Source organism: Ramlibacter sp. AN1133, assembly GCF_037890035.1.
GTDB lineage: Bacteria > Pseudomonadota > Gammaproteobacteria > Burkholderiales > Burkholderiaceae_C > Ramlibacter.
In genome coordinates this window covers 110,616-224,475 of record NZ_JBBKTQ010000008.1, presented here as the reverse complement: position 1 = coordinate 224,475, position 113,860 = coordinate 110,616, and the positions used below count along the sequence as shown (strand labels likewise).

100 protein-coding genes (2 of these 100 only partly in view) are annotated in these 113,860 nt (G+C 69.6%); 54 read left to right on the top strand and 46 right to left on the bottom strand.

From position 1 onward, the window contains the following. Positions 1-678, bottom strand: partial view of a response regulator transcription factor gene (locus WG923_RS13700; RefSeq protein WP_340351529.1) — the 5' portion only. 48 nt of this gene lie to the left of the window's left edge; only the first 678 of its 726 coding nucleotides appear in the window; the start codon lies at positions 676-678; the stop codon falls past the left edge of the window. Positions 679-827: 149 nt separating this feature from the next. Here WG923_RS13700 and WG923_RS13695 point away from each other — a divergent pair, with 149 nt between their 5' ends. Together WG923_RS13695 and WG923_RS13690 are read left to right on the top strand one after the other, a co-directional pair. After that, positions 828-1,154, top strand: coding sequence for a pentapeptide MXKDX repeat protein (locus WG923_RS13695; RefSeq protein WP_445322929.1), 327 nt, complete (start codon positions 828-830; stop codon positions 1,152-1,154). 36 nt (positions 1,155-1,190) lie between these two features. After that, a complete protein-coding gene (locus WG923_RS13690) occupies positions 1,191-1,637 on the top strand; it encodes a GNAT family N-acetyltransferase (RefSeq protein WP_340351528.1) in 447 nt (148 codons plus the stop codon). 180 nt (positions 1,638-1,817) lie between these two features. Here WG923_RS13690 and WG923_RS13685 read toward each other — a convergent pair whose 3' ends face one another. Next, a complete protein-coding gene (locus tag WG923_RS13685; RefSeq protein WP_340351527.1) occupies positions 1,818-2,195 on the bottom strand; it encodes a cupredoxin domain-containing protein in 378 nt (125 codons plus the stop codon). Further along, the gene (locus WG923_RS13680; RefSeq protein ID WP_340351526.1) at positions 2,192-3,088 is read right to left on the bottom strand and encodes a metallophosphoesterase family protein; all 897 of its coding nucleotides are present in this window, start codon (positions 3,086-3,088) and stop codon (positions 2,192-2,194) included. The genes WG923_RS13685 and WG923_RS13680 overlap by 4 nt, the downstream gene beginning before the upstream one ends. Positions 3,089-3,281: 193 nt before the next feature. Here WG923_RS13680 and WG923_RS13675 point away from each other — a divergent pair, with 193 nt between their 5' ends. From WG923_RS13675 to WG923_RS13660, 4 genes are all read left to right on the top strand, one after another. Next, positions 3,282-3,863 (top strand): sigma-70 family RNA polymerase sigma factor, encoded by a 582-nt coding sequence (locus WG923_RS13675; RefSeq protein ID WP_340351525.1) that lies wholly within the window; start codon positions 3,282-3,284, stop codon positions 3,861-3,863. Next, a complete protein-coding gene (locus WG923_RS13670; RefSeq protein WP_340351524.1) occupies positions 3,853-4,650 on the top strand; it encodes an anti-sigma factor family protein in 798 nt (265 codons plus the stop codon). The genes WG923_RS13675 and WG923_RS13670 overlap by 11 nt, the downstream gene beginning before the upstream one ends. Then, positions 4,650-5,120: a GNAT family N-acetyltransferase gene (locus WG923_RS13665; RefSeq protein ID WP_340351523.1), complete on the top strand. Its 471-nt coding sequence runs from the start codon at positions 4,650-4,652 to the stop codon at positions 5,118-5,120. The genes WG923_RS13670 and WG923_RS13665 overlap by 1 nt, the downstream gene beginning before the upstream one ends. A gap of 101 nt (positions 5,121-5,221) precedes the next feature. Continuing rightward, on the top strand, positions 5,222-5,785 hold the full coding sequence (locus tag WG923_RS13660) for a hypothetical protein (RefSeq protein WP_340351522.1): 564 nt from the start codon (positions 5,222-5,224) through the stop codon (positions 5,783-5,785). Positions 5,786-5,794: 9 nt separating this feature from the next. Here WG923_RS13660 and WG923_RS13655 read toward each other — a convergent pair whose 3' ends face one another. The 4 genes from WG923_RS13655 to WG923_RS13640 form a co-directional block, all read right to left on the bottom strand. Further along, positions 5,795-6,055 (bottom strand): hypothetical protein, encoded by a 261-nt coding sequence (locus WG923_RS13655; protein WP_340351521.1) that lies wholly within the window; start codon positions 6,053-6,055, stop codon positions 5,795-5,797. Positions 6,056-6,251: 196 nt separating this feature from the next. After that, on the bottom strand, positions 6,252-7,619 hold the full coding sequence (locus tag WG923_RS13650) for an efflux transporter outer membrane subunit (protein WP_340351520.1): 1,368 nt from the start codon (positions 7,617-7,619) through the stop codon (positions 6,252-6,254). Continuing rightward, complete coding sequence (locus tag WG923_RS13645; protein WP_340351519.1) at positions 7,612-10,749, bottom strand: efflux RND transporter permease subunit; 3,138 nt, start codon at positions 10,747-10,749, stop codon at positions 7,612-7,614. The genes WG923_RS13650 and WG923_RS13645 overlap by 8 nt, the downstream gene beginning before the upstream one ends. Positions 10,750-10,760: 11 nt before the next feature. Continuing rightward, positions 10,761-11,951: an efflux RND transporter periplasmic adaptor subunit gene (locus WG923_RS13640; RefSeq protein WP_340351518.1), complete on the bottom strand. Its 1,191-nt coding sequence runs from the start codon at positions 11,949-11,951 to the stop codon at positions 10,761-10,763. 161 nt (positions 11,952-12,112) lie between these two features. Between WG923_RS13640 and WG923_RS13635 the strand changes: the two genes are divergently transcribed. Both WG923_RS13635 and WG923_RS30420 read left to right on the top strand, forming a co-directional pair. After that, the gene (locus tag WG923_RS13635; RefSeq protein ID WP_340351517.1) at positions 12,113-12,295 is read left to right on the top strand and encodes a DUF1127 domain-containing protein; all 183 of its coding nucleotides are present in this window, start codon (positions 12,113-12,115) and stop codon (positions 12,293-12,295) included. Positions 12,296-12,307: 12 nt separating this feature from the next. Next, on the top strand, positions 12,308-12,673 hold the full coding sequence (locus WG923_RS30420; protein WP_445322926.1) for a cytochrome c peroxidase: 366 nt from the start codon (positions 12,308-12,310) through the stop codon (positions 12,671-12,673). A 3-nt stretch (positions 12,674-12,676) separates the two neighbouring features. Here the strand turns inward: WG923_RS30420 and WG923_RS13630 are convergent, their stop codons facing one another. The 3 genes from WG923_RS13630 to WG923_RS13620 all read right to left on the bottom strand — a co-directional run bounded on the left by WG923_RS13630 (position 12,677) and on the right by WG923_RS13620 (position 14,907). After that, positions 12,677-13,243 (bottom strand): MerR family transcriptional regulator, encoded by a 567-nt coding sequence (locus WG923_RS13630; protein ID WP_340351516.1) that lies wholly within the window; start codon positions 13,241-13,243, stop codon positions 12,677-12,679. Positions 13,244-13,490: 247 nt separating this feature from the next. Beyond that, complete coding sequence (locus tag WG923_RS13625) at positions 13,491-13,769, bottom strand: hypothetical protein (RefSeq protein WP_340351515.1); 279 nt, start codon at positions 13,767-13,769, stop codon at positions 13,491-13,493. A 226-nt stretch (positions 13,770-13,995) separates the two neighbouring features. Then, the gene (locus tag WG923_RS13620) at positions 13,996-14,907 is read right to left on the bottom strand and encodes a LysR family transcriptional regulator (protein ID WP_340351514.1); all 912 of its coding nucleotides are present in this window, start codon (positions 14,905-14,907) and stop codon (positions 13,996-13,998) included. Positions 14,908-15,007: 100 nt separating this feature from the next. Here WG923_RS13620 and WG923_RS13615 point away from each other — a divergent pair, with 100 nt between their 5' ends. The 7 genes from WG923_RS13615 (at position 15,008) to WG923_RS13585 (ending at position 23,540) form a co-directional block, all read left to right on the top strand. Continuing rightward, positions 15,008-15,730, top strand: coding sequence for an SDR family oxidoreductase (locus WG923_RS13615; protein ID WP_340351513.1), 723 nt, complete (start codon positions 15,008-15,010; stop codon positions 15,728-15,730). Positions 15,731-15,742: 12 nt separating this feature from the next. Next, the gene (locus WG923_RS13610; RefSeq protein ID WP_340351512.1) at positions 15,743-16,411 is read left to right on the top strand and encodes an NAD(P)H-dependent oxidoreductase; all 669 of its coding nucleotides are present in this window, start codon (positions 15,743-15,745) and stop codon (positions 16,409-16,411) included. A 336-nt stretch (positions 16,412-16,747) separates the two neighbouring features. Next, a complete protein-coding gene (locus WG923_RS13605; protein ID WP_340351511.1) occupies positions 16,748-17,704 on the top strand; it encodes a GlxA family transcriptional regulator in 957 nt (318 codons plus the stop codon). 158 nt (positions 17,705-17,862) lie between these two features. After that, positions 17,863-18,633 (top strand): creatininase, encoded by a 771-nt coding sequence (locus tag WG923_RS13600; protein WP_340351510.1) that lies wholly within the window; start codon positions 17,863-17,865, stop codon positions 18,631-18,633. A gap of 441 nt (positions 18,634-19,074) precedes the next feature. Beyond that, on the top strand, positions 19,075-20,286 hold the full coding sequence (locus tag WG923_RS13595; RefSeq protein ID WP_340351509.1) for a M24 family metallopeptidase: 1,212 nt from the start codon (positions 19,075-19,077) through the stop codon (positions 20,284-20,286). Positions 20,287-20,520: 234 nt separating this feature from the next. After that, positions 20,521-21,981 (top strand): purine-cytosine permease family protein, encoded by a 1,461-nt coding sequence (locus tag WG923_RS13590; protein ID WP_340351508.1) that lies wholly within the window; start codon positions 20,521-20,523, stop codon positions 21,979-21,981. A 185-nt stretch (positions 21,982-22,166) separates the two neighbouring features. Further along, entirely contained in the window at positions 22,167-23,540 is a 1,374-nt protein-coding gene (locus WG923_RS13585; protein WP_340351507.1) for an MFS transporter, read from the top strand. A gap of 35 nt (positions 23,541-23,575) precedes the next feature. Here the strand turns inward: WG923_RS13585 and WG923_RS13580 are convergent, their stop codons facing one another. Beyond that, the gene (locus tag WG923_RS13580; RefSeq protein WP_340351506.1) at positions 23,576-24,586 is read right to left on the bottom strand and encodes a GlxA family transcriptional regulator; all 1,011 of its coding nucleotides are present in this window, start codon (positions 24,584-24,586) and stop codon (positions 23,576-23,578) included. 131 nt (positions 24,587-24,717) lie between these two features. On the opposite strand from WG923_RS13580, the gene glyA reads away from it, so the two are divergent. The 10 genes from glyA to WG923_RS13530 all read left to right on the top strand — a co-directional run bounded on the left by glyA (position 24,718) and on the right by WG923_RS13530 (position 35,168). After that, positions 24,718-25,977: a serine hydroxymethyltransferase gene (glyA, locus tag WG923_RS13575; protein WP_340351505.1), complete on the top strand. Its 1,260-nt coding sequence runs from the start codon at positions 24,718-24,720 to the stop codon at positions 25,975-25,977. A 10-nt stretch (positions 25,978-25,987) separates the two neighbouring features. Next, entirely contained in the window at positions 25,988-27,364 is a 1,377-nt protein-coding gene (locus tag WG923_RS13570) for an L-serine ammonia-lyase (RefSeq protein ID WP_340351504.1), read from the top strand. A 110-nt stretch (positions 27,365-27,474) separates the two neighbouring features. Next, positions 27,475-28,719, top strand: a complete 1,245-nt coding sequence (locus WG923_RS13565; protein WP_340351595.1) for a sarcosine oxidase subunit beta family protein — start codon at positions 27,475-27,477, stop codon at positions 28,717-28,719. 23 nt (positions 28,720-28,742) lie between these two features. Beyond that, positions 28,743-29,054: a sarcosine oxidase subunit delta gene (locus tag WG923_RS13560; RefSeq protein WP_340351503.1), complete on the top strand. Its 312-nt coding sequence runs from the start codon at positions 28,743-28,745 to the stop codon at positions 29,052-29,054. Further along, positions 29,051-32,044 (top strand): sarcosine oxidase subunit alpha family protein, encoded by a 2,994-nt coding sequence (locus WG923_RS13555; protein ID WP_340351502.1) that lies wholly within the window; start codon positions 29,051-29,053, stop codon positions 32,042-32,044. The genes WG923_RS13560 and WG923_RS13555 overlap by 4 nt, the downstream gene beginning before the upstream one ends. After that, entirely contained in the window at positions 32,037-32,639 is a 603-nt protein-coding gene (locus WG923_RS13550) for a sarcosine oxidase subunit gamma (RefSeq protein WP_340351501.1), read from the top strand. Before WG923_RS13555 ends, WG923_RS13550 begins: the two co-directional genes overlap by 8 nt. A gap of 63 nt (positions 32,640-32,702) precedes the next feature. Beyond that, positions 32,703-33,581, top strand: a complete 879-nt coding sequence (gene purU / locus WG923_RS13545; protein ID WP_340351500.1) for a formyltetrahydrofolate deformylase — start codon at positions 32,703-32,705, stop codon at positions 33,579-33,581. A gap of 86 nt (positions 33,582-33,667) precedes the next feature. Then, a complete protein-coding gene (locus WG923_RS13540; RefSeq protein WP_340351499.1) occupies positions 33,668-34,012 on the top strand; it encodes a type II toxin-antitoxin system prevent-host-death family antitoxin in 345 nt (114 codons plus the stop codon). Beyond that, positions 34,013-34,645: an AAA family ATPase gene (locus WG923_RS13535; protein ID WP_340351498.1), complete on the top strand. Its 633-nt coding sequence runs from the start codon at positions 34,013-34,015 to the stop codon at positions 34,643-34,645. A 46-nt stretch (positions 34,646-34,691) separates the two neighbouring features. Further along, positions 34,692-35,168, top strand: a complete 477-nt coding sequence (locus WG923_RS13530; RefSeq protein ID WP_340351497.1) for a DUF3617 domain-containing protein — start codon at positions 34,692-34,694, stop codon at positions 35,166-35,168. A gap of 55 nt (positions 35,169-35,223) precedes the next feature. Here the strand turns inward: WG923_RS13530 and WG923_RS13525 are convergent, their stop codons facing one another. Next, entirely contained in the window at positions 35,224-35,934 is a 711-nt protein-coding gene (locus tag WG923_RS13525) for a GntR family transcriptional regulator (RefSeq protein ID WP_340351496.1), read from the bottom strand. A gap of 109 nt (positions 35,935-36,043) precedes the next feature. Here WG923_RS13525 and WG923_RS13520 point away from each other — a divergent pair, with 109 nt between their 5' ends. The 3 genes from WG923_RS13520 to WG923_RS13510 are packed head-to-tail and all read left to right on the top strand — an operon-like array spanning position 36,044 to position 39,321. Next, the gene (locus WG923_RS13520) at positions 36,044-37,018 is read left to right on the top strand and encodes a tripartite tricarboxylate transporter substrate binding protein (RefSeq protein WP_340351495.1); all 975 of its coding nucleotides are present in this window, start codon (positions 36,044-36,046) and stop codon (positions 37,016-37,018) included. Between the two features lie 10 nt (positions 37,019-37,028). Further along, on the top strand, positions 37,029-38,303 hold the full coding sequence (locus tag WG923_RS13515) for a glucarate dehydratase family protein (RefSeq protein ID WP_340351494.1): 1,275 nt from the start codon (positions 37,029-37,031) through the stop codon (positions 38,301-38,303). Positions 38,304-38,328: 25 nt separating this feature from the next. After that, positions 38,329-39,321 carry a Bug family tripartite tricarboxylate transporter substrate binding protein gene (locus WG923_RS13510; RefSeq protein WP_340351493.1) on the top strand — a complete coding sequence of 331 codons (993 nt, stop codon included), beginning with the start codon at positions 38,329-38,331 and terminating at the stop codon, positions 39,319-39,321. Between the two features lie 13 nt (positions 39,322-39,334). On the opposite strand, the gene WG923_RS13505 is transcribed toward WG923_RS13510, so the two are convergent. After that, on the bottom strand, positions 39,335-39,670 hold the full coding sequence (locus WG923_RS13505; RefSeq protein WP_340351492.1) for a sulfurtransferase TusA family protein: 336 nt from the start codon (positions 39,668-39,670) through the stop codon (positions 39,335-39,337). A gap of 177 nt (positions 39,671-39,847) precedes the next feature. On the opposite strand from WG923_RS13505, the gene WG923_RS13500 reads away from it, so the two are divergent. After that, the gene (locus WG923_RS13500) at positions 39,848-40,753 is read left to right on the top strand and encodes a hypothetical protein (RefSeq protein WP_340351491.1); all 906 of its coding nucleotides are present in this window, start codon (positions 39,848-39,850) and stop codon (positions 40,751-40,753) included. Positions 40,754-41,139: 386 nt separating this feature from the next. Continuing rightward, on the top strand, positions 41,140-42,198 hold the full coding sequence (locus WG923_RS13495; protein WP_340351490.1) for a hypothetical protein: 1,059 nt from the start codon (positions 41,140-41,142) through the stop codon (positions 42,196-42,198). A gap of 17 nt (positions 42,199-42,215) precedes the next feature. On the opposite strand, the gene WG923_RS13490 is transcribed toward WG923_RS13495, so the two are convergent. The 14 genes from WG923_RS13490 to dapC all read right to left on the bottom strand — a co-directional run bounded on the left by WG923_RS13490 (position 42,216) and on the right by dapC (position 62,965). After that, positions 42,216-42,545, bottom strand: a complete 330-nt coding sequence (locus WG923_RS13490) for a SemiSWEET transporter (RefSeq protein ID WP_340351489.1) — start codon at positions 42,543-42,545, stop codon at positions 42,216-42,218. Between the two features lie 118 nt (positions 42,546-42,663). Continuing rightward, a complete protein-coding gene (locus tag WG923_RS13485) occupies positions 42,664-43,626 on the bottom strand; it encodes a peptidylprolyl isomerase (protein ID WP_340351488.1) in 963 nt (320 codons plus the stop codon). A gap of 14 nt (positions 43,627-43,640) precedes the next feature. After that, positions 43,641-45,200, bottom strand: coding sequence for an ABC transporter substrate-binding protein (locus tag WG923_RS13480; protein ID WP_340351487.1), 1,560 nt, complete (start codon positions 45,198-45,200; stop codon positions 43,641-43,643). 56 nt (positions 45,201-45,256) lie between these two features. After that, complete coding sequence (locus WG923_RS13475) at positions 45,257-45,898, bottom strand: SCO family protein (RefSeq protein ID WP_340351486.1); 642 nt, start codon at positions 45,896-45,898, stop codon at positions 45,257-45,259. 15 nt (positions 45,899-45,913) lie between these two features. Continuing rightward, the gene (locus WG923_RS13470; protein ID WP_340351485.1) at positions 45,914-46,543 is read right to left on the bottom strand and encodes an SCO family protein; all 630 of its coding nucleotides are present in this window, start codon (positions 46,541-46,543) and stop codon (positions 45,914-45,916) included. A gap of 17 nt (positions 46,544-46,560) precedes the next feature. After that, positions 46,561-48,522 (bottom strand): YncE family protein, encoded by a 1,962-nt coding sequence (locus WG923_RS13465; protein ID WP_340351484.1) that lies wholly within the window; start codon positions 48,520-48,522, stop codon positions 46,561-46,563. A 90-nt stretch (positions 48,523-48,612) separates the two neighbouring features. After that, positions 48,613-54,426, bottom strand: a complete 5,814-nt coding sequence (locus tag WG923_RS13460) for a hypothetical protein (protein WP_340351483.1) — start codon at positions 54,424-54,426, stop codon at positions 48,613-48,615. Between the two features lie 648 nt (positions 54,427-55,074). Beyond that, entirely contained in the window at positions 55,075-55,572 is a 498-nt protein-coding gene (locus WG923_RS13455; protein ID WP_340351482.1) for a hypothetical protein, read from the bottom strand. 2 nt (positions 55,573-55,574) lie between these two features. After that, positions 55,575-57,569 carry an ABC-F family ATP-binding cassette domain-containing protein gene (locus tag WG923_RS13450; RefSeq protein WP_340351481.1) on the bottom strand — a complete coding sequence of 665 codons (1,995 nt, stop codon included), beginning with the start codon at positions 57,567-57,569 and terminating at the stop codon, positions 55,575-55,577. After that, positions 57,566-58,429: a 50S ribosomal protein L3 N(5)-glutamine methyltransferase gene (prmB, locus tag WG923_RS13445; protein WP_340351480.1), complete on the bottom strand. Its 864-nt coding sequence runs from the start codon at positions 58,427-58,429 to the stop codon at positions 57,566-57,568. Before prmB ends, WG923_RS13450 begins: the two co-directional genes overlap by 4 nt. Next, entirely contained in the window at positions 58,426-59,571 is a 1,146-nt protein-coding gene (dapE, locus tag WG923_RS13440) for a succinyl-diaminopimelate desuccinylase (protein WP_340351479.1), read from the bottom strand. The genes prmB and dapE overlap by 4 nt, the downstream gene beginning before the upstream one ends. A gap of 4 nt (positions 59,572-59,575) precedes the next feature. Next, positions 59,576-60,733: a PilT/PilU family type 4a pilus ATPase gene (locus WG923_RS13435; protein WP_340351478.1), complete on the bottom strand. Its 1,158-nt coding sequence runs from the start codon at positions 60,731-60,733 to the stop codon at positions 59,576-59,578. 193 nt (positions 60,734-60,926) lie between these two features. Further along, positions 60,927-61,751: a 2,3,4,5-tetrahydropyridine-2,6-dicarboxylate N-succinyltransferase gene (dapD, locus tag WG923_RS13430; RefSeq protein ID WP_340351477.1), complete on the bottom strand. Its 825-nt coding sequence runs from the start codon at positions 61,749-61,751 to the stop codon at positions 60,927-60,929. Between the two features lie 14 nt (positions 61,752-61,765). Continuing rightward, positions 61,766-62,965, bottom strand: a complete 1,200-nt coding sequence (dapC, locus tag WG923_RS13425; protein WP_340351476.1) for a succinyldiaminopimelate transaminase — start codon at positions 62,963-62,965, stop codon at positions 61,766-61,768. A 59-nt stretch (positions 62,966-63,024) separates the two neighbouring features. On the opposite strand from dapC, the gene WG923_RS13420 reads away from it, so the two are divergent. Both WG923_RS13420 and WG923_RS13415 read left to right on the top strand, forming a co-directional pair. Beyond that, positions 63,025-64,065 carry an alkane 1-monooxygenase gene (locus WG923_RS13420; RefSeq protein ID WP_340351475.1) on the top strand — a complete coding sequence of 347 codons (1,041 nt, stop codon included), beginning with the start codon at positions 63,025-63,027 and terminating at the stop codon, positions 64,063-64,065. A 111-nt stretch (positions 64,066-64,176) separates the two neighbouring features. Further along, positions 64,177-64,626, top strand: coding sequence for a hypothetical protein (locus WG923_RS13415; protein WP_340351474.1), 450 nt, complete (start codon positions 64,177-64,179; stop codon positions 64,624-64,626). Positions 64,627-64,629: 3 nt separating this feature from the next. Here WG923_RS13415 and WG923_RS13410 read toward each other — a convergent pair whose 3' ends face one another. Genes WG923_RS13410 through WG923_RS13400 form a run of 3 tightly spaced genes read right to left on the bottom strand, consistent with a single transcriptional unit; the run spans position 64,630 to position 67,116 of the window. Then, positions 64,630-65,394 carry a distant relative of cell wall-associated hydrolase gene (locus WG923_RS13410; RefSeq protein WP_340351473.1) on the bottom strand — a complete coding sequence of 255 codons (765 nt, stop codon included), beginning with the start codon at positions 65,392-65,394 and terminating at the stop codon, positions 64,630-64,632. A gap of 9 nt (positions 65,395-65,403) precedes the next feature. After that, positions 65,404-66,303 (bottom strand): DUF72 domain-containing protein, encoded by a 900-nt coding sequence (locus WG923_RS13405; protein ID WP_340351472.1) that lies wholly within the window; start codon positions 66,301-66,303, stop codon positions 65,404-65,406. Between the two features lie 45 nt (positions 66,304-66,348). Further along, a complete protein-coding gene (locus WG923_RS13400) occupies positions 66,349-67,116 on the bottom strand; it encodes an MHYT domain-containing protein (protein ID WP_340351471.1) in 768 nt (255 codons plus the stop codon). A 268-nt stretch (positions 67,117-67,384) separates the two neighbouring features. On the opposite strand from WG923_RS13400, the gene smc reads away from it, so the two are divergent. The 3 genes from smc (at position 67,385) to ligA (ending at position 74,131) form a co-directional block, all read left to right on the top strand. Further along, positions 67,385-70,900 (top strand): chromosome segregation protein SMC, encoded by a 3,516-nt coding sequence (gene smc, locus WG923_RS13395; RefSeq protein ID WP_340351470.1) that lies wholly within the window; start codon positions 67,385-67,387, stop codon positions 70,898-70,900. Positions 70,901-71,003: 103 nt separating this feature from the next. Beyond that, positions 71,004-72,032, top strand: coding sequence for a cell division protein FtsZ (locus WG923_RS13390; RefSeq protein ID WP_340351469.1), 1,029 nt, complete (start codon positions 71,004-71,006; stop codon positions 72,030-72,032). Then, positions 72,029-74,131 (top strand): NAD-dependent DNA ligase LigA, encoded by a 2,103-nt coding sequence (gene ligA / locus WG923_RS13385; RefSeq protein ID WP_340351468.1) that lies wholly within the window; start codon positions 72,029-72,031, stop codon positions 74,129-74,131. Before WG923_RS13390 ends, ligA begins: the two co-directional genes overlap by 4 nt. A 10-nt stretch (positions 74,132-74,141) precedes the next feature. On the opposite strand, the gene WG923_RS13380 is transcribed toward ligA, so the two are convergent. Next, positions 74,142-74,564 (bottom strand): YbaN family protein, encoded by a 423-nt coding sequence (locus WG923_RS13380; protein WP_340351467.1) that lies wholly within the window; start codon positions 74,562-74,564, stop codon positions 74,142-74,144. Between the two features lie 47 nt (positions 74,565-74,611). Here WG923_RS13380 and def point away from each other — a divergent pair, with 47 nt between their 5' ends. Continuing rightward, positions 74,612-75,151, top strand: coding sequence for a peptide deformylase (def, locus tag WG923_RS13375; protein WP_340351466.1), 540 nt, complete (start codon positions 74,612-74,614; stop codon positions 75,149-75,151). 27 nt (positions 75,152-75,178) lie between these two features. Here def and WG923_RS13370 read toward each other — a convergent pair whose 3' ends face one another. Further along, entirely contained in the window at positions 75,179-77,848 is a 2,670-nt protein-coding gene (locus WG923_RS13370) for a [protein-PII] uridylyltransferase (RefSeq protein ID WP_340351465.1), read from the bottom strand. Continuing rightward, positions 77,845-78,648 carry a type I methionyl aminopeptidase gene (gene map, locus WG923_RS13365; protein ID WP_340351464.1) on the bottom strand — a complete coding sequence of 268 codons (804 nt, stop codon included), beginning with the start codon at positions 78,646-78,648 and terminating at the stop codon, positions 77,845-77,847. The genes WG923_RS13370 and map overlap by 4 nt, the downstream gene beginning before the upstream one ends. 109 nt (positions 78,649-78,757) lie before the next feature. On the opposite strand from map, the gene purL reads away from it, so the two are divergent. The 3 genes from purL to WG923_RS13350 are packed head-to-tail and all read left to right on the top strand — an operon-like array spanning position 78,758 to position 84,230. Then, positions 78,758-82,837 carry a phosphoribosylformylglycinamidine synthase gene (gene purL, locus WG923_RS13360; RefSeq protein ID WP_340351463.1) on the top strand — a complete coding sequence of 1,360 codons (4,080 nt, stop codon included), beginning with the start codon at positions 78,758-78,760 and terminating at the stop codon, positions 82,835-82,837. Then, a complete protein-coding gene (locus WG923_RS13355; RefSeq protein ID WP_340351462.1) occupies positions 82,837-83,247 on the top strand; it encodes a chorismate mutase in 411 nt (136 codons plus the stop codon). Before purL ends, WG923_RS13355 begins: the two co-directional genes overlap by 1 nt. 17 nt (positions 83,248-83,264) lie before the next feature. Beyond that, a complete protein-coding gene (locus WG923_RS13350) occupies positions 83,265-84,230 on the top strand; it encodes a Bug family tripartite tricarboxylate transporter substrate binding protein (protein ID WP_340351461.1) in 966 nt (321 codons plus the stop codon). Positions 84,231-84,297: 67 nt separating this feature from the next. On the opposite strand, the gene WG923_RS13345 is transcribed toward WG923_RS13350, so the two are convergent. Continuing rightward, the gene (locus WG923_RS13345; protein WP_340351460.1) at positions 84,298-84,468 is read right to left on the bottom strand and encodes a hypothetical protein; all 171 of its coding nucleotides are present in this window, start codon (positions 84,466-84,468) and stop codon (positions 84,298-84,300) included. Between WG923_RS13345 and WG923_RS13340 the strand changes: the two genes are divergently transcribed. Then, complete coding sequence (locus WG923_RS13340) at positions 84,437-84,658, top strand: hypothetical protein (protein WP_340351459.1); 222 nt, start codon at positions 84,437-84,439, stop codon at positions 84,656-84,658. The genes WG923_RS13345 and WG923_RS13340 overlap by 32 nt on opposite strands. Before the next feature lie 4 nt (positions 84,659-84,662). Here the strand turns inward: WG923_RS13340 and WG923_RS13335 are convergent, their stop codons facing one another. From WG923_RS13335 to WG923_RS13305, 7 genes are all read right to left on the bottom strand, one after another. Next, the gene (locus WG923_RS13335; RefSeq protein ID WP_340351458.1) at positions 84,663-87,281 is read right to left on the bottom strand and encodes a cation-translocating P-type ATPase; all 2,619 of its coding nucleotides are present in this window, start codon (positions 87,279-87,281) and stop codon (positions 84,663-84,665) included. A gap of 43 nt (positions 87,282-87,324) precedes the next feature. After that, positions 87,325-89,364: a peptidase U32 family protein gene (locus WG923_RS13330; RefSeq protein ID WP_340351457.1), complete on the bottom strand. Its 2,040-nt coding sequence runs from the start codon at positions 89,362-89,364 to the stop codon at positions 87,325-87,327. A gap of 296 nt (positions 89,365-89,660) precedes the next feature. Continuing rightward, positions 89,661-90,197, bottom strand: coding sequence for a hypothetical protein (locus tag WG923_RS13325; RefSeq protein WP_340351456.1), 537 nt, complete (start codon positions 90,195-90,197; stop codon positions 89,661-89,663). Further along, positions 90,198-91,802, bottom strand: coding sequence for a gamma-glutamyltransferase family protein (locus WG923_RS13320; protein ID WP_340351455.1), 1,605 nt, complete (start codon positions 91,800-91,802; stop codon positions 90,198-90,200). Next, entirely contained in the window at positions 91,799-92,782 is a 984-nt protein-coding gene (locus WG923_RS13315) for a Bug family tripartite tricarboxylate transporter substrate binding protein (RefSeq protein ID WP_340351454.1), read from the bottom strand. The genes WG923_RS13320 and WG923_RS13315 overlap by 4 nt, the downstream gene beginning before the upstream one ends. 55 nt (positions 92,783-92,837) lie before the next feature. Further along, positions 92,838-93,650, bottom strand: a complete 813-nt coding sequence (locus tag WG923_RS13310; protein WP_340351453.1) for an ABC transporter substrate-binding protein — start codon at positions 93,648-93,650, stop codon at positions 92,838-92,840. Beyond that, positions 93,650-94,540, bottom strand: coding sequence for a metal-dependent hydrolase (locus WG923_RS13305; RefSeq protein ID WP_445322924.1), 891 nt, complete (start codon positions 94,538-94,540; stop codon positions 93,650-93,652). The genes WG923_RS13310 and WG923_RS13305 overlap by 1 nt, the downstream gene beginning before the upstream one ends. A gap of 108 nt (positions 94,541-94,648) precedes the next feature. On the opposite strand from WG923_RS13305, the gene WG923_RS13300 reads away from it, so the two are divergent. The 6 genes from WG923_RS13300 to WG923_RS13275 all read left to right on the top strand — a co-directional run bounded on the left by WG923_RS13300 (position 94,649) and on the right by WG923_RS13275 (position 101,623). After that, positions 94,649-95,389: a heparan-alpha-glucosaminide N-acetyltransferase gene (locus WG923_RS13300; protein WP_340351452.1), complete on the top strand. Its 741-nt coding sequence runs from the start codon at positions 94,649-94,651 to the stop codon at positions 95,387-95,389. 139 nt (positions 95,390-95,528) lie between these two features. Further along, positions 95,529-95,933 carry a hypothetical protein gene (locus WG923_RS13295; RefSeq protein WP_340351451.1) on the top strand — a complete coding sequence of 135 codons (405 nt, stop codon included), beginning with the start codon at positions 95,529-95,531 and terminating at the stop codon, positions 95,931-95,933. Then, positions 95,930-97,435, top strand: coding sequence for an ATPase domain-containing protein (locus WG923_RS13290; protein WP_340351450.1), 1,506 nt, complete (start codon positions 95,930-95,932; stop codon positions 97,433-97,435). The genes WG923_RS13295 and WG923_RS13290 overlap by 4 nt, the downstream gene beginning before the upstream one ends. Beyond that, positions 97,432-98,550: a sensor histidine kinase gene (locus tag WG923_RS13285; protein WP_340351449.1), complete on the top strand. Its 1,119-nt coding sequence runs from the start codon at positions 97,432-97,434 to the stop codon at positions 98,548-98,550. The genes WG923_RS13290 and WG923_RS13285 overlap by 4 nt, the downstream gene beginning before the upstream one ends. 140 nt (positions 98,551-98,690) lie before the next feature. Then, complete coding sequence (locus WG923_RS13280; RefSeq protein ID WP_340351448.1) at positions 98,691-101,123, top strand: catalase; 2,433 nt, start codon at positions 98,691-98,693, stop codon at positions 101,121-101,123. A gap of 23 nt (positions 101,124-101,146) precedes the next feature. Then, positions 101,147-101,623 (top strand): hemerythrin domain-containing protein, encoded by a 477-nt coding sequence (locus tag WG923_RS13275; RefSeq protein WP_340351447.1) that lies wholly within the window; start codon positions 101,147-101,149, stop codon positions 101,621-101,623. Between the two features lie 337 nt (positions 101,624-101,960). Here WG923_RS13275 and WG923_RS13270 read toward each other — a convergent pair whose 3' ends face one another. Genes WG923_RS13270 through msrB form a run of 4 tightly spaced genes read right to left on the bottom strand, consistent with a single transcriptional unit; the run spans position 101,961 to position 104,034 of the window. Next, entirely contained in the window at positions 101,961-102,740 is a 780-nt protein-coding gene (locus tag WG923_RS13270) for a peptidylprolyl isomerase (RefSeq protein WP_340351446.1), read from the bottom strand. Between the two features lie 28 nt (positions 102,741-102,768). Then, positions 102,769-103,050 carry a BolA family protein gene (locus tag WG923_RS13265; RefSeq protein ID WP_340351445.1) on the bottom strand — a complete coding sequence of 94 codons (282 nt, stop codon included), beginning with the start codon at positions 103,048-103,050 and terminating at the stop codon, positions 102,769-102,771. Continuing rightward, the gene (locus tag WG923_RS13260) at positions 103,047-103,607 is read right to left on the bottom strand and encodes a septation protein A (protein ID WP_340351444.1); all 561 of its coding nucleotides are present in this window, start codon (positions 103,605-103,607) and stop codon (positions 103,047-103,049) included. Before WG923_RS13260 ends, WG923_RS13265 begins: the two co-directional genes overlap by 4 nt. 1 nt (position 103,608) lies before the next feature. Next, the gene (gene msrB / locus WG923_RS13255) at positions 103,609-104,034 is read right to left on the bottom strand and encodes a peptide-methionine (R)-S-oxide reductase MsrB (protein ID WP_340351443.1); all 426 of its coding nucleotides are present in this window, start codon (positions 104,032-104,034) and stop codon (positions 103,609-103,611) included. Between the two features lie 524 nt (positions 104,035-104,558). Here msrB and WG923_RS13250 point away from each other — a divergent pair. From WG923_RS13250 to WG923_RS13215, 8 genes are all read left to right on the top strand, one after another. Continuing rightward, positions 104,559-105,380 (top strand): Hpt domain-containing protein, encoded by an 822-nt coding sequence (locus WG923_RS13250; protein ID WP_340351442.1) that lies wholly within the window; start codon positions 104,559-104,561, stop codon positions 105,378-105,380. Positions 105,381-105,409: 29 nt separating this feature from the next. Further along, entirely contained in the window at positions 105,410-106,576 is a 1,167-nt protein-coding gene (locus WG923_RS13245; RefSeq protein ID WP_340351441.1) for a hybrid sensor histidine kinase/response regulator, read from the top strand. A gap of 75 nt (positions 106,577-106,651) precedes the next feature. Further along, the gene (locus WG923_RS13240) at positions 106,652-108,280 is read left to right on the top strand and encodes a 3-(methylthio)propionyl-CoA ligase (protein WP_340351440.1); all 1,629 of its coding nucleotides are present in this window, start codon (positions 106,652-106,654) and stop codon (positions 108,278-108,280) included. Positions 108,281-108,557: 277 nt separating this feature from the next. Further along, positions 108,558-109,793, top strand: a complete 1,236-nt coding sequence (locus tag WG923_RS13235; protein ID WP_340351439.1) for a branched-chain amino acid ABC transporter substrate-binding protein — start codon at positions 108,558-108,560, stop codon at positions 109,791-109,793. A gap of 108 nt (positions 109,794-109,901) precedes the next feature. After that, positions 109,902-110,849 (top strand): branched-chain amino acid ABC transporter permease, encoded by a 948-nt coding sequence (locus WG923_RS13230; RefSeq protein WP_340351438.1) that lies wholly within the window; start codon positions 109,902-109,904, stop codon positions 110,847-110,849. 91 nt (positions 110,850-110,940) lie between these two features. Further along, entirely contained in the window at positions 110,941-112,239 is a 1,299-nt protein-coding gene (locus tag WG923_RS13225) for a branched-chain amino acid ABC transporter permease (RefSeq protein ID WP_340351437.1), read from the top strand. Further along, positions 112,236-113,015, top strand: a complete 780-nt coding sequence (locus WG923_RS13220) for an ABC transporter ATP-binding protein (RefSeq protein WP_340351436.1) — start codon at positions 112,236-112,238, stop codon at positions 113,013-113,015. Before WG923_RS13225 ends, WG923_RS13220 begins: the two co-directional genes overlap by 4 nt. Then, positions 113,015-113,737, top strand: coding sequence for an ABC transporter ATP-binding protein (locus WG923_RS13215; protein WP_340351435.1), 723 nt, complete (start codon positions 113,015-113,017; stop codon positions 113,735-113,737). The genes WG923_RS13220 and WG923_RS13215 overlap by 1 nt, the downstream gene beginning before the upstream one ends. Before the next feature lie 24 nt (positions 113,738-113,761). Here the strand turns inward: WG923_RS13215 and WG923_RS13210 are convergent, their stop codons facing one another. Beyond that, on the bottom strand, positions 113,762-113,860 hold the 3' portion of the coding sequence (locus tag WG923_RS13210; RefSeq protein ID WP_340351434.1) for a hybrid sensor histidine kinase/response regulator. Its footprint extends 1,668 nt past the window's final position; the window shows 99 of its 1,767 coding nt (coding positions 1,669-1,767); the start codon falls outside the window, past its right edge — the gene reads right to left on this strand; its stop codon occupies positions 113,762-113,764.

Sequence of the window (113,860 nt, the reverse complement as noted above, 5' to 3'; positions counted from 1 at the left end):
TCCCCAGACGGTGAGGATCCGCCGCGGGGCAGCCGCATCGGCCTCGACCTTCATGCGCAGGCGGTTGATGTGCGTGTTGACGGTGTGCTCGTAGCCGTCGTGGCTGTAGCCCCAGACCTGGTTGAGCAGGTCCATGCGCGAGTACACCTTGCCCGGGTGGCGGGCGAAGAAGTGCAGCAGGTCGAACTCGCGCGGGGTGAGCTCCGCCGGTCTGCCTTCGACTTGCACCTCGCGTGCGATCGGGTCGATGCGCAGCCCGCCGATCTCCACGGTGCCCGACTCGAGCCGGGCGCCGCGGGCGAACGCTTCGCTTCGCCGCAGCAAGGCCTTGACGCGCGCCACCAGTTCGAGCACGGAGAAGGGCTTGGCCAGGTAGTCGTCGGCGCCGATTTCGAGCCCGAGGATGCGGTGCACCTCGCTCGAGCGCGCGCTGGTGATGATGATCGGCGTGTAGCGCGCCATCGCGCGGGCGTGTCGGCAGATCTCGAGCCCGTCGACGCCGGGAAGCATGAGGTCGAGCACCAGGGCGTCCCATCGTTCGCGCTCGAGCATGCGCATCGCGGCGTCGCCGTCCGGCGTGTGCGCGGTCGCGAATCCCTCGTCCTGCAGGTGCATGCGCATCAGGTCGGCGATGTGCGGGTCGTCTTCGACGATCAGGATGCGCTTCGGGGAGGCCATCGTGGCGGAATTATCGCGACATCGCCCGCTGCGAGTTATCACAAATCGTTGAAGCCATGGTGAGGACTCCGCAAGTGCGGCGACCGGACACTGCCGGCATCCCACAGCCGTGGGATCGAGTCCGATCCACTTTTGACGAGAGGTTGAAGATGATCCACAGAATGGCCAGACTTGCGTGCACCGGCCTGCTGCTCGCCGCGTCGCACACGTTTGCCGCCGAGCCCGCCGCCGGCGCACCGGGCGGCGATGCGATGGACAGGGGCGCGATGCAAAAGGATGGCGCCCCGCACACCGGCGCCGCGATGCGGAAGGACGCGATGAAGAAGGACGCGATGAAGAAGGACGGCATGAAGACGGCCGCGATGAAGAAGGGGGCGATGCATCGCGACGCCATGGGAAAAGACGCCATGTCGAAGGATGGCATGGGCACCGACTCCATGGCGAACCCGTCGGGAGCGGACGCGATGAAGAAATAGGCGCCGCGCGCTGCCAACCACCAGCGGTCCGTCCCGATGATCCCCATCCACATCCGCCGCGGCGAAGCACCGGAATTCGAGGCATTCCTGTGCGAACGCATCTACGCGTACAACGCGGCGGCCACCGGCTACCACGATGCCGAGTGCTTCTCGGCCGCCCTGGAGGGGCAGGACGGAGCCGTCGAGGCGGGAGTTTGCGGCTACACCTGGGGCGGTTGCTGCTACGTGTCGTACCTGTGGGTGCTGGAGCGCTTGCGCGGCCAGGGCATCGCGAGCAGCATCCTGGCGGCGGTGGAGCGGCATGCACGGGCGACGGGCTGCCGCCTGGTCCTGCTGTCCACCCACAGCTTCCAGGCCCCGGGCTTCTACCGCCGCCACGGCTACCGGGAACTTGCGATGGTGCCGGACCATCCCCTCGGCCACGCGAGCTTCTTCCTGGCTAAGCAGCTGGCCGAGGGCGAGACCTCATCCGGGGGCCGCTAGCGCCGCGCCGCCGCGAAGGCCGCGCAGTGCCCGTGCGGGCTGACCGGCCCCGCCACGATGCGGCACGTTCGGACGGGCCGTGGGCCAGCGCCGCACGAGCGGCGAAGAGGCTGATGAAGGTCACGATGACGGCGCGGCGTTGCCCCCGGTGGGCTGGCGTGTCGTCCATGTTGCGACTCCTCACTCGTTGACGACCAGCGTTCCGCTCATGTCTTCGTGCCCGCTGCCGCAGAACACGTCGCACGCGAAGGTGAAGGTTCCCGCCTTGTCCGGCACGAACTCCAGGGTCGCCACCTGGCCGGGAACGATGTCGACGCGGACCCCGAAGTCCGCGAAGTTCGCACCCATGGGGACCTCGGGCGCGGTGAACTCCAGGACCAGGCGTTCCCCCTTGCGCGCCTGGATCAGCGCGGGAACGAATTCGAACTTCCTGGCTACCACCCGCACGACGCGGGAGGGCGCGGTCTCCGCCCGGGTGATCGCGAGGCCGGCCCCGCTGGCCAGTGCGATGGCCGCGGCGCTGCCGACGAATGCGCGGCGGTGAAGCAATGCATTCATGTTGATGCTTTCACGACAGGGAATTCGGCCAGCTCGTAAGACGCGCCGGTGCGGTGCGCCTCCACCTCGCGGAACCCGAGCCCCGCGTACGGGTGCGCGCCGTCCCAGGGCAGCGGCGCGCGCTTCGGTTGGGAGCCCGGAGCCGGCAATGGAAAGATCAGAGAGCGGGCCGAGTGATGCGCGATGTGCCCGGTGCTGTGGTGATGCTCCTGGTGGATGTGACCGTAGAACACGGTGACGTTGGGGCGCGCCTGCAGGATCTCGACAGCTCTTGCGCCGTCGCGCGTGGCCCAGTCCCACTGTGGGTAGAGGTCGAACAGGGGCCGGTGCGCGAGTACGACGATGCGCGCATCCATCGGCTGGCGCTCGATGTCGGCGGCCAGCCAGGAGAGCTGTTCGTCCCCCAGGCGGGCAGCAGCGTCGCTGACGTTGTCCAGCGCGATGAAATGGATCCCCTTGTGGTCGAAGGTGTAGCGGCTGGGGCCGAAGAACTCCCGGAACGCGCGGCCCTGGTCCAGCGCGGCGTCGTGTTCGCCGGCGAGGAAACGCACGCTTGCGACGCGCAGGCGGGACACGATGTCCCTGAACTCCGACATTCGCTTGCGTCGCTCGCGGGGATCGTCCGTCGTGTGGGTCAGGTCTCCCGTGAACACGACGAAGTCGGGCTGCTCCGGCAGTGCGTTGACTGCGTCGACCGCCTTGGGCAGCGTCACGCTTGCGTCGGGGTTCGCGTCGCCCTGGTAGCCCCAGTGGGTATCCGAGAGCTGGACGAAATAGAAGTCGTCGACGGGCGGCATGCCGTCCTGGGCGCGCGCGAGCGGCAGCCCCGAACTGAACACCATGCCTCCATAGGCAGACAGGCGGAGGAATTTCCTTCGTTGCAATGAGTCCATGTGAGAGCTCCTGGTCGGTGGGCGGATTTCGGGTGCGCGGCCGGCGCGCCCGCTTGCATGACCGCTCGCGGCACTTGCTTATTCCGGAGCATCGCTTCGGGCGCCGTCCGTCGGGAGGTGGCAGCGGCCGGGCGCGCAGTGGGAATAGGGCGGCCCTGCTCGCGGTACAGGCAGCACGAGACAAGGAGCTCCCGTGGCCGATGATGAGGAACAGCGCAGGTTCGAGCGCATGGTGCTTCCGCACCTGGACGCGGCGTTCAACCTGGCGCGGTGGTTGACGCGCAATGACCACGATGCCAGCGACGTGGTGCAGGAGGCGATCCTGCGCGCGCTGCGCTACTTCCACGCGATGCGGGGCGACAACGCGCGGCCGTGGCTGCTGCAGATCGTCCGCCACACCTGCTGGTCCTGGCTGCAGCAGAACCGTCCCGCGGAAATCGTGACGCTGGACGACGCGGAGGAAAGCTGGCGCGAAGTGGCCGCACCCGCCACCGACGAACCACAGGCCGCCGCCGCGCGCAACGCGGAACGCGCGCAGATCAACTGGGCGCTGAGCACCATCCCGGCCGCGTACCGGGAAGTGATCGTGCTGCGCGAGCTGGAGGATCTTTCCTACAAGGACATCGCGCGGATCGCGGACATCCCGGTGGGCACCGTGATGTCGCGGCTGGCGCGGGGTCGCGAGTTGCTGCGCAAGGTGCTGGCAGGCGAGGTTCGGCCGCAGCTGCAGCAGGTCATCAGCAAGAAGGAACGGGAGGCCGCAGATGCGCGCTGATACCGAAACACTGCAGGTCAACGCGTATGTCGACGCGGAGATGGACCTGGCGTCGCAGCTTCGCTTCGAGGAGCGCCTCAGGCTCGACGCCGGGCTGCGCGCGCAGGTCCAGGACCTGCGCGGACAGTCCGAAGCGCTGCGCGAGGGCGCGCAATACCATGTGGCCCCGGCCCACCTGCGGGCCCTGGTGTCCGGCCTCGCCAAGGTGCCTCCGGCGCCGGGTGCCTCGGGTCCGCGACCTTGGCGCGCGAGGGTGCGCGCCGTAGGGGCCGACTGGTTCGCCATTCGGCCGCTGGCGACGGGCCTTGCGGTGGCGAGCATCGTCGCGGCGATGGTCAACCCCGTGCTGCTGCGCTCCAGCGACGCCGAACGGCTGCAACGGGAGCTTGTGGCCAGCCACGTGCGCGCCACGATGGCGCAGCGCTCGATCGATGTCGCGTCGTCCGACCAGCACACGGTCAAGCCCTGGTTCGCGACCCAGCTGGACTACTCGCCGCCCGTGCGGCCGCTCGAAGTGCCGGGGACAGTCATCCTCGGCGGGCGCGTCGACTACGTGGACGGTCGTCGGGTGGCGGTGATCGTCTACCAGCACGGCCGGCATCTCGTGGACCATTACATCTGGCCGACCAGGCAGGCCGATGACACGGTGAAGGTGACGGTGGTGGATGGAATCCGGATCGCCCAGTGGTCCCGCGGCGGCATGGCGCACAAGCTGGTGTCGGACATGGACCCCGAGGAGCTGCGAGTCATCGTGCAGGCATGCCGTCAGCAGGAGGAAAAGGGCTGATGGCCTGTGCCATGCCGCCCACGATCCGGCCGGTGCGCGGGGCGGAACGGGGACACCTGCTTGCCTTATGGGAACGTGCCGTGCGTGCCACACATCATTTCCTGGCGGCGCATGAGATTACGGCACTGGGACCGCTGGTCGCCGCCGAGTTGGCCAGCGAACAGATCGACTGGTGGGTTCTTGCGGAAGATCGATGCGAGCCCATCGGCTTCATCGGAATTGCGCCCGGCTCCATCGAGGCTCTTTTCGTCGATCCGGTCCACCATGGGAGAGGCGTAGGTACCGCGCTGGTGATGCATGCGCAGCGTCTTCTGCGCGGCTCCATCCGTGTCGACGTCAACGAGCAAAACGCGGCGGCTCTGCGCTTTTACGAGCGTCTCGGGTTCCGCACGATCGATCGCAGCCCTGTGGATTCAGCGGGCCGGCCGTTTCCTCTTGTGCACATGCTGCGACGATGGCCTGGCGCCTGAACACCAGTCATCCGGTGATCCCTGCGCAGGCGAGTCCGGCCGCTTGACCTTCACGTCGTGGCAAGCTTGACATTGCGGGCATGGAACACGCACTCCGCACCATGGCCGCTGTCCTCGGCACCGCCGTTCCGGATCAGCACCGCCGACCCGAGCGCCCGCGGCGGACTCGCAGCCTGCTCGTGCAGGCTCAATTCGGGGTCACGGCAGCGAGCGTGGTTGCCATCTTCTTCACGGTCGTGGCGCATCACGTGTACCGGTTCGAATTCAGGCAACTTGCCGCCTTCTGCTTGCCGGTGCTGACGGTGTTCTTCGCCTTCACCTCGCTGCTCTACATGCGCGGAAGATCCCTCGCTCCCGGCCGGGACCAGTTCAGGACCTTGTTCGCCGCCGAACGGTCCATGCGAGCCACGCTGCACTACCTGACGGGCATCGTGCTCGGGACCAGTCTGTACGGATTGCTGCGCGCAGTGTCCTTCAACTTCGACCCTTCGGACCCCACGGCGGACGGACTGTGGCTGGTGCTGTTCCTGGCGCCGTATGCGCTGATGCAGATGGGTTTCCTGCTGTTCATCAGTGCGGCGTGGGTGATCCTGCCGCAGTTCCTGCGTCCCGGTTCCCCCCTTCAGGTCGGGCGCAGGATCGGACGCCAGGTCGGCAGGCGCTGACGGCTTGCTTCACGCAGCGGCGGCGAAGGATCTGCTCCAGGCCACCAGACCAGAGTGGCTGCCGGTCGCTTGCTGGCTGGCGCGCACCCGGATCGGGCGGCGACGCTGCGCGACCGAGCTGCCAGGCTTCACCTGCTTGAGCGTTCGGCCGGGACTGCGGTCGGTCACGACAGGCGTGGATGCGGGAGCCGAGAGCCGCTCCAGGATCGGACAGCACGAGCGCTCGTCGCCCGCACAGTCCTCCACCAGCGCGGCGAGCGTGGTGCGCATCGCATCCAGCTCGGTTCATGGTCATTCATTCCTTCTGGCTTTCGGGACCTTCAGGGGCGAACTGTGGATCCGTGGCGAAATGGCCGCCATGTCGCGGATCCCACGTTTTCTGCCATGTTTTCAAGGACGTGCGTGCCGCCGCATGGCCGCGGGCCTTCCCGCGGTGGCGGCGTCACGCCCGGGCCGCGTCCGCCCGTCAACCAAGGGGCGTGATACCACCCAGTCCCTTCAGTACGGCCACAAAGTGCTGCCGCTGGAGCATGAGGGCCTCGGCCAAGGCGCGCTGCGCCTGCCGGGCCGTGCGTTGTGCGTCCAGCAGTTCCAGCAGGTCGCTGGCCCCGCCACGGTAGCGCGCGCCGGCGAGGCGCTCGGCATCGGTGGCATGCGCCGCCTGTCGATGCAGCGCCTGCAGTTGCCGCTGGCCGGCGTCGTGGCGCGCCATTGCGTTGGCGACCTCTTCGGTCGCGAGCAGCAGCCGCTGCTCGTACGCCGCGAGGACCTCCTTCTGGCCGGCGGTGGCGGCGTCGAGCCGCGCCTGGATGCGCGGACGGTCGAACAGGGGTGCGAACAGCGAAGGCGACCCCAGCCAGGACAGGCTGCCGCCGCTCCCCAATCCGGTGAACGATCCGGCGATGAAGCCGAGCACACCCGTGATGGTGAGCCGCGGATAGAACTCGGCGCGCAGCGCCGAAACATCCAGCGCGCGTGCGCGCAGCTCCGATTCGAGCTGGCGGATGTCCGGGCGGTGCGCAAGCCATTGCGCGCCGTCCGGGATGCGCAGGGCCATCATCGACGCCGGCTGGCGATCGGGCGTGCGCAGCTCGAAGCCCGTCGGCGAGGTACCGGTCAGCACGGCGATGCGGTGCAGCGCTACGCGCTCCTCCGCCTCGTGCCCCGGGATTTCCGCCTGTGCCGCCTCGCTCTCTGCGGCAGCCCGCGCCTCGTCGAGTGGGCGCGCGAGCCCTGCGGCGAGCCGCGTCCGCACCAGGCCCAGCGTCTGCACGCGATTGGCGTGAACGGTGCGGGCGAGCTGCAGTTGCTCGCGCGCTCCGATGAGCGAAAAGTACGCGTGCGCGATCTCGCCGGCTACGGCCAGCCGCACGGCATCGAGCTGCGCTTGACTCGAACGCACACGCTCGGAGGCCGCGCCGGCCTGGTCGCGCTGGCGCCCGAACAGGTCGGCTTCCCAACTGAACTCCAGCAGGGCACCCACGCTGTCGCCGCGCCGCTGCGCGCGGCCCATCCCCGGTGCTTCGCTTTCGCTGGCCTGCGCGGCGCGCGCCTGCAGGCCGACCGAGCCGCTGGGGCCCAAGGCGGCCCGCGCCCCCGCCAGCAACGCCCGCGACTGCGCGATGCGGGCCTGCGCCTGCGCGACGTCGAGGTTGGCGGCCAGGCCGCGCTCGACGAGTGCGGAGAGTTGCGCATCTCCGAGCATCGACCACCAGCCGGTTTGCTGCACGGCGACAGGCGCAGGAGCGAAGGGCTCGGCGGCCTGGACAGCGAAGGCGGGCGAGACGAGCAGTGCGGCAGCGAGGGCAACGGCAGACAGCAGGGTCTTAGGCATGACGGATCTCCGGGCTGGAAGGCAGGACGGGGGAGGAAGCGCTGCGACGCTGCAGCAGCACGTAGAAGAGGGGCGTGAACAGCAGGCCGGCCACGGTGACGGCAGCCATGCCGGCCGCCACCGCCACGCCGACCGCATGGCGCATCTCGGCGCCGGCGCCGGCCGCGAACACGAGCGGCAGCACGCCCATCACGAAGGCCAGTGAGGTCATGAGGATCGGGCGCAGGCGCAGCCGCGCCGCTTCCATCACGGCGGCCGTCGGCGCGAGGCCTTCCTGCTGGCGGCGGCGGGCGAACTCCACGATCAGGATCGCGTTCTTGGTAGCGAGCCCGATCAGCACCACGAAGGCGATCTGCGTGAACAGGTTGTTGTCGCCCCCGGAGGCCCACACGCCCGCCAGCGCGCCCAGCAGCACGGCAGGGACGATGCCGAGCACCGCGGCGGGCAGCCACCAGCTGCCATAGGCGGCGGCGAGGATCAGGAAGGCCAGCGCCACGGCCAGCGGAAACACGAGCAGGCCGCTCGACCCTTCGCGCATCTGCTGGTAAGTCAGGTCGGTCCACTCATGGGCGAAGCCTTCCGGCAGTTCCTTCGCCAGGATCTCCTGCATGGCGGCAACCGCCTCGCCTGCGCTCACGCCCGGTGCGGGGCCCCCGGAAAGATCGGCCGAGGCATGGCCGTTGTAGCGGCTGATCGGGTCGGGACCCATCGCCGTGCGCACGTTCACGAGCGTCGACAGCGGCACCATCTGGCCCGTGCCATTGCGCGTCCACAGCCGTGAGACGGCCTCGGCGTCCGCGCGGAAGGCGGCGTCGGCCTGCACGTTGACCTGCCAGGCCCGGCCGAGGTAGTTGAAGTCGTTCACGTACAGCGAACCCAGGTAGACCTGCAACGCCTCGGCCAGTGCGTTCATGGGAACGCCCATGGCCTTGGCCTTCTCGCGGTCGATCTCCACCGCGAGCTGCGGCACCTGCGCCTGGTAGCCGGACATGAGGCCAGCCAGCCGCTTGTCCTGGCCTGCTGCGGCCATGACCCGTTGCAGCGCCTTCTCCAGTTCCTGCGGGCCAAGGCGTGCCTTGTCCTGGATCTGCAGCTTGAAGCCCCCGGTCTGGCCCAGGCCCGGCACCGGCGGGGGCGGGAAGATCGCGACGAAGCCTTCGTCGATGGCCCCGAATTTGCCGTTCAGGGCACCGGCGATGGCACCGGCCGACAGCGACTTGCTGTTGCGCCGTTCGAACGGGTCGAGCATCGCGAAGACGACCGCGGCGCTGGGGCTGTTGACGAACCCGTTGATCGACAGGCCCGGAAAGGCGACCACGCTCTCCACCCCGGGCTGCTCCAGGGTGATGCGGGTCATTTCCCGCGTGACGGCCTCCGTGCGGTCCAGCGATGCACCGGCTGGCAGCTGCACGATGCCCACCAGGAAATACTTGTCCTGCGCTGGCACGAAACCCGTCGGCATGGCGCGGAAGGCCAGCACCGTCAACGCGAGCAGCGCGGCATACAGGAGCAGCAGCCGCGCGCTGCGGCGGACCGCTTGCCCGGTGAACGCGGCATAGCGGGCGGCGAGCGAGTCGAAGCCGCGGTTGAAAGCGCCCAGCCACCGGGCGAGCCGGCCCTGCACCGGCGCGTGCGGCTTCAGCAGCAGGGCGGCGAGCGCGGGGCTCAGGGTGAGCGAGTTGACGGCGGAGAGGATGGTGGAGATCGCGATGGTCAGCGCGAACTGGCGGTAGAACTCGCCCGAAAGCCCGCCCATGAAGGCGGTCGGGATGAACACCGCGGCGAGCACGGCGGTGATCACCACGATGGGCCCGGTCACTTCCTGCATCGCACGCACCGCGGCATCGCGCGGCGCCAGTCCCCCGGCCAGGTGGCGTTCGACGTTCTCCACCACCACGATCGCGTCGTCCACGACGATGCCGATCGCCATCACCAGTCCGAACAGCGACAGCGTGTTGAGGGAGAAACCGAGCAGCTGCATGACGGCCAGCGTGCCCACCAGGGAGACCGGAACGGCCGCGATCGGGATCAGGGCGGCGCGCCAGTTCTGCAGGAACAGCAGCACCACCACCACCACCAGCACGATGGCTTCGCCCAGCGTCTGCAGCACGTTGGCGATCGAGGCGCGCACGAACAGCGTCGGGTCGTAGGCGACGCGGTGCGTGATGCCTTCGGGAAAGCCCTTCTGCAGTTCCTGCATCTCGGCGCGAACGGCGCGGGCGACCTCCAACGCACTGGCGGACGGGTCCTGCGTGATCTGCAGGGCCACGGCGGGCTGGTTGTCCAGCAGGCTGCGCAGGCTGTACTGGCTGGCGCCCAGCTCGATGCGCGCGACGCTGGAGAGTTTCAGCGGCTCGCCATGGGCGCCGGTCCGCACCACGATGTCCCGGAACGCTTCGGGGGCGGCAAGCCTGCCGGTCACGGACAGCGGCAGTTGCTGGCGAGAATGTGCGTCCGGCTGCCCGACCGAGCCCGCCGCAACCTGCATATTCTGCTCGCGGATGGCGGCGACCACGTCGCCGGCGGTGAGTCCGTAGGCCAGCATGCGCTCCGGGTCGAGCCAGACGCGCAGGCTGTATTCGCCCGCACCCCACACCGCCACCGTGCGCACGCCGGGCACGCGCAGCAGGCGGTCGCGGATGTTCAGCTGGGCGAAGTTGGACAGGTGCAGCAGGTCGTAGCGCTCGCCGGGCGAGACGAGGTGCACCACCATCAGCATGTCGGGAGAGACCTTCTCGGCGACGACGCCCATGCGCTGCACTTCGGCGGGCAGCCGCGAGAGCGTGCGGGCGATGCGGTTCTGGACCTCGGTTTCGGCCCGCGCTGCATCCGTGCCCTGGGCGAACGTCAGCGTCAGCGCATAGCGGCCGTCGCCGGAAGATTGCGAGCTCATGTACTGCAGGCCCGACAGGCCGTTCAGCTCCGTCTCCAGCGGCGTGGCCACCGTGTCGGCGATCACCGCCGGATTCGCGCCCGGGTAGCCGGCGGTCACGTTGACCGTCGGCGGCATCACCGAGGGATATTCGGTCAGCGGCAGCTGGCGCATGGCGGCCAGGCCGGCCAGCAGGATCAGAAGCGACAGCACGATCGCGACGATCGGCCGGTCGATGAAGATGCGGGCGAATTTCATGCGGGCGCTCCTCAGCTCTTGGCAGGGTTCGAGGCCTGGGCCTGGGCGGCGGCGGGGGCTGGCTGGACCTGCACTTTCATGCCGGGGCGGATCTTCATGAGCCCGGACACGATCACCTGTTCCCCGGGCTGCAGCCCGGAAGCGACGGCCCGCAGCTCGCCGTGCGCCGCGCCGGCCTGCACAGGGCGATAGGCCACCTGCTGGTCCGCCTGGACCACCAGCACGAAGCGCTGGCCCTGATCGACACCGATGGCCTTTTCAGGCACCAGGAGCGTGTCGCTCGCGGTCCCTGCGAGCTGCACCCGCACGAACTGGCCCGGCACCAGGCCGGCGGGTGGCGTGTCGAGCCGCGCGCGCAGCCGCAGCGTGCCCGTGGTGCCTGCCATCTCGTTGTCGATGAAGTCGACGGGAGCGGTGGCAAGCACGGATCCGCCCTGCGAGTCGAGCACACGCGCCTGCCATTGGCCCGACTTGCGTTGCGTGGCGATCTGCCGGATCAACGCGGCGTCGCCGATGTCGAAGTACACGTGCAGCGGAGCGGTGGCGGACAGATTGGCGAGCGGCTGGCCGGCGCCAGCGGCCACGTAGTTGCCGGCGGTGACCAGCGCGCGGCCGATGCGCCCGTCCACCGGGGCGCGAATGATGGTGAACTCCCGATCGAGCGCCGCGGCATCCAGTGCGGCTTGCGCCGCGGCCGAGCGCGCCGCGGCTTCCGCGTGCGCGGCCGTCCGGCGCTCCACCTCTTCCACGGAGATGGCCTGGTCGACAGCCAGCCGCTCGGCGCGCTCGCCCTCGCTGCGCGCCAGCGATTCCCTGGCGCGCGCAAGTTGCAGTTCGGCGCGAGCGCGTTCGACGGCGACGTCGAAGGGGCGCGAGTCGATCCGGAACAGCGGCTGGCCGGCCCGTACCAGTTCCCCTTCGCGGAACAGCACGGCCTCGATAGGACCGCCGACGCGCGGACGGATCTCGACGCGCTGTGCGGCCTCGACACGGCCGACCTGCGCGAACTGCGGCTTCACTGCGCGCTGCTGGACGGCGGCGACCTGCACCATCGGCAGCGGCGCGGCAGCCGGTGCGGATCCCGCGCCGGCCGCGCCGACGGCCGGCTGGCAGGCGACGATGGCGACCGTCGCCAGCAGCGACAGCGCGAGGGTGAGGCCGCTCCTGGCGTACGAAGCGAGCGGGGTGGGGCTGGGGGGCATCTCGGTCTCCGGTGCGTGGGGAAGCCCGAATGCTCCGGATTGACACGATGGGAAGGTCAACACCCTCGGCGGGCTGGCATCGCCCTTGACCTTGACATCGCGGGAAGGCTGAACCTTGCGGCGCGGTCGCATCGACCGAACCCTCATCGCAAGGAGCCTCCATGAACGCCGTCCTCACCCGCCTTGCTGCTGCCTGGCAGCGCTTCACCTCGAGCCTGGAAGAAGCCCGTCGCGCGCGCCGCGCCCTGCGCGAGCTGGCGCAGATGGATTCGTACGCCTTGCGTGACCTGGGCATCTCGCACGTGGCGCTGGCCACCGCGGCTCGTATCGATGGGCACGCCTGAAGGAGCTGTGACATGAGCCACGTCCCGACCCCTCGCCGCCAGCGCCTGAGTGCCAACGGCCAGGTGGCCTGCGCCACGTGCCACCTCCCGAACCAGCTGTTTCAGGACGGCGCCGCGCTCGCGAAGGGCGTCGGCACCACCCGCCGAGTACGAGGCGGTATTCGGCAAGCTGCCCGACCTCTCGGGCCTGCCGGCGCACGCCGGGCCCGTACAGGCCGTGGAAGCGAACGCGGCCTGGGATGCACTGCCCGCCGGGCGCCGCGATGCCGTCAGTGGCGTCTTCGCGAATGGGAAAGGCGACAGCTCGTGGCCTTCCTGGGAACGCTCAGCGGGCCGTTGCGCGAGGATGCGAAGTGGCTCGAAGAACCGGCGGGATGAGGCTCATGGGCCCAGGCCGCGGCTCCATGCCATGAGCCCCGCGTGCGGTGCGGTGGCGGCCGCAGGGGGTTGAGTCTCGCGACCACTCTTTCGGGCGGGCGCCTTCGAGCCCGCCCGAACCTCCTTCAGATTCTTGCTTGCCGGGCGCTCGGGAGCCGCGCTCGGCTGCGGGCCGGCTGCGGACAGCTGTTCCAGGATCGCACAGTGAGGGTCATCATCCCCCTTGCACAAGTCCACGAGGTGCGACAGCGTGGTGCGCATCTCATCGATCTCGCGCTGTCGCTCTTCCAGGTCCTTGAGTTGCAGCCGCGCGAGTTCCTTCACCTCGCGGCTCGCCCGGTGATCGTCACGCCACAGGGCCAGGAGCGATTCGATCTGCTTCATCGCGAAGCCGAGCGCCCGGGCCTGGCGAATGAAACGAAGCATCGCCACTTCTTTCGGCGAATAGAGGCGATACCCGGACTCGTTGCGTTGCACGTCGGGGATCAGGCCGAGCGACTCGTAATGCCGGATCATCTTCGGCGTCACGCCGGCGGCGACCGCCGCTTCGCCGATATTCATGTGCGCCATGGGGCCCTCCGGGGCAAGAGCGGTGTGGACCGCCAATGTCAGCGCACCCCGGATGCCTGTCAAGCGGCCCGCGTGGTAGCACTGGTGCGCCGCACGGCAGAGGGCGGCCTTCCCAACAGGCGTACGAAGCCTCGCCGCATGCGCCCGGCGTCCCCGATTGTGGTGGGTTCGAGTTCCCGTGGCTTGCGGGCGAGCGCAGTGCAGCCGGACCCCCGAAAGTACGGGCGGTCCGGCCGTACTCGAGCCATCAATACAGCTCGTGGGCGGCGTGGCTGCGCGCCGTCTGGATCCCCTCGCTACGGACCTCGGCGCGGGTCCGGGCCGAGCCGCTGGCCTGTTGCCTGTTCGCCGCGTATTCGTCGAAACGCAGCGTGCCCTTGGCCTTCGCGTCGGCGACGGCAGCCTTGACTTCCGAGCGGGACATCGACCCGATGAAGGGCGTCCGGTTCGCCTGTTCGTCGGCAGCTTCGTTTGCGAAGGCGGCGGCGGACGACAGCAGCAGGATCGCGATGATGGACTTGTTCACGATGGGACCTCTCCAGATTGGGACCAGCTTTCGGCTGGATTCCGGCGGATCTCGGAAGAAGATCGACTCACCGGAATGGAACGAAGTCTCAGGATTGACACGATGTCAACGTCAAGGGCACCGTACCTGGCCTGCGCATATCACCGGGGCCGTCATTCCCGTCGATGGCGGGCCGCCTCTGGGCTGGATGTAGCGCGTCCGATCCACGTCCGCCCCGCGCGCGGCATCAGGCTGCAGCGACCGTTTCGCGCAGCACCTCCCGCAGCCACTCCTGCGCCGGATCGGCATGGGCGCGCGGATGCCATGCCATCGCCACGCTGAACCCGGGCACTTCGCAGGGTGGCGAGAGCACGGCCAGCCGGGCGCTCCAGCGCCGCGCGAGCCGCGCCGGCACCGTGGCGACCAGGTCGGAGCTCTCGATGAGGGCCGGCACCAGCAGGAAGCTGTTGATGGAGATCTGCACCGTGCGGCTGCGGCCCATCGCCTGCAGCGCATCGTCCACAGCCCCCGAGAAGCCGCCGCCCGCCGGCGACACCATCGCATGGGACAAGGCACAGAAGGTGTCGAGGTCGAGCGGCCGCTGCGCGGCGGGATGGTCCCTGCGCAGCACGCACAGGAAGCTCTCTTCGTACAGCTTGCGCGCATGCAGCGTGGGTGGGATCGCGCCTGGGGTGTGCAGCAGCAGGTCCAGCTCTCCGGCGGCCAGCAACTCGGCGACGTCGCGCAGGTCGGCCGCCTGCATCGCCAGCTGGCAATGGGGTGCCTGCACCCGCAAGCGGGCGGCCAGCGGTGTGGTCGCGATACTGTGGATGGCGTCGGTGGCGGCAATGCGGAAGCGCTCATGCGCGGTCAGCGGATCGAAGCCGCGGCCGCTGGCCAGCAGGCCCTGCACCCCCGCCAGCAGCTCGCGCAGCGGTTCGCGCAGCGCCTCTGCGCGCGCGGTGAGCGTCATGCCGCGAGGTGAAGAGGGCACCAGCAACGGGTCGCCGAAGGCCTCCCGCAGCTGCCTGAGCTGCGCCGACAGCGCGGGCTGGGACAGGCCCAGCCGCGCGGCAGCCCGCGTGACGTGCCGCTCGGCCAGCAGGGCGTCGAGGGAGACGAGCAGGTTCAGGTCCAGGCGGGGGAGCAGCGGTTCCATCAGCTGTTTGGATGATCGCTATAACGACGATCCATTTTACGGATTGAGCGGGCATCCCTACATTCCCTCCATCGCATCACTTTCCAGACCGGAATTCGCCATGTCCCTCGCACAACAACGCATCCTCATCATCGGCGGCTCCAGCGGCATGGGGCTGGCCAGCGCCCGGCGGCTGATCGGCGCCGGCGCCGACGTGTTCATCGCCGGCCGCGACGCCGGCAGGCTGCAAGCCGCGGTGCAGTCCCTCGAAGGGAAGGCTGTCGGCATCGCCGCCGACACCGCGGATCCCGCCTCCCTGGCCGCCCTGATGGATCGGGCCGGCCGCCTGGACCACCTCGTCCTGGCCGCCGGCGGCACGCCCGCCTGGGGCCCTTTCGCCCAGACTTCTGCAGAGGCGCTGCGCCGGGCCATCGATTCCAAGCTGATCGGCTACTGGCAGTCGCTGCAGGCCGCGCTGCCCCGCCTGCGCAAGGATGGCTCGGTGGTGATGCTCACCGGTGCGGCGTCGCGCGTGGCCATGAACGGCACGGCCGGACTGGCGGCCGTCAACGGCGGCATCACGCAGATGGCCCAGACCCTGGCGCGCGAGCTGGCGCCGCTGCGCGTCAACGTGGTCTCGCCCGGCCTGGTCGATACGCCGGCCTACGACGGCATGCCGGCGGAGGCCAAGGCCGGCATGTTCGCCGCGGCGGCGAAGTCCCTGCCGGTGGGCCGCACGGGCCGCAGCGAGGACATCGCCGGCGCGGTCGAACTGCTGATCGCCAACACCTTCGCCACCGGCGTGCTGCTCGACCTGGACGGCGGCGCGCGCATGCCGCTGTGAGGTGAAGCCGGCATGAACGTCTTCATCGTCCTCGCCCATCCCGAGCGCCGCAGCTTCAACGGCGCCATGTTCGACACGGCGGTCGAAACCCTGCGCGGTGCGGGCCACGAGGTCGCCACCAGCGACCTCTACCGCATGGGCTTCGATCCGGTCTCCAGCCGCCGCAACTTCACCACCGTGCACGACGCCGACTACCTGAAGCTGCAGGCCGAGGAGCTGCACGCCAGCGAGCACGCCGGCTTCGCTGCCGACGTCGAGGCGGAGATCGCCAAGATGGAGGCCGCCGACCTGATGATCTGGCAGTTCCCGCTCTGGTGGTTCGGGCTGCCGGCCATCCTCAAGGGCTGGGTCGACCGCGTGTTCGCCATGGGCCGCACCTACGGCGGCGGGCGCATCTACGACAACGGCACCTTCCGCGGCCGGCGCGCGCTCCTGTCGCTGACCACCGGTGGCCCGGCACCCGCCTACGAGGCCGGCGGCTTCAACGGCGACCTCGAGGCCATCCTGCGGCCCATCCACCGGGGCATGCTGGCCTTCCAGGGCTATTCGGTGCTGGCGCCGCAGGTGAATTTCGCAGCGGCGCGCGTCGACGACGCGCAGCGCCAGGCCTGGCTCGCGGCGTGGGCGCAACGTCTCATCGCCATCGACGGCGAGCAACCCATCGAAGTCGGAACGTATTGAGGGACCCCATGACAAGCAGGATCCTCCTCACCGGCGCCAGCGGCGGCTTCGGCAGGCGCACCGTGCTCGCCCTCCTGCAGCGTGGCCATGCCGTGGCCGCCTCGATGCGTGACATCGGCGGCAAGAATTTGAGCGCGTCGACGGCTGCGCCACGCGCTGCACGATGCGCGTCAAGGCGCTTGCGCAAGTGCAGCATGCGGCTTTGCGCTAGATGAAGAGCCTGCTACGGAAAAAGTAGCAGGCTTTTTGCTTTCGATCCGCCGGCCGGTGCCTTGCCGGGTGGCGTCGGCACGCTGTAGGCTTTCGTGTTCCTGCTCCAGGCTCGAGGTCCCGATCGTGAATGCCCGCTCGCAGCGCTTCGGATTTCTCGTGGTCCCCGACTTCTCGCTCATCGCGCTGAGCTCGGCGGTGGACCCGCTGCGCATCGCCAATGGCGTCCTGGAGCGCAGGGCCTTCGAGTTCGTCGTCGTGGCCTCCAGCCGGGAGCCCGTGTCTTCCAGCGACGGCATCCGCGTCGTGCCGGACTGCAGCATGGCCGACGCGGACGACTTCGACGCCGTGTTCGTCGTCGGCCCGAATCCGCTGCCGCAGCGCGGCTACGGCGAGACCACCGCGTGGCTGCGGCGCATGGCCGCGCGGGGCGCCGCCCTGGGCGGCATCGACACGGGCAGCTACTTCCTGGCCAGGGCGGGGCTGCTCAAAGGCTACCGCTGCACCATCCACTGGGAAGACCGCGATGCGATGCTGGAGGACTTTCCCGGCATCGAGGTTTCGGACCAGCTCTTCGAGATCGATCGCGACCGCTATACGTGCAGCGGCGGTGTCAGCCCGCTGGACCTGATGACGAAGCTGCTGAGCCAGCCTCCGGGCAGCCGCACCCTGGCCGAGCAGGTGAGGGACCTGCTGGTGGCCCAGCCCCGCAGCACGGAGGACAAGCAGGTGGTGCCGCTGCGGCACCGCCTGGGCGGCAGCCATCCGCTGGTGGTGTCCGCCCTGGAGTTGATGGAGAACAACCTGGAGGAGCCGCTGCGCCCGGCCGAGATCGCCCGCTGCCTCGGCATCTCGCGGCGCCAGCTGGAGCGCCTGTTCGACGAGCAGCTGGACGTCTCGCCGGCGCGCAAGTACCTGCAGCTGCGGCTGGAGCGGGCCCGCACGGCGCTCCTGCGCAGCACGCGCGCGGTGGAGGACATCGCGCAGTCCACGGGCTTCGTTTCGATGTCGCACTTCATCACGCGCTACCGCGAGGCGCACGGCTGCACGCCCGCGGCCGATCGCGCGCGCCGGCGGGCCTGAGGACAGGCGGGAAAACCCCGAGGGTCGCTGTCGCAATCGGGAAACGCCAGGTCGCACCCGCCAAGCGGCGCACACTGGGCTGCATCACCATCGGCCCAGCCGTCCGCGGCCCAGGCCTTGGTCGGCGGGGCGCAGGATCGCAGGCAGAAAGGATCCCCATGGACAGCGTTCACATTTCCGAGCTGAGCTGGCCGGTGTACGACGAGAAGGTGCGTCATGGCAGGACGGTGGTGCTGCTGCCCATCGGGGCACTGGAGCAGCATGGTCCCCACATGTCGATGAACCCCGACGTCCTGCTGCCCACAGCGATGGCGGAGCGCGTGGCCCGCAACATCGGCGCGCTGGTGGCGCCGCCGATCGCCTACGGCTACAAGTCGCAGCAAAAGAGCGGCGGCGGCAACCACATGCCGGGCACCACCAGCCTGGACGGGCTGACCGTGGCCAGCACGATCAAGGACGTGCTCAAGGAGTTCGCGCGCCATGGCGTGCGCAAGGTGGCGCTGGTCAACGGCCACTTCGAGAACTCGATGTTCATCGTCGAAGGCGTGGACCTGGCGCTGCGCGAGCTGCGCTGGGAGGGGATCCGCGACTTCTCGGTGGTCGTGCTGTCGTACTGGGACTTCGTCACCGAGGACACGATCCGCGAGATCTATCCCTACGGCTTTCCGGGCTGGGCGGTGGAGCACGGCGGCGTGCTGGAGACCTCGCTGATGCTGCACCTGCATCCGCACCTGGTGGACATGAGCAAGGCCGTCGACCAGCCGCCCGCCACCTTCCCGCCGTACGACTTCTTCCCCACCAAGCCGCAGTGGACGCCGTGCTCCGGCTGCCTCTCGTCGGCCAAGCCCGCCTCCGCGGCCAAGGGCAAGCTGCTGCTGGAGGTCTGCGTCGAAGGCATCTCCAGCCAGTTGCGCACCGCGTTCGACTGAAACGCCGTCCGCCTCTCTTGGCGGGCGTGATGGCTTGGCTCGTTCTGTTGGCCGCGTCGCCGGCTTCGCTTGGGCCGGAGCCGGGCGCGCCAGCCCGCCTGGGCGAACGTCCCCCGGCGCGGGTGAGAACCGTTGCCCGCGCTGGCGCCGCTTCCGCGCCTCCTCCTTGATTTCGCCCTGGCGGGCTGGCCCGCCCGGCTCCTGCGTCGTGCGGCGACCGACGCATGCCGTCCCGTTCTCGTCGTGCCCAAGGTCCGCATCGCGGCGCAGGCGCATGCGCGTCCCGCACGTCGCGGCGTGCTGCGGTGGTCGCGACGGGCCTGCGGGAAAACCCCGTTGGTCGTCGTCGCAAACGCAAAACGCGATGTCGCAACACGGATGGGCCTGCACGGGTGCTGCACCACCATTGCTGCACCCACTACCGACCTGGAGAAGACACCGATGGACATGCCGCAACTCATCCGCCTGCGCAACGGCGACAAGGCCTGGAACAGCTTTTCGAAGGAGGAGTACGCCCGCCGCATCGCGGCGCTGCGTGCCCACCTGGCAGCGCAGGGCATCGATGCCGCGCTGTTCACCTCCAACCACAACATCGCCTACTACAGCGACTTCCTCTATTGCAGCTTCGGCCGCTTCTACGGGCTGGCGGTGACGCATGCGAAGACCACGGTGATCGCCGCCAACATCGACGGCGGCCAGCCCTGGCGCAAGGCGGTGGCCGACGACGCGCTGACCTACACCGACTGGCAGCGCGGCAACTACTTCCGTGCCGTCGCCGAGTCCCTGCCGGCGCGCGGGCGCGTCGGGGTCGAGTTCGACCACCTGCCGGTGGATCGCCTCAAGGCGCTGCGCGAGGCCGTGCCGAACGTGGAGTTCGTCGACATCTCGGCCGCCTGCATGCGCATGCGCATGGTCAAGAGCGCCGAGGAGATCGCCTTCATCGCCGCGGGCGCGCAGGTGTGCGACATCGGCGGCGCGGCGCTGGTCGCCGCCGTGAAGGAGGGCGTGCCCGAGCACGAGGTGGCGCTGGCCTCCACGGCCGCCATGGTGCGCGAGATCGCGCGCCGCTACCCCGGCAGCGAGCTGATGGACACCTGGACCTGGTTCCAGTCGGGCATCAACACCGACGGCGCGCACAACCCGGTCACCACGCGCCGGGTGCGCAAGGGCGACATCCTGAGCCTCAACTGCTTCTCGATGATCAGCGGCTACTACACCGCCCTCGAGCGCACGCTGTTCCTGGACCACGCGAGCGACGCCCACCTGAAGCTCTGGGAGATCAACTGCAAGGTGCACGACGAGGGCAAGAAGCTGCTGGTGCCGGGCGCGAAGTGCGGCGACATCGCGCGCCAGCTCAACGAGATCTACCTCGAGCACGACCTGCTGAAGTACCGCACCTTCGGCTACGGCCACAGCTTCGGCGTGCTGAGCCACTACTACGGGCGCGAGGCCGGGCTGGAGCTGCGCGAGGACATCGACACGGTGCTGGAGCCGGACATGGTGATCTCGATGGAGCCCATGATCATGCTGCCCGAGGGGATGCCGGGCGCGGGCGGCTACCGCGAGCACGACATTCTTGTCATTACCGAAACGGGCCATCGCAATCTCACCGGCTTCCCTTACGGGCCGAAGCACAACATCATCAAGGCTTGACGGCACCGGATCCGGGCGGGTTCGCCTGCCCGGTCCGATGCGGGCCGGCTCGGCGTGCGCCGCGCCGGTCCGGCGAGAGAAGAAGGTTGACGGCAGCGGTGCCTCGCCGGGGCCAGGACAGCTTCCTGGCCCCGGGAGCCGCTGCCGGTAGAGGGAGCCTGACGCTTGCACCGGCCCACCGGGTCGCCCGCGTCCAGGCGCCACGCACAAGGACACCTGCCTGGAGACTGGCAAATGACAACCCATAGCAGCAACGCCGCGGATCTCGAAGAGATCCTGCAACCCATCCCCGAACATCGGCGCACCACGAGCGTCTGGGGCCAGTTCTGGATCTGGTCGGGCGCGAACGTCGCGCCGATCAACTGGATCCTGGGCGCCCTCGGAATCAACCTGGGCCTCTCGCTGGCGGACACGATTGCCGTGCTGGTGATCGGCAACCTGGTGGGGATGCTCGGCTTCGGTGCCTTCGTCCTGCTCGGGCAACGCACCGGCGTCACCGGCATGGTGCTCTCCCGCGCCGCCTTCGGCCGCCACGGAGCCTACCTGCCGGCGGCCATCCAGGCGGCGCTGGCGGTCGGCTGGTGCGCGGTGAACACCTGGATCATTCTCGACCTGGTGATGGCACTGTTCGGCAAGATCGGCTGGGTCGACCCGGCCGCGGAGAACTTCTGGTGGCGCCTGTCGACCGCCGCCTTCATCATGACGATCCAGGTGGTCATCTGCTACATGGGCTACCGCGCCATCGCGGCGTTCGAGAAATGGACCGTGCCGCCCACGGTGCTGGTGCTGGTGGCCATGAGCCTGGTGGCCTGGACGCAGTTCCACATCGACTGGTCCTATGCCGGCCCGGCGGGCAAGGTCCTGACCGGCATGCCGCGCCTGGCCGCCATGAGCGGGGTGATGACGGCGATCGGCATCGGCTGGGGCATCGGCTGGTTCACGTATGCACCCGACTATTCGCGCTTCGTCTGCAAGTCCGTGCCGAAGCTGCGCCTGTACCTGGCCAGCACGCTGGGCCAGTTCATTCCCGTGGTGTGGCTGGGCGTGCTGGGCGCCACGCTGGCGACCAAGAGCGGCAGCGCCGACCCCGGCGCGCTGATCGTCGACAACTTCGGCGTGCTCGCCATTCCCGTGCTGGCGCTCGTCATCCACGGCCCGATCGCCACCAACATCATCAACCTCTACACCTTCGGCGTGGCGGCGCAGGCGATGGACATCAAGGTCTCCCGGCGCAAGCTGTCGATCCTGGTGGGCGTGTTCGCGATGGTCGCGGTCGTCTTCTTCATGAAGCAGAAGAACTTCGCCCATGCGCTGGATGCCTGGCTGATCTCCATCGTGGCCTGGGTCGCCACCTGGGGCGGCATCATGGCGGTGCACTTCTTCGTGTTCGAACGCAGGACGACGAGTTTCGAGTTCCTCTTCGAGGGGCCGGATTCCAGGCACATGCGCCGGTTCAACCCCGCGGCGCTGGTGGCCTTCTTCGGCGGACTGGCCTGCACCTACCTGTTCATGTTCGGAATCATCCCGCTGTTCCAGGGACCGATCGCCACCGCCATGGGCGGCGTGGATCTCTCCTGGCTCGCCGGGACCGTTTCCGCGGCGGGCCTGTATTACCTGCTGGGTGGCAAGTACGCCCGCAGCCAGGAGCGCGCAATGGCCGGCCACCGCCACGCATTTCAAGCCGTGAGCCAGTAAGCCCCGGGCGCGCGGCGGGTCCCCAGCGGCTCGCCGCGCCGCCGCCGCGGCCGTAGCCGCGCTCACGGCCTTCCCGCGACGCCGCCGCCAGGCGCGCGACAGCGCGGCGCTTCCGCCCACAGAGCGCGCGAGACCTTCCCGCCAGAGACAGGCGGCATCCTGAAGACAGCAGAGGAGACAGCACCATGAACACCAGCAACGCCTGGCCCGTGGCCGGGGAGCCTTACGGAGCCGATGCGCCGCGCGCCGCGTCCGCTGCGGCGGGCGCAACGGCAGCACGGGATCCGGCGCACCGCGGCACGCTGAGGAAGGCGGCCACCGCCAGCTTCATCGGCAATTTCGTCGAGTGGTTCGACTACGCATCCTACGGTTACCTGGCCGCCATCATCGCGGTGGTCTTCTTCCCGCGCAGCTCGCCGACCACCGGCTTGCTGGCGGCTTTCGGCGTGTTCGCCGTGTCCTTCGTCATCCGCCCGCTCGGCGGCATCGTGTGGGGCCATGTGGGGGACCGCATCGGCCGGCGCACGGCCCTGTCCCTGTCCATCCTGATCATGTCGGCGGCCACCTTCCTGATCGCGCTGCTTCCCACCTACGAGCAGGTGGGCCTGTGGGCGCCGGTGCTGCTGCTGCTGGTGCGCATCGTGCAGGGTTTCTCGGCCTCGGGCGAATATGCCGGTGCCTCGGCCTTCCTCGCCGAATACGCGCCGGAAGGCAAGCGCGGGCTCTACACGAGCATCGTGCCGGCGAGCACCGCCGCCGGCCTGCTGTTCGGGTCGCTGCTGGTGGCACTGATGCACGCCCTGCTCACGTCGGAGCAGATCCACGCCTGGGGCTGGCGGCTGCCGTTCCTGCTCGCCGCTCCCTTCGGGCTGATCGGCCGCTACATCCGGCTGCGGCTGGAGGACACGCCCCGGTTCCGTCAACTCGAACAGGCGCACCACGTGGAGGCCACGCCGATGCGCACGCTGCTCACCCATCACCGCCGCGCCATCGCGATCGCCTTCGGCGTGACCTGCCTGAACGCCGTGGCCTTCTACATCATCCTCAGCTACATGCCCACCTACCTGTCGACGGAGATGGGCGTCGGCGAGTCGCAGGCCTTCCTCGCCACGACCATCTCGCTGGCCGCCTACATCGGCCTGATCTTCGCCATGGGCACGCTGTCGGACCGCTTCGGCCGCAAGCGCATGCTGCTGGCTGCTTCGGTGCTGTTCATGCTCCTGACGGTGCCGCTCTTCATGGGGCTCGGCGGTGTCGGCTTCGCAGGGATCGTCGCCATCCAGATCGCGTTCGGCGCCTTGCTCACGATGAACGACGGCACGCTGCCGTGCTTCCTGTCCGAGATCTTCCCGACCTCGGTGCGCTACAGCGGGTTCGCCTTCACCTTCAATTCGGCCAACGCGCTCTTCGGCGGCACGGCGCCGCTACTGGCTACGTGGCTGATCTCCGCCAGCGGCAGCAAGCTTGCTCCCGCATGGCTGCTCGTTGCCGCGGCCGCCGTCGCCGCCGTGGCCATCCTCGCCAGCCGCGAAACGGCCTGGCGTTCGCTCGAGGACTGACGCGACGCGCTGGCGGCCTGGCGCGCGTGGCGCGCTCAGGCCGGCACGCGATCGGCATTCCGCGCGGCCTGGCGCAGCTCCCGCGGACTGACTCCCAGCGCCTTGCGCACCACGCGCGCGAAGCTGGCGCTGTCCTGGAAGCCGCACTCCAGCGACACCTCCGTCACCTCCAGATCCGTGTTCTGCAGCAGCCAGCGGGCGCGCTCCAGGCGCAGCCGCTGGCGGTAGCCGGCGGGGCTCAACCCCACGTCCTGCCGGAAGCGCCGCTCGAGCTGGCGGCGCCCGATCCCCAGCGGCGCGCACAGCTCCTCGATCGTGGCCGGCGAGTGCAGGTGCTGCTCCAGCAGCAGCATCGCCTTGTGCACCACCGTGTCGGTCGAGCGCACCGACAGCACTTCCTCCGGCTGCAGCGTGCGCGAGGGCAGGGGCTGCTCCTCGATCATGATGCGCAGCGCCTTCACCGCGCTGGCGCGCCCGATGGCCCGTTCGATCAGGTGCGCGGCGAGGTGCACGACGCTCGTGCCGCCCGCGCACGTCAGCCGGTCGCGGTCGACCACGAACATCTGGTTGGACACGACGCGGCACTCCGGGAACTCGGAGGCGAACTCCTCGCGGTGGAACCAGCTCACGCAGGCCAGGTGGCCATCGAGCAGGCCGGCGCGCGCCAGCACGAACGAGCCGGTGCACAGCCCCACGAGCTTGACGCCGGCGTCCGCGGCCTGGCGCAGGAACGCCGTCATGCGCGCCGGCACGTGCTGGCCGCCGTGCAGCAGGCCCCCCACCACCACCACGTAGTCGTAATCCTCCGGCGCGGCCAGCGGCGCGTCGGGCGTGACGCTCGCGCCGCAGCTGGAAACGATGGGCGCATCGCTCGCCCCGAGCACCGCCCAGCGCGCGAGCAGGGGCCGGCTGCGGTCGCCTTCATCGGCCGCCAGGCGCAGCGCATCGACGAAGCCGGCGAAGGCCGTCAGCGTGAAGCGCGGCGTCAGCACGAAGGCGACGCGCAGCTTGGGTTCCACCTTGGCGCGGTGCGGCGGCCTGGTCATGCGCACATCCTACCCCTCCAGAGGGCGGCGTGTCGCAAACCGCATCGCAGGCGACGCAATCGGCGCGGCGACGCCGGGCCCCTGAACCGAAGATGCCTCACCGTTCGCCAACCGTTCCAAGGACCCCCGCCATGTATCTCTACAAGGAGCTCACGCTCAAGGCCGTCGACCCCGACCTGTGGGCCGTCGTGCAGCAGGAACACGACCGCCAGGAGCATCACATCGAGCTGATCGCGAGCGAGAACTACGCCTCGCCCGCGGTGATGGCCGCCCAGGGCAGCCAGCTCACGAACAAGTACGCCGAGGGCTACCCGGGCAAGCGCTACTACGGCGGCTGCGAGTACGTCGACCTCGCGGAGCAGCTCGCGATCGATCGCCTGCGGCAGCTGTTCGGCGCCGACACGCACGGCTGGGCGGCCAACGTGCAGCCGCATTCCGGCGCGCAGGCCAACGAGGCGGTGTTCATGGCCCTGATGAAGCCCGGCGACACCTTCATGGGCATGAACCTCGCCGAGGGCGGACACCTCAGCCACGGCATGCCGCTGAACATGAGCGGCAAGTGGTTCAACGTCGTGAGCTACGGCCTGAACGAGCACGAGGAGATCGACTACGAGGCCATGGAGCGCAAGGCGCACGAGAGCAGGCCCAAGATCATCATCGCCGGCGCCTCGGCCTACGCGCTGCGCATCGACTTCGAGCGCTTCGCCCGGGTCGCCAAGGACGTGGGCGCGCTGCTGATGGTGGACATGGCGCACTACGCCGGCCTCATCGCCGCGGGCGTCTATCCCAACCCCATCCCGCACGCCGACATCGTCACCAGCACGACCCACAAGAGCCTGCGCGGCCCGCGCGGCGGCATCATCCTGATGCGTCCCGAGCACGAGAAGGCGATCAACAGCGCGGTGTTCCCCGGCCTGCAGGGCGGGCCGCTCATGCACGTCATCGCGGCCAAGGCGGTGGCCTTCAAGGAAGCGCTGCAGCCGGAGTTCCGCCGCTACCAGCAGCAGGTGCTGAAGAACGCCGCGGCGCTGGCGCAGACGCTCACCGGGCGCGGGCTGCGCATCGTGAGCGGGCGCACCGAGAGCCACCTGATGCTGGTCGACCTGCGGCCCAAGGGCCTCACGGGCAAGGCCGCCGAGGCGCTGCTCGGTCGCGCCAACATCACGGTCAACAAGAACGCGATCCCCAAGGACCCCGAAAAGCCGATGGTCACGAGCGGCGTGCGCCTGGGCGCGCCGGCGATGACCACGCGCGGCTTCAAGGAGCACGAGGCGCGGCGCGTGGGCAACCTGATCGCGGACCTGCTGGACCACCCGGGCGACGAGTCGGTGCTGGCGCGGGTGCGCACCGAGGTGGCCCTGCTGACGGGCGACTTCCCGGTCTACGCGTGAGGACCGCGCCATGACCGTCAGCACTTTCGACCTGTTCAAGATCGGCATCGGGCCGAGCAGCTCGCACACGGTGGGGCCGATGCGAGCGGCCAACCTGTTCCTGGCCGGCCTGCGCGAGGACGGCCTGCTGGAAGCAGTGCAGCGCGTGCGCTGCACCTTCCACGGCTCGCTCGGCGCCACCGGCAAGGGCCACGGCAGCGACAAGGCCGTGATCCTGGGCCTCGAAGGCGAGGAGCCGGACGGGGTGGACCCCGACGGCATCGACGCGCGGCTGCGGGCCATCCGCGAGCAGCGCACGCTGCGGCTGGGGGGGCGCCACCCCATCTTCTTCGACGAGCGCGAGAGCCTCGTGTTCCGCCGGGAGACGCTGGCCTTCCATCCGAACGGGATGAAGCTCACCGCCTACGGCGAGGCCGGGCGGGCGCTGTGCGAGCGCACCTACTACTCGGTGGGCGGGGGCTTCGTGGTGCGGCAGGACGCGCAGGGCGAGCCGCAGCTCGTACCCGACACGCGCGAGCTGCCGTACCGGTTTTCCACCGGCGAGGAACTGCTGCGGCAGTGCCGCGACAACGGCCTGTCGATCGCGCAGGTGATGTGGTGCAACGAACTCGCGTGGCGCAGCGGCGAGCAGGTGGCGACCGGCCTGGCGCGGATCTGGGCGGCGATGCAGGGCTGCGTGCGGCGCGGCATCGCCGCCGAAGGCACGCTGCCCGGCGGCTTCAAGGTGCCGCGCCGGGCCGCGGACTTCCACCGCCGCCTGACCGCCAGCCCGGAAGCGGCCCTGCGCGACCCGCTGCAGGTGCTGGACTGGGTCAACCTGTACGCGCTCGCGGTGAACGAGGAGAACGCTGCGGGCGGGCGCGTCGTGACGGCACCCACCAACGGCGCCGCCGGCATCGTGCCCGCCGTGTTGCACTACTACCACCGCTTCATCGCGGGGGCCAACGACCAGGGCGTGTCCGACTTCCTGCTCACGGCCGCCGCCATCGCCATTCTCTACAAGGAGAACGCCTCGATCTCCGGCGCCGAGGTCGGCTGCCAGGGCGAGGTGGGCGTCGCCTGCTCGATGGCCGCGGGGGCGCTCTGCGCGGTCCTCGGCGGCACGCCGGAGCAGGTGGAGAACGCCGCCGAGATCGCGATGGAGCACCACCTGGGACTCACCTGCGACCCGGTGGGCGGCCTGGTGCAGATCCCGTGCATCGAGCGCAACGCGATCGGCGCCGTCAAGGCGATCAATTCGGCGCGCATGGCGCTGCGCGGCAACGGCACCCATCGCGTGAGCCTCGACCAGGTGATCAAGACGATGCGCGAGACGGGCGCCGACATGAAGACGAAATACAAGGAAACCTCCCGCGGCGGCCTCGCGGTCAACGTCGTCGAGTGCTGAATGGCCCACCCCCGAAGCGCCTGCGGCGCCTCCCCCTCAAGGGGGCGCCACCAGCGGCCCGGCAAAGCCGGTTCCGCGGTGGCACCCGAACGTCGATGAAAGGAACAATGATGCAGAAATTCTCGATCTGGTCCCTGGTGCGCAATGCGCTCTCGTACCACGAAGGCTGGCAGCGGCAATGGCGTTCGCCCGAGCCCAAGCGCGAATACGACGTGGTCGTCGTCGGCGGCGGCGGCCACGGGCTGGCCACGGCCTATTACCTCGCCAAGGAGCACGGCCTGACCAACGTCGCCGTGGTCGAACGCGGCTGGCTGGGCGGCGGCAACACGGCGCGCAACACCACCATCGTGCGTTCCAACTACCTGTGGGACGAGGCCACGCAGCTGTACGAGAAGTCGATGAAGCTGTGGGAGGACCTGTCGCAGGCCCTCAACTACAACGTGATGTTCAGCCAGCGCGGGGTGATGAACCTCGGGCACACGCTGCAGGACATGCGCGACATCGAGCGGCGGGTGAACGCCAACCGCCTCAACGGCGTCGATGCGGAGGTGCTCACGCCGCAGCAGATCCAGGCGATGCTGCCCTTCATCAACCTGAACTCGCGCTACCCGGTGCTCGGTGCCTCGTTCCAGCGCCGCGCCGGGGTGGCCCGCCACGACGCGGTGGCCTGGGGCTTCGCCCGCGCCGCCGACGCCCATGGCGTCGACATCCTGCAGAACTGCGAGGTGACGGGCATCCGGCGCGAGGGCGGGGCGGTGGTCGGGGTGGACACCGCGCGCGGCTTCATCAAGGCGAAGAAGGTGGCCGTGGTGGCGGCAGGGCACTCGAGCGTGCTGGCCGACATGGCGGGCCTCCGGCTGCCGCTGGAGTGCCATCCGCTGCAGGCGCTGGTCTCCGAGCCGCTGAAGCCGATCTTCCCGACCGTCGTCATGAGCAACGCGATCCACGCCTACATCAGCCAGGCGGACAAGGGCGACCTGGTGATCGGCGCCGGCATCGACCAGTACGCGGGCTACGGCCAGCGGGGCAGCTACCACGTGATCGAAGGCACGCTGCAGGCGATCGTGGAGCTGTTCCCGCTGTTCTCGCGCGTGCGCATGAACCGGCAATGGGGCGGCATCGTGGACGTGTCGCCGGACGCCTGTCCCATCATCGGTCTCACGCCCGTGAAGGGCCTCTACTTCAACTGCGGCTGGGGCACCGGAGGCTTCAAGGCCACGCCGGGCTCGGGCTGGGTCATGGCGCACACCATCGCGCAGGACCGGCCGCACCCGCTCAACGAAGCGTTCTCGCTGGACCGCTTCTCCACCGGCCACCTGATCGACGAGCACGGCGCCGCCGCCGTCGCCCACTGATCCCATTCAAGAGGAGACACGCCATGTTGCAGATCCATTGCCCCTGGTGCGGGCCCCGCGCCGAACTCGAATTCACCTGCGGCGGCGAGGGCGGCATCGCCCGCCCGCTCGACACCGCCTCGCTCTCCGATGCGCAATGGGGGGACTACGTCTTCATGCGCAAGAACCCCAAGGGCGTGCACCACGAGCAGTGGCGCCACTCCAGCGGTTGCGGCCGCTGGTTCAACGCGCTGCGCGACACCGTGAACTACCGCATCCACGCCACCTGGCGCATCGGCGAGCCGATGCCGGTGGCGGAGGGCCACGCCGGCGCGGCGGCGAGGAGCGCCGCATGAACGCCCGCCTGGCCGACGGCGGCCGCATCGACCGCACGCGCACCCTGCGTTTCACCTTCAACGGCCGCGCTTACGCAGGCCATCCCGGCGACACGCTGGCCTCGGCGCTGCTGGCCAACGGCGTGTCCCTGGTGGCGCGCAGCTGGAAGTACCACCGCCCGCGCGGCATCCTCAGCGCCGGGGTGGAGGAGCCCAATGCACTCGTGCAGCTGTTCGACGGCGCGCGGACGGTGCCGAACGCGCGCATGACCGAAGTCAGCCTGGTGGACGGGCTGGTGGCCGGCACGGTGAACGCGCGGCCCAGCGTGGAGTTCGACCTGAAGTCGGTCAACGGCTGGTTCTCCCGCCTCATGCCGGCCGGCTTCTACTACAAGACCTTCATGGCCTCGCAGGCGGCGTGGCACTTCTTCGAGAAGCACATCCGCGCCGCCAGCGGCCTGGGCGCCTCGCCCACGGTGCCCGATCCCGACCGCTACGAGAAGCGCTTCGCCCATTGCGACGTGCTGGTGGTGGGCGGCGGCCTTGCCGGCCTGACGGCGGCGCTGGCCGCCGGGCGCAGCGGCGCCCGCGTGATCCTGTGCGACGAACAGGCCGAACCCGGCGGCTGGCTGCTCTCCAGCGACGAGCGCATCGACCGCGTCCCGGCCGGCCAATGGGTGCAGCAGGCGCTGCGCGAACTCGCCGGGCTGCCGGAGGTGCGCGTGCTTGCGCGCACCACCGCCTTCGGCTACCACGACCACGACTTCGTCACGCTGGTGGAGCGTCGCGCCGACCACCTGCCGGCGGGCCAGGGGCCCGTGTTCCGCGAGCGCCTGTGGAAGGTGCGGGCGCGGCGCGTGGTGATCGCCACCGGCGCGCACGAGCGGCCGCTGGTGTTCGGCAACAACGACCTGCCGGGGATCATGCTGGCCTCGGCCGTGTCGACCTACGTGCGGCGCTACGCGGTGCTGCCCGGGCGCAAGGCCGTGGTGTTCACCAACAACGATGCCGGTTACGACGCGGCGCTCGCGCTGCACGGGGCGCAGGCGTCCGTGGTGGTGGTCGATGCGCGCGGCGAGTCGGACGGCACGCTGTCGCTGAGGGCGCGCGCCCGGGGCATCGAGATCCTGGCCGGCCACGTCGTCGTCGAAGCGCGCGGCGGCAAGCGCGTGGCCGGCGTGCAGGTCCAGCGCATCGGCGCCGATGGCGCCCTGGCCGGTGCGCCGCGCACGCTGGCGTGCGACCTGGTCGCGGTGTCCGGCGGCTTCAGCCCCGTGATCCACCTGCAGTGCCAGGCCGGCAGCAAGCCGGTGTGGGACGACGAGCGCGCGGCCTTCCTGCCCGGCAAGCCCGCGCAGTCCGAGTCCTCCGCGGGCGGCTGCAACGGGCAGCAGAGCCTGTTCCTCTGCGCGCACGACGGCTGGGCCGCCGGCGCGGCCGCGGCGCAGGCCACGGGCTTCGAGGTGCCGGCCAGCGCCGCGCCCGCCGTCTCCGAGCTCGACCCCGGCCGGCTGCGGCCGCTGTGGCTGGTGCCGCATCCCAAGGGCGTGAGCCGCGCGCCCAAGCAGTTCGTCGACCTGCAGAACGACGTGGCCGCCTCCGACATCCACCTGGCGGTGCGCGAAGGCTTCGAGTCGATCGAGCACGTCAAGCGCTTCACCGCCATGGGCTTCGGCACCGACCAGGGCAAGACGGGCAACATCAACGGCATGGGCATCGCGGCGCAGGCGCTGGGCAAGTCCATCCCGCAGGTCGGCACGACGACCTTCCGCCCGAACTACACGCCCGTGACCTTCGGCGCGGTCGCCGGGCTGGAGCTGGGCGATGCGTTCGAGCCCGTGCGCACGACCGCCATGCACGACTGGCACGTGCGGCAGGGGGCGCGCTTCGAGGACGTCGGCCAGTGGAAGCGGCCCTGGTACTACCCGCGCGCGGGCGAGGACCTGCACGCCGCCGTGCGGCGCGAGGTGCTGGCGGTGCGCGAGCGCGTGGGCATGCTCGATGCCTCCACGCTCGGCAAGATCGACATCCAGGGCCCCGATGCCGCCACGCTGCTGAACTGGGTGTACACGAATGCCTGGTCCAAGCTGGAAGTGGGCAAGTGCCGCTACGGCCTCATGCTCAACGAGAACGGCATGGTGTTCGACGACGGCGTGACGGTGCGCCTGGGCGAGAACCACTTCCTGATGCACACGACCACCGGCGGGGCGGCGCGCGTGCTGGCCTGGCTGGAGCGCTGGCTGCAGACCGAGTGGCCGCACCTGAAGGTCTACCTTACGACCGTCACGGACCACTGGGCGACCACCGTGGTGGCCGGGCCGAAGAGCCGCGACACGCTGCGCAAGCTGTGCCCGGACGTCGACTTCGACGATGCGGCGTTCCCCTTCATGTCGTACCGCGAAGGCACGGTGGCCGGGGTGAAGGCGCGCATCATGCGCATCAGCTTCTCGGGCGAACGCAGCTACGAGGTCAACGTGCCGGCGGCCGACGGCCAGCGCGTGTGGGAGGCGATCCACGCGGCCGGCAGCCCGTTCGGCATCACGCCCTACGGCACCGAGACGATGCACGTGCTGCGCGCCGAGAAGGGCTACATCATCGTCGGCCAGGACACCGACGGCTCGGTGACGCCGATCGACCTGGGCATGGGCGGCATGGTGGCCAAGACCAAGGACTGCCTCGGCAAGCGCTCGCTGGCCCGCAGCGACACCGCGCGGGAGGGCCGCAAGCAGTTCGTCGGCCTCCTCACGGACGACCCGCAGCTCGTGCTGGATGAAGGCGCGCAGGTCCTCGACGAGCCGGCGCAGCGCATTCCGGCCCGCATGGCCGGGCACGTCACCTCCAGCTATGCCAGTCCCACGCTGGGCCGCTCGATCGCGCTCGCCATGGTGCGCGGCGGCGCGCAGCGCATCGGGCAGCGCGTGCACGTGAGCATGCGCGGCGGCCGCACCGCGACCGCCACCGTCGCCAGCCCCGTCTTCCTCGACCCCCACTCGGAGCGCCAGAATGCCTGAAGTCCTCGAACGCAAGCCCGCTGCCGGCACCCTGCCGGCCACCTCGCTGTCTCCCGCGCCGAAGTCCCTGATCGCGGGCTGGCGGGAGGGCCTCGCCATCGTCAACCTGCGCGGCCCCGCCGACGATGCGCCCTGGCGCCAGGGCGTCGAACGCACGCTCGGCGTCGCGCTGCCCGACAAGCCGGGCAGCACCGAAGGCGCCGCCGTGCGCGTCGTCTGGGCCGGCCCGGACGACTGGTTCGTGATCGGGCCCAAGGGCCAGGCGCAGGTGCTGACCGAGCGCCTGCGGCAGGCCGTCGCGGGCTCGCACCATGCGGTGACCGACGTCAGCAGCGGCTACACGGTGCTGCACCTGGCCGGCGCCCCGGCGCGCCACGTGCTGGCCCAGGGCTGTCCGCTGGACCTGCATCCGCGCGTGTTCGGGCGCGGCGACTGTGCCGGTTCGCAGTTCTTCAAGGCCTCGGTGTGGCTGTGGCAGGCCGACGATGGCCCGACCTACGAAGTCCTCGTGCGCCGCAGCTTCATGGGCTACGTGTGGCTGATGATCGAGCGTGCCAGCGCGGAGTGCGGGCTGGTGACGAGGCGCTTCGCGTGAATACGACGCAGCGCCATGCGCGGGCCGCCGTGCCCGCGCGCGTGCCGGACGAAAGGACCTGCGATGGACGCCAGCCGGCTTGACGAAGGGCGCTTCTGCCTGACCCTGGCCTGCCGCAGCGCCCGCGGCCAGGTGGCAACGGTGACGGCGCTGCTGGAGCGGCACGGGGCCTATGTCGAGGAGTTCGCGGTGTTCGACGACGTGCCGAGCGAACGCTTCTACGTGCGCACGGTGTTTCGCCTGCCGGCCGCGACGCGGCAGGACCTCGCGGCGCTGCGTGCGGCCTATGCCAAGGTGCTGGCGGGCTTCGCCGATGCCGAGGGCGCCATCCACGACACGCGGCGGCCGGCGAGGGTGCTGATCATGGTGTCCAGGGCGGACCACTGCCTGCACGAGCTGCTGGCGCAGCGCCGGCGCGGCGAGCTGCCCATGGAGGTGGTCGCCGTGGTGTCCAACCACGCCGACCTGGAACCGATCGCGAAGGCCGAAGGCCTGCCGTTCCACCACTTCCCGATCGCGCCCGAGACGAAGGCGCAGCAGGAGGCGCAGGTGCTGCGCTGCATCCGCGAGTCCGGCGCCGAGCTGGTGGTGCTGGCGCGCTACATGCAGGTGCTGTCGGAAGACCTGTGCCGGCAACTGGCGGGACGCGTCGTCAACATCCATCATTCCTTCCTGCCGGGATTCAAGGGCGCACGTCCGTACGAGCAGGCCCATGCCCGCGGCGTGAAGCTGATCGGCGCCACGGCGCATTTCGCCACCACCGACCTGGACGAGGGGCCCATCATCGAGCAGGCCCTGGAACGGGTCGACCACGCCTTCAGCCCGCAGCAGTTGCTGAGCGCCGGCCGGCACGTCGAGTGCCTGGTGCTCGGGCGGGCGCTGCGCTACCTGCTCGAACACCGGGTTTTCATCAACGGCCTGCGGACGGTGGTGTTGCGATGAGGCCTGGCCGTGCCAGAAGTTGGCGCCCTTTGGTAAAATGCCATTGGATGCCATTTCTGGCATAATCAGTTCATCCAGGAGCCCGCATGATTGCCGAACTGCCCAAGCTCGAGGACCTGCCGCGCCAGACCGCCTCGGACGTGAAGAACAAGTGGCGGGAAGTCGTGCGCGAAGTCCGCGCAGCCGGGAGCGTGGCGATCACCAGCCATTCTTCGGTGGAAGTGGTGCTGGTGGACGCCGATGCCTATCGGGAACTGGCGGCGAGCGCCGCGGCGTTCAGGGAGCGGGAGACCCTGATCCTCGACCAGCTGTCGGCGCAGTTCAAGGAACGCCTGGCCAGCTTGCAGGTCCCCGATGCCGGCGCCAGGGCGGCGGCCGTGTTCCAGCGCCGGGGCAAGCTGTCCAACCGGCCGAAGGCTGGCACGTTCTAGGTGCGCCCCTTCGTCCTCGTTCTTGCCGGCGTCAACGGAGCCGGCAAGAGTTCGGTCCTGAGCGCGCTCCTGGCGGACCAGGGGCTCGACTGGTTCAACCCCGACCGCTACGCCGCCGCGCTGGCGCGCGGCCTGGGGCTCGGCCTGCAGGAGGCGAACGGCCAGGCGTGGCAGCACGGCAAGTCGCTGCTGGAACACGCACTCGCCAACGGGCGCAATTTCGCTTTCGAGACGACCCTGGGCGGCAACACGATCACGCGCCTGCTGCGCCAGGCAGCGAAGACGCACGACGTGCTGATGCTCTATTGCGGCCTGGCGTCGCCCGAGCTCCACATCGCGCGGGTCGCCCAGCGCGTCGCCCACCGGGGCCACCCCATCCCGGAGGAGAAGATCCGCGAGCGCTGGAACACCTCGCGGGCCAACCTCGTGCAACTGCTGCCCGTGCTCTCGCGCCTGCAGGTGTTCGACAACAGCCGGTCGGTCGCACCCGGCCAGGACATCCCGGATCCCACCCTCGTGCTCGATCTGGACGGCGGGCGCATCGTCTTTCCCGATGTCCTGTCGCCCGGGATGCTCGCCGCGGTTCCCGAGTGGGCGCAGCCGATCCTGGAAGCGGCGATCCAGCAGCAGTGAAGCCGCGCAGACGGGGCAGGCAAGGCACGCGGTTACGATCACGCCGATGCAAGTGCACTGCCGCCGGATCCGGTCGAACACGCTGGCGTGGCTCGCCGGACTGCTCGCCGCGACGTGCCTCGTGGCCGGCGCAGCAACGCCGGTCCCGGTCCCGGTCGCGATGGGCGACTACGAGCTGACGACCGAGACCGTGCTGCCGCACCTCGAGGAGGCGCTGCGCTACGCCACGACGCGCACGCGCCAATGCCTGCGCGAGCCCGACGCCACGAGCCTCTTCCCGCTGCTGCAGCACCAGGCTTTCACCGGGTGCACCCTGGTTCCCGATGCGCAGGCCCGGAACACGCTGCGCTTCACCCTGCAATGCCGCAACCCCGAGGCCGCCAGCGGGTCGGCGGCGTTCGAAGTCGAGGCGAACTCGGTGGCGGCGGTGCTGGAGATCAAGATGGGCGGCAAGAACATGACCCTGTCGCAAAGGCTGCACGGGCGGCGCGTCGGTGCCTGTGCCGCCTCCGGCGCGAGGTGAGGGGAGGGTGGGGCGCCTCGCCGTGCCCCGCTCGATGGCGCGGCGTGCTTGCGCGTCACACTACGTATTCGGGGTGCTCGTGGCGGATCTGCTCGATCTGCCCCAGCGTGCCCGACAGGTGCTCCCGCACCCGCTCGCGTGCTTCCTCCGCGTTGCCTGAAGCGATCGCTTCGACGATCTTCCTGTGGTCGCGCACCACCGCCTTCGCCTTGCCCGCCGTGGGCAGGTGCAGCCGGCGCAGGCGATCCACGTGGCCGCTGCGACGCCGCACCAGGTCGAACAGGTCCGGCACGCCGGCCGCGACGTACATGAGCCGGTGGAATTCGCGGTCCGCGGCGATGAACTTGTCGTAGTCGCCCGCCGCGGCGAGGGCCGACTGGATGTCCACCTGCGCACGCAGTTGCGCGACCAGCAGCTCCGATGGATGGGTCGCCAGCGTGCCCGCCACCTCCAGCTCGATCGCCCGGCGCAGGAAGTGCGCCTGCAGCGCCTGCGCGAGGTCGATGCGGCTCACCACCGTGGCGTGCTGCGGGAAGATGTCGACGAGGCCTTCCTCGCTCAGCTTGATCAGCGCATCGCGCACCGGCGTCTGGCTCACGCCGAACATGTCGGCCAGTTCCGTGCGCGCCAGCACGGCGCCGGGCGCCAGTTCCAGGGCCAGGATCTTCTCGCGCAGGCTGTCGAACACCTGCGGCGCGGCCTGCCGCCTGGGATCCAGCGACTTCGGCTTGCGGGTATGGGTCGAGGCGCGCAGGGCTGTCGGCATGCGCCGATTCTACGGGGTCGCGCTGCATTGACGCACTAATATATTTGTGTTTCACTGCTGCCGTCGCGGCGCCCGCCGCACCGAACCCCGTCCCCGAGGAGACCCGCCCATGAAGCGCCGCCAGGCACTCACCTGCATCGCCGCGTCCATCGCCGCACCCGCCTTTGCGCAGGGCAGCGAATGGCCCGCCGCCAAGCCGATCACCTATGTCGTGCCCTTCACGCCGGGCGGATCGACCGACGTGGTCGGCCGCACCGTCGCCGAGAAGCTGGCCGCGGCGCTCAAGCAGTCGGTGGTGATCGACAACAGGCCGGGGCAGGGCGGCGGCATCGGCGCGTCGTACGTGGCCAAGGCGCCGGCGGACGGCTACACGCTGTTCGGCGGCACGATCAGCACGCATGCGATCAACGCCAGCCTGTACAAGAACCTGTCGTACGACCCGGTGAAGGACTTCGAGCCGGTGGCGCTGGTCGCCTTCCTGCCCAACGTGCTGCTGGTCGACCCGAACCTGGGCGTGAACAACGTCCAGGACCTGATCGCGCTGCTCAAGCGCGAGCCGAACCGGCGCACCTTCGCGTCCTCGGGCAACGGCACCTCGACGCACCTCGCGGGCGAGATGTTCGCCGACCTGATCGGCGTGCCGCTCACGCACGTGCCGTACAAGGGCACGCCGCCGGCGATGGTGGACGTGGCCGCGGGCCAGGTCACCTTCATGTTCGACCAGATGACGGCGGCCCTGCCGCTGCTGCAGGGCGGCAAGCTCAAGCTGCTGGCCGTGACCACGGGCAAGCGCATGGCGCTGTCGCCGAACACGCCGACGATGATCGAGTCCGGCGTTCCGGGCTTCGAGATGTCCTCGTGGCAGGCGATCTACGCGCCCAAGGGCACGCCCAGGCCCATCGTGCAGCGCCTGTCGCAGGAGATCGCCAGGGCGCTGAAGCAGCCGGACGTGCAGGACAAGCTGGGCCGGCAGATGGGCATGGAGATCGTCGCCGGCGGGCCCGAGGAACTCGCCGCGCTCATGGCCCGGGAGATTCCGCGCTGGGCCGCCCTGGTCAGGAAGTCGGGCGCGAGCGCGAACTGAAGGCCGCCGCATGAGCCGCGACATCCGCATCTCCCACGTCCGCATCACGCCCGTCGCCTTCCGCGACGGCCCGCTGCTCAATGCCGCCGGCATCCACGAACCGTGGGCGCTGCGGGCGATCCTCGAGGTGGAGACTTCCGACGGCCGCATCGGCCTGGCCGAAACCTACGGCGATGCGCCCATGCTCGCCGTGCTGGAGCAGGCGCGGCCGCACGTCGTGGGGCTCTCCCCGTTCGCGCTGAACTTGATGGAGGAGCGGCTGAAGGCTGCGATCCGCCCCGTGCCCGGCGCCGTGGAATACACGCTGGCCCCCGGCTCGCATGCCGCCAAGAACGCCGCCAAGGCGATCAGCGCCTTCGAAGTGGCGATGCTCGACCTGCAGGGGCAGGCCGTCGGCGCGCCGGTGGTCGACCTCCTGGGCGGCGCGGTGCGCTCCGAGGTGGCTTACAGCGCCTACCTGTTCTTCAAGTACGCCGAGCACCATGGCCGCCCCTACGAGCCGGACGCCTGGGGCGAAGGCATCAGCCCGCAGCAGGTCGTGGCGCAGGCCCGACGCATGATCGCCCTCTACGGCTTCCAGAGCATCAAGCTCAAGGGCGGCGTGTTCGAGCCGCGGCACGAGATCGCGTGCATCCGCGCGTTGAGCGAGGCGTTCCGCGGCATGCCGCTGCGCCTGGACCCGAACGCGAACTGGTCGGTCGCCACGAGCAAGCGCGCCGCCGAGGAACTGGACGACCTGCTGGAGTACTACGAGGACCCGTGCCCGGGCCTGGACGGCATGGCCGAACTGGCGCGCCACACGCGGCTGCCGCTGGCCACCAACATGGTGGTGACGACCATGGAGGAATTCCGCCGGAACGTGGAGAAGAAGGCCGTCAAGGTGATCCTGTCGGACCACCACTACTGGGGCGGCCTGCGCGCCACCCGGCAGCTCGCGCGCATGTGCGCGCTGTGGGAGCTGGGGATGTCCATGCACTCCAACTCGCACCTGGGCATCAGCCTGGTGGCGATGACGCACGTGGCGGCGGCGATCCCCAACCTCTCCTACGCCTGCGACACGCACTACCCGTGGCAGGACGAGGACATCGTGCGCGGCGGTCGCATCGCCTTCAAGGATGGCGCGGTGGCCGTGCCGACGCGGCCGGGCCTGGGCGTCGAACTCGATCGCCAAGCGCTGGCGAAGCTGCACGATCAGTACCTCGCCTGCGGCATCCGCAACCGCGACGACCGCCGGCAGATGCAGAAATACGATCCGTCGTTCACCGGCGCGACGCCGCGCTACTGAGCCAGAGAACCCGAGGAGATCTTCGATGCAGCAATCCATTGCCCTTTCGCGCCGCGGCATCGCCGGCCTGGCGCTCGCGGCCGGCGCCCTCGCACTGGCCGCCGGCGCGCATGCGCAAGCCTGGCCCGCCAAGCCCGTGACCATCGTCGTGCCCTTCGCCCCGGGTGGGGGCACCGACATCGGCACGCGGATCGTGGCGCAGAAGCTCTCGCAGCTCTGGGGCCAGTCGGTGCTGGTGGACAACCGCGCCGGGGCCGGCGGCAACGTCGGGCTCGATGTGGTCGCGCGCGCGAAGCCGGACGGCTACACGCTGCTGACGGGCAACGTGGGCACGCAGTCCATCAATCCCACGCTGTACAAGAAGCTCAGCTACAACCCCGATGCGGCCTTCACGCCGATCGGACTGCTCGCCGAACTGCCCTTCGTGCTCGCGGCCACCAATTCGCTGCCGGCGAAGAACGTGCGCGAACTCGTGGCCATGGCCAAGGCCTCGCCGGACAAGTTCACCTACGCGAGCTCGGGCAACGGCGGCTCTCCGCACCTGTCGGCGGAGACTTTCAAGATCGCCACCGGCACCAGGATCCTGCACGTGCCCTACAAGGGCGGCGGCGCCGCGATGACGGACCTGATGGCCGGCAACGTGCACCTGCTGTTCGCCTCCGTGCTGGAGCTGTCCGGCCACATCAAGGCCGGCAAGCTCAAGGCGCTGGCCATCGCCAGCAGGCAGCGCGTGGCCGCGCTGCCGGACGTGCCGACGCTGGAGGAAAGCGGCGTGAGCGGCGCCGAATCGGGCTCGTGGCTCGGCCTGCTCGCGCCCGCGGGCACGCCCGCCGCCATCGTGGAGAAGGTCTCGCACGACCTGCAGCAGGTGCTGGCGCTGCCCGAAGTGCAGCAGCAATTGCTGGCGCAGGGGGCGGTGGCGAAGGGCGGCACGCCGGCGGAGTTCGCCGGCCTGATCGCCGCCGACCGCAGGCGCTACGCGCGGATCATCGTCGAGAACAACCTGTCGGCGGACTGAAGGCGCGGCGGCCTCAGCGCCGCTTGCGCAGCAGGTGCACGAAGTCCTCGCCGGCGACGTCCTGCGACACCAGTTCGAGGCTCACGTCGTACTTGGCCAGCGCCTGGAATTCGGCGAGCGAGCCGTGATAGGCGGTGGTCACGCGCAATTCCTCGCCGGGCCGCATGCCACGCAAGGCGCGGTGGGCTTCCAGCAGCGGCAGCGGCGCCGAGAGGGCGCGCGCGTCGATCTCGCGCACGCCGGCCACGCCCGGCGGTGGAACGGGGGCCGTGGTGGGCTGGGGGGCTTCTTGCGGCAGTGCGCCGAAACCCGACACGAATTCGCGTTCGCCGTGGCTGAGTCTGGACATGCCTGCCTTCCTGATGCTCGACTTTACCGCCATCTTCCGGGCGGGCGTGGTCTCCTGCGCGCCGGGGTGACTGCTTTTCGCGACAGTCGCGGCGCCGCGCTTTTGTCCGACAAGGCCCGGCCGCGCGGTTCGACAACAATCCTGCCGCGGCGAAACCGCATTTACGGGAGAAGACCAATGAAGAAGAGCCCAGCCCACGTTCCCCGCACCGCGGCCGCCGCGGTGCTCCTGCTGCTCGCGGCCCAAGCCGCGCAGGCGCAGACAGCGGGCGGTACCAACGCGGGTCCCACGGTGCGTGGCGACCGCCAGACCTCGATCACGACGCAAGTCCAGCGCAACGTGCCGCGCGCGCAGCGCAGCGACCCGACCAGCCGCTTCCGGCCGGCGGATCCCCTGGGCGGCGACGACAAGCCCGACGTGCTGCTGGACATCCCCAACCTGTCGGTCGACGAGATCAAGCTGGACGTGCAGAACCTGCAGGCGCACGTCTCGCTCGATGCGCGGGTCGCCAACCTGGTGAAGATCACCGCGGGCGTGGATGCGAGCATCGACAAGGTCAACCTCGACATCAAGGGCGTGAAGGCCAGCGTGCTGCTGATCGTGCGGCTGGAGAACGTGCGCGAGATCGTGACGAAGACGCTCGACACGCTGGACAAGAACCCGCAGCTCGTCGAGCGGCTGCTGCAGACCGTGGACAACACGGTGGGCACGGTGGGCGGTGTCGCCAACACGGCGCTGCAGCCGGGCGGCGTGATCTCGCAGACCGTCAACACACTGGGCCAGACCGTCACGCGCACCGTGGATACGGCCGGCAACCTGCTGGAGCGGACCGTCGACCAGGCCGGCAACGTCCTGTCCTCGCGCACCGTGGGGCGGGCGCTGGACCTGCCCGTGCTGCGCGAGACCACCAACACCGCCGGCCAGGTGGTGCGCCAGGTGCGAGACGCGAGCGGCACGGTGCTGGAGCTGACGCTCGACCGCGCCGGCCAGGTGGTGAGTTCACGGGTGCTGAGCCAGGCCGGGGCCGGTGGGGCCACCGCGCCCGCGCGGCCGGGCACGGTCGCGCCCGCGCCGGCGCGCTAGCACGGCATCCGCACGCGCGGCCGCACGGAGTTCGAGCGGCCGCGCAGTGCGTGGCAGGCCTCCGGCGAGGCGAGCCGCGCGCGACCTATGCCGGCGCTGATCCAGCACTCCTCCGATTGCGCGGGCAAGAACCTACTGTTTCCTGGTGAAGGAATTCCAGCCGAGTTGCCGTGCTCTCTTCAAGAATCCGCCGTGCAGTTCAACGTGGCACTTTCGACAGCGGAGGAATCATGGCGGGTGGCGCAAATCGGTGGAGAGTGGCAGCCCTGTGCCTGGGGCTCGTCCTCGGGCTTGCGGGGTGTGGCGGTGGAGGGGGTGGAGGCGCGGAGCCCACCGGCGTTCCCGCGGCTGGCGGCGGGACACAGCCGCCAGCCAGCACGCCGCAGGTGTCGCTGACCATGCTTTCGCCGCCCCTTCGCGACGTGACGTACGAAGGGCTTCCGGCACACCAGAAGCGCGTGGAGATCGGGTATGCCGGCGATGTGGCTGCCCTGACGGGCCGCGTGGTCTACGTGAAGCTCGTCCAGCCGGACTCCGTTTACCTGTTCGACTCCATCGTCCAGCCTGGCGCGGGACAGTCGGTGCTCTTCACCCTGGCCGGCAATGCGTTGCACACCTTCGCCGCCGGGCATGCGACGGGCACGCTGCAGTTATTCGTCTGCGTGGACACCCCCGACTGCGCCACTCCGTTGGGCAATTCGCCGCTGCGGCTGGAGTACGACATCGAAGTCCTGGCGGGTTTGGCCTTCTCCGCGAATTCCCTGGAACAGACCACGAATTTCGGTGCCGCGGTGCCGGCCAGCGAGCTGGCGGTGACGCTGCCTTCGGGAGCGTCGGACTGGTTCTACACCCCCATCTCCACGCCGGCGGATGCGCTCCAGGCTTCCGTGTTCCTCGTTCCATCGTGGATGCATCGCAGCGGAAACACCATCACCTTCGCGCCTCCGGCGGACCTCGTGCCCGGCGTCTACGCTCAGGAGTTCCAGTTCACGACGGTGGTGCCCGACCCGGTATTCCCCTCGCAGCCGCAGCAGCTCGTGCGAAGACTGCTGGTCAGGCATACCGTGGTGGCAACGGGCATCTATGTGGCCACGCCCGCGTCGGTCGAGATCACCCAGTCGCTGAGTGCCAATCCGGCCGGTCTGCCGACGCCGACCCTCGTCAGCCAGGTGGGGGGAAGGTTTCACCGGCTGGGCGTGCGCAGTGACTCCCATCCCCCCGCGGCCGAGGGCCATCCGCTGCTGGCCACCTGGCTGGTGGAAGGGCAGGATGCGAACGCCAGCCGGCCGAGTTACGAGATCCATTACTGCGGTCTTGACGAGTTGGCGTCGCGCATCTGCCTGCCGGAAGGCACTTACCGTGGGGTCCAGCTCATGCGTCACATAGCGCCGAACGGAACGGAGACGGATTTCGAAATTCCCATCGCGTTCACGGTGACACCGTAGCAACTGCGCAGGGGACATCAGGCGCGTGCCATGCGCGCCTTCCTCTCGCCAGGACCTTCCTGCTTGTCCGCGGTCCGCGCCTGCGGCGCGTTGCGTCCGTACCTGATGCGCATCACCAGCACCGGGATGGCCAGCATCAGCGTCGTCGAGTTCGCGATCATCATCGGCACTTCGCCGAGCACGATGCCGTAGGCCAGCCACACGGCCACGCCGAGTGTGAAGAGGGTGTACATCTTCACGGAGATGCCGCTCACGTCCTTGGTGCGGAAGGTGCGCCAGGCCTGCGGCACGAAGGAAACGGTGGTCAGGGTGGCGGCGAGGTAGCCGAGTGCGTCGGAGACTTGCATGCCGCCATTGGAGCGCGGCCTTGCGTGGCGCCCGATAGGTGCCGCGAGCGAGTGCCTGTCAGCCGGACGCTGATGGCTCGGCTGTTCGACCGGTCGACGCAACATCCGCAGCGCACGCTCACAGGGGCAGGAGAATTTCCACCCGTCCTGCGCTGCGCAGCCGTTCCGCCTCCTTCTCGATGGCGGCATTGGCCTTGCGCTGCTCCAGGAAAGCCCGGATGCGCGCGCGCGCCTGGTCTTCCGTCACGATCACCTCGGGGTCGATCCCTTCGACCTTGAGGATGTGGAAGCCCTCGGGCGTGCTCACGAGCGGGGAAATCTGCCCCGCCGCCAGTGCAAAGGCGGCGTCTTCCACCGGCCTGGCCACCTGGCCCCTGGCGAAGGGCTCCATCGTGCCGCCCCACTGCCGGGTCGGCGCCTCGGACTGCGTTCGCGCGAGCTGTTCGAAGTCTTCGCCCGCGCGTGCCGCCTCGAGCAGGCGCTCGGCGCGGCTGCGGCTTGCCGCGCGCGCCTCGTCGCTCGCGCCTGCGGCCACCTTGATGAAGATCTGGCGCGCCCGGACCTGCTGCGGACGCCTGAACTTCTCCGGGTTGTCCACGAAGAAGCGGTGCACTTCCTCGTCGCTGACGGCGGCCCCCTTCACCCCCACGCTGTTGGCGTACTTGGTGCCCGAAACCTGTTTCCTGACCAGCAGCCGGTAGGTCTCGGGCGTGTAGCCCTCCACCAGGAGGCGCCGCTCGAACGCCTCCTTGCTCTTGAACTGCCCCTGGGTGGACTGCAAGGCCTGCTCGACCTCCTGGGGGCTGGCCACGGTGCCGGCGACCTGTGCCTGCTGCCAGAACAATTCCTGCGCGATCAAGCGGTCCAGCACGGCCCGCTTCATCTCCTTGAGCCGATTCGGATTCCTGATCTGCAGCAGGTTGAGCTTGCGCTGCCTGAGATCCTCGTCGAAGCTGCGTTCGAGTTGCTCCTGCGAGATCCCGGTGCCGTTGACGCGCGCGGCCAGGATGGCTTGCGCCTGTGCCAGCGTCAGTGCCAGTGCGACCGGCAGCATCAACATGGAAGTGATGAGTCTTCGCATCGTTCGCGTCCCGTTCACGGCAGGGACAGGAAACCGCCGACCTGGCGGAAGTTCCTGCCCTTGAGATCGACTGCCACGACGTAACCGCCCAGCGCACCGATCCGACGGCGGGCGTTGAAGCTCACGGCAGGCACCAGGCCGGGCTCGAAGCCCTGTACGGACTCCAGGGCCGCCACCAGTTTCTCGCGCGTGAGATCCCGGCCCACCTGCTTGAGCGTCTCGACCAGCAGCACGGCGCTGCTGTAGGCGGGGACCTGGCTCGTCTGGTGGCCGCGCGCCAGTGCGCCGCCCTTGAACAGGCCCGCATAGCGGCGCAATGCTTCGGGCTTCTGGTCGGCGGGAACCGTCGGATAGGCCAGCAGGATGCGGCCGTCCAGGGCGGCCGGCAGGTCCAGCACCGCGCGCGGCGCGAGCGGCCCGGGCAGCAGCAGGAAAGGCGCGCGCCCCCCGTCGGCCAGTCGCCGGGCCAGCGCGGCGACATCGACGCCCGGCCCGAGCAGGAACACGGCTTCGGCACCGCGCGTCCGCAGCGCTCCGGCCAGTGCGTCGGCGTCCGATGCACCCGGCGCGAAGGCCATGCGTTCGAGCCTGCTCCAGCCCTGCGTGCGCAGTTGCTGCTCCACCGCTTCCGCCAGGGCCGCGCCGCCCGCGCCCTGCGGGTGCAGCAGCACGGCCGGCATGGACCGCATCTTCGGCTCGCGGCCCAGGTGCAGGGCCAGCACCTCGGCCAGTTCCCCGACACCGGACAGGAGATGAAACACCTGCTGGTTGGTGGTCCGGGGGTCGTCGCCGAACAGTGACAGCGGACCCAGGACCGGGATCCTGGCTTCGTTGGCCAGCCGGTCGAGTTCGTCCTCGATCCCGGCCGCGAACGGAGAAAGCAGGGCGAACACGTCGCCTTGCGCCACCAGCTGGCGCAGCGCGCGCGTGGCGGCGCCGCGATCTTCGCCGGCGTATTCGGCACACACCAGTTCCAGCTTGCGGCCATGCACCCCGCCGCTGGCGTTGACTTCGTCCAGCTGCGCCTGCAGGATGCCCTTGACCGCCTGCCCCAGTTCCGCGAAGCGTCCCGTGCCCGGGACCAGCGTGCCCAGGCGCAAGGTGTCGCTGCCGACGCCTGGGTCGCGCTGCATCTCCAGCACTTTCAGGTAGGCCACCAGCGCCTTCCAGTCGCGGCCGCTCATGCTGAAGCGCGGCATGGATCCATCGAGCGGATTGCCGGCAGGGTCCACGCCGTCGAAGACGGCGCGCTTCAGCGAGGCCTCGTCGAAGGCGGGGTGGCGGCGGCCCGTCTCGTGTTCATGGCCGTAGGGCTTGGTCAGCTCCGACCAGGTGATGTCGACGGGACGAACGCCGCCTTCCGGGCGGCCGCGCCCGTCGGGCCCGTGGCAATTGCCGCAGCGCACCGCGGGGCCCGGCATCTGCTGCTGGCCCATGCCGATGCGCCCGGTGATCGCATCGCCGGAGGCACTCCTGCCTTCCAGGAAGAGAAGGCGGCCGGCTTGCTGCTCCGGCGTGAGCGCCGCTGCGGGATGCAGCGGCTGCGCCCATGCCGCGACGGAAACGGCGAGCATGGCAGCGACGCTGCACAGGCGGGACCAGAGGGCTGGACGCACTGCCTGGCCTCTCGTCACCGCGCACCCGGGGCCGGAGCCTTGCCGCTGGTGGCGATGATCCGCGCGGCTTCGGCGATGGCCTTGGGCGGCAGGTTGGCCAGCAACCTGCGCATGCGCTTGGCATCGACATCCATGATGTACAAGGCCGTGGAATGATCGCCGACGTCTTCCGGGAAGGCGCCCAGGCGCTTGAGGATCATGTGCACATCCTCCGTGCGCCCGGTCAGGAAGGTCCAGCCTGCGACGTCGGCGCCCTGCTTGTGCGCAAAGGCCTTGAGCGCCTGCGGGGTGTCGCGTGCCGGATCGCTGGTGAGCATGACGAAGAACACCTTCTTGCCGAAGGTGTCGCCCAGCTCCTCGCGGGCCTGCACCAGCTGCCGGGTGATCAGCGGGCAGGCCTCGGTGCAGCTCGTGTACCCCACGCTCAGCACCACGGTCCTGCCCTTGAGGACATCGGAGTAGAACCTGAGCTTCCTGCCGTCCTGGTTGGTCAGGTCGGCGTCGGTGAAGTAGGCGCGGGGGTCGCGCGTGCCGGTCGTGGCGGCCGGCTGGATGGCCGCGGCGACCGGCTTGCCGGCCGGGGGCTCGGTGTGCGCCGAGGCCGCAGGTGCCGCGAGGGTCGTGGCCAGGGCGGCCAGCAGCAGGAGGGTTCGCATCCGGGGCCGTCCTTCCTAGTGATGATGTGCGGCCGGCGGCGCATCGTGGCGCGCGGCCTGCAACTGGTCGAGGCGGGCCAGGATCTGGTCCGCGCCGGGGAAGCCGAACAGGCGTGTCCATTCGCCGCTGCGGGGATCGCCGACCAGCACCACCGCGGGATGGTCGGCGAAGTTGGGCGTGTACACGCCGAAGGCGTTCAGCACTTCATCCACGGCCTGCTTGCTGCCGCCGAGGAAACTCCAGCCGGGCCCGGCGTTGTACTGCGCCGCATACGCCTTCAGCCGCGCCGGGGTGTCGCGCAGCGGGTCGACCGTGACCGTGACCATGGACACGTCCCGGCCGACGCGCGCGCCGAGCCGCTGCTGCAGGTCGGCAAAGAGGGCCGTCAGGGGCGGGCACACGGTGGTGCAGGTGGTGTAGACGAACGTGATCAGCACCAGCCGGTCGCCCACCGTCTGCGACTTGAAGCGGGCCGTCCTGCCGTCCTGGTCGGTGAGGGCGGTGTCGGGAAGGTGGATGCGCACCGTGCTTGGCGCCCGGGCCGCCGCTTCATGCTGCAGGTGGCCGGCATGGTCGTGGGCCCTGGCGCCGCTCATGGCGGTGGCAAGCGCCAGTGCCGCGACCACGGCGAGTGCTCGTTGCATGGAGGTCTCTTTCATGATCAGCCTTTCCGGGCAACGGAGCTGGGCGCGCTCGCCGGCGGCGCCGCCATCAGCGTGAAGAACGGCAGCTTTCCGTATCCCAGCTTCATGGAGGGAACGCCGACGTAGACGTAATAGGCACCGGGCTGCGCCAGGTCCACCTGGGCCTCGTACACGCCGCCGCCGATCTCCTTGACCGGCACCTCGCTGCGGCCCCGGCCGGGCGCCAGGTAGTACAGGACGCGCGCGTCCTTGATGCCGGCCTTGGCAAGCCGCGTGGCGGGGTCGATCAGCTTGAAGCGCAGGGCGAGCGGGCCGCCGGCGGTCGTGTGGCGCGAGCGCTCGTCGAATTCCACCGCCAGCGGGTCGGTGGGTCTGGCGATCGAGGGATTGACCGTGGCCTGCACCGAGAAGCAGTGCAGCAGCTGCGGGCTCTCCAGCATGAACGCGACGTCGTACTTGCCGGCCACCGGCATCCGCACGCGCCCGGCGTAGACGCCGGGTTCCACTTCCTTCAGGCTGCGGTCCACCACGGTGACGGCGCGCGGATTCGAGCCGTAGACCCGGTAGTTGCTGGTGGGGGCATTCATCCCCTCCATGTAGTAGTAGGTCGTGCCGTCGGCCGGGTTGACCACGAACACGGTGCCCTCGTTGGCGGCCGCAGCCACGGAATCGGCGATCACCAGGTCGCCGGCCTGCCTGGGCGCCGACTCGCCGGCGGCAAAGCTCTGCACGGTGGCGGTCTTGCCCTTGCCCAGGGTGGAGAGGTTGATCATGCTGACACGTTCCGAACCGAGCGCGCGCACGAACGCGAAGGTCTTGCTGTACGTGAGCTGGTAGGGCTGGGCCGGGATGGCAACCTCCTGCACCAGCTCGTTGCTGGCGGTATCCAGCACGTGCACCCTGTTTTCCGCCGTGTTGACGACCAGCGCGAAACGCCCGTCCGGCGTGACCTTCAGCGGCCCCAGTCCGGGCTTGACCGCAACGCGGGCCGCCACGGCCAGCTTCTCGGTGTCGATCACGGTGACGACACCGTCCTTGCCGTCGGCCACGTAGAGGCGCCGCGACAGGGCGGAGTAGTCGAGCGACAGCGGCAGGCTGCCGGTCTTGAGGTCCTTGACCTTGCTGCGGCTGGCGACGTCGATCACGCTCACGGTGCCGTCGTTGCGGTTGGTGACGAAGGCGTACTTGCTGTCCGCCGTGAACGCGAACTCGTGGTGGCCTGCACCGGTGGCGATGAAGCCGGCGGGCTTGAGGCTGGCGGTATCGATCACCGTCGTGCCGCTGTCCTTGCCCTCCGCCGCGTTGTTGCCGACCCACAGGTAGCGCTGGTCCGGCTGCAGCACGATGCGCATCGGCTCCTTGCCGGCCGGCACGCTGCCCGTCACCTTGAAATTGTCGGTTTCGATCACCGCCACCTCGCCCGCCTTGGGCATGGTGACGAAGAGCCGGCGCGTGTTGTCGTGCCGGGCCCAGTCCGCGCCGGGCCGCTTCAGCACGGTGGTGGCGAAGGTGCTGGTCACGCCGGCCATGCTCACCAGCGGATCCACCACCGAGATGCTGGCGTCGTTGTTCATCAGGACCACGAAGTAGCTGTTGAGGTCCACCATCGGCCGCATGCCGACCACGCCCTTGAGATAGAGCGAGACCTTGTCCTTGCAGGACTTCTGCTCGCTGCCGGCGCGGCCCTGGATCACCTGCGCCATGTCCATCCAGGCGCCGGGCAGGAGGCCGCGGACCGGCTGGCCGCTGGCTTCGTCGCTGATGCGGAAGCGCACGTCGGCGATGTCGCCCTCCATCAGGTCTCGGGTCGCCTTTTCCACGGGCTTGGCCGAGAACTGCACCACCACGCCGTTGCGTTCGACACGGTGGTCGCTGCCGGCATCCGCCGGCGCGGCCGTTTCCGCCGCCGCGGCCAGTCGAACCACCAGGGCCAACAAGGCGACGAGCGCAAGTGCCTTGGGCAATCGCTGCAACTTCATCGAGAACTCCTCTGTGCTTGCGCGGGCAGATGGGCCCGCGAGATCCCGCCGGCGGCGTGCGCCGCCGGCGGGGTTCTGCTGCTTGCTCTGTTACTTCACGCGCATGACACCCCAGACGCCGCTCGCATTGCCGAACGAGGCCTGGTCGCGGATCAGGTAGTCACCGATCACGCCGTTGCCACCGCCTGCACTGGGCAGGAAGACGTCGAAGTGGCTGGAGGGCGTCCAGCTTTCCTGGCCGGAGGTGGCGAAGCCTTGCGGGTTCACGCCCAGGGCGCGGGAGCCGACCGACGTCATCAGGCAGGCGCCGGTCAGCGCGTTGCGGGCTTCGCCCGGGCAGATGTAGGGATCACGCTGCCACACGTGCCCGTGCAGCGCCAGGGTGGAGCCGCGGGTCGTGCCGTGCGGGTTGCTGATGTGCATCCGCGTCTGCTGGTTGCGATTCGCCTGGAACACCGGCGTCACCGGGTCGCCTCCCGCCAGCGTGTTGCTGTAGGCCAGCTCGGGGTTGGCGATGTCGCCATAGCACCCGGTCTGTCCTGCGGCGCAACGGCCGAACGGCGCCTGCGGCAGGATGCCGAAGCGGAACCACAGGGGCTCGATACCGTAGTTGAGCGACATGCCGCTGGCCTCCTGGCTGTCTTCGGGAATGCCCACGCCTTCGCCGTTCATGTGCTCGACGGGCGAGCCATCGCGGTAGTAGTGGGTGTTGCCCTTGGTCAGGACCAGGGAGAAGTCGCGGAACACGTTGGTGCCGGCCGTGACCGTCGCCTGCGCGCGGGTGCCCCGCGTGCCGGAGCCGTTCTGGTGGTCGAACACCTGCGTGTTCTCGACCCAGGTCGAGCCTTGCGGGTGGACGACCATCGCGCCGACGAGCGACTTGGCACCCTGCTTCATGACATCCGCAGGCTGCAGGTTGAAGCCGCCGAACTCCACCGGCGTCGGCGTGACGTCGACCGCGCCGTTGAGCGGCTTGCCATCGAGGTCGCCCACGTACCACTGGTAGACCGTGCCGCCGCCAGAGGGCGCCGCGAGCTGCCCCCGCACGGGGTTCGCACCGACCACCCGGCCGTCGTCCTTGGTCACGTCCAGCGCCACCAGTTGCGGGTGGATGCCGACATAGCTCGAGGGACGGATCAGGTTGCTGTTGAACGTGGTCGAACCCTGGGTACCGAAGCGGTCGCGCTTGACCACGCCCTGCAGCGTGCTGTAGGTGGCCAGGTCCGGCGCCAGGGCAGGCACCCTGTTTTCCAGCTGGACCTGCACGCAGTCGCCTGCCGCGGCACGGATCACCACCGGCTCGAGCGGAACGCCGGGCTTGAGCTTGCCCCGGCCCGCCGCGGGACCCGTGGTGACGATGTCGTCCCGGTTCACGAACAGGATCGCGGTCGGATCGTGCAGCGGGCCCTGGTGCGTCAGGTTGACCGCCGCGCCGTTCTCGTTGACGAAACTGCCCGTGACCGTGGTGGTGCGGTGGTTGTACACCAGCGTGCCTCCGGCAGGATTGAGCGGCGCGCCCACGTGCATGGTGGCCACGTCGCCTGCCGGGGCGACGGTGACGCCCAGCGGGTTGTCCAGCAGGTCATTGGCAAGAACCGCGCTGATGAAGTACGAGCGGATCGGCGCGCCCTTCGGGCAGACCCCGTTGAAGGCCTGCTTGCTGGCGAAGGTGACCGGCCCGGTGTTGGGGCCCGGCATCTTGAAGAGGTCCGCGCGCTGCTGGTCATAGCTGCGCATGATCCCCCACATGCCGCTCCACCAGCCGTCGGCGCCGGAGTCCATGGAGTACGCGTAATCCGCCAGCGGGCCGCGGTTGGCGTCGACCGGCAGGATGGGGCTCCTCAGCGTGAACTGCTCCGAGATGCCCGCCGCCTGCGCGTTGCGCCAGCCGGAGTTGGGCGCGGTGCCATGGCCCGAACCGCCCTGCAGCCACTTGACGCCGTGGATGGTGGCGTTGTGCTCTTCCTCATGGGCGCCGGCCTGCATCTTCACCCGCACGACGTCACCCTGGTAGGTGCGCATCATGGGCGTGAACGGATCCCCGCCGGTGAACCCGGCCGCGTTGATGTGCGGCGGGAACTTCGTGCCGTTGATGACGGTGTTGCCGTCCGGCATGACGTTCAGTTGCGGGATCGCGCGGTCGGTCCGCGACTGCATCGCGAAGGCGAGGTCGCCTGGCAGGCCGTCGGCCTGCATGCCGGGCTTGCCGTCCGGCCCGATCTTGTTCGGGTCGAACACGCGCGCGGCGATCGGCTCCATGCGGTAGTTCACCACCAGCACGCCCGGGTCCTGCACGTCGATCGCCTGCGGGCAGGGTCGCGACGGACAGAAGTTGTTGAGCGGGTTGTTGGCGGTGTTCGCCACTTCGAGCACCAGGTCCGGGAAGACCGGGGTGATCTGCTGGCGCGCCGGCGGGTTGATGGCAAAGCGGAACGCATTGCCCGTGGTGCCGTCGAACTGCGGATTGCCGGCGTTCGCGACCACCGGATCCAGCCCCGGGCCGGTGCCCACCAGCGGCAGGCCGTCCTGGCCAGCGCCGGCGTAGACGCCAGCTTCGTAGGCGTGCTGGAAGTCGCTGAACTCGAAGTAGAACTCGCGGAACGGCGTCAGCGCCTCGCTCTTGACGGTGCTGCCGCCAGGCGCGGCCGTCGGCGTCAGGATGGCCGCCTGCCAGCTGGTCGGGCCGCCGTCGCTGAACTGGGTGCCGTCCGTGGTGGTGTCGGTGCGCGCGGGCGCGCCGCTCACCGGGTCGTAGCCCAGTTGCTGGCCGGTTTCGTTCATCACCCAGCGCGAGCCTGCGGGCTCGGCGAGCAATGTCGAATAGAGGCCGATCTGCTGGTGGGTCGACGGACCGTAGTGGTCGTGCGTGAACACGATGCCCAGGCCGCGGTCCACGCCCTCGGTGTTGACCACCGGGTCGGTGAACCAGCGTTCCATCGTCGTGCGCGCACCCCGCCACTCTTCCGCGAAGCGGCCGCCCAGTTGCCCGGCAACCTTGCCCCAGTACGGATGGTCCTTCGCCACCGGGCAGGCGCCGGTGCCGTCACGCGCGTCGCCCGCGTCGATGCCGGTGCAGGCGTTGAACTTGCGGATCGCCCGGATGCGCTCGCGGATCACGCTCGCGGCCATGGTGCCATCCTCGTAGTTCCAGCCGTTGGCGGCGCCGTCGGTGGTGGTCAGGTCCCACTTGGGCAGGTGGATGTGCTGGCCGATGATGTCGGTCGGCGTGCGCACCTGGTAGTCGTCGATCTCGTAGGCGCCCGGCACCAGGTTGCTGTGGTGGTAGACCGTGCAGTCGAAGGTGTTGGCGCGGAACACCAGCGGCTCCGGCGGCTTCGTCTTCGAGATGATCGGCGCCACGTCCTGCCACAGCGCGACGATGCGCTGCTGCGGATAGTGGTAGCCGGTCTTGCTCAGCACCGCGTCGAACTGCAGGTTGGTGCCCTTGTAGATGCGCGGCGCGTCCGAGTTGAAGATGCTCGAGCCGCGCGTGCTCATGCCGGTGAGCGTTTCGCCGGAGAAGAACGCCCCGATCACGCCGGGCTTGAGCACGGCCCCCTGGTCGTCGATGCAGGGGTTGTGGAAGGGCGCGCCCACCACCGGGCCACCGCCGCCGTTGGTGACGAAGTTCGCGGCCGTGGGAACGCCCGCGAGATCGAGCTTCTGCGTCGAGTGGTTGCGCGTGGCGTGGAAGGCCATCGCCAGCTGTTCCAGGTCCGTGCCTTCTTCCGGGTAGTACACCGGCACGGCGGTGTCGAACTCCTTGGAGAAGTCCAGCCGCGAGGTGACGGTGAGGGTGCTGGCGCCGGCGGCGTAGCCCTTCATCGAATGCCGCGGCAGGCCGCCGTCGAAGCCGTCAGCCTGGTCCGGCTGCAGTTGCGACCACAGCGGGTTGCCCGTGGCCTTGAGCGCCTGTGCCTGGGCCTTGCTCAGCATGTCGAGCGGCGGCGTGGGCGGGCGATGGCCGATGGTGGTTTCCATGCCGGCAACCCAGAACGGATAGCCCGGATTCTTCGTGCGGTCGACCACCTTCGCCAGCGAGCCCAACGGCTTGCCATTGAGCGGCGACAGCAGCGGGTTGGTCACCACGGTCACCTGCGCCGGCATGGGCGCGAGGCCCTTGCCCGGCAGCGGTACCACGGCCGGAATCGGCGTGCCCGCGACGATCTCGCCGTCCGGATAGGCGCGCGCGCCGGCTGCAGGCGTGGAGTCGCCCGTCGCCCAGCGCGTGGTGTGGTACGTCGTGCCCGAAGCGAGGAGCCGGGTGCCGGCGCTGAAGGCGTCGTTGTTGCGCCAGTGGTACCACATGCCCTGCGCGAAGTGCGGGTAGAAGTGGCAGTGGAAGATCGCGTCGCCGGCGGACTTGTTGCGGTTGCCCGAGCCGCCGAAGTTGATCTCGTACGTATAGCCTGCCCCCGGGCCGATGCCTTGCGCGTCCAGGTAGTTCGCGTTGTCGTCGTTGGGGTTGTACAGCCACTGGTGGTTGTGCAGGTGGAAGACGTGCTGTTCCTTGCCGATGTGCGTGTTGCGGAACTTCACGAAGTCGCCGATGTAGCTGTGGTGCACGTTGGCCGCGTCTTCCGCGCCGATCACGTAGTGGGCTTTCGGTCCCTGCGTGCCGGGGGGCGGGTTCTGGCCTGGCAGCAGGTTTTCCAGTCCGACGTTGGCCGGGATGTCGACCGTCAGCGCCGGGTCGTTCAGCGCGTGCGAGGTGAGGAAGAACTCCTCGTAGGCGCAGTCCGCGCAGTCGCTGGTGGGACCGACCCCCAGGCGGTTGGCGATGATCTCGGAGCCGATGCCCCCGGACCCGTAATTGATCATGAAGGCGTCCTTGACGCCCGCCAGCACGTAGCGGAACACCGGGTCGTCCTTGTAGAAGCCCGGGAAGGCCTGCCCGTTGGCGGTCTCGTCGTGGAACACCGAGGCGAAGTCGCGGAACGGCTCCAGCCGGTTGGGCACCGTGGGATTGCGCTTGCCGACCGACTCCAGCGGGTAGGTGCCGGGCGGGAAGCTGCCGTCGGCGTTGGGGCCGGCGATCACGGCATTGATTTCCGAATGCACGATCTCGCAGCTCGTCGTCGAGGCGCACTTCATCATGTTGAGGATCGGCAGGCCGCTCTTGCCCTCCGCCGCCCACGGCGTCCCTGCGGGGTACGTCGCTTCGTAGCGGATGCGGGGATGTCCGCCGGGCGTGAGTTCGGCAGCGCTCAGCACGCCGTCGCCGTTCACGTCCGCCGAGAGGCGCATTTCTTCCTCGAACACCTGGCCGCGGTAGATCCGGGCGCCGGCGGGCTCGACGATCAACTGGCCGAACAGGCCGTTGGACGAGTTGCCCTGGTTGCCGTCGGAGCCGACCACCGCACCGCCGCTGGTGACGTTGAACACGCCTTCCTTGCTGGCATACACCGTGTAGCTCTTGCTGGCACCCGGCGCCACCAGGCTGCTCAGGTTCGCGCCGGTGTCGCTGCCGTCATCGGCGATGCTGTTCACGAGTTCCACGCCGGATGCATGGAAGCCGACGAAGCGGCCCGTGACCTGTTCGTCGATGAACACCGTGTGCTGCTGCCCCGAGGGTTCGACCAGCGGCACGTTGTTCGGATTGGCCACCGCGGTCAGCAGGTTCTGCAGGTTGACCGTGAGGCAGTCGCCGACGCGCACGCGCAGGACCAGGGGCCGGTGGCGCTTGTCGGGTCGCAGGTCCAGCTGCCCCGGCGTGGCGGCGCCGCCCGCCGTCAGCGGCGACTGGCTGCTGGTGTTGATGACGTCGCGCCGCAGCGCGAACATCATGCCGTTGACGTTGCCGGCGCCGAGCCGGTTGTACATCAGGGGCTTGTCGATGGCGACGACGTTCGCCGTCACCTGCCGCTGGCAGGCGATCGCCGCCTGCGCACCGGGCGTCATCATCAGCGACGCGAGCCCGGCCAGGGCCAGCGCGCCAGCGGCTCGTGCCCAAGGTCGCAACCTTGGTGGACTGACCGCGGTGGACAGACGCCAGATTTCCTCATGCCGTTCAAACATGATCAACCTTTCGAAGGGGGTACTGCTGCGGACCCGGCGATGACTTCCGCCGGTAGGAAATGAGGAGATAAGCAGATCGCCTAGGCTGTCAGCCAGGCGGGTCTTCTTCCTCGATGCAGACTACGCATGCCACCGGTGCCTTGGACTCCGCGCACCTTCATGCCGCTTCGGACGAACTTCTGTTCCTGCGCGCGCTTTCATGCGGTCTCCTGGTGAACTCGCCGGCTCGTCTCCTGCACCGGGCGTGCCACCAGGGGTGAATGGGGCGGCAACCCGCATCGGCGTTCGATGACGGCACCTTAGGAGTAGGGGATGGGGCCGGAACGGGCGTGCGCAAAATTCCCCGTTCGTGGGGAACGCAAAAGGGGCTAGTCACCCAACAGTTTGCGAATCGTCGGTGCGCGTGTCGCCTTGTATCCCGTCACACTTGTTGCAGACGGCCTGGTGTTCACGCTGGGAGGAGCAAGGGGTGTGCCTGGCCTGCGGCACGAACCGCTGGCGCCGTGAAGGTGGCGGGTGGCGAGCGTGTCGCGGTCAGTCGCGTGCCGATGGCAGTTGCAGCTGCGCCTGCCGGCAGACCTGGACGCAGTCGCGGATGTGCTCTTCGCCGAGGTAGCGGATCGCGCCGTAGCCGATCAGGGCGGAGATCGCCTGGCCCGCGATCGGAACGTATTTGGTCGCCTGCTTCACCGTGAGGCGGCGGCCGGCCGCGGCCGCGGCGCGGATCACGAGGTCCCGGGTGATGAACTTGCCGATCACCATGGAGCCGACCACGCTCACGGCCTTTTCCACCTGCTCGCGCTTGCGCGAGGGCAGTGCCGCGATGTGCTCCGGCGTGAGGCCGAATTCCTCGTTGATGGCGGGGATCAGCTTCGACAGCAGGGCGGCGTCCACCAGCCAGTCGACGCCGGGGATGGGCACGGCGCTCGCCGCGGCGGCGACCAGCGCGCGGCGATTGAGCAGCTTGCGCGCGCGCTTCACCGCGGCGAGCATCGCCGGGTCACCCGCCGCGAGCTGGATGGAGCTCGCCATGGTCAGCCGGGCGCCGCCGCTTCGGCGGCCTCGATTTCGCCCGAGAGTTCGAGCCAGCGTTCTTCCAGCCCGGCCAGTTCGTCGGTGACGGCCTTCAGGCGCCGGCCCGCATCGGCGATCTCGCTCGGGGGCAAGCCAGCGGAGAGGCGCGATTCCAGTTCGCCCTTTTCGGTTTCCAGCGCCGCCATGCGCCGCTCGGCCTGGTCCAGCTCCTTCTTCAGGGGCTTCAGGCGCGTGGCGAGCTGCTGGCGCTGCAGCGCCTGCGCCTTGCGCTGCTCCTGCGGCGTGACGCGCTGTTCGCTGCCCGCCGCTGCGCTGGCTGCATTGCCGGCCGCGACCTGTTCGCGCACGCGCCGGGCTTCCTCCAGGAGGTACTTCTGGTAGTCGTCGAGGTCGCCGTCGAAGGGCGCGACGGCGCCGCGCCCGACGAGCCAGAACTCGTCGCAGACGGAGCGCAGCAACGCGCGGTCGTGGCTCACCAGCATCACCGTGCCTTCGAACTCGTTCAGCGCCACCGACAGCGCCTCGCGCGTGTTCAGGTCCAGGTGGTTGGTCGGCTCGTCCAGCAGCAGCAGGTTGGGGCGCTGCCACACGATCATCGCCAGCACCAGGCGCGCCTTCTCGCCGCCGCTCATGGTGCCCACGGACTGCTGCACCATGTCGCCGGTGAAGAGGAACTGGCCGAGGTAGTTGCGCAGGTCCTGCTCGCGGTCGGACTGGTTGGTGGCGGCGGCGAGCTCGCGCGCCAGGCGCACCATGTGTTCCAGCGGCGTGTCCTGCGGGCGCAGCACGTCGAGTTCCTGCTGCGCGAAGTAGCCGATGGACAGGCCCTTGCCTTCGGTGACGCGGCCGGCGAGCGGCGGCATCGTGCGCGCGATGGTCTTCACCAGCGTCGACTTGCCCTGGCCGTTGGCGCCGAGGATGCCGATACGCTGGCCGGCGAGGACGGAGCGGTTGACGTTGCGCAGGATCACCTTCTGCGCCGGGGGAGTGCCCCCACCCCCGCCCTCGCCCGGAGGGGGAGGGAGCAGATAGCCGAACACGCCGTCCTGGATCGCCAGCATCGGGTTCGGCAGGTTCTGCGGCTCCTTGAACTCGAAGGTGAACTCGGCGTCGGCGAGCACCGGCGCGATCTTCTCCATCCGCTCCAGCGCCTTGACGCGGCTCTGCGCCTGCCTGGCCTTGGTGGCCTTGGCCTTGAAGCGGTCGATGAACTTCTGCAGGTGCGCGATCCGGTCCTGCTGGCGGCTGTAGGCGGACTGCTGCTGTTCGAGCTGCTGCGCCCGCAGCAGCTCGAAGCCGCTGTAGTTGCTGCCGTAGCGCGTGAGCTGCTGCTTCTCGATGTGCAGCGTCACGCCCGTCACCGCGTCGAGGAATTCGCGGTCGTGGCTGATCACCACCAGCGTGCCGGCATAGCGCTGCAGCCAGCCCTCCAGCCAGACCAGGGCATCCAGGTCCAGGTGGTTGGTGGGTTCGTCGAGCAGCAGCAGGTCCGACGGGGCCATCAGCGCCCGGGCCAGCTGCAGGCGCATGCGCCAGCCGCCCGAGAAGCTGTTCACCGGGCGATCGAGTTCGTCGGGCCGGAAGCCCAGGCCCAGGATCAGCGACTGCGCGCGCGGCACGGCGTCGTGCGCTCCGGCGTCCGCGAGGTCCGAATGCGCATGCGCGATCCCCAGGCCGTCGCCGCTCGCTTCGGCCGCCGCCAGTTCCTCGCGCAGCGCCACGAGCCGGGTGTCGCCTCCCAGCACGAAGGCGGTGGCGGGCTCGTCGCTCTCGGGCATGTTCTGCGCGACCTGCGCCAGCCGCCACTGCGCGGGCACGGAGAAGTCGCCCGCGTCCTCGTGCAGGCTGCCATTGAGCAGCGCGAACAGCGTCGACTTGCCGGCGCCGTTGCGGCCCACCAGGCCCACCTTCTCGCCGGGGTTGATGGTGACCGTCACGCCATCGAGCAGCACCTTGGCGCCGCGGCGCAAGGTCACGTTGCGCAGCTGGATCATGGGCGCAGCGCTTCCTTCGTGAGCAGCAGGACCTGGTCGTCGCCCGCGCTGGTTTCCAGCCACACGGCTTCCAGGCGCGGGAAGGCGGCCTCGAAGTGCGCGCGCTCGTTGCCGATCTCCAGCACCAGCACCGCGCCGTCGTTCATGTGCGCGGGCGCATCGCGCAGCAGCGCTCGCACGAAGTCCATGCCGTCGGCGCCGCCGGCCAGCGCGATGCCGGGCTCCGCGCGGTATTCGGCGGGCAGGGCGGCCATGCTCTGCGTGTTCACGTAGGGCGGGTTGCACAGGATCAGGTCGTAGGGGCCCGGCAGGCCGGCGAGCCCGTCGGACTGCACGAGCCGGATGCGCTGTGCGAGTTCGTGCCGGTCCACGTTGATGCGCGCGACTTCCAGCGCCTCGCGCGAGATGTCGGCGGCGTCGACTTCGACTTCGGGATACGCCATCGCCGCCAGCACCGCCAGCGAGCCGTTGCCCGTGCACAGGTCCAGCACGCGGCGCGTGCGGTCGCCGAGCCACGCATCGATGCTGCCGTCGGCCAGCAGTTCGGCGATGAAGCTGCGCGGCACGATGGCGCGCTCGTCGACGTAGAAGGGCACGCCCTGCAGCCAGGCCTCGCGGGTGAGGTAGGCGGCCGGCTTGCGGCTGGCGATGCGCTCGCGCACCAGCGCGCGCGCGGCCTGTTCCTCGGCCGGGGGCACTTCGCGCTGCGCGTGTTCGTCCAGCGCATCGAGCGGCAGCCCGAGCTTCCACAGCACCAGCCAGGCCGACTCGTCGAAGGCGTTGGCCGTGCCGTGGCCGAAGGCGACGCCCGCGGCCTCCAGCACGGAGGCGAGCTCCTCCACCAGCGCGATCAGCTTCACGGGCGGTCCAGGTTCTCGAGGACGCCGCGGTAGATGTCCTTCAGCGGCTCCAGGTCCGCCACGCGCACGTGTTCGTCGATCTTGTGGATGCTGGCGTTGACCGGCCCGAACTCGATCACCTGCGGGCAGATGCGCGAGATGAAGCGGCCGTCGCTGGTGCCGCCGGTGGTGGAGAGCTCGGGCGCGATGCCGGCCACGCCGCGGATGGCGGCCTGCACGGCGCCCACCAGTTCGCCCGGCGTGGTGAGGAAGGGCTGGCCGCCCACCACCCACGCCAGTTCGTAATCGAGCTGGTGGCGGTCCAGGATCGCGTGGACGCGCTGCTGCAGGCCTTCCGCCGTGCTCACGGAGGCGAAGCGGAAGTTGAAGTCGATGACGACCGTGTTGGGGATGATGTTGCCCGCGCCGGTGCCGCCGTGGATGTTGCTGATCTGCCAGCTCGTGGGCGGGAAGAATTCGTTGCCGCGGTCCCATTCGGTGGCGGCCAGTTCGGCCAGCGCCGGCAGCGCCATTTGGATCGGGTTCTTCCCGAGCTGCGGATACGCGATGTGCGCCTGGATGCCCTTGACCGTGAGCTTGCCCGTCAAGCTGCCGCGGCGGCCGTTCTTGATCATGTCGCCCAGCTTCTCCACCGAGGTGGGTTCGCCGACGATGCAGAAATCGAGCTGCTCGCCGCGCTCGCGCAGCCGCTCGCACACGACCACGGTGCCGTCGACGCTGGGCCCTTCCTCGTCGCTCGTGAGCAGGAAGGCGATGCCGAGGTCCGGCGCGGGCCGCGCGGCCAGGAACTCCTCCACCGCCACGGTGAAGGCGGCGATCGAGGTCTTCATGTCCGCGGCGCCGCGCCCGTACAGGTTGCCGTCGCGGTGGCTGGGAACGAAGGGATCCGACTGCCACTGCTCCAGCGGGCCGGTCGGCACGACGTCGGTGTGGCCGGCGAACACCAGCGTGCGGCCGCTCCTGCCGGGCCGCTTGGCCCACAGGTTGCGCACGCGGAAGTCCGCGGGGCCGCTCACGATGGTTTCGCAGGCGAAACCGAGCGGCGCGAGGCGCGCTTCGACGATGGGCTGGCACTGCCCGTCTTCGGGCGTGACGGAACGCTGGGCGATCAGTTGCTCAGCCAGGTGGAGAACTCTGGACATCGCGCTAGTGTTTCACGTCCAGCGTGATCTCTGTGAACGACGGTTCGTCGTCCAGGTCTTCCGGGCTGTCGCCGTCGTTGCCGAGCTTGTGCTCCTGTTCGACCTGCGTGTTCTGCAGCCGCCATTGCAGGTTGGTCGGCGAATCGGCGTAGGCCAGGCCTTCCTTCTTGTCGACGACGCCGTCGAGGATCAGCCGCGCGATGTCCTGCTCGAAGGTCTGCGAGCCTTCGGCCATGGACTTCTCCATCGCCTCCTTCACGCCGGAGAAGTCGCCCTTCTCGATCAGCTCGGAGACGAGCTTCGTGTTGAGCATCACCTCCACCGCCGGGGCGCGACCGCCCGCCACGGTGCGCAGCAGGCGCTGCGACACGATGGCCTTGAGCGCCGCCGCCAGGTCGCCCAGCATGGTCGGACGCACTTCGACGGGGTAGAAGGACAGCACGCGGTTCAGCGCCTGGTAGCTGTTGTTGGCGTGCATGGTGGCCAGGCACAGGTGGCCCGACTGGGCGTACGCGATGGCGGCGGACATGGTCTCGCGGTCGCGGATCTCGCCGATCAGGATCACGTCGGGGGCCTGCCGCAGCGCGTTCTTCAGCGCGGTCTGCAGGGACTGCGTGTCGCTGCCCACCTCGCGCTGGTTCACCACCGACTTCTTGTTGGTGAAGATGAATTCGACCGGGTCCTCGATGGTGAGGATGTGGCCCGTCACCGTCTCGTTGCGGTGGTCCATCATGGCCGCCAGCGTGGTGCTCTTGCCGGCGCCGGTGGAGCCCACCATCAGCATCAGCCCGCGCTTTTCCAGGATCAGGTCGGCCAGGATCATCGGCACCTGCAGGCTCGCCAGCGGCGGGATCTCGCTGGCGATGTAGCGGATCACGGCGGCGATCGTGCCGCGCTGGCGCATGGCGGAGAAGCGGTAGTTGCCGGCGCCCTCCACGGCATGGGCCATGTTCAGCTCGCCGGTCGCATCGAGTTCCTCCATGCGGTGCGCGGGCAGCACTTCGGCCAGCAGCGCGCGCGTGGCGTCGGGCGGCAGCAGCTGGCTGTTGATCGGCAGCGTCTGGCCGTTGATCTTGATCATCGCCGGCGCATGCGCGGACAGATACACGTCCGACGCCTTCTTGTCGGCCATCAGGCGCAGGATGCGCTCCATCGTTCCCATAGCAACCACTCCTCTTACCGCGGGCCCTGCTCAGGCCCGCGGGCATTCCCGTCGTCCCCGCGGAGGCGGGGATCCAGTGCATTTTGCGGTCGTCAGCGTCTGCCGCGGAAGCCCTGGATTCCCGCCGGCGCGGGAATGACGGGGTTTTTCGCGGGAATGACGTGCTTGTCGGCGCGAATGACGTTGTTCTGTCTCAGTCCCGCAGCAGATCGTTCAGGCTGGTCTTGGCGCGCGTCTGCGCGTCCACCCGCTTGACGATGATCGCCGCGTACAGGCTGTACCTGCCGTTGTCCTTCGGCAGGCTGCCGGAAATCACCACCGAGCCGGCCGGGATGCGGCCGTAGCTCACCTCGCCCGTGGCGCGGTCGTAGATCGGGGTGCTCTGGCCGATGTAGACGCCCATGGAGATCACCGAGTTCTCCTCCACGATCACGCCCTCCACGACTTCCGAGCGGGCGCCGATGAAGCAGTTGTCCTCGATGATGGTCGGATTGGCCTGCAGCGGCTCCAGCACGCCGCCCAGGCCCACGCCGCCGGACAGGTGCACGTTCTTGCCGACCTGCGCGCAGGAGCCGACCGTGGCCCAGGTGTCCACCATCGTGCCTTCGTCGACGTAGGCGCCGATGTTCACGTACGAGGGCATCAGGATCGCGCCCTTGGCGATGAACGCGCCGCGGCGCGCCACGGCCGGCGGCACCACGCGCACGCCGGTTGCGGCCATCTCCTCGGCCGACAGATGCGAGAACTTGGTGGGCACCTTGTCGAAGAACGCGAGTTCGCCGCTCTTCATCAGCACGTTGTCGTTCAGGCGGAACGACAGCAGCACCGCCTTCTTCACCCACTGGTTCACCGTCCACTGGCCGACGCCCTGGGGGGTGGCCACGCGCAGCTTGCCGGTATTGAGTTCGCCGATCACGTGGTCGACGGCCTCGGTCACTTCCTTGGGCGCGCCCTTGGGCGAGAGGTTGGCGCGGTCGTCCCACGCCTGGTCGATGATTTGCTGGAGCTGCTGGGTCATTTGGGGAGGATTTCTCAGGGCCTGGATTGCACGAACTGGACGATGCGCTGCGCGGCTTCGAGGCATTCGGCGGTGTCCGCCACCAGCGCCATGCGCACGCGACCGGCGCCGGGATTGAAGCCACCCGCTTCGCGCGCGAGGTAGCTGCCCGGCAGCACCGTCACATTGTATTGAGCCAGCAGGTCGCGGGCGAAAGCGGTGTCGCTGCCGCGCACGCCGGCCCACAGGTAGAAGCTCGCATCGGGCAGCCGCACGTCCAGCACCTGCTCCAGCAGCGGCGCGACCTGGGCGAACTTGCGGCGGTACTGCTCGCGGTTGTCCACCACGTGCTGCTCGTCGCTCCAGGCGACCGCGCTGGCGTGCTGCACGATCGGGCTCATCGCGCTGCCGTGGTAGGTGCGATAGAGCAGGAACTGCCTGAGGACCTGCGCGTCGCCGGCCACGAAGCCGCTGCGCATGCCGGGCACGTTGCTGCGCTTGGACAGGCTGGTGAAGGCCACCAGCCCGCGGAAGTCCTGGCGCCCCAGCTTCGCCGCCGCCTCCAGCCCGCCCAGCGGCGGCTCGTCGCGGAAGTAGATCTCGCTGTAGCACTCGTCGGAGGCGATGATGAAGCCGTGCCGGTCCTGCAGCGCGAACAGCTTGCGCCACTCGTCCAGCGGCATCACGGCGCCGGTGGGGTTGCCCGGCGAGCAGACGTACAGCAGCTGCGTCTTCGCCCAGGTCGCCTCGGGCACGCTGTCCCAGTCCACGGCGAAGTTGCGCGCCGGATCGCTGGGCGCGTAGAACGGCTCGGCCCCCGCCAGCAGGGCCGCGCCCTCGTAGATCTGGTAGAACGGATTGGGGCAGACCACCACGGCGGGGCGCGTGGGGTCGATCACGGTCTGCGCGAAGGCGAACAGGGCCTCGCGCGAACCATTGACGGGCAGGACCTGCGTGGCGGCGTCCACCTGCAGGCCGTAGCGGCGCTGCAGCCAGGCGGCGCAGGCCTCGCGCAGCTGCGGCGTGCCGGCCGTGGGCGGGTAGCCGGCGAGGTCGCTGCCGGGCATTTCCATGGCGGCGGCCAGCGCCTGCTTGATGAAGGCGGGCGTGGGGTGCTTGGGCTCGCCGATGCCCAGGCTGATGGGCCGCAAGGCGGGATTCGGCGTGATGCCGGCAAAGAGCTGCCGCAGGCGCTCGAAGGGATAGGGCTGCAGCCGGGACAGCAGGGGATTCATCCGGCGATTATCCCAGCGCGGCGATTGACCTTGGCCCGCGCCGGCGCTCCAATGCCGCCATGAAGGCGAACACCCTGCGTGCCAGCGACCTGCGCTTCCTGCTCGGGCTGCTGCTGCCCGCGCTCACGGTGCATTCGGTCTCGCAGCGCCCGCACGCCGCCGGCTTCGTCGCCCTCGGTGTCCTGTTCCTCATCGCGGCGCTCGAAGCCTTCATCCCGGCGCTGGCGCGCTCGCCGGCGCCGCTGGCCGAAGGCGAATCGCTGCGCTGGGTGCTGCGCCTGTTCGTTCCCCTCGAAGTGGCCCTGCTGTTCGCCGGCGCGACCGCGGCGATGAACGCCTCCTGGCCGACGCTGGCCGGCGTCGCCATCGCGGTGGGCTTCGTGACCGGCGCGCAGGGCATCACCTTCGCCCACGAGCTGGGCCACAGCCGGCACCGCGCGGACCGTGCGCTCGGATGGGTGCTGATGACGCTGGTGGGCTATCCGCAGTTCATGGTGGAGCATTACCGCGGTCACCATGTGCGAGCCGCCACCCGCGAGGATCCCGCCTCGGCGCGTGCGGGCGAGAGCCTGTGGGCCTTCCTGCCCCGCACGCTGGCGGGCAGCCTGCGCAGCGCCTGGGAGCTGGAAGGCAGGCAGCTGGCGCGCAGGCACCGCGGCTGGCTCGCCAGCCCGCTGCTGTGGGCGACCGCCGCCAGCGTCGCCTGGCTGCTTGCGCTGGCAGCCCTGGGGCAATGGAAGCTGCTCGCCTTCTGGGTCGGGCAGTCCGCCTTCGCCGTGTGGCTGCTGGAGACGGTGAACTACATCGAGCACTACGGGCTGCAGCGGCGCGTGCAGGCCGACGGCCGGCCGGAGCCTTTCGGCGTCGCGCATGCCTGGAACGCCGACCACGTGCTGTCCAACAGCCTGCTGGCGAATCTGCAGCGGCATTCGGACCACCACATGCACGCCGCCAAGCCCTTCGCGCAGCTGGAGCCGCTGCCGGGGCCGCAGCTGCCCACCGGCTATTCGGGCTGCATCCTCCTGGCGACGGTGCCGCCGCTGTGGTTCGCGGTGATGGACCCGCGGCGGGCGGACCGCGCGGCGGTCGGTAGCGTCTGACGATACCGGCGGTATCCGAGCCTGCTTCGGGTTCACTTTTCTGCCTCTTCCACGGCGATCCCCGGACACAGTCCATCGCACAGGCATATGCCTGGGCTTCCGAGGATCTCCATGAAGATCGCTTTCCGTCCCCACCGCGCCCTGCAGACCGTTGCCGCCCTGTCGGTGCTGGCGCTTGCCGGCTGCTACGTCGTGCCGATGCAGCCGGCGCCCGTGACCGGCGGGCCCACCGTGGTGGTGCCGGCGGCGCCCCCGGCGCCCGTCACCTTCACCGCGCGGCTGTACCCGGCCAACGAACTGGCCGGCGTCTACGGCGTGGTCGCCGCGGTCGTCACCAACGACCTCAACGGCCGCGGCCATTTCTCCACCGCCATCGGCGGCGAGAGCTTCATGGGCGAGGCGACGCGGGTCGCGGGCTCCCCGAAGGACGGCGTGGCCAACGGCGCCGGCAGCCGGGGCAGCTTCCTGAGCTGCCGCTACACGATGAACTCGCCGACGCTGGGCACCGGCAACTGCCGCCACTCGGATGGAGCGCAGTTCTCGATGCACATCGGCAGCTGACGCTCAGGCCGGCGGCTGCACCTTGAGGTGCCCGACGTACAGCAGCGCCTGGTGGCTGCGCACGGAGGGCACGTCGCCCTCCCGCATGTGCAGCAGGTCGGCGGGGCTCAGCAGGCGCGGGTCGGCTGCCGTGAGCGGCAGGCCCGCGCGCCGGTAGGCCTCCAGCACGAACTGCGAGCAGAAGAAGGTGTCGCTGCGGCCCAGCCCGAGGTGGATGGCGCCGAGGCCCTGCAGGCAGAAGTCGCGCACGAGACTGGGCGTGAGCGGCAGTTCGCACAGCTTGCGGTCGATGGCGAAGGGCGCCTGCAGCATCACGCCCATCAGGTTGTATTTCTGGCCGACGGTGTCCGCCACGAAGGCGTTCATCAACTGCACGTGCTCTTCGCGCACGGCCGGATGGCGCAAGGCGACGGCCGTGGCTTCCTCCTCCAGGAAGCGCTCCATGGGCCGGCGCCGGATGCCTTCGCCCACCGCCTCCGCGATGTCGCCGCCGCCGACGTACAGCGAGGCGTGGCTTACCGGGGCCAGCGTCACCAGCCGGATGCCCATGGAGGTGACGCCGTTGGCGGCCGACAGGATGATGTCGCCCGGCAGCAGGTCGCCGGCCTTCGCCGCGATGACGTCGCCGCTGCTCGGGGCCAGGCCGGGGTTCTGCAGCCGCAGCTGCGGCGCGGCCGCCTCGGCCTGCTGCTCGTCGTAGAAGCGCGTCGCGCAGCCTGCGAGCAGGGCCAGGGGGGCGGCGACAAGGAGGCGTCGGCGGGTGGGCATGCGCCGATTCTAGGCAGCCGCGGGTTCGGGCTTCCAGGTCACGCCCAGCATCGCCATCAGCTCGCGGGCGTTGTCGGGCGCATGCCGCTTGTCCGTGTTGTCGAAGTAACAGAAGACGTCGCGACCGCCGCGCTCGCGCGCACGCACGGGGCAGACCAGGCGGGCATCGTCCGGCTCGCCGCCATCGCGCCAGGTGGCGATGAAGCGCGCCCAGCGTTCCAGTTCCTGCGTCGTGTAGCGGCTGTTGTACAGCTCGGTCGAGCCGTGCAGCCGCATGTAGACGAAATCCGAAGTCACGTCCTCGTACAGCGGCCACGGCCTGGGCGTGTCGGCCACGACCCAGGCGATGCGGTACTTGCGCAGCAGGCGGATGAACTCCGGCGTGACGAAGCTCTCGTGCCGCACTTCCACGGCGTGCCGGATGCGGCGGTTGCGTCCCGGCTCCAGGCGCTCGCGGCCCTGCAGGCGCTCGTCGCGCTGGACCGCGATCCTGGCCGCCTCGTGCGTGCTGGCCGGCAGCAGCCGGAAGAAGGCCTCGAACACCTCCGGGTGGAAGCGCATCGCGGGCGGGAACTGCCACAGGATGGGCCCCAGCTTCTCGCCCAGCTCGAACAGCCCGGAGGCGAGGAAGTTCGCCAGCGCCACCTCGATGTTGCGCAGCTTCAGCATGTGCGTGATGTAGCGGCTGCCCTTGACGGCGAACACGAAGCCGCCGGGCGTGTGCTGCGCCCACGTCGCGTAGCTGGAAGGGCGCTGCAGCGAATAGAACGAGCCATTCAGCTCGAGCGAGTTGAACACGCGCGAGGCGTGCTGCAGCTCGCGCCACTGCGGCAGCCCCGCGGGATAGAAATGGCCGCGCCAGGGGGTGTAGCGCCAGCCCGAAACGCCGATCAGGACCTTGCCCGCCATGCCCCGTTTGTGCCAGAACCCGGCGCGGCCGGGGGCGCGCCGCCGTCAGCGGATCGAGGCGCCGAAATCCTCCGTGTCGTAGACCGCGGAGTCCTGCCAGGTGTGGTACGCGGCGATCAGCCCCGCCACCACCACGGCGACCAGGCCCACCACGAAGGGCAGGGAAGCCTCGCCGACATAGCCGAAGCGGTCCGGCGCCACGGTGGGGTCGGACGTGCAGATGAACTCGGCCGCGTGCATGCCCGTGTAATGCATCGCGCAGACCGCGACGCCCATGACCAGCGCGGCCGCGAAGCGCATGACGACGCCGCGCGTGTTGAACGCCAGCCACAGGGCGGCGGTGGCGGCCACCACGGCGATCGCCGCCGACAGCGCGACCACGGCCATGTCCCAGCGGACGTAGCCGGCGATCTTCATGCCCCACATGCCCAGGTAGTGCATCAGCACCACGCCCATGCCCAGGACGAAGCCGGCGCCGAGCAGCCGGCCGAGGCGCTCCGGCGCCTGGGCGACGAATCCCAGCGCCAGGGCCGTGGCCGCGACGGCGGCGAAGAGCGAGACCAGCGTCTCGGCCATGGCGTAGCTGCTGGCCACGTCCAGCTTGAGGGCCAGGATGCCGATGAAGTGCATCGACCAGACGCCGATGCCGCCGAGCGCGAGGCCGGCGGCAATGGTGTTGCCGACGCTGATGCTGCCGTCGGCCTGGCGGATCCGGGCGGCGGAGTTCAGGGCGACGAAGGCGCCCAGGACCGAGATCGCATAGGAGATGGCGACGTACAGCGGCTGGTAGCTGGTGGCGACCGGGGTGTTCATCTGTCGTTCCCTTGTTGTGTTTGAAAGCCCGGCGACATTGGGTAACGCCGCGGCCGGCCTGCAGAACCGGGATCACCCCAATGACCGGGCCTAAATTGGCACTTTTCCCCGGTTTGGCGACATTTTGTTGCGTCGTCGCACGCGGCGAGCCCCCCGACCGCAGCAGTTATCATGTCCCCCCAAGACGCCGGCAGTGGGCGCTGTGCGACACGCGTCGCCCAGCCTCCTGCCGGCGCTGTCCATTGCGTAGTGACAAGGGCGAGGGGCCGTGCGTCTCACATCGATCAAGCTTTCCGGGTTCAAGTCCTTTGCCGAACCCACCAACTTCCTGCTGCCGGGGCAACTCGTGGGCGTGGTGGGCCCCAACGGCTGCGGCAAGTCCAACATCATGGATGCCGTGCGCTGGGTGCTGGGCGAGTCCAAGGCCAGCGAACTGCGCGGCGAGTCCATGCAGGACGTGATCTTCAACGGCACGACCACCCGCAAGCCGGCTTCGCGGTCCTCGGTCGAACTGGTGTTCGACAACGCCGACCACCGGGCCGGCGGCCAGTGGGCCCAGTTCGCCGAGATCGCCGTCAAGCGCGTGCTGACGCGCGACGGCACCTCCAGCTACTACATCAACAACCAGCCGGTGCGCAGGCGCGACGTGCAGGACGTGTTCCTGGGCACGGGCCTGGGGCCGCGCGCCTACGCCATCATCGGCCAGGGCACGATCAGCCGGATCATCGAATCCAAGCCCGAGGAGCTGCGCCTGTTCCTGGAAGAGGCCGCGGGCGTGTCCAAGTACAAGGAGCGCCGGCGCGAGACCGAGAACCGTCTGCACGACACGCGCGAGAACCTGACGCGCGTCGAGGACATCCTGCGCGAGCTGAACTCCAACCTGGAGAAGCTCGAAAAGCAGGCCGAGGTGGCGGCCAGGTACAACCAGCTGCAGGCCGACGTCACGCTCAAGCAGTCGCAGCTGTGGTTCCTCAAGCGCGCCGAGGCCGAGACGGACCAGGCCCGCGTCAAGGCGGATGCCGACAAGGCCGTGAACGACCTCGAGTCGCGCGTGGCGGACCTGCGGCGCGTGGAGAGCGAACTCGAGACGATCCGCCAAGCCCATTACGCCGCCGGCGACCAGGTGAACCAGGCCCAGGGCCAGCTCTATGAGGCGAGCGCCGAGGTCGGCCGGCTGGAAGCGGAGATCCGCTTCGTGGTGGAGGGCCGCCAGCGCGTCGAGCAGCGGCTGGTCCAGCTGAAGGAGCAGGCCGCGCAGTGGTCCACGCGCAAGGAGGAAGCCGAGGCCGAGACCGAAAACCTCGCCGGGCTGGCTCTCGAAGGCGAAGAGAAGGCCACGCTGCTGGCTGCGCAGGTCGAGGAGCAGGGCATGCAACTGCCCGACCTGGAAGACGCCCTGCGCCAGGCGCAGTCGCGCGCCTCCGAGCAACGGGTCGCCGTCACCCAGGTGCAGCAGCAGATCCAGGTGCTGGCGGCCGACCAGCGCAACATCGAGGAACAGTCGCGGCAGTTGAACCAGCGGCGCGAGCGCCTGGTGGCCGACCGCAATGCACTGGCCGCTCCCGACGAACAGCGCCTGGCCAACCTGCAGCAGCAGCTGGCCTCGGCGCAGGAAGCCGCCGAGACCGCCGACGCCCGCCTGCACGAGTTGCAGGAGCAGGTGCCGCAGCTCGACGAGGACCGCCGCGCGAAACAGCAGGACGTGAACGCCCAGGGCGGCCGGCAGGCGGACCTGTCGGCGCGCATGGAGGCGCTCAAGGCGCTGCAGGACAAGGTCCGCACCGACGGCAAGCTGCAGCCCTGGCTGGCCAAGCACGGCCTGGCCGGCATGCAGGGCCTGTGGACGAAGATCCACATCGAACAGGGCTGGGAAAGCGCGCTGGAAGCGGCGCTGCGCGAGCGTCTGAACGCGCTGGAAGTCTCGCGGCTGGACATGGTGCGCTCCTTTGCGGGCGACGCCCCGCCGGCCAAGCTGGCCTTCTATCACGCACCCGCCGCCGCCGTGCCGGAAGTCGCGCCGGCGCTGCCGCGCCTGGCCGACCTGCTGCGCCTGAACGACGCCGGCCAGAAGGCGCTGCTGGGCGACTGGCTGCACGGCTGCTACACGGCGGCCACGCTGGAAGAAGCGCTGGCCGCGCGCGACAAGCTGCAGCCCGGCGAGACCCTCTTCGTGAAGTCCGGCCATGCCGTGACGGCGCACAGCGTCAGCTTCTATGCGCAGGATTCGGAGCAGGCGGGCCTGCTGGCCCGCCAGCAGGAGATCGAGAACCTCGAAAAGCAGCTGCGCGCGCAGGCGCTGATCGCCGAGGAAGCGCGCTCGGCCCTGGTGCGCGCCGAGGCCGCCTACAGCGACGCCGCGCAGCGCCTCACCGGTGCGCGCCGCGAGGCCGCGGAGAGCCAGAGCCGCGCGCATGAACTGCAGGTGGAAACGCTGCGCCTGACGCAGCTGGCGGAACAGACCCGCGCCCGCAGCGAGCAGATCGGCTCCGACCTCGCCGAAGTCGACGCCCTGCTGGAGGAACTGCAGGAGAAGCGCGTGGCCGCCGAAGGGCGCTTCGAGGAACTGGACATGCAGCTGGCCGACAGCCAGGAGCGGCATGCGCAGCTCGACGAACGCGTGATCGAGGCCGAGCGCAAGCTGGCCGAAGCGCGCGAGCAGCATCGCAGCCTGGAGCGCCAGGCGCAGGAAGCGCAGTTCGCGCAGCGCGCGCTGGAAGCGCGGCGCGGGGAGCTGCAGCGGGCCATCGAGACGGCCACGCAGCAGGCCGGCTCGCTCGCGGGCGAGCAGGAACGCGCGACCGCCGAACTCGCGCGCCTGACCGACGCGGCCGCGCAGGCGGGCCTGCAGTCGGCGCTGGAGCTGAAGTCCGAACGCGAGCAGGTGCTGGGCGCCCGGCGCAGCGAATACGACGACCTCACCGCCAAGCTGCGCGCCAGCGACGAGCGCCGGCTGCAGTTCGAACGCGAGCTCGATCCGCTGCGCCAGCGCATCACCGAGCTGCAACTGAAGGAACAGGCGGCGCGCCTGGGCCTGGAGCAGTACACGCAGTTGCTGCTGGACGCCCAGGCGGACCTGGAAGCCGTGGGCAAGTCCGTGGCCGAGAACAACGTGCGCCTGGCGGGCCTGCAGTCGGAGATCGACCGCAGCCACCGCGAGATCGCGGCGCTGGGCGCGGTGAACCTGGCGGCGCTGGAGGAACTGAGCACGGCGCGCGAACGCAAGCAATTCCTCGATGCGCAGTCGAAGGACCTGAACGAGGCGATGACGACGCTGGAGGACGCGATCCGCAAGATCGACGGCGAGACGCGCGAGCTGCTCGGAAGCACCTTCCAGACCGTCAACGAGCACTTCGGCCGCATGTTCCCGGAGCTGTTCGGCGGCGGCAATGCGAGGCTGGTGATGACGGGCGAGGAGATCCTCGACTCGGGCGTGCAGGTGATGGCGCAGCCCCCCGGCAAGAAGAACCAGACCATCCACCTGCTCTCGGGCGGCGAGAAGGCGCTGACGGCCATCGCGCTGGTGTTCGCGATCTTCCAGCTCAATCCGGCGCCCTTCTGCCTGCTGGACGAGGTGGACGCGCCGCTGGACGACGCGAACACGGAGCGCTATGCCAAGCTCGTGAGCAGCATGAGCAAGGAAACGCAGTTCCTCTTCATCAGCCACAACAAGATCGCGATGGAGATGGCCGAACAGCTGATCGGCGTGACCATGCAGGAGCAGGGCGTCTCGCGCATCGTGGCGGTGGACATGGAATCCGCCGTGTCGATGGCCGAAGCCGCATGAGCCCCGCGCAGCGCATTTCACTCCCTCTCCCGCTTGCGGGAGATGCGGGGTCCCCGGGAAGCTTTGCTTCTCGGGGTGCCATGGGCAGGGGTGAGGGCCAGCCATGACTTCCTTCACCGTCGGCCTCGCCCTCCTCGGCGGCTCCGTCCTCGCCGCCCTCGTCGCCTGGAACGCCTGGACCACCCGCCGCAACACGCCGCGCCAGCCGCAGGCGGCGACCGTGGCCGCGGCCGCGGTCGATGCCCCGCCGGAGCGCACGGAACCCGTGTTCGACGATGCGCCGCTCGCGCCGCTGCCCGTGCCGGAACGACGCCCCGGCCTCGACGCCCTGATCGACGTGCTCGCCCCGATCGCGGTGGACGCCCCGGTGTCGGGCGAACTGGCGCTGTCGGTCCTGCCGCCCACGCGCCGCGCCGGCAGCAAGCCGTTCGCGATCGAGGGCCGCAACGAGGCCACCCAGGAATGGGAGACGCCGCGCGCCGGCCAGCGCTACACCGCCTTCCAGGCCGGCGTGCAACTGGCCAACCGCAAGGGCGCCCTCAACGAGATCGAGTTCTCGGAATTCGTGATCAAGGCGCAGGCCTTCGCCGACGCGGTGAACGGCGAGCCGGCGTTCCCCGAGATGCGCGACGAGGTGGCGCGGGCCCGCGAGCTGGACCAGTTCGCCGGCTCGCACGATGCGCAACTTGGCTTCACCCTGCGCGCGCGCAACGCCGCCTGGAGCCCCGGCTACGTGCAGCAGAACGCCGGGCGCCTGGGCTTCGTCGCGGGCTCCATCCCCGGCCGCATGGTGCTGCCGGCCGCGGTGCCGGGCGGCCCGCCGGTGCTGGGCCTGGCCTTTTCCAGCCAGGCCGCGCTGGCCGACGATCCGGCCCATTCCGCCATCCGCGAGCTGACCCTGAGCCTGGACGTGCCGCAGGTGCCCCGCACGGAGCAGCCCTTCGTTCGCATGCGCGACGCCGCCATCGCGCTGGCCGCCTCGATGGACGGACTGATCACCGACGACGACGGCCGCGTGATCCCGTCCCAGGCGCTGGACGTGATCGGCGCCGACCTCGAACAGCTGTACGACACGCTGGATGCGCGCGACCTCTCGGCGGGGTCGCCGCAGGCGCGGCGCCTTTTTTCATGACCATCCCCGCCCGGATCCAGGAACGCGCCGACGCCCTGCGCGAGCTGCTGCACCATCACGCCCACCGGTACTACGTGCTCGATGCCCCGGAAATCCCGGATGCCGAATACGACCGGCTGTTCGCCGAACTGCAGGCGCTGGAGGAGCAGCATCCGGCGCTGCGCACGCCCGACTCGCCGACGCAGCGTGTCGGCGGCAAGCCCCTGGACGCCTTCGCCAAGGTGCGCCACAAGGTGCCGATGCTGTCGATCCGCACCGAGACCGACATCGAGGCCAGCGGCGCGCGCAACTTCGACGCCCGGGTGCGCCGCGAGCTGGGGCTCAAGGAAGGCGACCCGCCCATCGAATACGTCGCCGAACTGAAGTTCGACGGCCTGGCGATCAGCCTGCGCTACGAACACGGCGTGCTGGTGCAGGCCGCCACCCGCGGCGACGGCGAGATCGGCGAAGACGTCACCCAGAACATCCGCACCATCGGCCAGATCCCCCTGAATCTCTCCCTCTCCCGCTCGCGGGAGAGGGCCGGGGTGAGGGCGGCCGGGGTGAGGGCGGCCGGCGCGCCCCCGCCGGTCCTCGAGGTCCGCGGCGAAGTCTTCATGCGCCGCGACGACTTCGAGCGCCTGAACGAGCAGCAGCGCGAAAAGATCGCCCGCGGCGAGAAGAACGAGAAGACCTTCGTCAACCCGCGCAACGCCGCCGCCGGCGCGGTGCGGCAGCTCGATCCCGCCATCGCCCGCCAGCGGCCCCTGAGTTTCTACACCTACGGCTGGGGCGAAATCGAAGGCGGCCCGGCCTTCGAGACGCATCACGAGGTGCTGCAGGCGCTCAAGGCCTGGGGCTTCCCCGTTTCCGACCGCACGGTGCTCGCGCGCGGCGCCGAGGAACTCGTCGCCTACCACCAGGCGGTGGGCCGCGAGCGCGACAGCCTGCCGTTCGACATCGACGGGGTCGTCTACAAGGTCAACAGCCTCGCGCTGCAAAGGCAGCTCGGGTTCGTCACGCGCGAGCCCCGGTGGGCGGTGGCGCACAAGTTCCCGGCGCAGGAGCAGCTCACCACCGTCGAAGCGATCGACGTGTACGTCGGCCGCACCGGCAAGCTGACCCCGGTGGCGCGGCTGGTGCCGGTGTTCGTGGGCGGCGTCACGGTCACCAACGCCACGCTGCACAACGAGGACGAGGTCCACCGCAAGGACGTGCGCGTCGGCGACACCGTCATCGTGCGCCGCGCGGGCGACGTGATCCCGGAAGTGGTCGCCGTGGTCGCCGACAAGCGCGTACCGGGCGCGAAGGAATTCCACATGCCTGCGACCTGCCCGGTGTGCGGCTCGGCCGCCGTGCGCGAGGAAGGCGAGGCGGACCATCGCTGCACCGGCGGCCTGTTCTGCGCCGCGCAGCGCAAGCACGCGATCCTGCATTTCGCGCAGCGCCGCGCCATGGACATCGAAGGCCTCGGCGAGAAGCTGGTGGACCAGATGGTGGACGCCAACGTGATCCGCGTGCTGCCGGACCTGTACCGGCTCGGGCTGCAGGGCCTCGTCGCCCTGGAGCGCATGGGCGACAAATCCGCCCAGAACCTGCTGGCCGCGCTGGAGCAGTCGAAGTCGGCCACGCTGCCGCGTTTCCTCTACGGGCTGGGCATCCGGCATGTCGGCGAGTCCACCGCGCGCGACCTCGCGCGGCACTTCGGCCAGCTCGACGCGATCATGGATGCGAGCGTGGAGCAGCTGCTGGAGGTGCCGGATGTCGGGCCGGTGGTCGCCGAGAGCATCCACGCGTTCTTCCGCCAGCCGCACAACCGCGAGGTGATCGAGCAGCTGCGTGCCTGCGGCGTGCACTGGGAAGAGGGCGCGCCCGCGGTGCAGGCGCCCAAGCCGCTGGCCGGCAAGACGGTGGTGCTGACCGGCACGCTGCCGAACCTGTCGCGCGACGAGGCCAAGGAGATGCTGGAGGCCGCCGGCGCCAAGGTGGCCGGCTCCGTCAGCAAGAAGACCGATTACGTCGTCGCGGGCGCCGAAGCAGGCAGCAAGTTGGACAAGGCGCGCGAACTGGGCGTGGCGGTGCTGGACGAGGACGGGCTGCGCCGGCTGCTCGCCGGCTGACGCCAGGCCTTTACGAACCGCTGCCGGAGCGATGCTCCGGCCGCCGCCACAGCCACACCAGCACGAGGACCATCGCGACGAGCCCGGCGAAGGCGACCGGGCGCCAGCCGGCCGGCACGACATAGGCCATCACGGAGCCGCTGACGACAATCATGGTGGTGGCGAACCACTTGGCCGAGCGCGGGACGATGCCGGCTTCTTCCCACTCGCGCAGCGGGCGGCCGAAGCGCGGGTGCGTGAGCAGCCAGCGGTGCAGCCGCGGCGAGCTGCGCGAGGCGGCCCAGGCGGCCACCAGCAGGAAGGGCACCGTCGGCAGCACCGGCACCACGATGCCGACCAGGCCCAGCACCACGCACACGCCGGCCAGCGCCTGCAGCGCCCAGCGGGCAGGAGCCGTGAGTCCGCGGGGTGCTGCCTGCGCTTCGTGTTCCATTCCGGACAAGATACCAGCAGTGCGTTGCGCGCGTATGCTCCGGAACCATGCCCGTACGAGAAATCCTGAAGATGGGGGATCCACGCCTGCTGCGTGTGGCGCAGCCGGTACGCGCCTTCGACACCCCGCAACTGCACGCCCTGATCGCCGACATGCAGGACACCATGCTGGCCGCCAACGGCGCCGGCCTCGCCGCGCCCCAGATCGGGGAGGACGTGCAGCTGGTGATCTTCGGCACCGACGCCCCCAATCCGCGCTACCCGGACGCGCCGCCCGTCCCGCGCACGGTGCTGATCAACCCGCAGCTCACGCCTCTGGGCGACGAGGAGGAGGACGACTGGGAAGGCTGCCTGTCCGTGCCGGGGCTGCGCGCCGTGGTGCCGCGCTGGCGCCGCATCCGCTACAGCGGCTTCGACGAGAAGGGACAGCGCATCGAACGTGAGGTCGAAGGTTTTCATGCCCGGGTGGTGCAGCACGAATGCGACCACCTGGTGGGCAAGCTGTACCCGATGCGGGTGCGCGACTTCAGCCGCTTCGGCTTCACGGAGGTCCTGTTCCCGGAGCTGGCGCAGGCGGACGACGACTGAAGCCGTCCCTGCGCGCCGGCGCGCGCCTCAGGCCGCGATCGCCTCGAGCAGCTCGGTCTCGATCTCGATCTGCTTCCTGTTCTGCTGCAGCTCGGGCCCGTCGATCAGGAAGATGTCTTCCACCCGCTCGCCCAGCGTGGTGACCTTGGCGAGCTGCAGGTTCAGCTTGTGGCGGGCCAGCACGCGCGCGATGGAATAGAGCAGGCCGACGCGGTCGCTGGCCGAGACGGTCAGCAGCCAGCGCTGCGCCTTCTCGTCCGGCTGCAGGTCCACCCGCGGCGGGATCGGGAAGCTCTTGACGCGGCGCGACACGCGGCCCTTGCTGGGGGCGGGCAGCGCTCCGGCGGCGGCGATCACGTGCGCGAGGTCCGATTCCACCATGCTGCACAGCTCGCGGTAGTGCTCCGGCAGCATGGCCGTGACGACCTGGAAGGTGTCCAGCGCGTAGCCGTTGGTGGCCGTGTGGATCTTGGCGTCCAGGATGCTGAAGCCGGCGTGGTCGAAATAGCCGCAGATGCGCGCGAACAGGTCCGGCTGGTCGGCGGTGTAGACCAGGATCTGCAGGCCTTCGCCCACCGGCGACATGCGCGCGCGCACGATCACCTTGGCCGTGCCGACGTGGCGCGAGACGTGGCGGGTGTGCCAGACGATGTCGCCGGCCTCGTGGCGCATGAAGTAGCCGACGTCCAGCGTGTCCCACAGCTTCTTGTGTGCCTCGAAGGGCAGCGCATAGAGCTGCAGCTGCACCAGGGCGTCGCGCTTGCGCGCCTCCACCTCGGCGCGCGGGTCGGGTGCGGCGCCGCCCAGGGTGCGCACCGTGTAGCGGTACAGGTCCTCCAGCAGCTTGCCCTTCCAGGCGTTCCAGACCTTGGGGCTGGTGCCGCGGATGTCGGAGACCGTCAGCAGGTACAGCGCGGTGAGGTAGCGCTCGTTGCCCACGCGCTCGGCGAAGGCCTTGATCACCGCCGGGTCGCCCAGGTCCTGCTTCTGCGCCACGTTGCTCATGAGGAGGTGGTGGCGCACCAGGAATTCGACCAGCTTGCAGTCTTCCGGCGGGATGCCGTGCTGCCTGCAGAAGCGCCGCACTTCGCGCGCGCCCAGCTCGGAGTGGTCGCCGCCGCGGCCCTTGGCGATGTCGTGGAACAGCGCCGCGGTGTAGAGGATCCAGGGCTTGTCCCAGCCGGCGGCGAGCTGCGAGCAGAACGGGTACTCGTGGGCGTGTTCGGCGAGGAAGAAGCGCCGCACGTTGCGCAGCACCATCAGGATGTGCTGGTCCACCGTGTAGACGTGGAACAGGTCGTGCTGCATCTGGCCGACGATGCGGCGGAACACCCAGAGGTAGCGCCCCAGCACCGAGGTCTGGTTCAGCAGGCGCATGGCATGCGTGATGCCCTGCGGCGCCATCAGCATGGCGCGGAAGGTGGAATGGTTGACCGGGTCGTTGCGGAAGCTCGCATCCATCACCTTGCGCGCGTTGTACAGCGCGCGCAGCGTGCGGGCCGAGAAGCCCTTGACGCCGGGCGTGGTCTGGAACAGCAGGAAGGTCTCGAGGATGGCGCGCGGGTGCTTCAGGTACAGGTCGTCGCTGGCCACCTCGATCATCCCGGCCTTCTCCAGGAAGCGGTCGTTGATCGGGCGCGACTCCGCTGCCAGCGGATTGAGCCGCTCCTCGATGTTCAGCAGCAGGATCTGGTTCAGCTGTGCCACCGCCTTGGCCGCCCAGTAGAAGCGCTTCATCAGGCGCTCGCTGGCGCGCGCCACCATGCGGCCGTCCGCGCGCATCACGGCCTTGTAGCCGAAGGAGTCGGCCACCGCGTTCTGCAGGTCGAACACCAGCCGGTCCTCGCGCCGGCCCGCCACGATGTGCAGGCGCGCGCGGATCAGCGACAGCAGCGCCTCGTTGTTCTTGATCTGGCGCGCCTCGAAGGGCGTCGCCAGCCCGCGGCGCGCGAGTTCGTCCCAGCTCTTGCCGAAGCCGGCCGCGCTGGCCACCCACAGGATCACCTGCAGGTCGCGCAGCCCGCCGGGCGATTCCTTGCAGTTCGGCTCCAGCGCGTAGGGGGTGTTCTCGTACTTGTTGTGCCGCTGGCGCATCTCCAGCGTCTTGGCCGTGAAGAAGGCGCCCGGGTCGATGCGCGAGCGGGTGCGCGCCTGGAATTCCATGAACAGCTTGCGCGAGCCGGTGATCAGGCGCGATTCGATCAGCGCCGTCTGCACCGTCACGTCCTCGGCGGCCTGCGCCAGGCATTCGTCGACGCTGCGCACGCTGGAGCCGATCTCCAGGCCGGCGTCCCAGCAGCTGCCGATGAAGCGCTCGATGCGGTGCTTGAGCGTGGGGTCGTGGTCCGGCGAGATGCCGTCGGGCATCAGGATCAGGACGTCGACGTCGGAGTAGGGGAACAGCTCGCCGCGGCCGAAACCGCCGACCGCCACCAGCGCGACGCCGGCCGGCATGCCCGCCTCCTGCCACAGCAGCTTGAGGGTGTCGTCGGCGAGCTGGCTCAGGGCCTGCAGCAGGCCCTTGACGCTGCGGGTGCTGCCGTTGGCGCTGAAATCGGCGAGCAGCCCGCCCTTGCGCTGCTTGTAGGCGACGCCGACGCGCGCCACGTCGGCCGGTGGGGCGTCATTCCCGCGCGCTCGGGAATCCAGGGCTTCCTGGGTCCCCGCCGGGGCGGGGACGACGCTGGAGCGGCTCATCCCTTCACGAACGCCGGCGGCGGCGGGCTGCCTTCCGACAGCGTCAGCACCTCGTAGCCCGTCTCGGTGACCAGCACCGTGTGTTCCCACTGGGCGGACAGCGAATGGTCCTTGGTGACGATGGTCCAGCCGTCGTTGCCGAATTCCTTCACGTCGCGCCGGCCCGCGTTGATCATGGGCTCGATGGTGAAGGTCATGCCGGGCTTCAGTTCTTCCAGCGTGCCGGGCTTGCCGTAGTGCAGCACCTGCGGCTCCTCGTGGAAGTTGCGGCCGATGCCGTGGCCGCAGAACTCGCGCACGACGGAAAAGCCGTTGGATTCGGCGAACTTCTGGATCGCCCAGCCGATGTCGCCCAGGCGGATGCCGGGCTTGACCTGGATGATGCCGTGCCACATCGCATCGAAGGTGATGCCCACCAGCCGCCTGGCCGCGATGGACGCGTCGCCGACGACGAACATCCGGCTGGTGTCGCCGTACCAGCCGTCCTTGATCACGGTGACGTCCACGTTGACGATGTCGCCCTTCTTGAGCGGCTTGTCGTTGGGGATGCCGTGGCACACGACGTTGTTCACCGAGGTGCACAGCGACGCGGGGTAGGGCGGGTAGCCGGCCGGCTGGTAGCCCAGCGTGGCGGAGGTGGTGCCCTGGCTGGCCATGCATTCGGCGGCCCACTGGTCGATTTCCCTGGTGGTGACGCCGGGCTTGATCAGCGGCGTCAGATAGTCCAGGACCTCCGCGGCCAGCCGTCCGGCGGTGCGCATCCCCTGGATGCCTGCTTCGTCTTTGATCGTGATACCCATGCGTGGGATTATCCCAGAGCAGCCAAACCCTCGCAGGTAGAATGCTGGGCTCTCCCTGGCGGCCCCAGTCAGCGGCTGCCGGCGCCCCATCGCTCAAGGCTTCAGCACAGTGTCCCTGCACATCACCGAGTTCGAGGGCGGCCAGGCCCTCAGCGACTTCCGGATCCAGCAACTCCTGCCGCGCCTGCAAGCGGTGCATCCCAAGATCAGCGGCATCGCGGCACGCTACGTCCACCTGGTGGCGAGCGAGCACGCCTTCACGGCGCAGGAACGCGAGCGGCTCGCGGCCCTGCTGACCTATGGCGAGCCTTACGCCGGGCCTACCGCGGGCCCGCTGCTGGTCGTCACGCCGCGCCTGGGCACCGTCTCGCCCTGGGCTTCCAAGGCCACCGACATCGCGCACAACTGCGGCATCGCGATCCGGCGCATCGAGCGCGCGGTCGAATACCGGCTGCAGCTCGCCTCGGGCTGGCTGGGCAAGCCGCAGCTCGAGCCGGCGCAGCTTGCCGCCGTGGCCGGCCTGCTGCACGACCGCATGACGGAAAGCGTCATGCCCGGGCTGGACGAAGCGGAGCACCTGTTCACCGAGCTGCAGGCGCAACCGATGGAGCACGTGGACGTGCTCGGCGGCGGCCGCAGCGCGCTGGAAGAGGCCAATCGCCGCTTCGGCCTGGCCCTGGCCGACGACGAGATCGACTACCTGGTGCAGGCCTTCACCGGCCTGGCGCGCAACCCCACGGACGTCGAGCTGATGATGTTCGCGCAGGCGAACAGCGAGCACTGCCGCCACAAGATCTTCAACGCCACCTTCACCGTCGACGGCCAGCCGCAGGACAAGAGCCTGTTCGGCATGATCCGCAACACCCACCAGGCGCACCCCGAACACACCATCGTGGCCTACGCGGACAACGCCGCGGTGATGGAAGGCCACCGCGTGGAGCGCTTCGTGCCGGGCGAGGGCGGCCGGTACGGCGCCGGCGAGGCGACCCACCACGTGCTGATGAAGGTGGAGACGCACAACCACCCCACGGCGATCTCGCCCTTTCCCGGTGCATCGACCGGCGCGGGCGGCGAGATCCGCGACGAGGGCGCGACCGGGCGCGGTGCGCGTCCGAAGGCCGGCCTCACGGGATTCACCGTGTCGAAGCTGTGGGACGGCAAGTTCGGCAAGCCCGAGCACATCGCCAGCCCCCTGCAGATCATGACGGAGGGCCCGCTGGGCGGGGCGGCCTTCAACAACGAGTTCGGCCGGCCCAACCTGCTGGGTTATTTCCGCGAATACGAGCAGGAAGTGGCGGGCGTGGTGCGTGGCTACCACAAGCCGATCATGATCGCGGGCGGCCTCGGCTTCATCGACGCCGGGCTCACCCACAAGATTCCGTTCCCGGCGGGCACCTTGCTGATCCAGCTCGGTGGCCCCGGCATGCGCATCGGCATGGGCGGCGGCGCCGCTTCGTCGATGGCCACCGGCACCAACACCGCCGAACTCGATTTCGATTCGGTGCAGCGCGGCAACCCGGAGATCGAGCGGCGCGCGCAGGAAGTGATCAACCGGTGCTGGGAGCTGGGCGAGAAGAACCCGATCCTCGCGATCCACGACGTGGGCGCGGGCGGCCTGTCGAACGCCTTCCCCGAACTCACCAACGACGCCGGCCGCGGCGCGCGCTTCGACCTGAAGCGCGTGCCGCTGGAGGAATCGGGGCTCGCGCCGAAGGAAATCTGGTGCAACGAGAGCCAGGAACGCTATGTGATGGCGATCGCGCCGGACTCGCTGGAGCAGTTCCGCGCCTTCTGCGAGCGCGAACGCTGCCCGTTCGCGGTGGTGGGCGTGGCGACGGAAGAACGCCGCCTGCTTGTCTCCGACGGCGATGACTTGCTCCCTCCCCCTCCGGGGGAGGGCGGGGGTGGGGGCACTCTGCCCGCCGACACCCCCGTCGACATGCCCCTGGACGTCCTCCTCGGCAAGCCCCCCAAGATGCACCGCGACGTCCAGCGCGTGCAGCGTACGGTCGCCCCGCTGGACCTCACCGGCGTCGCCCTGCAGGATGCCGCCATCCAGGTCCTCGCCCACCCCACCGTCGCCTCCAAGCGCTTCCTCGTCACCATCGGCGACCGCACCGTCGGCGGGCTCACGCACCGCGACCAGATGGTCGGCCCATGGCAGGTCCCCGTCGCCGACTGCGCCGTGACCCTGGCGGACTACCGGGGCTTCGCCGGCGAGGCCATGAGCATGGGCGAGCGCACGCCGCTGGCGAGCACGGACGCGGCGGCCTCGGGCCGCATGGCGGTGGCCGAGGCCATCACCAACCTGCTGGCCGCGCCCATCGCGCTGCCGCGCGTGAAGCTCTCGGCCAACTGGATGGCCGCCTGCGGTGAACCGGGTGAAGACGCCGCGCTGTACGACACGGTGCGCGCCGTGGGCATGGAACTGTGCCCGCAGATCGGCGTGGCCATCCCGGTGGGCAAGGACAGCCTGTCGATGCGCACGCAGTGGAGCGAGGCCGGCAGCACGAAGAAGGTCACTTCCCCGGTCAGCCTGATCGTGACCGCCTTCGCCAGCCTCCCCGACGTGCGCGGCACGCTCACGCCGCAACTGCAGGCGAGCGACGACACGACGCTGCTGCTGGTCGACCTCGGGCGCGGGCGCAACCGCATGGGCGGCAGCATCCTCGCGCAGGTGCTGGGCCAGCCGGGCGGCGAGGTGCCGGACCTGGATGACCCGCAGGAGCTGGTCAAGCTCGTTGCCGCCGTCAACGAACTGCGCTCGCAGGGCCGCATCCTGGCCTACCACGACCGCAGCGACGGCGGCCTGTTCGCCGCCGCCTGCGAGATGGCGTTCGCGGGCCACGTGGGGGTGGCGCTCAACATCGACCTGCTGGTCACCGAAGGCGACGGCATCAGCGACAGCCGCGCCGAATACGGCGATGCAAAGAACTGGGCGACGCAGGTCAGCGCGCGCCGCGAGGAACTGACGCTCAAGGCCCTCTTCAGCGAGGAGCTGGGCGTGCTGCTGCAGGTGCGCACCGCGGAACGCAACGACGTGATGCAGGTGCTGCGCCAGCACGGCCTGTCCAAGCATGCCCATTTCGTCGGCAAGACGCGGCCGGCGGATTCGGCGATGGATATCGGCAAGGGCGAAGTCCAGGTGTGGCGCGACACCAAATCGGTGTTCAGCGCCAAGCTGGCGGACCTGCACCAGGTGTGGGACAGCGTGAGCTGGAAGATCTGCCAGCAGCGCGACAACCCGGTGTGCGCGGACAGCGAGCATGCGGCGGCGGGGGAGGCGAATGACCCGGGGCTGCATGTCTTTCTCCCGGGGATGCCCCCACCCCAACCCTCCCCCGGAGGGGGAGGGAGTGTCGGGGGTTCACTCCCTCCCCCTCCGGGGGAGGGCGGGGGTGGGGGCGCTCCGGCCCTCCATTTGACCCGCCCGCGTGTCGCCATCCTCCGCGAGCAAGGCGTCAACTCCCACGTTGAAATGGCCTACGCCTTCACCCTGGCCGGCTTCGACGCGATCGACGTCCACATGACGGACCTGCAGTCCGTCCGCCACGACCTCTCGCAGTTCATCGGCGTGGTCGCCTGCGGCGGCTTCAGCTACGGCGACACGCTGGGCGCCGGCATCGGCTGGGCGCGCAGCATCACCTTCAACCCGGTGCTCTCGCGCCAGTTCCAGGACTTCTTCGCGCGCCAGGACACCTTCGGCCTGGGCGTGTGCAACGGCTGCCAGATGTTCGCCGAGCTGGCCGACATCATCCCGGGCGCGCAGGACTGGCCGCGCTTCACCACCAACCGCAGCGAGCGCTTCGAGGCGCGCCTGTCGATGGTGGAAGTGCTGGAGTCGCCCAGCCTGTTCTTCCAGGGCATGGCCGGTGCGCGGCTGCCGATCGCCGTGGCCCACGGCGAGGGCTACCCCGACTTCGCGCGGCGCGGCAACGCGGCGAGGGCGATCGCCGCGATGCGCTTCGTCGACAACCACGGCCAGGCGACCGAGCGCTACCCGTTCAACCCGAACGGCGGCGCCGGCGGCCTGACGGCCGTGACCACGGCCGACGGCCGCTTCACCGCGCTGATGCCGCACCCGGAGCGCGTCTTCCGCAACATCCAGATGTCCTGGACTTCGGGCGACGCTTCGGCGTTCAGCCCGTGGATGCAGATCTGGCACAACGCGCGCAAGTGGGTCGGCTGATGGCGGCGCTAGAGCCCGATCCGCAGGGCGCGCCCGTGCGCCGCTTCACCGACCCGGACTACCGGCCGCTGGCCGCCAACCTGGCGCAGCTGCGCCGCGAGATCGACCGCATCGACGAAGCCGTCGTGAAGCTGCTGGCCGAACGCGCCATGTACGTCAAGGACGCCGCGCGCTTCAAGCGCGACGCCTTCCAGGTCACCGCGCCGGCCCGCCAGGCGCAGGTGTTCGAACACGTGCGCGAACTGGCCCGGCGCCATGCGCCGGACTTCAACGGCGGCTTCGAAGGCCTGCCGGACGTGGTCGAGTCCGCCTACCGGGCCCTCGTGGCCGGGTATATTGCATGCGAACAAAACCATTTCGGCCGCACCGAGACCATCCCCCCTTCCTCCGAGCTCCAAGACAAGCAGTGACGCAAAGACGCCAACTCGTGAAAGCGCTGGCCGCCGCGCCGGCCGCCATCCTCGCCAGCTCCTGGACCGCCGCGCGCGCCCAGGGCGACTTTCCCGCCAAGCCGATCCGCCTGGTCGTGCCCTTCGCCGCCGGCTCCACGCCGGACGTGTTCGCGCGCATCGTGGGCGACCGCGCCGCGCAGGGCTTGAAGCAGCCGGTGGTCATCGAGAACCGCGCCGGCGCGGGCGGCAACCTGGGCACCGACGTGGTGGCCAAGGCAGCGCCGGACGGCTACACCATCGGCGCCTCGATCACCGGGCCGCTGGTGAACAACACGGTCCTGTACCGGAAGATGCCGTACGACCCGTTCCGCGACCTGGTGCCGATCACCTTCGGCGTGCACCAGGCCAACGTGATCGCGGTGTCGCCGTCCCTGGGCGTGAACACGCTCAAGGAGCTGATGGACCTGCTGCGCCGGAACCCCGGCAAGTACAACTACGCGTCCATCGGCGTGGGCAGCCTGTCGCACCTGAGCATCGAGATGCTCAAGTCGCTGACGCACAGCTTCGTGGTGCATGTCCCCTACAACTCCTCGCCCGCGGCCGTCACCAGCGTGCTGCAGGGCGACACGCAGATCGTCAGCCTGGCGCCGCTGGCCGTGATGCCGCAGGTGCAGGCCGGCAAGCTCAAGGCCCTGGCCGTGTCCACCGCGCGGCGCGTGACGCAGCTGCCCAACGTGCCCACGCTGCGCGAAGCGGGCGTTCCCATGGACGGCAGCGCCTGGATCGGCCTCGTCGCACCCGCCGGCACGCCGGCTCCGATCATCGAGCGCCTGAACCACGAGTTCGTGGCCGCGATGCGCGATCCGGCGACCAACGAGAAGCTCAAGGCGCAGTACATGGACCCCGAGCCCGGCACGCCGGCGCAGTTCGCGGCCTTCATGCAGGCGGAACTGGCCAAGTGGGGGCCGGTGATCAAGCGCAGCGGCGCGACGATCGACTGAACCCCCTGGCGCGGCCATTCTTCTGGCTGCGCCGTACGCCGGAGGCTCGCTCGGCGTAGGACGCGTCCTAGGCGCCCTCGGTGCCCGCCGTGCTTGCGAACCGGCTTTCGCCGAGGCTGCGATTCAGCATGCGCTGATCGCGGCGACCGCTGTCCTCGCCGATAGTTGCTTCATGCCGAAAGGCGAAGCGAATCGAGGAGAGCGAGATGTTCGAATCCAGCACCAGCACCAGCAGCAAGTCCAGCGCCTTCCAGCTCTGCTTCCGCTCGCTGCGCAGCGGCAACGACTTCGCCTTCCCGTGCGACGCCGAGGGCCATGTGGACCTCGACCAGATGAGCGAGCGCACCCGCAACAACTACTTCTACGCCCGCGCCATGATGGGCCGCGAAGTCGCCTACCCGGCCGTGGAAGCCGCCACGCTCCACTGACGCGTCAGGCCCCGGCCCGGCGCCGCCAGGCCTTTTCCGCCTCCACCGCCACCCACACCAGCGCCGCGACGCCCACACAGAGGCCCAGCTCGGCCGCAGTCAGCGGCTGGGTGTGGAACACCGGATTCAGCCACGGCACATAGATCGTGGCCAGCTGCAGGGCAAAGGTGAGCAGCACGGCCAGCAGCAGCGGTACGTTGCTGCGCAGGCCCAGCCGCCACAAGGGCGTGATTTCCGAGCGGATCCCCATCACATGGGCCATCTGGCCCAGCGTCAGCACGGTGAAGACCATGGTCTGCCAGTGCGTGTCGCCCACCGCCAGCGCCCACGCCTGCACCGCGAGGCACAGGCCCGCGAGCAGCAGGCCGACCACCAGCACGTGCTGCCACAGGCCGCGCGCGAACAGGCTTTCCCCCGGCGGGCGCGGGGGCCGCTGCATGATGCCGCGCTCGGCCGGCTCGGCGGCCAGGGCGAGCCCGGGCAGGCCGTCCGTCACCAGGTTCACCCACAGGATGTGGATCGGCAGCAGCGGCAGCGGCAGGCCCACCAGCGGCGCCAGGAAGATCACGCCGATCTCGCCCGAATTGCCCGTCATCGCATAGCGCACGAACTTGCGGATGTTGTCGTAGATGCGGCGGCCCTCGCGCACCGCCGCCGCGATGGTGGCGAAGTTGTCGTCCAGCAGCACCAGGCTCGCCGCCTCGCGCGCCACGTCGGTGCCGCCGCGTCCCATCGCCACGCCGATGTCCGCGCGCTGCAGCGCGGGCGCGTCGTTGACGCCGTCGCCCGTCATGGCGACCAGTTCGCCGTGCGACTGCAGGGCCTGCACGATGCGGATCTTCTGCAGCGGGTCCACCCGCGCATACACGCGGACCTGGCGCACGCGGGCCGCCAGCGCCGCGTCGTCGAGTTGTGCCAGCTGCGCGCCGGTGAGCACGGTGGCCTTCGCATCCTCCACGATGGCCAGGCGCAGCGCGATCGCCCGCGCGGTGGCCGGATGGTCGCCGGTGATCATCGCCACCGTGATGCCCGCCTGCAGGCATTCGCGCACGGCCGCCGCGGCCTCCGGACGCGGCGGATCGATCAGGCCGACCAGGCCCAGCAGCTGCAGTGCGACCGGGCGCGCGCTGGCCTCGCCCGCGGCCGGCGCCGCTGCGAGATCGCGGCGCGCCAGGGCCAGCACGCGCAGGCCCTGGGCGGCCATCTCTTCGGCTTGCCGCAGCCAGCGCGCAGGATCGAGCGCGAGCGCGCCCGCGGGGCTCCACAGCGCATCGCACAGCGGGATCAGGACCTCGGGCGCACCCTTGCTGTAGCCGACCACGCCGTCGGCAGCGCGGTGGTAGGTGGTCATGCGCTTGAGCGTGGCGTCGAACGGTTCCTCCGCCACGCGGGGAAATTGCCGCTGCAGCTCCTCGCGCCGCAGGCCCGCCGCTGCCGCGAGTTCGGCCAGCGCCGTTTCGGTCGGGTCGCCCTCCCACGCACCGTCGCCGGCGGCCTGGGCGTCGTTGCACAGCGTCGCGGCGCGCAGCAGCTCCGAGGCTGCCGGGGCGCCTCCTTCGGACTGGTTCCAGCGGCGATCCTGCGAATCGCACAGGGCCTCGCCGCGCATGCGGTTCTGGGTCAGCGTGCCGGTCTTGTCCGAGCAGGCCCAGGTGACGGAACCGAGCGTCTCCACCGACGCCAGCCGGCGCACGAGCGCGTTGACGGCCACCATCCTGCGCGCGCCGAGCGCCAGCAGCACGGTGATCACGGCCGGCAGCGCCTCCGGGATGGCGGCGACGGCGAGGCTCACCGCCGTCATCAGCATCAGCAGCGGCGGCTCGCCGCGCAGCAGGCCCACCACGAAGACCACCGCGCAGATCGCCAGCACCGCCAGCGCGAGCCGCTTGCCGAACACCGAAAGCCGGCGCTGCAACGGGGTCGGCTCCCAGCCGCCTTCGGCCAGCAGGCGCGCCATGCGTCCCAGCTCGGTGTGGCGCCCCGTGGCCACCACGAGCCCGCGGCCGCGGCCCTGCGTCGCGGTCGTGCCCTTGAAGGCCATGTTGGTGCGGTCGCCCAGCGCCTGCGTCTCGCCCTCGGGCACCGCCGTCTGCTTGACCACCGTGACGGACTCGCCCGTGAGGGCCGATTCGTCGACGCGCAGCTGCACGCTCTCGAACAGCCGCAGGTCCGCGGGAACCTGGTTGCCGGCTTCCAGCAGCACCACGTCGCCGGGCACGAGCGCGTGGGCGGGCACCTTGTGCGTGCGGCCGGCGCGCAGCACCACGGCCTGCGACGCGGCCAGCTGCCTGAGCGCGGCGAGGGCGCGGTCGGCCCGCCAGGCCTGCACCACGCCGATCGCCGCATTGAGCACGATGATGACCACGATCACCAGCGTGTCGACCCAGTCGCCGAGCACGCCGGAAACCAGCGCCGCGCCCACCAGCACCAGGATCATCAGGTCGCGGAACTGCTCGGCCACCAGCGAGGCGAAGCTGCGCGGTGGCGCCGAAGGCAGTTCGTTGGGGCCGTGGCGTTCGGCGCGCGTGCGGACTTCGTCGAGGTCCAGGCCGATGGCGGTGTCCACCGCGTGGTCGCGGGCGACGTCGGCGGCCTCGCGCAAATGCCAGTTGCCGGTGGTCACGCAGCCAGTATCGCCCCTCGCCGCCCGGGGGCGTTGATGGCTGTCAAGCCGCGGGAGAGACGGGTCGCGTGCGGTAGAACTTCAGGGGGACGGCCTGCGCCTCGCGCGTGGCCTGCTGCAGCACCGACTTCTTCATCCGGCCCACGACGTGCATCTCGCAGGGCTTGCAGTCGAAGCGCAGCGTGAGCTTCTCGCTGCCGTTGACCAACTGCAGCGGCTCGGCCCTGATGGTGCCCTTGACGCCCACCACGCCCTTGGCCTGCTTGGGGCACAGGCTCATGGCCCAGCGCACGCAGTGCTTGGTGATCATGAGGCTGACCTCGCCTTCCTCCTCGTGCGACTCGTAGGCGGCGGCGATCACCTTCACACCGTGCCTGGCGTAGAAGTCGTGCGCCTTCTGGTTGAAGACGTTGGCCAGGTAGGTGAGGGTGTCCTCGGGGTAGGGCACCGGCGGCTCGACGGGCGTGCCGCGGCGTGGCCGCTGGTAGCCGGCGGCGCGTGCGGCTTCGAGGGCCGCCACGGCGTCGCGGCGCAGCGCGTTGACCAGCGAGGGCGGGACGAACCAGGGTCGCGCCAGCTGCACCTGCAGGTCCAGGGGCTCGAAGAGGGTGTTGCCGAAGCGGGCGAGGTGTTCGCGCACGGCTTCCTCCGCCCTGGAGGCATCGCGCGCGGGTTGCTTCGAAAATGGCGCGGACGCCTCGCCGACGAAGCCGTCCTCGTCGGTCAGGCGCAGCACGAACCCGTCCGGCGACTCGGAAAGGCAGGCCCACACGCCGATGCGCCGGTCGCTGGACTTCTTCTCCAGCGTGCGGACCCAGTCCATGTCGCGGTTGCGGTTGAGGCGGGTGCCTTTGCGCAGGTCGGGCATGGAAGAGATCGGGTCCTTGGGGAAGACACGCCAGCGCCTGGGAGCGCCCCCGCCCCCGCCCTCCCCCGGAGGGGGAGGGGGCAAGCCCAGGGGCTCCGCGCGGTTGATGGCGAGGCCGACGAGTTCTTTCCGCAGGTCGAAGTAGCACAGGCCGTCGCCGTTGTGCAGCAGCGCGTGCGGGTCGTCCAGTTCCAGCTCGATCCAGTCGGTGCCGACCTTGCTCACCCAGCCGATCGGGCGGCCCGGATTCTTGGGCGAATCCAGCGCGGCGATGTCGTCCTGCCGGCCGTTGACGAAGTAGTCGGTGAACTCGCGGTTGAAGTTCTGGTCCGGGTCGGGCGTGAAGCTGAAGGTGGTGCGGCCGCTGGAGGCGCGCGCCAGGGGATCGGCGGAGCCTTCGCGCGCCGCGATCAGTTCGTCGAAGAGGCGGCGGTAATGGGCGGTGATGTTCTTCACGTAGCCCATGTCCTTGTAGCGGCCCTCGATCTTGAAGCTGCGCACGCCCGCATCCACCAGGGCCGCGAGGTTGGCGCTCTGGTTGTTGTCCTTCATCGACAGCACGTGCTGGTCGTGGGCCACGAAGCGGCCCTGGCTGTCGACCACGTGGTAGGGCAGGCGGCAGGCCTGCGAGCAGTCGCCCCGGTTGGCGCTGCGGCCGGTGTGCGCGTGGCTGATGTAGCACTGGCCGGAATAGGCGACGCACAGCGCGCCGTGGATGAAGAACTCCACCTTGCAGCGGTCCGCGTCGAGCGCGTCGTGGATCTGGCGGATCTGTTCCAGCGTGAGTTCGCGCGCCAGCACGATCTGCGAGAAGCCCACGTCCTGCAGGAACTTCGCCTTTTCCACCGTGCGGATGTCGGTCTGGGTGCTCGCGTGCAGCTGGATCGGCGGCAGGTCCAGCTCCAGCAGGCCCATGTCCTGGACGATCAGCACGTCGGCGCCGGCGTGGTACACGTCCCAGGCCATGCGGCACGCGGCTTCCAGCTCGTCGTCGCGCAGGATGGTGTTGTGGGTGACGAAGATGCGGGCGCCGAAGCGGTGCGCGTGCTTCGCCAGGCGCTCGATGTCCTGCACGGAATTGCTGGCCGACACGCGGGCGCCGAAGTCCGGGCCGCCGATGTACACGGCGTCGGCGCCGTGGTTGACCGCCTCGATGCCGATGTCGGCGTCGCGGGCGGGAGCGAGGAGCTCGAGCTGGTGGTGCAGGAGGGACATGGAAGGGTACGCGGGGTCTGGCCGGAGCGCACTGCGGTAGGCTGGTGGTGACGCGCGAAGCGCGGGAACCCCAGCTTCGCGGCGCTCGCTGATTGCTGGGGTTCGCAACGCTCACCGCCAGCCTACGTTCGCAACGCTCACCGCCAGCCTACGTTCGCAACGCTCACCGCCAGCCTACGTTCGCAACGCTCACCGCCAGCCTACGTTCGCAACGCTGACCACCAGCCTACGTTCGCAAAGCTCACCGCCAGCCTACGTTCGGCCGATTTTATCGAGCCGGCGCGCGCCTTGCACGCTCACTGGCCGAGCTTGCGGATCTCCACGTCCACGCAGCCGCGGTTGCCGTCGTAATAGCCCGGCCAGTCGTTGGCGAAGAACATCAGCTCCTCGCCGCTCGCGGCCGTGAAGGTCGCTTCCGGGCCGACGGCGAAGAACGTCCTCTCTTCGCGGCCCTGTGCGGCGATGAGGGAGTACATGGGGAAATCGCTCGCGCGCGACCAGCGCTGCACGTACTTGCCGCTGGCGGCCAGGATGCGCGGGCCGCGCGTCCACTCCTCGACGACGTTGGTGACCGCCACGCGGTAGCGGGCGCCGCGCTGGAGGATCACGCCGGTGGGATTCCACTCGCAGCGCGCATCGACCCGCACCGTGACGGCCTGGTCGTTGCCGAGCATGGAGAGCGCCCGCGGCGGCTGGGTGATGCACTGCGCCCCGCCCGGGCGCGGATGGCAGCGGTTGTCGCCGACGGGCTCCTTCGGGCTCGCACAGGCCGCCAGCAGCAGGCAGGCCAGCAGCGGCGCGAAGCGGACGGGGAAACGAAGTGCGTGCGTCATCTAGAACCCCACGGGGTAGCCATCCTTGCGATGGTCCGAGGCGGCCACGTAGCCGTGCTGCGTCTTCAGCGCCAGCTGCGCGCAGCCGAACTCGGTGTCGAAGCGCGGCGCCACCTTCACCAGGTGGCCGCGCGCGCGCAGGCCTTCCACGGCCTCGGCCGGGAAGTTCCACTCCACGGCCACGCCGATGTTGTCGTCCAGCACGCGCCAGCGCGGCGCGTCGCTCGCCGCCTGCGGATTGAGGCCCTGGTCGGCGACGCGCACCGCGATCTGCACGTGCCCCTGCGCCTGCATGGAGCCGCCCATCAGGCCGAAGCTCATGAGCGGGCGCCCCTGCTGGGTGAAGAAGCCCGGGATGATCGTGTGGAAGGGGCGCTTGCGCGGCGCGACCTCGTTCGGATGTCCGCGCTCCAGCGTGAAGCCCCAGCCGCGGTTGTGCAGGGCGATGCCGGTGCCCGGCACCACCACGCCGGAGCCGAAGCCCTTGAAGTTCGACTGGATGAAGGAAACCATCATCCCCTTCTGGTCCGCGGCGGTGAGGTAGACCGTGCCGCCGCTCGCCGGCGCGCCCGCGCGGGCCGGCGCGGCGCGGTCCGGGTCGATCAGGCGTGCGCGCTGCGCGAGGTACTTGGCGTCGAGCAGTTGCTGCGCGTTGACTTCGCGCATCGCCTGCGGATCCGCCACGTAGGCGTACAGGTCCGCGAAGGCGAGCTTCATCGCCTCGATCTGCAGGTGGTGCCACAGGGCGCTGTCGGCGCCCGCGGCCTTCAGGTCGAAGTTCGACAGCATGCCCAGCGCCATCAGGGCGCCTATGCCCTGGCCGCTGGGGCCGATCTCGTGCAGTTCGACGCCGCGGTAGGCGACCGAGATCGGCTGCACCCAGTCGGATGCGTGCTCGGCGAGGTCCTCCTCGTCGATCAGGCCGCCGGTGCTGCGCGCGTGGTCGGCGATGGCCCTGGCCAGGCTGCCGCGGTAGAACGCCTCGCCCTTGCTCTGCGCGATCTGCTGCAGCGTGTCGGCCTGGCCGGGGCAGATCCACAAGTCGCCGACCTTCGGCGCTTCTCCGCTGGGGGCGAAGGCCTCCCGGAAACCCGGTTGCGGCAGCAGTTCGGCCACCTGGGCCTGCCACTGCCGGCGCACCGTGGGCGAAACGAGATAGCCCTCGCGCGCGTGGCGCAGGGCGGGCTCGAACAATTCCGCGAAGGGGATGGTGCCGAAGCGCTCCGACAGCATGCGCCACGCCGAAACGGTGCCCGGCACCGTGACCGAGTCCCAGCCGCGGTAGGGCACCGAGTTGTACTTCGCGAAGTGCTCGGGCGTCCACGCGCGCGGCGCGCGGCCCGACGCATTCAGGCCGTGCAGGCGCTGGCCGTCCCAGACGATGGCGAAGGCATCGCCGCCGATGCCGTTCATGCAGGGCTCGACCACGGTCAGCGTGATCGCGGTGGCGAGCGCCGCGTCCGCGGCGTTGCCGCCGCGCGCGAGCATCAGCGCGCCGGCCGCGGAGGCGAGCGGCTGCGAGGTACTGACGACGTTGCGCGCCAGCAGCGGCATGCGCTGCGAGGTGTAGGGAAAGTCCCAGAAGCCCGGCGCTTCGGTGTTCATTCCAGCCGCACCTTCGCCTGCTGCACCACCTTGCCCCAGGTGCGGAATTCCTCGTCCACCACCTTGGCGAAGTCCTCGCCCGGCGTGTAGCGCAGCTCGACACCCTGGTCCAGCAGCCGCTGCTTCAGGTCCGGCGATTCGACCGCCGCGCGCACCGCGCGGTTCAGCGTGGCGATCGCCTGCGGCGGCGTGCCCCTGGGCACCATCAGGGCGAAGAAGTTGTCGGCCGAGAAGTTGACGCCCGACTCGGCGATCGTGGGCACGTCCGGCAGCATCGCGAGCCGCTTGCTCGATGCCACCGCCAGCACGCGCAGCTTGCCGGCCTTCACGTGCGGCATGGAAGCCGGGATGCTGTCGAACATCATGCTGGAGCTGCCGGACATCAGGTCCGGCAGGGCCTGCGAGCTGCCCTTGTACGGGATGTGCGTCATCTGCACGCCCGTGGTGGACTTGAACACTTCCGACTCCAGGTGCGAAAGCGTGCCCGGGCCCTGCGATGCGAAGTTGTGCTTGCCCGGCTGGGACTTGAGCAGCGCCACCAGCTGCGTCACGTTCTGCGCCGGCAGGGCGGCGGGCACGACCAGCATGTGCGGCACGATGGCCACGCCGGCCACGGCGACGAAGTCCTTCTGCAGGTGCGCGGACTGGGGCGGATAGGCGGCCGCGGCGATCGCCGCGTTCGTCACGGCGGCCATGTAGGTCGTGTAGCCATCCGGCGCCGCCTTGGCCGCGGCGATCAGGCCGATGTTGCCGCCGGCGCCGGGCTTGTTCTCGATCACCACCGACTGCCTGAGTGTCTCGCTCATCTTCTGGCCGATCGCGCGCGCCAGGATGTCGGTGGCGCCCGCGGGCGGGAACGACAGCATCATCGTGATCGGCTTGTCGGGGTACTCGGCGCGCGCCGCGACGCTCGCGGCGGCGAGCAGCAGGGCGACGCCGGCGCGGCGCAGGCAGGGGGTGGGAAGGGACTGCTGGAACATTCGGGGCCTCGAAGGTGATGCGGTGCGATGCCGCTGCAATGGGCGTGCCACGCGCTCAGGAGCGCGCGCCGCCGGGGGGTGCCACGGCCGCGCCCTCGATGCCGTGCTGCTGCAGGGCGCGGGCGACGAAGCCGGAAGCTTTCATTTCCTCGATGTAGGCGCTGAGCCAGGCCTGCGCCGCGGTGCGGCCCTTGGGCACGCCCATGGCCTGGTTGATCACCATGAAGCGCCCGGGCAGCAGGCGCACGCCGCCCACGCGCTTCGCGTCGGCTTCGAGCTGCTGCTTCACGCCGGCGGCCACTTCGAGGGACTGCTTGAGAAACTCGTCGACCACCACCGGCGAGGTCGGCACGCGCACCAGCGTCGCGTGCTTCAGCTCGCGCGTGAGGTACAGGTCGTAGGCGCTGCCGCGGCCCACGGCCACCCGCGTGCCGGCGCGGTCGACCTCCTCGTTGCGCTGCAGGGGCGAGCCGTTGCGCACCAGGTAGGCGCCTTCGATGACCACGTACGGTGCGGTGTACTCCATGTCGGCCGCCCGCACCGGGTCGATCGCGACGAAGGCGAGATCGACCTGCCTGCCCTTGACCGCCTCCACCACGTTGCCCGCGGAGGTGAACGTGACCAGTTCGGCCTCTAGGCCGAGCCGGCGCGCGGCTTCCTGTGCCAGGTCCACCGACACGCCGCGCGGCGCACCGTCGGGGCCGCGGCTGGCGAGGATGGGGTTGCCGAAGTTGATGGCGGCGCGCAGCCTGCCCGTGCCACCGAGTTCGGCCCGCGCGGCGGCGGCGGAGGCACTCGCCGCCGGCGTGCCGGCGCAGCCGGCCAGCGCGGCGCCGACCGCCGCGCAGAAGAAGCGGCGGCTGGCCATCAGAAATCGTACTTCTGGCCCGGCTCCGGCACCAGGATGCGCGGCACCGCCGCATTGCCCATGGCGGAGATCAGTTCGGCGGGCGTGCCGCGCAGCTGCGGCGTGGTGCCGTAGTGGATCGGGATCGCGTAGCGCGGGCGGATCATGTCGCGCACGGCCATCGCGGCGTCCTGCGGGCTCATGACGAAGTGGTTGCCGATCGGCATCAGCACCACGTCGGGCCGGTACATGTCGCCGATCAGGCGCATGTCGCCGAACACGCCGGTATCGCCCATGTGCCACACCTTGAAGCCGTTCTCCATCTCGATGATGAAGCCCACGGGCTCGCCGCCGGGCAGCACGATGTCCTTGCCGGCGGCATCCTTCCACCCCAGCTCGGAGGAGTGCTCGGCATGCACGGCCGTGATCTTGGGGCCGGTGGGGCCCCACGGCAGGATGGTGCCGCCCTTGCCGAAGCGCGGCGCCAGGTTGGCCGGCAGGATGCCGTAGGTGGCGACGGTCTGGCCCAGGCCGGCCGGGCCGTACATGGGGGCGTTGTGCATCTTCGCGAGCTCGGGGGCGTCCGCGAAGTGGTCGAAGTGGGCGTGGGTGACGAGGATCAGGTCCACCTTGCCGAGAGCGGCGAGGTCCTTCCACTGGGCCGGTGTCTTGGGGTTGGTCTTCAGCCAGGGATCGATCACGATCACCTTGCCGCCCGGCGTGGTGATGCGCGTGGTGGCCTGTCCGAGCCACAGCACCTCGGTCTTGCCGGCGGCGTGCGGTGCATCGCCGGGCATCGCCTGCAGGGCGGGCGCGGCCTGCATGGAAGACATGGGGCCGCCCATGGGGGTGGTGCAGCCGGCGAGGGCCAGCATGGCGGCAGTGCAGAGCAGGGACCGGAATCTCGTCATCGCGAACTCCTTGTTTTGTATGCATGCCAACCGGGCTGGCCGGCATCGCGCGATTGGAACGGCGCTTGCACGAGGCGTCAATCGGGCGCGCCACTACACTGCACGCCGATGCACGCAGTCCCCGTCCGCCACCGCTTCGAGCGCATCGACGCCCTGCGCGGCGCCGCCATCGTGTGGATGACGGTGTTCCACTTCTGCTTCGACCTGAACTTCTTCGGCTGGATCCACCAGAACTTCCTGTACGACCCGTTCTGGACGCGCCAGCGCACCGCCATCGTGAGCCTGTTCCTGTTCTGCGCGGGCCTGGGGCAGGCGGTCGCGCACCTGCAGGGGCAGGGCTGGCCGCGCTTCTGGCGCCGCTGGGCGCAGGTCGCGGGCTGCGCGCTGCTGGTCTCGGCCGGCTCCTGGTTCATGTTCCCGCAAAGCTTCATCTACTTCGGCGTGCTGCACGGCATCGCGGTGATGCTGGTGATCGTGCGCCTGTCCGCCGGCTGGGGCACCTGGCTGTGGCCGGCCGGCCTGCTCGCCATCCTGCTGCCGCTGGCCGCCCTGCCGGTGCACGTGGCGTTCGGCGACCTGCACGTGCTCAACGAGCGCTGGCTGAACTGGATCGGCTTCGTGTCGCTCAAGCCCGTGACGCAGGACTATGTGCCGCTGCTGCCCTGGCTGGGGGTCATGTGGTGGGGCATGGCGGCGGGCCAGTGGCTGCTGCGGCACCGCCCCGACATCGTGCGCGGGCCCCTGCCGCGCGCGTTCGCGCCGCTGGCGTGGCTGGGGCGGTGGAGCCTGACGTGGTACATGCTGCACCAGCCGCTGATGATCGGCGTGCTGATGCTGCTGCGGCACTGAATGGACAGCCGCAGGCCGCGTCGTTGACGCTGCGCCGCACAATATCTTACGAACGGTCGTTCCTTGGGGTCTATCCCGGCGCGCACAATGGGTTGCTACCGCCGCGCAGAGATCGCCAGCCGGGGCTATCCGTGGGAGATTGCAGATCGGCGCTTCAAGACGTTCGCCCAGCAGCGAAGAGCCGCGGACCGCGGCCGACGCCGCCGTTGCCGCCTGGGAAGAAATCGGCACACGGCTCGCGCCGGTTCTCGGTCGGCGCGGCGTGGCCGCACTGTACCGGCGCAGCGTCCACCTGACCCTGGCGCGCTATCCCTGGCTCGCCCCCGCCTACGAAGCGCCGACGCAGGTGGCCGACCTCGCCGCCCTGCATGCCGCCCTCGAGGCCCAGGACGCCCCTGTCGCAGAGGCCGCCAGCGCGGAACTGCTGGCGAATTTCCGCGCCCTGCTGATCACGCTGATCGGCGACACATTGACCGCAAGGCTGCTGGCGCCCCCGCCGCCAGGATCCCCGGACGCCGATCCCGCCAAGGAACCCCCGCCATGAACGCCGCCAAGGCCAAAGCCACCATCCGCCGCCTTCCCACGGGAGTGCCCGGCCTCGACGCCATCCTGGGGGGCGGCTTGCCCGAGTTCTCCTTCAATGTCGTCGCCGGGCCGCCCGGCTGCGGCAAGACGACGCTGGCGCACCAGATCATGTTCGCGCTGGCCACGCCCGAACGCCCGGCGATCTACTTCACGGTGCTGGGCGAGCCGCCGCTGAAGATGCTGCGCTACCAGCAGCAGTTCGACTTCTTCGACCCCGCCAAGCTGAACCAGAGCATCTATTTCATCAACCTCGGCGAGGAGGCGGCCTCCGGCGACCTCGGCAACGTGCTGCGGCGCATCGCCGCCGAAGTCGACGCGAAGAACCCGGGCCTGGTGTTCGTCGACTCCTTCCGTTCGCTCGCCGGCTCCGCCGGCACCGCGCCCCTGCGCAGCCTGCAGGAGTTCGTGCAGGAACTGGGCGTGCTGATGACCAGCTGGCAGGCCACCACCTTCCTGGTCGGCGAGTACCCGGACAACGACAGCAATCCGGTGTTCACCGTGGCCGACGGCCTCATCTGGCTGCGCCAGAGCGAGCAGCGCAACTCGGTGGTGCGCAAGCTGGAGGTCGCCAAGATGCGCGGCCAGGCGTCCATGTCGGGCCTGCACTCCTTCCGCATCGATGGCGCCGGCGTGCGGGTGTTCTCCCAGCCGATGGAGCGCCCGCAGTCCCTTGCCGCAACGGAGCCCGCGCACCAGCGCCTCAGCCTGGGCGTCGAGGGCCTCGACGAGATGCTGGGCGGCGGCCTGCCGCGCGGCTATTCCCTGCTCGTCGCGGGCCCGTCGGGCGCCGGCAAGAGCATCATGGCCTCCGCCTTCCTGGTGGAGGGCGCGAAGCAGGGCGAGACGGGCGTGCTGGCCACCTTCGAGCAGCGGCCGAACCGCTCGCGCGGCCGCGCCCTGGCGGAGCTGATCGCCACCGGGCGCGTGGGCGTCGTCGATGCGCGCGCGCCGGGGCTCTCGGTGGACGAGATCAGCACGCTGCTGGTGGCCGAGATCCGGCGGCTGAAGGCCACGCGGGTGGTGATCGACTCGCTGTCCGGCTTCGAGCTCGCGCTGGCGCCGACCTTCCGCGAGGACTTCCGCGAATCCCTGTCGCGCATGGTGCTGGCGATCGCCAGCACCGGCGTCACGATCCTCATGACCTCCGAGCTGGAGGACCGCTTCTTCGACCTGCGCTTCAGCCCGTACGGCACCGCCTTCCTGACCGACGCCATCATCGTGCAGCGCTACGTCGAAGTCGACAGCCGGCTGCTGCGCGTGCTGGCGGTCGCGAAGGTGCGCGACAGCGCGCATTCCAACGAACTGAGGCTGTTCCACATCGACGAGGGCGGCATCCGGCTGGACGGCATGCTGCAGCAGCACGAGGGCCTGCTGGGCGGCCGGCCGACGCTGCGCAAGCGGGCTCCCGGCGAACCCATCGACGCCAGCTGGGGCCGTCCTGGTTCGGAGGGAACCCCATGAACAGCACCATCAACTTCAAGCGAGGTCCCCACATGGAGAGCGGCTCTTCCCGCAAGGCCGACAGGGCGCTGGCCCGGCGGCTCCAGGCGCTGGGCGCCGAGGCTGCGGCCCTGCGCTCGGAACTCGCCACGCTGCGGCAGAAACTCGCCAGTGTCGAACGCGAACTGAGTGCGGCAGGCGGCCAGGTCCTGCAGGACGCGAACCAGGAACTGGTGGTCGCGGCCGTGCACGCCCAGGAGATTGCCGACGCGGCGCGCAGCGCGCTCGAGCGCGTCACCAGTGCCCCCGAGGTCGAAGCCGTGCTGCAGGAGCTGGACCGGCCCGGCTCGCTGGCGGACCTGCGCGACGCGAACGAGCGGCTCGTCGTCGCGGCGCTGCATTCGCAGGAGATGGAGGAGGAGGCCGCGGAGGCGCACCGCCGGCACGTGGCCTTCTTCGCGACCGTCGCCCACGAGCTGCGCAACCCGCTGCTGCCGCTGCGGCTGGCCGCGCGGATGCTGGACCGCGCGCACGACGACCGCGAGATGCTGGCCAAGTTGCAGGAGACCATCACGGGGCAGGTGAGCCACATCGCCCGCCTGATCAGCGACCTGCTGGATGGCGCGCGCGTGAGCACGGGCAAGTTCCGCCTCGAACGCGTGAGCGTGGACCTGGTGCGCCTGCTGGAGATGACGGTCGAAACCTTCCTGCCCGGCATGCAGGCGCGCCGGCAACAATTCACCTCCACCTTCCCTCCCGGGCCGGTGCTGGTGCATGCCGATCCGGTGCGCCTGGCGCAGGTCTTCGGCAACCTGCTGGAGAACGCTTCGAAATACACCCCCGAACGTGGCCAGATCACCCTGTGCGTGGAAGTGCGGGAGCCGAACGTGGTGGTCACCATCTCCGACAACGGGATCGGCATCAGCGCCGAGGCGCTGCCGCACCTGTTCCAGATCTTCGTGCAGGACGCGCACGCGGTGGAGTTCGACAGCCGGGGCCTGGGGATCGGACTTTCCGTCGTGCGGGAACTGGTCCTCGCCCACGGCGGCGAGGTGGTCGCCAGCAGCGCAGGCAAGGACCAGGGCAGCCAGTTCCGCGTGACGCTGCCGCTGGAAGCGTCGCAGCCGCCGGCCTGAGGCCCTTGCTCATCGGCGGCTGGCTATCGGCCCGATAGGCGCCGTCGAACGCGTCGTCGGCATGCGCCTACAGGGTGGGGGCGGGGGGCGCCTTAACGTCAGCCCTCGGCAATGTTGCCGAGCGTCCCGGACTTCCCCTCATGCCCAAGCCGCCCTCGCCGAACCCATCGACGAAGAAGAACGATGCGCCCGCTGCCGCGGCCCGCAACACCGACAGCGGCCCCGGCCGGGTGGACCCCGCCGCCGGCGGCGACATGGCCGCCCGCAGGATGGCCGACGTGCAGCAGGTGGCCGCGGCGATGCCGCACAACGGGAACAAGGCCCTGGAGCACGGCTTCGAGGACGGCACCAACCCGCCGGCGGGCCAGGCCGTCGAGGCGCCTTCGCGTCTCGTGGGGGCCAGCACGCTCTCGGAAGAAAACGATTCGCCCAAGGTCGGCACGGCCGCCCTCGACGGGCTGAACGCCACCACCGAATCGCTGGACCGCGTGCGGGTGGATTCCACCGGCCGCGTGCTCACGACGAACCAGGGCGTGGCCATCGCCGACAACCAGAACTCGCTGAAGTACGGCGTCCGCGGGCCGGTGCTGCTGGAAGACTTCGTCCTGCGCGAGAAGATCACCCACTTCGACCATGAACGCATTCCGGAGCGCATCGTCCACGCGCGCGGCTCCGGCGCGCACGGCTTCTTCGAATGCTTGCGGCCGCAGACGGAGCTCACGATGGCCGCGCCCTTCCGCGAAGCGGGCAAGAGGACGCCGGTGTTCGTGCGCTTTTCCACCGTGGCCGGCGAACGCGGCTCCAAGGACACGGCGCGCGACGTGCGCGGCTTCGCCGTCAAGTTCTACACCGAGGAAGGCAACTGGGACCTGGTGGGCAACAACATGCCCGTGTTCTTCATCCAGGACGCGATGAAGTTCCCGGACCTGGTCCATGCCGTGAAGCCCGAGCCGCACCACCAGATGCCGCAGGCCGCCAGCGCGCACGACACCTTCTGGGACTTCGTCTCGCTGATGCCCGAATCCACGCACATGCTGATGTGGGTGATGAGCGACCGCGCCATCCCGCGCAGCTTCGCCACCATGCAGGGCTTCGGCGTGCACACCTTCCGGCTGGTGAACGAGCAGGGGCGCTCGGTGTTCTGCAAGTTCCACTGGACGCCCGTGGCCGGCACCCATTCGCTGGTGTGGGACGAGGCGGTGAAGATCTCCGGTGCCGACCCCGACTTCCACCGGCGCGACCTGTGGGAGCGCATCGAGGCCGGCAACTATCCCGAGTACGAGCTCTCCCTGCAGGTCTTCACCGAGGAACAGGCGGAGCGCTTCAGCTTCGACATCCTCGACGCCACCAAGATCGTGCCCGAGGAACTGGTGCCGCTGGTGCCGGTGGGCCGCATGGTGCTGAACCGCAATCCCGACAACTTCTTCGCCGAGACGGAGCAGGTCGCCTTCTGCACCGCGCAGGTCATCCCCGGCATCGACTTCTCCAACGACCCGCTGCTGGCCGGGCGCATCCACTCGTACGTGGACACGCAGATCTCGCGCCTGGGCGGGCCGAACTTCCACGAGCTGCCGATCAACGCGCCGCTGGCGCAGGTGCACAACAACCAGCGCGACGGCATGCACCGGCAGGCGATCCACCGGGGCCGCGTGGCCTACGAGCCGAACTCGCTGGCGGGCGGCTGCCCGTTCCAGGCGGGCGCGGCGCAGGGCTTCGTCACCGTGCCCGCGCGCATCCGCGCCGAGGAGGAGCAGGGCAAGGTGCGGGCCAAGCCGGAGAAGTTCGCCGACCACTACACGCAGGCGCGCCTGTTCTACGAGAGCCAGACGCCGGTGGAGCAGTGCCACATCGCCAACGCGTTCCGCTTCGAGCTGAGCAAGGTCACGGTGCCGGCGATCCGCGAACGGATGGTGGCGTCGCTGCGCAATGCCTCGGAGGACCTCGCGCTGAAGGTCGCACAGGGGCTGGGCATGGACCCGCTGCCCGATCCGATGCCGCTGGCGTTGCCCGATCCGGCCGCGCCCGAGGTCACGAAGTCCCCCGCGCTGTCGCTGCTGTTCCGGCCCGGCGACGGCACGATCAAGGGACGCAAGGTGGCGCTGCTGGTGGCGCCGGGCGTGCGCGCGGCGCCCTTGCTGCAATTGCAGCAGGCGCTGCTGGCGCAGGGTGCGGTGGGGCGACTGGTCGGCCCGCGCATCGGGCCCATGCCGACGGCCGAGGGCGATGCCATCGATGCCGACGCCTCGCTGGAGAACGAACCCGGCTTCCTGTTCGACGCCCTGGTGCTGCCGGACGGCGCCGAAGCGATCGCCGCGCTGGCGCAGGACGGCCACACCGCCGAATTCATCCGCGACCAGTTCCGCCACTGCAAGACCATCCTGGTGTTCGGCGGCTCGCGCGAGCTGCTCGCGCAGGCAGGCGTGCCCGCCGCGCTGGCCAAGGCGCAGGCGCAAGGCGGCACCGGCCTGGTCTTCGCGGACGAGGGCGGGGAGCCGGCCGCGGCCGAGGCCTTCCTGCAGGCGCTGGCGAAACACCGCCACTTCGGCCGCGAGACGGACCCGCCGCTGGCCTGATCCCCTTCAAGGACCCGAATCCCATGCCTACCCTTGCCCTGAGCCACGCGTGCGAACTGCTCGATGCCGACCACATCGCGGTCAAGCACCTGTTCGTCGAATACGCCCGCCTCGCCATGGCCGCCCCCTTGGCGGTGGCGGAGCGGCAACCCATCGCGGCGCGCATCTGCGCCGAACTGACCGTGCATGCGCAGATCGAGGAGGAGATCTTCTATCCGGCGCTGCGCAAGGCGATCGATGCGCCGGAATTGCTGGATGAAGCGCAAGCGGAACACCGGCAGGCGAAGGAGCTGATCGCGAAGATCCAGGGCACCAGGCGCGCGTCCCCCGCGCTGGACGACCTGGTGAGCGAGCTGGCTCGCGCGGTGGAGCAGCACGTGAAGGAGGAGCGGGACGTCCTGTTCCCGAAAGCGAAGTCGGCGGACGGGCTGGACCTTGAGGCGCTCGGGGAGCGGTTGAGGGAGAGGCAGCAGGAACTGGAGTCTCGCGGCAAGCGCTGACGGGGAGCTCGCTGCTTCGGGACGTCGTGGCTCCGCCGTGCGGAGGCCTCAGGATCGCGTCCGCTCGAGAGGGCGCCCGGCAGGACGAGGACGGGTTGGTCCGTCCCGGCGAAATCAAGGAGGAGGCGCGGGCGCATTGCCAGACCGGGGCGCGGTTCCCATCCGCGCCGGGGGACATTCGCCGGGACGGACCAACCCGTCCTCGTCCGGATGGATGGCAGCGGAGTTACCGCAGCCCGGAACGAAAAAGCGGCCCGCAGGCCGCTTCTCTGGGCCCCCGCCTGCGCGGGGGTGACGTCCCTCCCCACCCTCCGCGGGAAGGGAACACACCGAAGTTTTATTCGACCTTCGCCGCCTTGCGCAGGCTCTCCTGGAACTGCGCCAGCTTCTGCTGCTGCAGCTGCTGCGCGATCTGCGGCTTGACTTCGTCGAACTTGGGCAGCTGGGCGTCGCGGATGTCGTCGACGCGGATCACGTGCCAGCCGAATTGCGACTTCACCGGGGCCGGCGTGGTCTCGCCCTTCTTCAGCTTGACCATGGCTTCGGCGAACTCGGGCACGTAGCTGGAGGGATTGGCCCAGTCCAGGTCGCCGCCGTTCTGGCCGGAGCCCGGGTCCTTGGACAGCTTCTTGGCCAGCTCGTCGAACTTCGCACCCTTCTTCAGGTCGGCGAGGATCTTCTTGGCCTCATCTTCCTTTTCCACCAGGATGTGGCGCGCCTTGTATTCCTTGCCGCCGTTGGCCGCGGCGAACTTGTCGTATTCGGCCTTCACCTCGGCGTCCGTCACCGGGTTCTTCTTCTGGTAATCGGCGAACAGCTCGCGGATCAGGATGGTCTGGCGGGCCAGCTCCAGCTGCGCCTTGTAGTCGTCGCCGGCGTCCAGGCCGCGCTTCTGCGCTTCCTGCATGAAGATCTCGCGCGTGATGACCTCGTCCTTCAGCTGGCCCTGCATCTCGGGGGTCACCTGGCGGCCGGCCTTGGCCAGCTGCTGCTGCAGCATGTCGACGCGTTCCTTGGGAACCGGCTTGCCGTTGACGATGGCGACGTTCTGCGCGGCGGCGGGCAGGGCGATGCCGATGGCGGCCGCGGCAAGCGCGGTCAGGATCACTTTCTTCATGGGGTATCCCTCGGGAGCGGAAACAGGGTTAGATCAGTTCGATCGCCAGCGCGTGGACGCCGCGTTCACGGTCGATATAGTCGCGCAGGGCATCATACACAAGGCGATGGCACGCGACCTTGCTCTGGCCGGCGAACAGGGGCGAGGCGATGCGCACCCGGAAATGGGTGCCGACGCCGGTGCCGTCCTGGCCCGCATGCCCCAGGTGCGCCGCGCTTTCGTCCAGCACTTCGAGGTGGCTGGTCGCCAGCCGTTCCGCCAGGCGGGCGGCGAGCGCCTCGCTGGTGATCCCGGTCCCGGCAGAATTCACGAGTCGCGCGCTCCGGCTTCGGCCTGCTTGCCGTCCTTCATGAAGCGGCTCAGGTACACCGCCTGCCCGATCACGAACAGGGCCATGAGCCCCAGGCCGCCGAACAGCTTGAAGTTGACCCAGGCGTTGGTGTCGTAGTGGTACGCCACCCACAGGTTCAGGACCCCCATCACGGCGAAGAAGGTGACCCAGCTCCAGTTCATGCCGCGCCAGGCGGCGTCCGGCAGCTCGAGCTGCGAGGACATCAGCGACTTCAGCAGGTTCTTGCGGAAGAACAGCATGCCGATCGCCAGCGCGCCGCCCATCATCCAGTACAGCACGGTGGGCTTCCACTTGATGAAGGTTTCGTCGTGGGCCAGGATGGTCGCGCCGCCGAACACCACGATGATGCCCAGGCTGAGCCACTGCATCGGTTCGACCTTCCCGTGGGAGTACTTCAGCCAGGCGATCTGGGCGACGGTGGCGGCGATGGCCACGCCCGTGGCCACGTAGATGCCGCCCAGCTTGAAGGCGACGAAGAACAGGACGATCGGGAAGAAGTCGAGGAACAGTTTCAATTCAGGCTTTCTTCTCTTCCGGCTGGAAGTCCAGCGAGGCGGAGTTCATGCAGTAGCGCAGCCCCGTCGGCGCGGGGCCGTCCGGGAACACGTGGCCGAGGTGGGCACCGCATTGTGCACACACCGTTTCGGTGCGGACCATGCCGAGGGTGGTATCCCGGATTTCCCGGATCGCCCCCGGCACGGCCTGCGAAAAGCTGGGCCAGCCGCAGCCGGCGTCGAACTTGGTGCCGGAGTCGAACAGCTTGGCGCCGCAGCAGATGCAGTGATAGCTGCCGTCGGCCCAGACCCGCTCGTACTTGCCGGTGAAGGGCCGCTCGGTGGCGGCGCGGCGGGTGACGTTGAAGGCGCCGGGCTCCGCCCCCTTGTTCGCCAGCAGGGCTTTCCACTCGGTCTCGGTCTTGCGGATCGGGAAATCGTCTTTCATGGGCAGCAGGGGATCTCCGTTGGGGCGCCCGGCCGGGCGCAAGCCGGCCCGGCGGGGGCAGGGCTTCGACCCCGGAATGGTCGCCGAGTTTCAGCAGCCGGTCGTGCGGCGGGCGCGCCTCGTACTGTAGTCGCTGGCCGCGACGACGTGCGGGTAGGGTCAACCGGCGCGTGGCGGCACCGCGGTGCGATCGTTTCCGTCGCCTGCGCGACGCTCGATCCAGGCGGCTTTGTCGCCCCGGCGCCATCGCCCGCCGCCGCTAGGGGAAAGGCTTAGCGCGGGCCGGCGGTGCCTCGTGGACAATGATTTGGACGAGCTCCTCAGGGGCCGCAGAGAGGGAGGATCAGGAGAATGAGACATTGTTCGGGGCTGCGTCCAGGCCATGCCAACGGCCCCCTGCGGGCCTCGCGTGGAATGACCTGCCGGGGCCGGCGATGAGCGCGCTCGCGCTAAAGTGGGGGCTGGAGCACTTCCTGGGGAAGCGCCGGACCCACCGTCCGCTGCGCACCGACCCCCAGCACCTCATGAAACATCCCACCGGAGCGTCCGGGAACGCGGCCGCGCCGCTGGCCGGCCGCCGCATCCTGCTCGTCGGCGACCTGGCGTCGCTGGCCACCGCGCTGCGCCACGGCGGGGCCGCCGTGCTCCAGGCGCGCGCCGACGCTGCGTTGCCCGAACAGTTGCGTGCCGCCGCCGGCGTGGATGCCGTGCTGGTGGAGCTCGACGCGCCGGATACCGATGGCCTGGCGGCTGCCCGCGCGATCCGCGCCGGCCACGCCCCGTGGGCTGCCGTCCCCCTGCTGGGGCTGGCAGCGGATCCCGATGCATTCGCCGAAGCGGCCGCGGCCGCCGGCATCAACGGCTTGCTTGCCAGGCCCGTGGAGACGACCCTGTTGTACGAGACCCTCACCCGCTTCATCACGTCCGGCGCCGCGCTCGTGCAGCGCACGTCGTCGGGCGCTCCCGTTGGCGGCACCTCCGTGGTTCCGGAACCGCTGCTGAACCTGCAGCGCCTCGACAGCTACCAGCGGCTCGGCATGCTCGACGAGCTCGTGAACGACTACCTGCCGGAAATGAGCCGGCTGCTGGCCGCCCTGCGGGAGGCCGCCGGCCGCGCGGACGTGCAGGGCAGCCTCGCGGCGCTGCACTCGCTGCTCGGCATGAGCGGCGAGGCCGGCGCCCAGGGGCTCTACCACCACGTCCGCAGGCTGTACGTCCCCCTGCTCGAACATGCGGAATGGCCGCCCCAGGCCGACTGGCTGGCCCAGCTCGCCCAGCTGGCGGCTCGCACCGAGGAAGCCCTGAAGGCATACTGTGCTCAGCAGGCGCGCTCCAGCGCCGCGTGAAAGGCGCCCCGCGCGCCCCTGAGGATCGCATGCAGGTTCCCGATTTCGCCGCCGAGGCGCCGGCGGTGCTGTTCGTCGACGACGAACCGATGTCGCGCAAGTGGTTCGCCCGCGAGTTCGGCGACGAATTCCGGGTGCAGACCGCCGGCGGCGCCGAGGAGGCCCTGAGCATCCTGCGCGAGCGCAGCCAGGAATTCGGCGTGCTGGTCACCGACTACCGCATGCCCGAACGCGATGGCATGAAGCTGCTGCGCGCGGTGCAGCGCGACTACCGCCACGTGGTCCGCCTGCTGGCCACCGCCTATGCCGAAAAGGACGTCGCGATCGCCGCGGTGAACCAGGGCAAGGTGCTGCGCATCCTGGAAAAACCGCTCGATGGCGAGGCCACCCGCGAGGCGCTGCGCGAGGCGCTGCAGCTCTATCGCACCCAGGCCCTGGAGCGGGTGGTCAACGAGGGCCGGGTGGCGGCCCTGCGCGAGGCGCTCGGCTTCCTCGCCCACGAACTGAACACGCCCCTGGCCACGGTGCGCGGCTACGTCGCCTCGGTGGTGGCGCGCCACATCCCCCCTGACGAGGGCGGCGAGCCGGGGGTCGCCCGCTTCGCGGAGGACCAGCCCGGCGAACTGGTGCGGGCGCTGGAGCGGGCCGAACGGCGGGCGCTGTACTGCCAGTCGCTCGTCTCCACCTTCGTCCAGTCCGCCCGCGACGCCTATCCGGACGCCGCGCCGCAGTCGATCAGCGCCAGCAGCCTGGTCGAGGCCCTGCTGGACGAATTCCCGTTCGAGGAGAACGAGCGCGGCACGATCACCATCGACGTGCGGCACGACTTCCGCCTGCCCGGCCGGCGCGACCTGCTGTACCTCGTGCTGTGCACGCTGACCAAGAACGCCCTGATCGCGCTGCGCGGCCGCCCCGAGCGGCACCTGTGGCTCGAGGTGGACTGCGACAGCACGGCCCCGGCCGGCCGGCGCTGCTGGATGCGGGTGCGCGACAACGGCCCCGGCATCCCGCCCGAGGTGCTGGCCAAGCTCACGCGCGAGCCGGTCACCACGCGCAGCGCCATCGGCGGCAGCGGCATGGGCCTCATGTTCTGCCAGCGCGTGATGCAGACGATCAACGGCTCGATCGACGTGCAGTCCACGGTGGGCGAGGGCGCCGCCGTCACGCTGTTCTTCCAGCCGCACACGCCCAATTAGGTCGGTCGCGCGACACTTCGGCTGTCGCGCTGCGGTTAGCATTCGGCCTCGGAAGAACCACCGAGGAGAACACGCATGCTGGGACTGATGCAGAACCAACCCCTGCTCATTTCGGGGCTGATCGTCCATGCCGAGCGCCACCACGGCGACGGCGAGATCGTGTCGCGCCGGGTCGAGGGCGACATCCACCGCTACCAGTGGCGCGACGTCGCCCGGCGCTCCCGCCAGGTGGCCCATGCGCTCGATGCGATGAACCTGCTGTTCTCCGACCGCGTGGCGACGCTGGCCTGGAACGGCTACCGCCACCTCGAGCTGTACTTCGGCGTCAGCGGCTCGGGCCGCGTGCTGCACACGCTCAACCCGCGCCTGCACCCGGAGCAGATCGCCTGGATCGCCAACCACGCGGAAGACCAGGTGCTGTGCTTCGACATGACCTTCCTGCCGATCGTGCAGGCGATCCACGCCAAGTGCCCCGGCATCAGGCAGTACGTGGCGCTGTGCGACGCCGACAAGCTGCCGGCCGCCAGCGGCATCCCCAACCTCGTGAGCTACGAGAGCTGGATCGGCGCGCAGTCCCCCGGCTACGAATGGCCGACGTTCGACGAGAACTCGGCCTCCAGCATGTGCTACACGAGCGGCACCACCGGCAATCCCAAGGCGGCCCTGTACAGCCATCGCTCGACGATCCTGCACGCGTACGCAGCCGCCTTGCCGGACGTGATGGGCCTGTCGGCGCGCGATTCGGTGCTGCCGGTCGTGCCCATGTTCCACGTCAATGCGTGGGGCATCCCGTATTCGGCGGCGCTCACCGGCTGCAAGCTGGTGTTCCCGGGCCCCGCGCTGGACGGCAAGTCGGTCTACGAACTGGTGGAGGCCGAACAGGTGACGTATGCGGCCGGCGTGCCCACCGTGTGGCAGATGCTCCTGGGACACCTGAAGCCCAACGGCCTGCGCTTCTCCTCGCTCAAGCGCACGGTGATCGGCGGCTCCGCGTGCCCGCCGGCGATGATCCATGCCTTCCGCGAGGACTACGGCGTGGAGGTGCTGCATGCCTGGGGCATGACGGAGATGAGCCCGCTGGGCACCCTGTGCACGCTGAAGAACAAGCACCTGACGATGTCGCCCGAGGAGCAGATGAAGATCCGCCTGAAGCAGGGCCGGGCCATCTACGGCATCGACATGAAGATCGTGGACGACCACGGCGAGGAACTGCCGTGGGACGGCAAGACCTTCGGCGACCTGTACGTCAAGGGGCCGTGGGTGCTGCGCGAGTACGTCAAGGGCGAGGGCGGCGACCCGCTGGTCAACGGCTGGTTCCCGACCGGCGACGTGGCGACGATCGATCCCGACGGCTACATGCAGATCACGGACCGCAGCAAGGACGTGATCAAGTCCGGCGGCGAGTGGATCAGCTCGATCGACATCGAGAACATCGCGATGGCACACCCGGCGGTGCAGATGGCCGCCTGCGTCGGCATGCGCCACCCGAAGTGGGACGAGCGGCCCATCGTGGCCGTGGTGAAGAAGCAGGGCATGGAGCTCACGCGCGAGGAACTGCTGGCGTTCTACGAAGGCAAGATCGCGAAGTGGCAGATCCCCGACGATGTCGTCTTCGTCGACAACATCCCGCTGGGCGCCACCGGCAAGATGCTCAAGACGCGCCTGCGCGAGCAACTGAAAGACTACAAGCTGCCCTCGGCCTGATGTTCCTTCTCCCTCCCCCTCCGGGGGAGGCCTCCGGGGTCCTCACGAAAAGTGCTTGCACTTTTCGTGGGGTGGAGGTGGGGGTGGGGGCACTCTGCCAGCCAAGGCACGAAGACCTGGGTTCCCGCCTGCGCGGGGACGACGTCTTCAGTCCCCCACGCGACTTCCATCGACGGATTCTGTCACCCAGGCGATATTCACCCGGGCAATCCCTGTCCCTTCCCGGCGCCTCCCGACGCTACGCTCCCGAGGTTATTGCAGACCAAAGGAGCAGGCAATGAAGTACACGCTCAAGGCGATCGCCATCACCGCCATGGCCATGGCCGCCGGCGCCGCGTTCGCGCAGAAGGGCGAGACCGTTCGGATCGCGTTCATGGATCCGCTGTCCGGCCCCTTCGCCAACGTGGGCCAGAACCAGCTCAAGAGCTGGCAGTTCGCTGCCGAAAAGCTCAACGCCAAGAATCCCGCCGGCGTCAAGTTCGAGGTCGTCGGCTTCGACAACAAGGGCTCCCCGCAGGAGAGCCTGAACACGCTCAAGGCCGCCATCGACCAGGGCTTCCACTACGTGGTGCAGGGCAACGGCTCGGGCGCGGCCACCGCCATCCTGGAAGCCGTCTCCAAGCACAACGAGCGCAACCCCGGCAAGGAAGTCGTCTACCTGAATTACGCCGCGGTGGACCCGGCGCTGACCAACGAGAAGTGCGACTACTGGCACTTCCGCCTCGACGCCGACACCTCCATGAAGATGGAGGCGCTGACCACGTTCATGAAGGACCAGCCCAAGGTCAAGAACGTGTTCCTGATCAACCAGAACTATTCGCACGGCCACCAGGTCGCCAAGTTCTTCAAGGATGCGATCGCGCGCAAGCGCCCCGACGTCAAGATCGTCGGCGAGGACCTGCACCCGATCGGCCAGGTCAAGGACTTCGCGCCCTACGTCGCCAAGATCAAGCAGTCGGGCGCCGACACCATCGTCACGGGCAACTGGGGCCAGGACCTGACGCTGCTGGTGAAGGCGCTCAACGACGCCGGCCTGAAGATCCCGATGTACACCTACTACGCCGGCGTGACCGGCACGCCCACCGCGCTGGCCGCGGGCGGCGACAGCGAGGTCTACGTGGTGGCCTACGGCCACGCCAACCACACCGGCGAGATCGGGCAGATCGCCAACGAGTTCAACAAGAAGTTCAAGGACGACTACTACACCTACGCCACCTACAACGGCATCAACCTGCTGTCGGCGGCGATGGCCAAGGCGCAGTCCACCAACCCGGTGAAGGTGGCCAAGGCGATGGAAGGGCTGTCGGTCAAGAGCTTCGCCGGGGACGTGACGATGCGCGCGTCCGACCACCAGTTGCAGCAGGCCATGTACATCACCAAGTGGCAGAAGGCCAAGAAGGGCGAGTACAGCGTCGAGAACACGGGCTACACCTTCGTGCCGATCAAGCAGATGGACCCGTACGTGTCGTCCACCCCCACGAGCTGCCAGATGAAGCGGCCGTCGGCGGGCTGACGCGCATGTGACGAACGCAGCCGGGACCGCGCGGTCCCGGCTTTTTTTTGGCTGCCGCACCCGGCAGAATGCGGCCACAAGCACAAGACCAGAAAAGAAACCGCGCGGATGGAGTTCTTCACCATATCGCTGCTGAACGGCATCAGCTACGGCCTGCTGCTGTTCATGCTCAGCTCCGGGCTCACGCTGATCTTCAGCATGATGGGCGTCCTCAATTTCGCCCATGCGAGCTTCTACATGCTCGGGGCCTACTTCGCCTACAGCGCGACGCAGTTGCTGGGCTACTTCCCGGCGCTGGTGGTGGCGCCGCTGCTGGTCGGTGTGCTCGGCGCCCTGTTCGAGAAGTACGCGCTGCGCCGCGTGCACAAGTACGGGCACGTCCCCGAGCTGCTGATCACCTTCGGCCTGTCCTTCATCATCCTGGAGATGGTGCAGCTGGTATGGGGCACGAGCTCGGCGGACTACCGCGTACCGGCCGCGCTGGCTGGCCCCCTGTTCACGCTGTACGGCACCCAGTTCCCGATGTACCGCGGCTTCATGATGCTGGTGGCCGTGCTGATGCTGGTGGCCATCTGGCTGCTGCTGACGCGCACGCGCATCGGGCTGGTCATCCAGGCGGCGCTCACGCACCCGGACACGGTGGAGGCGCTGGGCCACAACGTGCCGCGCGTGTTCATGCTGGTGTTCGGCGGCGGCGCGGCGCTGGCGGGCCTCGCGGGCGTGATCGGCGGCAATGCCTTCGTCACCGAGCCGGGCATGGCCGCGACGGTCGGCTCGGTGATCTTCGTGGTGGTGGTGGTGGGCGGCATGGGCTCGCTCGCCGGCGCCTTCGTCGCGTCGCTGCTGATCGGCATCATCCAGACCTTCGCGGTCGGCGTGGACGCCTCGCTGATGGGCGCGCTGCAGACGGTCGGCTGGACGGTCACCCCGCAGACTTTCGGCTACCCGTTGTGGAAGCTGAAGATCTCGCAGATCGCGCCCATCCTGCCCTACTTGTTCCTGGTGCTGATCCTGATCTTCCGCCCGAAGGGCCTTCTCGGAACGCGGGAGGGCTGAGAAATGGTACCCCCACGCTCCCCCACTCCGTGTGGGTCGCTGCCCCCCGAGGGGGCTTCAGCCTCCTTGAGGCGGCTCGTCGGAGGCTGACATGGCACGCCACAAGGACTATTACGAATTCAAGCCGTACAACGTCGGCCGCTGGTTGATCTGGGGCGCCTATGCGCTCGTGCTGCTGCTGGCGCCGCTGGTGTTCACCAGCAGCCTGTCGCACACCATGCTGTCGCAGATGGGCATCGCGATCATCGTGTGCCTGTCGTACAACATGATCCTGGGGCAGGGCGGCATGCTCAGTTTCGGCCATGCCGTGTATTCGGGCATGGGCTCCTTCCTCGCGATCCACACGCTCAACCTGGTCTCCAAGGGCGGCTGGCCGATCCCGGTGAGCCTGATCCCGGTGGTGGGCGGCTTCTCCGCGATGCTGTTCGCCGTGCTCTTCGGCTACGTCACGACCAAGAAGGCGGCGACGCCCTTCGCCATGATCACGCTGGGCATCGGCGAGCTGGTGTGGGCCTCGGCGCTGATGTTCCCCGAGTTCTTCGGCGGCGAGGGCGGCATCTCCAGCAACCGCGTCGCGGGCCCCAAGCCCCTGGGCATCACCTTCGGCCCGCAGATCCAGCTCTATTACCTGATCGCGCTGTACACCTTCGTGTGCACGGCGGCCATGTTCGCCTTCACGCGCACGCCGCTCGGGCGCATGCTCAACGCGGTGCGCGACAACCCCGAGCGGGTCGAGTTCGTGGGCTACGACACGCAGAAGGTGCGCTACATCGCCTTCATCCTGTCCGCGTTCTTCGCCGGCATCTCCGGCGGCCTGGCGGCGCTGAATTTCGAGATCGTGACCTCCGAGGTGGTGAGCGCGCCGCGCTCCGGCGCCTACCTGCTGTTCACTTTCCTCGGCGGCGCCACCTTCTTCTTCGGCCCGATCATCGGCGGCGTGCTGCTGGTGCTGGCCGGCGTGCTGCTGTCGGAGCTCACCAAGGCCTGGCTGCTGTACCTGGGCCTCGTGTTCCTCTTCATGGTGATGTACGCCCCGGGCGGCATCGCCAGCCTGATCATGATGAACGTGCGGGTGGCGGCGTTCGGGCGCCTGAAGGAGCTGTGGGTCAGCTACCTCGCGCTGGCGTTCACGGCGCTGGTGGCGCTGTTCGGCGCCGCCGCGATGATCGAGATGGTGTACCACCTGCAGCTCAATGCGGCGCTGGGGCCGAAGCTGCAGTTCATGGGCGCCACCCTCGATGCCCGGGGGCCCGACAGCTGGTTCGGCGCCCTGTTCGTGATGCTCACCGGCGTGGCCCTGTTCGAGGTGGCGCGCCGGCACTACGTGCGGCAATGGGGCGAGATCCAGGAGTTCATCGAAAAAGAGATGAAGCGCAGGGAGGCCCTATGAGCGATACGACCCCGGTGGCCCTGGAGCTCAAGGACGTCCGCAAGAGCTTCGGCCGCACCGAGATCATCCGCGGCTGCAGCCTGCAGGTGCAGCAGGGCGAACGGGTGGCGGTGATCGGCCCCAACGGCGCCGGCAAGTCCACGCTGTTCAACCTGGTCAGCGGCCGGTTCGCGCCCACCAGCGGCGAGGTGCTGCTGCATGGCCACCGCATCGACGGCAGGAAGCCCTTCGAGATCAACCGGCTGGGCCTCTCGCGCAGCTTCCAGATCACCAACATCTTCCCCAAGCTGTCGGTGTTCGAGAACCTGCGCTGCGGCGTGCTCTGGAGCCTGGGCTACAAGTACACCTTCCTCAAGTTCCTGGCCGACCTCGACGACGCGAACGAGCGCGCCGAGGAGCTGCTGGAGATGATCCACCTGCACAAGAAGCGCGACGTGCTGGCGATCAACCTCACGTACGCCGAGCAGCGCGCGCTGGAGGTGGGCATCACGATCGCCGGCGGCGCCAGCGTGATCCTGCTGGACGAGCCCACCGCGGGCATGAGCCGCGCCGAGACCAAGCGCTTCATCGACCTGATCCGCGCCGTGACGACCGGCAAGACGCTGCTGACCGTGGAGCACGACATGGGAGTGGTGTTCGGCCTGGCGGACAAGATCGCGGTGGTCGTCTACGGCGAGATCATCGCCTTCGACACGCCGGAGAACGTGCGCGCGAACCAGCGCGTGCAGGAGGCCTACCTGGGCTCCGTCATCGCCACGCAGCAGGAAGCCCGCTGATGCTCTCCATCCACAACCTGCACGCCTTCTACGGCAAGAGCCACGTGCTGCACGGCGTCCACTTCGAGGTGGGCGAGGGCGAGATCGTCGCGCTGCTCGGTCGCAACGGTTCGGGCCGCTCCACGACCGCGAAGGCGATCATGGGCATGGTGGAAAGCACCGGCGACGTGGTCTGGAAGGGCCAGCACATCGTCGGCCGCAAGCCCTACGAGATCGCCCACCTCGGCATCGGCTACGTGCCGGAGAACCGCGACATCTTCCCCAAGCTCACGGTGCACCAGAACCTCATGCTCGGCCAGAAGGGAGCGCGCGCCAGGAAACAGGAGGCGAGCGCAGGCGCCCGCGGCCGCTGGGGCTTCGACGACATGTACGGCATGTTCCCGCGCCTGAAGGAGCGCCAGCACACCGAGGCCGGCGTGCTCTCCGGCGGCGAGCAGCAGATGCTCACGCTGTGCCGCACGCTCATGGGCGACCCGGAACTGATCATCATCGACGAGCCCACCGAGGGCCTGGCGCCCAAGATCGTCGAACTCGTGGCCGGCTACCTGAAGACGCTCAAGTCGCGCGGCGTCTCGGTGCTGCTGATCGAGCAGAAGCTCACCATCGCGCTGTCGATCTCCGACCGCGCGCTGGTGATGGGCCACGGCAGCATCGTGTTCCAGGGCACGCCGGAAACCCTGCGCCACGACGCCTACGTGCGCAAGGAGTGGCTGGAGGTCTGAAGACCCCAGCCGGGGCCCCTGTCCTCAGCGCGAGGCGGTGGTTTCCGGCTGGGGGTCGTCGCGGAAGGGCGTCGGGGGCGTGTCCAGGTTCAGCACGCGGGCCAGTTCCGAACTGAGGATCTC

Excerpts from the sequence above, each read along its gene's own strand:
- WG923_RS13695 (WP_445322929.1), top strand. The coding sequence starts at position 828 with ATGATCCACAGAATGGCCAGACTTGCGTGCACCGGCCTGCTGCTCGCC.
- WG923_RS13690 (WP_340351528.1), top strand. The coding sequence starts at position 1,191 with ATGATCCCCATCCACATCCGCCGCGGCGAAGCACCGGAATTCGAGGCA.
- WG923_RS13685 (WP_340351527.1), bottom strand. The coding sequence starts at position 2,195 with ATGAATGCATTGCTTCACCGCCGCGCATTCGTCGGCAGCGCCGCGGCC.
- WG923_RS13680 (WP_340351526.1), bottom strand. The coding sequence starts at position 3,088 with ATGGACTCATTGCAACGAAGGAAATTCCTCCGCCTGTCTGCCTATGGA.
- WG923_RS13670 (WP_340351524.1), top strand. The coding sequence starts at position 3,853 with ATGCGCGCTGATACCGAAACACTGCAGGTCAACGCGTATGTCGACGCG.
- WG923_RS13665 (WP_340351523.1), top strand. The coding sequence starts at position 4,650 with ATGGCCTGTGCCATGCCGCCCACGATCCGGCCGGTGCGCGGGGCGGAA.
- WG923_RS13660 (WP_340351522.1), top strand. The coding sequence starts at position 5,222 with ATGGCCGCTGTCCTCGGCACCGCCGTTCCGGATCAGCACCGCCGACCC.
- WG923_RS13655 (WP_340351521.1), bottom strand. The coding sequence starts at position 6,055 with ATGCGCACCACGCTCGCCGCGCTGGTGGAGGACTGTGCGGGCGACGAG.
- WG923_RS13650 (WP_340351520.1), bottom strand. The coding sequence starts at position 7,619 with ATGCCTAAGACCCTGCTGTCTGCCGTTGCCCTCGCTGCCGCACTGCTC.
- WG923_RS13645 (WP_340351519.1), bottom strand. The coding sequence starts at position 10,749 with ATGAAATTCGCCCGCATCTTCATCGACCGGCCGATCGTCGCGATCGTG.
- WG923_RS13640 (WP_340351518.1), bottom strand. The coding sequence starts at position 11,951 with ATGCCCCCCAGCCCCACCCCGCTCGCTTCGTACGCCAGGAGCGGCCTC.
- WG923_RS13635 (WP_340351517.1), top strand. The coding sequence starts at position 12,113 with ATGAACGCCGTCCTCACCCGCCTTGCTGCTGCCTGGCAGCGCTTCACC.
- WG923_RS30420 (WP_445322926.1), top strand. The coding sequence starts at position 12,308 with ATGAGCCACGTCCCGACCCCTCGCCGCCAGCGCCTGAGTGCCAACGGC.
- WG923_RS13630 (WP_340351516.1), bottom strand. The coding sequence starts at position 13,243 with ATGGCGCACATGAATATCGGCGAAGCGGCGGTCGCCGCCGGCGTGACG.
- WG923_RS13620 (WP_340351514.1), bottom strand. The coding sequence starts at position 14,907 with ATGGAACCGCTGCTCCCCCGCCTGGACCTGAACCTGCTCGTCTCCCTC.
- WG923_RS13615 (WP_340351513.1), top strand. The coding sequence starts at position 15,008 with ATGTCCCTCGCACAACAACGCATCCTCATCATCGGCGGCTCCAGCGGC.
- WG923_RS13610 (WP_340351512.1), top strand. The coding sequence starts at position 15,743 with ATGAACGTCTTCATCGTCCTCGCCCATCCCGAGCGCCGCAGCTTCAAC.
- WG923_RS13600 (WP_340351510.1), top strand. The coding sequence starts at position 17,863 with ATGGACAGCGTTCACATTTCCGAGCTGAGCTGGCCGGTGTACGACGAG.
- WG923_RS13595 (WP_340351509.1), top strand. The coding sequence starts at position 19,075 with ATGGACATGCCGCAACTCATCCGCCTGCGCAACGGCGACAAGGCCTGG.
- WG923_RS13590 (WP_340351508.1), top strand. The coding sequence starts at position 20,521 with ATGACAACCCATAGCAGCAACGCCGCGGATCTCGAAGAGATCCTGCAA.
- WG923_RS13585 (WP_340351507.1), top strand. The coding sequence starts at position 22,167 with ATGAACACCAGCAACGCCTGGCCCGTGGCCGGGGAGCCTTACGGAGCC.
- WG923_RS13580 (WP_340351506.1), bottom strand. The coding sequence starts at position 24,586 with ATGACCAGGCCGCCGCACCGCGCCAAGGTGGAACCCAAGCTGCGCGTC.
- glyA (WP_340351505.1), top strand. The coding sequence starts at position 24,718 with ATGTATCTCTACAAGGAGCTCACGCTCAAGGCCGTCGACCCCGACCTG.
- WG923_RS13570 (WP_340351504.1), top strand. The coding sequence starts at position 25,988 with ATGACCGTCAGCACTTTCGACCTGTTCAAGATCGGCATCGGGCCGAGC.
- WG923_RS13565 (WP_340351595.1), top strand. The coding sequence starts at position 27,475 with ATGCAGAAATTCTCGATCTGGTCCCTGGTGCGCAATGCGCTCTCGTAC.
- WG923_RS13560 (WP_340351503.1), top strand. The coding sequence starts at position 28,743 with ATGTTGCAGATCCATTGCCCCTGGTGCGGGCCCCGCGCCGAACTCGAA.
- WG923_RS13555 (WP_340351502.1), top strand. The coding sequence starts at position 29,051 with ATGAACGCCCGCCTGGCCGACGGCGGCCGCATCGACCGCACGCGCACC.
- WG923_RS13550 (WP_340351501.1), top strand. The coding sequence starts at position 32,037 with ATGCCTGAAGTCCTCGAACGCAAGCCCGCTGCCGGCACCCTGCCGGCC.
- purU (WP_340351500.1), top strand. The coding sequence starts at position 32,703 with ATGGACGCCAGCCGGCTTGACGAAGGGCGCTTCTGCCTGACCCTGGCC.
- WG923_RS13540 (WP_340351499.1), top strand. The coding sequence starts at position 33,668 with ATGATTGCCGAACTGCCCAAGCTCGAGGACCTGCCGCGCCAGACCGCC.
- WG923_RS13530 (WP_340351497.1), top strand. The coding sequence starts at position 34,692 with ATGCAAGTGCACTGCCGCCGGATCCGGTCGAACACGCTGGCGTGGCTC.
- WG923_RS13525 (WP_340351496.1), bottom strand. The coding sequence starts at position 35,934 with ATGCCGACAGCCCTGCGCGCCTCGACCCATACCCGCAAGCCGAAGTCG.
- WG923_RS13520 (WP_340351495.1), top strand. The coding sequence starts at position 36,044 with ATGAAGCGCCGCCAGGCACTCACCTGCATCGCCGCGTCCATCGCCGCA.
- WG923_RS13515 (WP_340351494.1), top strand. The coding sequence starts at position 37,029 with ATGAGCCGCGACATCCGCATCTCCCACGTCCGCATCACGCCCGTCGCC.
- WG923_RS13510 (WP_340351493.1), top strand. The coding sequence starts at position 38,329 with ATGCAGCAATCCATTGCCCTTTCGCGCCGCGGCATCGCCGGCCTGGCG.
- WG923_RS13505 (WP_340351492.1), bottom strand. The coding sequence starts at position 39,670 with ATGTCCAGACTCAGCCACGGCGAACGCGAATTCGTGTCGGGTTTCGGC.
- WG923_RS13500 (WP_340351491.1), top strand. The coding sequence starts at position 39,848 with ATGAAGAAGAGCCCAGCCCACGTTCCCCGCACCGCGGCCGCCGCGGTG.
- WG923_RS13490 (WP_340351489.1), bottom strand. The coding sequence starts at position 42,545 with ATGCAAGTCTCCGACGCACTCGGCTACCTCGCCGCCACCCTGACCACC.
- WG923_RS13485 (WP_340351488.1), bottom strand. The coding sequence starts at position 43,626 with ATGCGAAGACTCATCACTTCCATGTTGATGCTGCCGGTCGCACTGGCA.
- WG923_RS13480 (WP_340351487.1), bottom strand. The coding sequence starts at position 45,200 with ATGCTCGCCGTTTCCGTCGCGGCATGGGCGCAGCCGCTGCATCCCGCA.
- WG923_RS13475 (WP_340351486.1), bottom strand. The coding sequence starts at position 45,898 with ATGCGAACCCTCCTGCTGCTGGCCGCCCTGGCCACGACCCTCGCGGCA.
- WG923_RS13470 (WP_340351485.1), bottom strand. The coding sequence starts at position 46,543 with ATGCAACGAGCACTCGCCGTGGTCGCGGCACTGGCGCTTGCCACCGCC.
- WG923_RS13465 (WP_340351484.1), bottom strand. The coding sequence starts at position 48,522 with ATGAAGTTGCAGCGATTGCCCAAGGCACTTGCGCTCGTCGCCTTGTTG.
- WG923_RS13460 (WP_340351483.1), bottom strand. The coding sequence starts at position 54,426 with ATGATGACGCCCGGTGCGCAGGCGGCGATCGCCTGCCAGCGGCAGGTG.
- WG923_RS13455 (WP_340351482.1), bottom strand. The coding sequence starts at position 55,572 with ATGGCGAGCTCCATCCAGCTCGCGGCGGGTGACCCGGCGATGCTCGCC.
- WG923_RS13450 (WP_340351481.1), bottom strand. The coding sequence starts at position 57,569 with ATGATCCAGCTGCGCAACGTGACCTTGCGCCGCGGCGCCAAGGTGCTG.
- dapE (WP_340351479.1), bottom strand. The coding sequence starts at position 59,571 with ATGTCCAGAGTTCTCCACCTGGCTGAGCAACTGATCGCCCAGCGTTCC.
- WG923_RS13435 (WP_340351478.1), bottom strand. The coding sequence starts at position 60,733 with ATGGGAACGATGGAGCGCATCCTGCGCCTGATGGCCGACAAGAAGGCG.
- dapD (WP_340351477.1), bottom strand. The coding sequence starts at position 61,751 with ATGACCCAGCAGCTCCAGCAAATCATCGACCAGGCGTGGGACGACCGC.
- dapC (WP_340351476.1), bottom strand. The coding sequence starts at position 62,965 with ATGAATCCCCTGCTGTCCCGGCTGCAGCCCTATCCCTTCGAGCGCCTG.
- WG923_RS13420 (WP_340351475.1), top strand. The coding sequence starts at position 63,025 with ATGAAGGCGAACACCCTGCGTGCCAGCGACCTGCGCTTCCTGCTCGGG.
- WG923_RS13415 (WP_340351474.1), top strand. The coding sequence starts at position 64,177 with ATGAAGATCGCTTTCCGTCCCCACCGCGCCCTGCAGACCGTTGCCGCC.
- WG923_RS13410 (WP_340351473.1), bottom strand. The coding sequence starts at position 65,394 with ATGCCCACCCGCCGACGCCTCCTTGTCGCCGCCCCCCTGGCCCTGCTC.
- WG923_RS13405 (WP_340351472.1), bottom strand. The coding sequence starts at position 66,303 with ATGGCGGGCAAGGTCCTGATCGGCGTTTCGGGCTGGCGCTACACCCCC.
- WG923_RS13400 (WP_340351471.1), bottom strand. The coding sequence starts at position 67,116 with ATGAACACCCCGGTCGCCACCAGCTACCAGCCGCTGTACGTCGCCATC.
- WG923_RS13390 (WP_340351469.1), top strand. The coding sequence starts at position 71,004 with ATGACTTCCTTCACCGTCGGCCTCGCCCTCCTCGGCGGCTCCGTCCTC.
- ligA (WP_340351468.1), top strand. The coding sequence starts at position 72,029 with ATGACCATCCCCGCCCGGATCCAGGAACGCGCCGACGCCCTGCGCGAG.
- WG923_RS13380 (WP_340351467.1), bottom strand. The coding sequence starts at position 74,564 with ATGGAACACGAAGCGCAGGCAGCACCCCGCGGACTCACGGCTCCTGCC.
- def (WP_340351466.1), top strand. The coding sequence starts at position 74,612 with ATGCCCGTACGAGAAATCCTGAAGATGGGGGATCCACGCCTGCTGCGT.
- WG923_RS13370 (WP_340351465.1), bottom strand. The coding sequence starts at position 77,848 with ATGAGCCGCTCCAGCGTCGTCCCCGCCCCGGCGGGGACCCAGGAAGCC.
- map (WP_340351464.1), bottom strand. The coding sequence starts at position 78,648 with ATGGGTATCACGATCAAAGACGAAGCAGGCATCCAGGGGATGCGCACC.
- WG923_RS13355 (WP_340351462.1), top strand. The coding sequence starts at position 82,837 with ATGGCGGCGCTAGAGCCCGATCCGCAGGGCGCGCCCGTGCGCCGCTTC.
- WG923_RS13340 (WP_340351459.1), top strand. The coding sequence starts at position 84,437 with ATGTTCGAATCCAGCACCAGCACCAGCAGCAAGTCCAGCGCCTTCCAG.
- WG923_RS13330 (WP_340351457.1), bottom strand. The coding sequence starts at position 89,364 with ATGTCCCTCCTGCACCACCAGCTCGAGCTCCTCGCTCCCGCCCGCGAC.
- WG923_RS13325 (WP_340351456.1), bottom strand. The coding sequence starts at position 90,197 with ATGACGCACGCACTTCGTTTCCCCGTCCGCTTCGCGCCGCTGCTGGCC.
- WG923_RS13320 (WP_340351455.1), bottom strand. The coding sequence starts at position 91,802 with ATGAACACCGAAGCGCCGGGCTTCTGGGACTTTCCCTACACCTCGCAG.
- WG923_RS13315 (WP_340351454.1), bottom strand. The coding sequence starts at position 92,782 with ATGTTCCAGCAGTCCCTTCCCACCCCCTGCCTGCGCCGCGCCGGCGTC.
- WG923_RS13310 (WP_340351453.1), bottom strand. The coding sequence starts at position 93,650 with ATGGCCAGCCGCCGCTTCTTCTGCGCGGCGGTCGGCGCCGCGCTGGCC.
- WG923_RS13305 (WP_445322924.1), bottom strand. The coding sequence starts at position 94,540 with ATGACGAGATTCCGGTCCCTGCTCTGCACTGCCGCCATGCTGGCCCTC.
- WG923_RS13300 (WP_340351452.1), top strand. The coding sequence starts at position 94,649 with ATGCACGCAGTCCCCGTCCGCCACCGCTTCGAGCGCATCGACGCCCTG.
- WG923_RS13290 (WP_340351450.1), top strand. The coding sequence starts at position 95,930 with ATGAACGCCGCCAAGGCCAAAGCCACCATCCGCCGCCTTCCCACGGGA.
- WG923_RS13285 (WP_340351449.1), top strand. The coding sequence starts at position 97,432 with ATGAACAGCACCATCAACTTCAAGCGAGGTCCCCACATGGAGAGCGGC.
- WG923_RS13280 (WP_340351448.1), top strand. The coding sequence starts at position 98,691 with ATGCCCAAGCCGCCCTCGCCGAACCCATCGACGAAGAAGAACGATGCG.
- WG923_RS13275 (WP_340351447.1), top strand. The coding sequence starts at position 101,147 with ATGCCTACCCTTGCCCTGAGCCACGCGTGCGAACTGCTCGATGCCGAC.
- WG923_RS13270 (WP_340351446.1), bottom strand. The coding sequence starts at position 102,740 with ATGAAGAAAGTGATCCTGACCGCGCTTGCCGCGGCCGCCATCGGCATC.
- msrB (WP_340351443.1), bottom strand. The coding sequence starts at position 104,034 with ATGAAAGACGATTTCCCGATCCGCAAGACCGAGACCGAGTGGAAAGCC.
- WG923_RS13250 (WP_340351442.1), top strand. The coding sequence starts at position 104,559 with ATGAAACATCCCACCGGAGCGTCCGGGAACGCGGCCGCGCCGCTGGCC.
- WG923_RS13245 (WP_340351441.1), top strand. The coding sequence starts at position 105,410 with ATGCAGGTTCCCGATTTCGCCGCCGAGGCGCCGGCGGTGCTGTTCGTC.
- WG923_RS13240 (WP_340351440.1), top strand. The coding sequence starts at position 106,652 with ATGCTGGGACTGATGCAGAACCAACCCCTGCTCATTTCGGGGCTGATC.
- WG923_RS13235 (WP_340351439.1), top strand. The coding sequence starts at position 108,558 with ATGAAGTACACGCTCAAGGCGATCGCCATCACCGCCATGGCCATGGCC.
- WG923_RS13230 (WP_340351438.1), top strand. The coding sequence starts at position 109,902 with ATGGAGTTCTTCACCATATCGCTGCTGAACGGCATCAGCTACGGCCTG.
- WG923_RS13225 (WP_340351437.1), top strand. The coding sequence starts at position 110,941 with ATGGCACGCCACAAGGACTATTACGAATTCAAGCCGTACAACGTCGGC.
- WG923_RS13220 (WP_340351436.1), top strand. The coding sequence starts at position 112,236 with ATGAGCGATACGACCCCGGTGGCCCTGGAGCTCAAGGACGTCCGCAAG.
- WG923_RS13215 (WP_340351435.1), top strand. The coding sequence starts at position 113,015 with ATGCTCTCCATCCACAACCTGCACGCCTTCTACGGCAAGAGCCACGTG.